At 38.7% G+C, this 115,343-nt stretch carries 99 protein-coding genes, 1 tRNA gene and 1 pseudogene (2 of these 101 cut by a window edge); 32 read left to right on the forward strand and 69 right to left on the reverse strand.

Going from position 1 to position 115,343, the window contains the following annotated elements; all coding sequences use genetic code 11:
• Window positions 1-262, forward strand: partial view of a DUF2987 domain-containing protein gene (locus ED622_RS13300; RefSeq protein WP_122034773.1) — the 3' portion only. Its footprint begins 386 nt before the window's first position; 262 of the gene's 648 nt are visible here — the last part of the coding sequence; its start codon lies beyond the left edge, outside the window; it ends in the stop codon at window positions 260-262.
• Window positions 263-355: 93 nt separating this feature from the next.
• Here the strand turns inward: ED622_RS13300 and ttcA are convergent, their stop codons facing one another.
• The 11 genes from ttcA to ccoN form a co-directional block, all read right to left on the reverse strand.
• Window positions 356-1,279 (reverse strand): tRNA 2-thiocytidine(32) synthetase TtcA, encoded by a 924-nt coding sequence (gene ttcA / locus ED622_RS13305; protein WP_122034775.1) that lies wholly within the window; start codon window positions 1,277-1,279, stop codon window positions 356-358.
• Between the two features lie 129 nt (window positions 1,280-1,408).
• Complete coding sequence (gene uspE, locus ED622_RS13310) at window positions 1,409-2,356, reverse strand: universal stress protein UspE (protein ID WP_122034777.1); 948 nt, start codon at window positions 2,354-2,356, stop codon at window positions 1,409-1,411.
• 149 nt (window positions 2,357-2,505) lie between these two features.
• Window positions 2,506-3,258: an FNR family transcription factor gene (locus ED622_RS13315; protein ID WP_060990993.1), complete on the reverse strand. Its 753-nt coding sequence runs from the start codon at window positions 3,256-3,258 to the stop codon at window positions 2,506-2,508.
• 95 nt (window positions 3,259-3,353) lie between these two features.
• Window positions 3,354-4,028 (reverse strand): sulfite exporter TauE/SafE family protein, encoded by a 675-nt coding sequence (locus ED622_RS13320; RefSeq protein ID WP_122034779.1) that lies wholly within the window; start codon window positions 4,026-4,028, stop codon window positions 3,354-3,356.
• Window positions 4,018-4,188 (reverse strand): cbb3-type cytochrome oxidase assembly protein CcoS, encoded by a 171-nt coding sequence (gene ccoS / locus ED622_RS13325; protein WP_045102074.1) that lies wholly within the window; start codon window positions 4,186-4,188, stop codon window positions 4,018-4,020. The genes ED622_RS13320 and ccoS overlap by 11 nt, the downstream gene beginning before the upstream one ends.
• Window positions 4,181-6,559 carry a heavy metal translocating P-type ATPase metal-binding domain-containing protein gene (locus ED622_RS13330; protein ID WP_122034781.1) on the reverse strand — a complete coding sequence of 793 codons (2,379 nt, stop codon included), beginning with the start codon at window positions 6,557-6,559 and terminating at the stop codon, window positions 4,181-4,183. The genes ccoS and ED622_RS13330 overlap by 8 nt, the downstream gene beginning before the upstream one ends.
• Before the next feature lie 18 nt (window positions 6,560-6,577).
• Window positions 6,578-7,057: a FixH family protein gene (locus tag ED622_RS13335; RefSeq protein WP_122034783.1), complete on the reverse strand. Its 480-nt coding sequence runs from the start codon at window positions 7,055-7,057 to the stop codon at window positions 6,578-6,580.
• 101 nt (window positions 7,058-7,158) lie between these two features.
• A complete protein-coding gene (gene ccoP, locus ED622_RS13340; RefSeq protein ID WP_122034785.1) occupies window positions 7,159-8,130 on the reverse strand; it encodes a cytochrome-c oxidase, cbb3-type subunit III in 972 nt (323 codons plus the stop codon).
• On the reverse strand, window positions 8,127-8,309 hold the full coding sequence (locus tag ED622_RS13345) for a CcoQ/FixQ family Cbb3-type cytochrome c oxidase assembly chaperone (RefSeq protein ID WP_122034787.1): 183 nt from the start codon (window positions 8,307-8,309) through the stop codon (window positions 8,127-8,129). The genes ccoP and ED622_RS13345 overlap by 4 nt, the downstream gene beginning before the upstream one ends.
• Window positions 8,310-8,319: 10 nt before the next feature.
• Entirely contained in the window at window positions 8,320-8,931 is a 612-nt protein-coding gene (ccoO, locus tag ED622_RS13350; protein WP_122034790.1) for a cytochrome-c oxidase, cbb3-type subunit II, read from the reverse strand.
• A 12-nt stretch (window positions 8,932-8,943) separates the two neighbouring features.
• Complete coding sequence (gene ccoN / locus ED622_RS13355) at window positions 8,944-10,374, reverse strand: cytochrome-c oxidase, cbb3-type subunit I (RefSeq protein ID WP_045102080.1); 1,431 nt, start codon at window positions 10,372-10,374, stop codon at window positions 8,944-8,946.
• 268 nt (window positions 10,375-10,642) lie between these two features.
• On the opposite strand from ccoN, the gene ED622_RS13360 reads away from it, so the two are divergent.
• Window positions 10,643-11,098, forward strand: coding sequence for a hypothetical protein (locus ED622_RS13360; protein ID WP_122034793.1), 456 nt, complete (start codon window positions 10,643-10,645; stop codon window positions 11,096-11,098).
• 680 nt (window positions 11,099-11,778) lie between these two features.
• On the forward strand, window positions 11,779-12,333 hold the full coding sequence (locus ED622_RS13365) for a DUF1439 domain-containing protein (protein ID WP_122034795.1): 555 nt from the start codon (window positions 11,779-11,781) through the stop codon (window positions 12,331-12,333).
• A 69-nt stretch (window positions 12,334-12,402) separates the two neighbouring features.
• Here ED622_RS13365 and matP read toward each other — a convergent pair whose 3' ends face one another.
• Window positions 12,403-12,849 carry a macrodomain Ter protein MatP gene (matP, locus tag ED622_RS13370; protein WP_122034797.1) on the reverse strand — a complete coding sequence of 149 codons (447 nt, stop codon included), beginning with the start codon at window positions 12,847-12,849 and terminating at the stop codon, window positions 12,403-12,405.
• Between the two features lie 180 nt (window positions 12,850-13,029).
• Between matP and ED622_RS13375 the strand changes: the two genes are divergently transcribed.
• Together ED622_RS13375 and fabA are read left to right on the forward strand one after the other, a co-directional pair.
• Complete coding sequence (locus ED622_RS13375; protein ID WP_122034800.1) at window positions 13,030-14,697, forward strand: AAA family ATPase; 1,668 nt, start codon at window positions 13,030-13,032, stop codon at window positions 14,695-14,697.
• A 65-nt stretch (window positions 14,698-14,762) separates the two neighbouring features.
• Window positions 14,763-15,281 carry a bifunctional 3-hydroxydecanoyl-ACP dehydratase/trans-2-decenoyl-ACP isomerase gene (gene fabA / locus ED622_RS13380; protein WP_122034802.1) on the forward strand — a complete coding sequence of 173 codons (519 nt, stop codon included), beginning with the start codon at window positions 14,763-14,765 and terminating at the stop codon, window positions 15,279-15,281.
• Between the two features lie 186 nt (window positions 15,282-15,467).
• Here fabA and rmf read toward each other — a convergent pair whose 3' ends face one another.
• From rmf to ED622_RS13450, 14 genes are all read right to left on the reverse strand, one after another.
• A complete protein-coding gene (rmf, locus tag ED622_RS13385) occupies window positions 15,468-15,641 on the reverse strand; it encodes a ribosome modulation factor (RefSeq protein ID WP_045102089.1) in 174 nt (57 codons plus the stop codon).
• Window positions 15,642-15,842: 201 nt separating this feature from the next.
• Entirely contained in the window at window positions 15,843-17,507 is a 1,665-nt protein-coding gene (locus tag ED622_RS13390) for a DUF3466 family protein (protein ID WP_122034804.1), read from the reverse strand.
• Between the two features lie 8 nt (window positions 17,508-17,515).
• Window positions 17,516-19,429, reverse strand: coding sequence for an ABC transporter ATP-binding protein (locus ED622_RS13395; protein ID WP_122034807.1), 1,914 nt, complete (start codon window positions 19,427-19,429; stop codon window positions 17,516-17,518).
• Window positions 19,410-19,652 (reverse strand): glutaredoxin family protein, encoded by a 243-nt coding sequence (locus tag ED622_RS13400; RefSeq protein WP_065591114.1) that lies wholly within the window; start codon window positions 19,650-19,652, stop codon window positions 19,410-19,412. Before ED622_RS13400 ends, ED622_RS13395 begins: the two co-directional genes overlap by 20 nt.
• A 6-nt stretch (window positions 19,653-19,658) precedes the next feature.
• On the reverse strand, window positions 19,659-21,776 hold the full coding sequence (rlmKL, locus tag ED622_RS13405; protein WP_122034809.1) for a bifunctional 23S rRNA (guanine(2069)-N(7))-methyltransferase RlmK/23S rRNA (guanine(2445)-N(2))-methyltransferase RlmL: 2,118 nt from the start codon (window positions 21,774-21,776) through the stop codon (window positions 19,659-19,661).
• A 497-nt stretch (window positions 21,777-22,273) separates the two neighbouring features.
• The gene (locus ED622_RS13410) at window positions 22,274-22,813 is read right to left on the reverse strand and encodes a cell division protein ZapC (RefSeq protein WP_122034812.1); all 540 of its coding nucleotides are present in this window, start codon (window positions 22,811-22,813) and stop codon (window positions 22,274-22,276) included.
• A gap of 217 nt (window positions 22,814-23,030) precedes the next feature.
• Window positions 23,031-24,041, reverse strand: a complete 1,011-nt coding sequence (gene pyrD, locus ED622_RS13415; RefSeq protein ID WP_122034814.1) for a quinone-dependent dihydroorotate dehydrogenase — start codon at window positions 24,039-24,041, stop codon at window positions 23,031-23,033.
• A gap of 272 nt (window positions 24,042-24,313) precedes the next feature.
• Window positions 24,314-29,146, reverse strand: coding sequence for an NAD-glutamate dehydrogenase (locus ED622_RS13420; protein WP_122034816.1), 4,833 nt, complete (start codon window positions 29,144-29,146; stop codon window positions 24,314-24,316).
• Between the two features lie 157 nt (window positions 29,147-29,303).
• The gene (locus tag ED622_RS13425; protein WP_122034818.1) at window positions 29,304-29,528 is read right to left on the reverse strand and encodes a DUF2835 domain-containing protein; all 225 of its coding nucleotides are present in this window, start codon (window positions 29,526-29,528) and stop codon (window positions 29,304-29,306) included.
• Window positions 29,529-29,635: 107 nt separating this feature from the next.
• The gene (gene pepN, locus ED622_RS13430; RefSeq protein ID WP_122034820.1) at window positions 29,636-32,239 is read right to left on the reverse strand and encodes an aminopeptidase N; all 2,604 of its coding nucleotides are present in this window, start codon (window positions 32,237-32,239) and stop codon (window positions 29,636-29,638) included.
• Window positions 32,240-32,396: 157 nt separating this feature from the next.
• A complete protein-coding gene (locus ED622_RS13435) occupies window positions 32,397-33,068 on the reverse strand; it encodes a hypothetical protein (protein ID WP_122034822.1) in 672 nt (223 codons plus the stop codon).
• 155 nt (window positions 33,069-33,223) lie between these two features.
• Window positions 33,224-35,245: a carboxy terminal-processing peptidase gene (prc, locus tag ED622_RS13440; protein WP_122034824.1), complete on the reverse strand. Its 2,022-nt coding sequence runs from the start codon at window positions 35,243-35,245 to the stop codon at window positions 33,224-33,226.
• A gap of 17 nt (window positions 35,246-35,262) precedes the next feature.
• Window positions 35,263-35,889 (reverse strand): RNA chaperone ProQ, encoded by a 627-nt coding sequence (gene proQ / locus ED622_RS13445; RefSeq protein ID WP_122034826.1) that lies wholly within the window; start codon window positions 35,887-35,889, stop codon window positions 35,263-35,265.
• Window positions 35,890-35,994: 105 nt separating this feature from the next.
• The gene (locus ED622_RS13450) at window positions 35,995-36,447 is read right to left on the reverse strand and encodes a GAF domain-containing protein (protein ID WP_122034829.1); all 453 of its coding nucleotides are present in this window, start codon (window positions 36,445-36,447) and stop codon (window positions 35,995-35,997) included.
• Between the two features lie 96 nt (window positions 36,448-36,543).
• On the opposite strand from ED622_RS13450, the gene ED622_RS13455 reads away from it, so the two are divergent.
• The 5 genes from ED622_RS13455 (at window position 36,544) to ED622_RS13475 (ending at window position 45,026) form a co-directional block, all read left to right on the forward strand.
• Window positions 36,544-38,337 carry an ABC transporter ATP-binding protein gene (locus tag ED622_RS13455; protein ID WP_122034831.1) on the forward strand — a complete coding sequence of 598 codons (1,794 nt, stop codon included), beginning with the start codon at window positions 36,544-36,546 and terminating at the stop codon, window positions 38,335-38,337.
• A 17-nt stretch (window positions 38,338-38,354) separates the two neighbouring features.
• A complete protein-coding gene (locus ED622_RS13460; protein ID WP_122034833.1) occupies window positions 38,355-39,581 on the forward strand; it encodes a paraquat-inducible protein A in 1,227 nt (408 codons plus the stop codon).
• Window positions 39,559-42,195 (forward strand): MlaD family protein, encoded by a 2,637-nt coding sequence (locus tag ED622_RS13465; protein WP_122034835.1) that lies wholly within the window; start codon window positions 39,559-39,561, stop codon window positions 42,193-42,195. Before ED622_RS13460 ends, ED622_RS13465 begins: the two co-directional genes overlap by 23 nt.
• A 144-nt stretch (window positions 42,196-42,339) precedes the next feature.
• Window positions 42,340-43,761, forward strand: a complete 1,422-nt coding sequence (rsmF, locus tag ED622_RS13470) for a 16S rRNA (cytosine(1407)-C(5))-methyltransferase RsmF (protein ID WP_122034837.1) — start codon at window positions 42,340-42,342, stop codon at window positions 43,759-43,761.
• Between the two features lie 86 nt (window positions 43,762-43,847).
• On the forward strand, window positions 43,848-45,026 hold the full coding sequence (locus tag ED622_RS13475) for a threonine/serine exporter family protein (RefSeq protein ID WP_122034839.1): 1,179 nt from the start codon (window positions 43,848-43,850) through the stop codon (window positions 45,024-45,026).
• A gap of 192 nt (window positions 45,027-45,218) precedes the next feature.
• Here ED622_RS13475 and yeiP read toward each other — a convergent pair whose 3' ends face one another.
• Together yeiP and ED622_RS13485 are read right to left on the reverse strand one after the other, a co-directional pair.
• Entirely contained in the window at window positions 45,219-45,785 is a 567-nt protein-coding gene (gene yeiP, locus ED622_RS13480) for an elongation factor P-like protein YeiP (protein WP_122034841.1), read from the reverse strand.
• A gap of 85 nt (window positions 45,786-45,870) precedes the next feature.
• Complete coding sequence (locus tag ED622_RS13485; protein ID WP_122034843.1) at window positions 45,871-46,752, reverse strand: sulfite exporter TauE/SafE family protein; 882 nt, start codon at window positions 46,750-46,752, stop codon at window positions 45,871-45,873.
• 492 nt (window positions 46,753-47,244) lie between these two features.
• Here ED622_RS13485 and ED622_RS13490 point away from each other — a divergent pair, with 492 nt between their 5' ends.
• Window positions 47,245-48,588 carry an MATE family efflux transporter gene (locus ED622_RS13490; protein ID WP_122034845.1) on the forward strand — a complete coding sequence of 448 codons (1,344 nt, stop codon included), beginning with the start codon at window positions 47,245-47,247 and terminating at the stop codon, window positions 48,586-48,588.
• A 52-nt stretch (window positions 48,589-48,640) separates the two neighbouring features.
• Here the strand turns inward: ED622_RS13490 and ED622_RS13495 are convergent, their stop codons facing one another.
• The 5 genes from ED622_RS13495 to ED622_RS13515 all read right to left on the reverse strand — a co-directional run bounded on the left by ED622_RS13495 (window position 48,641) and on the right by ED622_RS13515 (window position 52,639).
• The gene (locus tag ED622_RS13495; protein WP_122034848.1) at window positions 48,641-50,077 is read right to left on the reverse strand and encodes an amidohydrolase; all 1,437 of its coding nucleotides are present in this window, start codon (window positions 50,075-50,077) and stop codon (window positions 48,641-48,643) included.
• 150 nt (window positions 50,078-50,227) lie between these two features.
• Entirely contained in the window at window positions 50,228-50,914 is a 687-nt protein-coding gene (locus tag ED622_RS13500; RefSeq protein ID WP_122034850.1) for a TVP38/TMEM64 family protein, read from the reverse strand.
• Window positions 50,915-50,916: 2 nt separating this feature from the next.
• The gene (locus ED622_RS13505; RefSeq protein ID WP_122034852.1) at window positions 50,917-51,492 is read right to left on the reverse strand and encodes a glutaredoxin domain-containing protein; all 576 of its coding nucleotides are present in this window, start codon (window positions 51,490-51,492) and stop codon (window positions 50,917-50,919) included.
• Window positions 51,493-51,664: 172 nt separating this feature from the next.
• Window positions 51,665-52,045 (reverse strand): VOC family protein, encoded by a 381-nt coding sequence (locus ED622_RS13510; protein ID WP_122034854.1) that lies wholly within the window; start codon window positions 52,043-52,045, stop codon window positions 51,665-51,667.
• 33 nt (window positions 52,046-52,078) lie between these two features.
• On the reverse strand, window positions 52,079-52,639 hold the full coding sequence (locus tag ED622_RS13515; protein WP_122034856.1) for a TetR family transcriptional regulator: 561 nt from the start codon (window positions 52,637-52,639) through the stop codon (window positions 52,079-52,081).
• Window positions 52,640-52,764: 125 nt separating this feature from the next.
• Between ED622_RS13515 and ED622_RS13520 the strand changes: the two genes are divergently transcribed.
• Window positions 52,765-53,217 (forward strand): DUF417 family protein, encoded by a 453-nt coding sequence (locus ED622_RS13520; protein ID WP_122034858.1) that lies wholly within the window; start codon window positions 52,765-52,767, stop codon window positions 53,215-53,217.
• Window positions 53,218-53,332: 115 nt separating this feature from the next.
• Here the strand turns inward: ED622_RS13520 and yciA are convergent, their stop codons facing one another.
• Window positions 53,333-53,743 (reverse strand): acyl-CoA thioester hydrolase YciA, encoded by a 411-nt coding sequence (yciA, locus tag ED622_RS13525; protein WP_122034861.1) that lies wholly within the window; start codon window positions 53,741-53,743, stop codon window positions 53,333-53,335.
• Window positions 53,744-53,960: 217 nt separating this feature from the next.
• On the opposite strand from yciA, the gene ED622_RS13530 reads away from it, so the two are divergent.
• The 3 genes from ED622_RS13530 to ED622_RS13540 all read left to right on the forward strand — a co-directional run bounded on the left by ED622_RS13530 (window position 53,961) and on the right by ED622_RS13540 (window position 57,757).
• Complete coding sequence (locus ED622_RS13530; RefSeq protein ID WP_122034863.1) at window positions 53,961-54,983, forward strand: LacI family DNA-binding transcriptional regulator; 1,023 nt, start codon at window positions 53,961-53,963, stop codon at window positions 54,981-54,983.
• Window positions 54,984-55,120: 137 nt separating this feature from the next.
• Complete coding sequence (gene nhaC, locus ED622_RS13535; RefSeq protein ID WP_122034866.1) at window positions 55,121-56,575, forward strand: Na+/H+ antiporter NhaC; 1,455 nt, start codon at window positions 55,121-55,123, stop codon at window positions 56,573-56,575.
• A 9-nt stretch (window positions 56,576-56,584) separates the two neighbouring features.
• Window positions 56,585-57,757, forward strand: a complete 1,173-nt coding sequence (locus ED622_RS13540; RefSeq protein ID WP_162922521.1) for a MalY/PatB family protein — start codon at window positions 56,585-56,587, stop codon at window positions 57,755-57,757.
• Window positions 57,758-57,846: 89 nt separating this feature from the next.
• On the opposite strand, the gene ED622_RS13545 is transcribed toward ED622_RS13540, so the two are convergent.
• The 7 genes from ED622_RS13545 to ED622_RS13575 form a co-directional block, all read right to left on the reverse strand.
• The gene (locus ED622_RS13545) at window positions 57,847-58,719 is read right to left on the reverse strand and encodes a DMT family transporter (protein ID WP_122034868.1); all 873 of its coding nucleotides are present in this window, start codon (window positions 58,717-58,719) and stop codon (window positions 57,847-57,849) included.
• A gap of 182 nt (window positions 58,720-58,901) precedes the next feature.
• Window positions 58,902-60,155 (reverse strand): peptidase T, encoded by a 1,254-nt coding sequence (pepT, locus tag ED622_RS13550; protein ID WP_122034870.1) that lies wholly within the window; start codon window positions 60,153-60,155, stop codon window positions 58,902-58,904.
• A gap of 63 nt (window positions 60,156-60,218) precedes the next feature.
• Window positions 60,219-61,580 (reverse strand): C4-dicarboxylate transporter DcuC, encoded by a 1,362-nt coding sequence (gene dcuC / locus ED622_RS13555; RefSeq protein ID WP_122034872.1) that lies wholly within the window; start codon window positions 61,578-61,580, stop codon window positions 60,219-60,221.
• Between the two features lie 129 nt (window positions 61,581-61,709).
• Entirely contained in the window at window positions 61,710-62,561 is an 852-nt protein-coding gene (locus ED622_RS13560; RefSeq protein ID WP_122034874.1) for a MurR/RpiR family transcriptional regulator, read from the reverse strand.
• Between the two features lie 270 nt (window positions 62,562-62,831).
• Window positions 62,832-63,572, reverse strand: a complete 741-nt coding sequence (locus ED622_RS13565) for a hypothetical protein (protein ID WP_122034876.1) — start codon at window positions 63,570-63,572, stop codon at window positions 62,832-62,834.
• Between the two features lie 4 nt (window positions 63,573-63,576).
• Entirely contained in the window at window positions 63,577-63,795 is a 219-nt protein-coding gene (locus tag ED622_RS13570; protein WP_122034878.1) for a YgjV family protein, read from the reverse strand.
• A 201-nt stretch (window positions 63,796-63,996) separates the two neighbouring features.
• Window positions 63,997-64,428 (reverse strand): LysM domain-containing protein, encoded by a 432-nt coding sequence (locus tag ED622_RS13575; RefSeq protein WP_122034880.1) that lies wholly within the window; start codon window positions 64,426-64,428, stop codon window positions 63,997-63,999.
• 296 nt (window positions 64,429-64,724) lie between these two features.
• Between ED622_RS13575 and ED622_RS13580 the strand changes: the two genes are divergently transcribed.
• On the forward strand, window positions 64,725-65,468 hold the full coding sequence (locus tag ED622_RS13580) for an HAD-IIB family hydrolase (RefSeq protein ID WP_122034882.1): 744 nt from the start codon (window positions 64,725-64,727) through the stop codon (window positions 65,466-65,468).
• A gap of 73 nt (window positions 65,469-65,541) precedes the next feature.
• Here the strand turns inward: ED622_RS13580 and ED622_RS13585 are convergent, their stop codons facing one another.
• From ED622_RS13585 to ED622_RS13605, 5 genes and pseudogenes are all read right to left on the reverse strand, one after another.
• Window positions 65,542-66,861: an McrC family protein gene (locus ED622_RS13585; protein WP_122034884.1), complete on the reverse strand. Its 1,320-nt coding sequence runs from the start codon at window positions 66,859-66,861 to the stop codon at window positions 65,542-65,544.
• Window positions 66,858-68,864, reverse strand: coding sequence for an McrB family protein (locus ED622_RS13590; RefSeq protein ID WP_254052634.1), 2,007 nt, complete (start codon window positions 68,862-68,864; stop codon window positions 66,858-66,860). Before ED622_RS13590 ends, ED622_RS13585 begins: the two co-directional genes overlap by 4 nt.
• An 8-nt stretch (window positions 68,865-68,872) precedes the next feature.
• Window positions 68,873-69,007 (reverse strand): annotated as a pseudogene (locus ED622_RS20000) (type I restriction enzyme endonuclease domain-containing protein); the annotation flags it as partial.
• A gap of 530 nt (window positions 69,008-69,537) precedes the next feature.
• A complete protein-coding gene (locus ED622_RS13600) occupies window positions 69,538-70,146 on the reverse strand; it encodes a bifunctional 4-hydroxy-2-oxoglutarate aldolase/2-dehydro-3-deoxy-phosphogluconate aldolase (RefSeq protein ID WP_122034886.1) in 609 nt (202 codons plus the stop codon).
• A 9-nt stretch (window positions 70,147-70,155) separates the two neighbouring features.
• Complete coding sequence (locus tag ED622_RS13605) at window positions 70,156-71,532, reverse strand: GntP family permease (RefSeq protein ID WP_122034888.1); 1,377 nt, start codon at window positions 71,530-71,532, stop codon at window positions 70,156-70,158.
• Window positions 71,533-71,692: 160 nt separating this feature from the next.
• On the opposite strand from ED622_RS13605, the gene ED622_RS13610 reads away from it, so the two are divergent.
• Together ED622_RS13610 and edd are read left to right on the forward strand one after the other, a co-directional pair.
• Window positions 71,693-72,229, forward strand: coding sequence for a gluconokinase (locus tag ED622_RS13610; protein WP_122034890.1), 537 nt, complete (start codon window positions 71,693-71,695; stop codon window positions 72,227-72,229).
• Window positions 72,226-74,025 carry a phosphogluconate dehydratase gene (gene edd, locus ED622_RS13615; protein ID WP_122034892.1) on the forward strand — a complete coding sequence of 600 codons (1,800 nt, stop codon included), beginning with the start codon at window positions 72,226-72,228 and terminating at the stop codon, window positions 74,023-74,025. The genes ED622_RS13610 and edd overlap by 4 nt, the downstream gene beginning before the upstream one ends.
• A 75-nt stretch (window positions 74,026-74,100) precedes the next feature.
• Here the strand turns inward: edd and ED622_RS13620 are convergent, their stop codons facing one another.
• Together ED622_RS13620 and ED622_RS13625 are read right to left on the reverse strand one after the other, a co-directional pair.
• Window positions 74,101-75,114: a LacI family DNA-binding transcriptional regulator gene (locus tag ED622_RS13620; protein ID WP_122034895.1), complete on the reverse strand. Its 1,014-nt coding sequence runs from the start codon at window positions 75,112-75,114 to the stop codon at window positions 74,101-74,103.
• 262 nt (window positions 75,115-75,376) lie between these two features.
• Window positions 75,377-75,453, reverse strand: a tRNA-Val gene (locus tag ED622_RS13625).
• A 197-nt stretch (window positions 75,454-75,650) separates the two neighbouring features.
• On the opposite strand from ED622_RS13625, the gene ED622_RS13630 reads away from it, so the two are divergent.
• Window positions 75,651-77,204: a diguanylate cyclase gene (locus ED622_RS13630; RefSeq protein WP_122034897.1), complete on the forward strand. Its 1,554-nt coding sequence runs from the start codon at window positions 75,651-75,653 to the stop codon at window positions 77,202-77,204.
• Between the two features lie 163 nt (window positions 77,205-77,367).
• Here ED622_RS13630 and ED622_RS13635 read toward each other — a convergent pair whose 3' ends face one another.
• Window positions 77,368-78,216, reverse strand: a complete 849-nt coding sequence (locus ED622_RS13635; RefSeq protein WP_162922522.1) for a S1 RNA-binding domain-containing protein — start codon at window positions 78,214-78,216, stop codon at window positions 77,368-77,370.
• 89 nt (window positions 78,217-78,305) lie between these two features.
• On the opposite strand from ED622_RS13635, the gene ED622_RS13640 reads away from it, so the two are divergent.
• A complete protein-coding gene (locus ED622_RS13640; protein WP_122034902.1) occupies window positions 78,306-79,658 on the forward strand; it encodes a hypothetical protein in 1,353 nt (450 codons plus the stop codon).
• 79 nt (window positions 79,659-79,737) lie between these two features.
• Here the strand turns inward: ED622_RS13640 and ED622_RS13645 are convergent, their stop codons facing one another.
• Window positions 79,738-80,622, reverse strand: a complete 885-nt coding sequence (locus ED622_RS13645) for a putative PEP-binding protein (protein WP_122034904.1) — start codon at window positions 80,620-80,622, stop codon at window positions 79,738-79,740.
• 209 nt (window positions 80,623-80,831) lie between these two features.
• Between ED622_RS13645 and ED622_RS13650 the strand changes: the two genes are divergently transcribed.
• Together ED622_RS13650 and ED622_RS13655 are read left to right on the forward strand one after the other, a co-directional pair.
• A complete protein-coding gene (locus ED622_RS13650) occupies window positions 80,832-81,884 on the forward strand; it encodes a 3-deoxy-7-phosphoheptulonate synthase (protein ID WP_122034906.1) in 1,053 nt (350 codons plus the stop codon).
• Between the two features lie 16 nt (window positions 81,885-81,900).
• Window positions 81,901-82,383, forward strand: coding sequence for a YajQ family cyclic di-GMP-binding protein (locus ED622_RS13655; RefSeq protein WP_045102132.1), 483 nt, complete (start codon window positions 81,901-81,903; stop codon window positions 82,381-82,383).
• Window positions 82,384-82,515: 132 nt separating this feature from the next.
• Here the strand turns inward: ED622_RS13655 and ED622_RS13660 are convergent, their stop codons facing one another.
• The 5 genes from ED622_RS13660 to pheS form a co-directional block, all read right to left on the reverse strand.
• The gene (locus tag ED622_RS13660; RefSeq protein ID WP_122034908.1) at window positions 82,516-84,297 is read right to left on the reverse strand and encodes a M3 family oligoendopeptidase; all 1,782 of its coding nucleotides are present in this window, start codon (window positions 84,295-84,297) and stop codon (window positions 82,516-82,518) included.
• A gap of 86 nt (window positions 84,298-84,383) precedes the next feature.
• Window positions 84,384-85,397 (reverse strand): succinylglutamate desuccinylase, encoded by a 1,014-nt coding sequence (locus ED622_RS13665; protein ID WP_122034910.1) that lies wholly within the window; start codon window positions 85,395-85,397, stop codon window positions 84,384-84,386.
• 195 nt (window positions 85,398-85,592) lie between these two features.
• Window positions 85,593-85,889 carry an integration host factor subunit alpha gene (locus tag ED622_RS13670; RefSeq protein ID WP_060990903.1) on the reverse strand — a complete coding sequence of 99 codons (297 nt, stop codon included), beginning with the start codon at window positions 85,887-85,889 and terminating at the stop codon, window positions 85,593-85,595.
• A gap of 523 nt (window positions 85,890-86,412) precedes the next feature.
• Window positions 86,413-88,800, reverse strand: coding sequence for a phenylalanine--tRNA ligase subunit beta (pheT, locus tag ED622_RS13675; protein ID WP_122034913.1), 2,388 nt, complete (start codon window positions 88,798-88,800; stop codon window positions 86,413-86,415).
• A gap of 17 nt (window positions 88,801-88,817) precedes the next feature.
• Window positions 88,818-89,801 (reverse strand): phenylalanine--tRNA ligase subunit alpha, encoded by a 984-nt coding sequence (gene pheS, locus ED622_RS13680; protein WP_122034917.1) that lies wholly within the window; start codon window positions 89,799-89,801, stop codon window positions 88,818-88,820.
• 318 nt (window positions 89,802-90,119) lie between these two features.
• Here pheS and ED622_RS13685 point away from each other — a divergent pair, with 318 nt between their 5' ends.
• Window positions 90,120-92,273 carry a TonB-dependent hemoglobin/transferrin/lactoferrin family receptor gene (locus ED622_RS13685; RefSeq protein WP_122034919.1) on the forward strand — a complete coding sequence of 718 codons (2,154 nt, stop codon included), beginning with the start codon at window positions 90,120-90,122 and terminating at the stop codon, window positions 92,271-92,273.
• A gap of 181 nt (window positions 92,274-92,454) precedes the next feature.
• On the opposite strand, the gene hutZ is transcribed toward ED622_RS13685, so the two are convergent.
• Genes hutZ through hutW form a run of 3 tightly spaced genes read right to left on the reverse strand, consistent with a single transcriptional unit; the run spans window position 92,455 to window position 94,895 of the window.
• Complete coding sequence (hutZ, locus tag ED622_RS13690; protein ID WP_122034921.1) at window positions 92,455-92,982, reverse strand: heme utilization protein HutZ; 528 nt, start codon at window positions 92,980-92,982, stop codon at window positions 92,455-92,457.
• A 28-nt stretch (window positions 92,983-93,010) separates the two neighbouring features.
• Window positions 93,011-93,502, reverse strand: a complete 492-nt coding sequence (gene hutX, locus ED622_RS13695) for a heme utilization cystosolic carrier protein HutX (RefSeq protein WP_162922523.1) — start codon at window positions 93,500-93,502, stop codon at window positions 93,011-93,013.
• 34 nt (window positions 93,503-93,536) lie between these two features.
• The gene (gene hutW / locus ED622_RS13700) at window positions 93,537-94,895 is read right to left on the reverse strand and encodes a heme anaerobic degradation radical SAM methyltransferase ChuW/HutW (protein WP_122034926.1); all 1,359 of its coding nucleotides are present in this window, start codon (window positions 94,893-94,895) and stop codon (window positions 93,537-93,539) included.
• A 156-nt stretch (window positions 94,896-95,051) separates the two neighbouring features.
• On the opposite strand from hutW, the gene ED622_RS13705 reads away from it, so the two are divergent.
• From ED622_RS13705 to ED622_RS13730, 6 genes are read left to right on the forward strand one after another with little or no spacing between them, the layout of a single operon-like run.
• Window positions 95,052-95,807: an energy transducer TonB gene (locus ED622_RS13705; RefSeq protein WP_162922524.1), complete on the forward strand. Its 756-nt coding sequence runs from the start codon at window positions 95,052-95,054 to the stop codon at window positions 95,805-95,807.
• A gap of 21 nt (window positions 95,808-95,828) precedes the next feature.
• Window positions 95,829-96,512 carry a MotA/TolQ/ExbB proton channel family protein gene (locus tag ED622_RS13710; RefSeq protein ID WP_122034930.1) on the forward strand — a complete coding sequence of 228 codons (684 nt, stop codon included), beginning with the start codon at window positions 95,829-95,831 and terminating at the stop codon, window positions 96,510-96,512.
• Complete coding sequence (locus ED622_RS13715) at window positions 96,509-96,928, forward strand: biopolymer transporter ExbD (RefSeq protein WP_122034932.1); 420 nt, start codon at window positions 96,509-96,511, stop codon at window positions 96,926-96,928. Before ED622_RS13710 ends, ED622_RS13715 begins: the two co-directional genes overlap by 4 nt.
• Window positions 96,925-97,773 (forward strand): hemin ABC transporter substrate-binding protein, encoded by an 849-nt coding sequence (locus ED622_RS13720; RefSeq protein ID WP_122034934.1) that lies wholly within the window; start codon window positions 96,925-96,927, stop codon window positions 97,771-97,773. The genes ED622_RS13715 and ED622_RS13720 overlap by 4 nt, the downstream gene beginning before the upstream one ends.
• 12 nt (window positions 97,774-97,785) lie before the next feature.
• Window positions 97,786-98,823, forward strand: a complete 1,038-nt coding sequence (locus ED622_RS13725) for an iron ABC transporter permease (protein WP_122034936.1) — start codon at window positions 97,786-97,788, stop codon at window positions 98,821-98,823.
• Complete coding sequence (locus ED622_RS13730) at window positions 98,823-99,602, forward strand: heme ABC transporter ATP-binding protein (protein ID WP_122034938.1); 780 nt, start codon at window positions 98,823-98,825, stop codon at window positions 99,600-99,602. Before ED622_RS13725 ends, ED622_RS13730 begins: the two co-directional genes overlap by 1 nt.
• Window positions 99,603-99,688: 86 nt before the next feature.
• Here ED622_RS13730 and rplT read toward each other — a convergent pair whose 3' ends face one another.
• The 10 genes from rplT to ED622_RS13780 form a co-directional block, all read right to left on the reverse strand.
• Window positions 99,689-100,042 (reverse strand): 50S ribosomal protein L20, encoded by a 354-nt coding sequence (gene rplT, locus ED622_RS13735; RefSeq protein WP_122034940.1) that lies wholly within the window; start codon window positions 100,040-100,042, stop codon window positions 99,689-99,691.
• A gap of 40 nt (window positions 100,043-100,082) precedes the next feature.
• Window positions 100,083-100,277, reverse strand: a complete 195-nt coding sequence (gene rpmI / locus ED622_RS13740; protein ID WP_005419080.1) for a 50S ribosomal protein L35 — start codon at window positions 100,275-100,277, stop codon at window positions 100,083-100,085.
• A 108-nt stretch (window positions 100,278-100,385) separates the two neighbouring features.
• Complete coding sequence (gene infC, locus ED622_RS13745; RefSeq protein ID WP_122034942.1) at window positions 100,386-100,937, reverse strand: translation initiation factor IF-3; 552 nt, start codon at window positions 100,935-100,937, stop codon at window positions 100,386-100,388.
• A gap of 3 nt (window positions 100,938-100,940) precedes the next feature.
• Window positions 100,941-102,869, reverse strand: coding sequence for a threonine--tRNA ligase (gene thrS / locus ED622_RS13750; RefSeq protein WP_122034944.1), 1,929 nt, complete (start codon window positions 102,867-102,869; stop codon window positions 100,941-100,943).
• Between the two features lie 228 nt (window positions 102,870-103,097).
• A complete protein-coding gene (locus ED622_RS13755) occupies window positions 103,098-103,844 on the reverse strand; it encodes a sporulation protein (RefSeq protein ID WP_122034946.1) in 747 nt (248 codons plus the stop codon).
• Between the two features lie 25 nt (window positions 103,845-103,869).
• Entirely contained in the window at window positions 103,870-104,952 is a 1,083-nt protein-coding gene (locus ED622_RS13760; protein WP_122034948.1) for a site-2 protease family protein, read from the reverse strand.
• Between the two features lie 56 nt (window positions 104,953-105,008).
• On the reverse strand, window positions 105,009-106,193 hold the full coding sequence (locus ED622_RS13765) for a multidrug effflux MFS transporter (protein WP_254052635.1): 1,185 nt from the start codon (window positions 106,191-106,193) through the stop codon (window positions 105,009-105,011).
• A 77-nt stretch (window positions 106,194-106,270) separates the two neighbouring features.
• Window positions 106,271-106,588: a N(4)-acetylcytidine aminohydrolase gene (yqfB, locus tag ED622_RS13770; protein ID WP_122034950.1), complete on the reverse strand. Its 318-nt coding sequence runs from the start codon at window positions 106,586-106,588 to the stop codon at window positions 106,271-106,273.
• A 71-nt stretch (window positions 106,589-106,659) separates the two neighbouring features.
• Complete coding sequence (yegD, locus tag ED622_RS13775) at window positions 106,660-108,012, reverse strand: molecular chaperone (RefSeq protein ID WP_122034952.1); 1,353 nt, start codon at window positions 108,010-108,012, stop codon at window positions 106,660-106,662.
• A gap of 61 nt (window positions 108,013-108,073) precedes the next feature.
• Complete coding sequence (locus ED622_RS13780) at window positions 108,074-108,622, reverse strand: phosphatase PAP2 family protein (protein ID WP_122034954.1); 549 nt, start codon at window positions 108,620-108,622, stop codon at window positions 108,074-108,076.
• Window positions 108,623-108,831: 209 nt separating this feature from the next.
• Here ED622_RS13780 and ED622_RS13785 point away from each other — a divergent pair, with 209 nt between their 5' ends.
• On the forward strand, window positions 108,832-109,539 hold the full coding sequence (locus ED622_RS13785; protein ID WP_122034956.1) for a DUF3581 domain-containing protein: 708 nt from the start codon (window positions 108,832-108,834) through the stop codon (window positions 109,537-109,539).
• 524 nt (window positions 109,540-110,063) lie between these two features.
• On the opposite strand, the gene gyrA is transcribed toward ED622_RS13785, so the two are convergent.
• Entirely contained in the window at window positions 110,064-112,700 is a 2,637-nt protein-coding gene (gyrA, locus tag ED622_RS13795; RefSeq protein WP_122034958.1) for a DNA topoisomerase (ATP-hydrolyzing) subunit A, read from the reverse strand.
• 324 nt (window positions 112,701-113,024) lie between these two features.
• On the opposite strand from gyrA, the gene ubiG reads away from it, so the two are divergent.
• Window positions 113,025-113,729, forward strand: a complete 705-nt coding sequence (gene ubiG / locus ED622_RS13800) for a bifunctional 2-polyprenyl-6-hydroxyphenol methylase/3-demethylubiquinol 3-O-methyltransferase UbiG (RefSeq protein ID WP_122034960.1) — start codon at window positions 113,025-113,027, stop codon at window positions 113,727-113,729.
• Window positions 113,730-114,227: 498 nt separating this feature from the next.
• Window positions 114,228-115,343 carry the 5' portion of a class 1a ribonucleoside-diphosphate reductase subunit alpha gene (gene nrdA, locus ED622_RS13805; RefSeq protein WP_122034962.1) on the forward strand. It continues 1,161 nt past the right edge of the window, so only the first 1,116 of its 2,277 coding nucleotides appear in the window; its start codon is at window positions 114,228-114,230; its stop codon lies beyond the right edge, outside the window.

The raw sequence follows: 115,343 nt of genomic DNA on the forward strand, positions 1-115,343 counted from the left end.
TGAACTGGCTTTATTAACGACTGAAATGGATGCAATGCTTTCTGATATTGGTGGTATGTTCTCTAAATATTTCATGCCAGATGTTGAAGGGGTTCGCTTTGTTTTTAGTGACAATGTAACGTCGTCAATAAAAGTCTCTGATGGTACGGTTATTCCTGTTGAAAATGCAAAAGCGACGATTGATCTTAGAAAGTTTAATGAGAGTGTTTCTTTTGAGTTACCAGCAACAGCATTGAAAGTAACCCCATGGCTTGTGAAATAATACCAAGCTTTTAAGTTCTTAAATGCATAAAAAATGGCGCTACTTATTATTAAGTAGCGCCATTTTTATTGTCTGTAGTTTATATTATCAAGATTACTGAACGTTAACGACATCTAGTTGAAGAGATGGGTCAAACTCGGTAACAGCATCGTCACTATCAATAGTTTGAATTGGCATTTCTTCTTTATCAAAACCGATATCACCACCATTAATGATCCCTGAGTCACGGTTAATGCTCTTGAAATCAAACATGTTAAAATCTGCAAGGTGACTTGGAACTACGTTTTGCATCGCAGTAAACATAGATTCAATACGTCCTGGGAATTGTGTATCCCAAGTATTTAGCATTTGCTTGATATTTTGACGTTGCATATTCGGTTGTGAACCACAAAGGTTACAAGGAATAATAGGGTAGTCAGCCATGTCAGCGTATTTGATAATGTCTTTTTCACGACAGTAAGCAAGCGGACGGATAACAACGTGCTCACCATTATCAGAAACTAACTTTGGTGGCATACCTTTTAGCTTGCCGCCATAGAACATGTTTAAGAACATCGTTTCTAAAATATCATCGCGGTGGTGACCAAGTGCAATTTTAGTTGCGCCTAGCTCTTTCGCTGTACGATATAAAATACCACGACGTAAACGTGAGCATAAAGAACAAGTCGTTTTACCTTCAACCAGTTTATCTTGAACAATCGAGTAGGTATCTTCTTCTACGATCTTGTATTCAACACCTAGTTTTTCTAGGTACTCTGGTAAAATTTCCGAAGGAAAGCCTGGTTGCTTTTGATCAAGGTTCACTGCGATTAGATCAAATGAGATAGGCGCACTTTTCTTTAAGCCCATAAGAATATCAAGCATGGTAAAGCTGTCTTTACCACCAGATAGACAAACCATGATGCGGTCGCCATCTTCAATCATATTGTAATCAGCGATTGCATTACCTGTATTACGACGGATTTTCTTTTGAAGTTTATTGAAATTGAATTGCTGCGCTTTGGTTAATTCGCTCATTTATTTACTCTAACCTAATGATGGAACCGATAAGGCGGGTATTATACCCAATCAAGGTCAATATGCGAGTTTCAACAAAGATTATTTTAAGAAGGAAAGTTGAGGGCTAATAAATAGCCCTCAATTTGATTAGATGTGGTTAGGGTCTAATGGACTTATGTAGCCATCAGGTTTTAGCGCTAAGATATCACTGTTTAATAAATTAAGTGTATTTTCAGCCGTATTGCCAATAAAGATGGCTGATAAACCAGTTCGTCCTGTTGTCCCTAGAATAACAAGTCCCGCGTGCAATTCATCTTCAACTTCGGAAATTACTTCTTCTGTTTGACCTTCATAAACATGAGTTTGCTCTTCTGGTAGACTATGCTTTTGACGAAGAGCTTTCATCTGAGTTAAATGGTGTCCACGTATCGCGTCTTTGTATTGGACAACATCAAACTCAGGAAGCTCTGCATGTATAGAAGGCGGCGTTGATGGATAGGCGTTAACTAAATGTGGTGTTGAATTTAGTACGTCAGCAAAGTAAATCGCTTCTTCAACCATTTTATCATTAAGCTGTAGATGTGCAGGGTTTTCAGAGCCGACATGTACAGAAGCAAGAATGTTTCCATTATCAGGCCAAGATCTTTCTTTTACTAAAAGAACAGGAATAGGGGATTTACGCAATAAATGCCAATCAGTCGGAGTAAAGAAGACTGTTTCTAATTTTGCATGTTCGCGAGTTGATTTAACCAATAGTTGATAACCACCATCGAAAATTTCATTGATGATCGCTTCATATGGTCGATTGTGCCACACCATTTTTACCGTAATAGTGGTGTGCTCAGGAATATCATAGCTTTCAACAATATCGTCAAATAGTTTGGTTTTTTGTGCAACAACACCATTTCTCATTGCCGTTCTTTCATCGGCAGAAAGCATTGATGTCATTTCATAGGAGAAATCATAGGTTGTGCAGAATAGGGTAATCTGAGATGGCTTGGTGCTACGTTTAGCTATCTCTAATGCACGCTCGAGAGCAGGTTGTTCACTTTGTTCAATGATCCCAGCAACGAGTATTTTACGGTAGCGGTTCATACTAACCTCCCTTGGTAAAAACCAAATACATAAAACTGTTCTGATACATTTACTTTAGCAGTTTAGTTGGAGGTTTGTTGGCTTAGAATACAAAAAAGTGAGGTACATCAAGAGATATACCTCACTTTTAATTGTTTAATTAAGATGGCTTATTTGATTTCTTTAGCAGAGCCAGCAAGCTCAGCCAATGCATCATGATCATTGATCGTAATGTATTTGCCTTTAACCGTTAGCATCTCTGTTTTTTGGAAACGACCAAGTAAACGGCTAATAGTTTCAACGGTTAAACCAAGGTAGTTACCAATATCACCACGAGTCATAGTTAAACGAAACTCTCTTGGAGAAAAACCACGTTGATGGAAACGAGTCGATAGGTTGTATAAGAAAGCAGCCAAACGTTCTTCAGCATTTTTCTTAGACAGTAACAAAATCATTTCTTGATCGCCTTTAATTTCATTACTCATTAAACGCATGATTTGTTGACGTAGCTTTGGCATTTTTCCTGATAAATCATCAAGAATTTCGTATGGGATTTCACAAACCATTGAAGTTTCTAGCGCTTGAGCAAAGCTTGGGTGTTCAGCATCAGTAATAGCATCAAACCCAACAAGGTCACCAGCTAAATGGAAAGCAGTAATCTGCTCGTCACCTTGCTCAGTGATAGTATAGCTTTTGATCGTACCTGAACGAATCGCATACAATGAACGTAACTCATCACCGGCTTTAAATAACTCTTGGCCTTTTTGAATTGGCTTCTTACGCTCAATAATTTCGTCAAGTTGATCTAATTCTGATTCATTCAAAGTAAATGGAATACATAATTGACTGATACTGCAATCTTGACAGTGAATAGCACATCCGCCTGATTGGATTCGTTTGTTTGCTGAGTTATCTGACATCATCTGATTCAATGCTCTTATAATTGATATATGTCAATTTTAGCACTAACCAGTACCAAAGTGGTAGCATAAAAACAAAAGTATGCAAAAATTTGTAATTAAATTAATTGTTGTAACGCAATATAAACGGTATGAATGCCATAGATGAGCAATAAAGTAGCACTTATGTTTTTGGTTAGTTTATGATTTATTAGTGTATGAAAGGTGTGTGCACCAATACCCACTAAAAACATGGCTGGTAATGTACCAAGTCCAAACGCTAGCATGACTAAAGAACCGTTGAGAGCGCTACCTGAAACCGCCGCCCAGCTTAAGGTTGAATAAACTAATCCACATGGTAACCATCCCCAGAGAAATCCAAAAGGGATAGCATGAAATGGGGATTTTAAAGGAAGCAACGGCTTAGTAAGAGGTGATATATATTGCCAAAGTTTCTTACCAATCACTTCTATATAAACAAGGCCTTTCCACCAATTAGCAATATAAAGAGCAAGTAGACACATTAGTAAACCGGCAAAGATACGCAAGTAAACTAATGCACTATAACTTTCTGATGTTGAGGCTATAGATACGAACAACCCACCAATGATAAACCCAAAGATAGTATACGATACAATTCTTCCAACATTATATAGAAGAATAAATAGCCAGCGAGGGTAGCCAGTTTTTACTGAATTCATTGAAATTACAGCAGAAATACCACCGCACATTCCAATGCAATGGCCGGCTCCCATTAATCCAACAACAAACGCACCGATAAAATCAATGTTCATCTTTTTTCTTTTTTATTGGTGTTTCTTCATCAAATAAGATTTCTGTTCCTTGACGGTCAAGATCTTCAAATTGGTCACTTTTTACTGCCCAAATGAAAACAGCAACAGCGACACATACCAACATAATAGCGATTGGGATTAATAAATATAAACTAGCCATTTTCTTTTAATAACCTAAGAGAATTAGAAACAACAATAATAGAGCTACCAGACATTCCTACAACTGCAATATAAGGAGCAACTAAGCCCATCACCGCTAACGGTAATATAATGGCATTATAGCCTAAAGCCCACGCTAAGTTTTCACGGATGATTTTTCGTGTTTTCATCGCAAGTTCTCGCGCTTCAATAAGTCGAGAAAGATTATCACCAAGAAGGATCATATCTGCGGAAGCTTTTGCTACATCGGTTCCTGAGCCCATTGCTATTGATAGATGCGCACCAGCGAGGGTCGGGGCATCATTAATGCCATCACCAACCATTAAACTCACTTCTTGTTTTGGTAACGATTTTAAATAATCCAGTTTACCTTGCGGAGTTGCACCGGAAATAACTTCATCGATATCTAAAGCTTTAGCTACTTTTTCCACAGAAGAGCTGCTGTCTCCAGTGAGCATGGTTACTTTAATACCTAAGTGGTGTAATGATTGAATTAAGGCTTGGCTTTCTTGGCGAATAGGATCATCCAATACAAAAGCGGCAACTTCTTGTCCATTTTTAGACAACCATACTTGATAATCTTGATGGTTTTCTAATTCACAATCTTTCGCGGCAAAAGCTTTATGACCAATTTTCCATTCATCATTGCCAATAAACCCTTGTAAACCAGATCCAATGATATTTTCAACGCTATCAAAGTGAGTTTGAGTTGAGTCTCTGTATTGTGAGAAAGCACGAGCAATAGGGTGATTAGCAAAAGATTCCATTTCAGCTGCTATCATTTTTGTTGTGTCTTCTGACATATCAGTAAAGGAATGAACTTGGGTTAATCTAATATTCCCTTCGGTTAACGTGCCTGTTTTATCAATAACTAAACGGTTAACTTTACACAGTGTTTCTAAAACATGGCCACGACGAAGCATTAAACCAAGCTGTGCTAAACGAGAAGTTGAACAAGTAATGGCTGTCGGTGTTGCTAGTGATAACGCACAAGGACAAGTAGCCACAAGAACTGAAAGCATGATCCAAAAAGCATCGTCTGGTTTTGTTTCGTGCCAGTAAAACCAAGTAAATGCAGAGATGATTAGAATACCAGCCACAAAATAACGAGCGACCAGATCTGCAATTTCAGCAACTTTAGGTTTAGACATTTGCGCTTCATCTTGAAGTTTTACAATGTTTGATATCAAAGAATCGGCTTTAGTTTTGGTTACTTTTATTGTTAAGTTACCATCGCCATTGATGGTACCAGCGTAAACTGGATCGGTTTCTTTTTTTGCTACCGGCATTGATTCACCAGTAAACATAGACTCATCAATTGCACTGTACCCTGAAATAACAATACCATCAGCAGGGAGGTGCTCTCCAGGAGGAACAATTACCGTATCATCAACATCAAGTGTTCGAGCAGGAACTTTCTTACCTGATGTTAATGTTGCCATTACTGGAATAAGCTTTAACAGGTTTCCTGTAATTGCAGCTGCTTTTCGACGTGCGCGCATTTCAAGGAATCGACCGAGCAATAAAAAGAAGGTAAACATGGCGACAGATTCAAAGAAAACTTCGCCAGATTCAGTAACGGTTGCTACGACACTTGCGAAATAAGCAAATAACATAGCAATTGATACGGGAACATCCATTCCTAGGGTTCTGGCTTTTAAACTGCGCCATGCATTCATATAAAATGGCAGTGCAGAGTAGAGCATAACCGGCGTTGCAAAAACTAAACTAACATAGCGTAGGTAATTTCTAAACTCGGCATCAAGATCACCAAAGACTTCAAGATATAAAGCAACGGCAAGCATCATGACTTGCATCGTAGCTAAACCTGCAACACCTAAACGATATAAGTATTGCTTCATTGAACGGTGATATTCTTCTTCTTGTTTGTCTGCTTCAAATGGAGCTGCTTTATATCCCAGTTGATGAATAAGAGTAAGAAGGGTACTTAATTTAGTTTCTTCTGGGTTCCAACTCAGCAATGCTCGATGTGTAGAGGTGTTCACTTTTATTTGATGAATACCTTGTGCATTAGCAAGTTGCTTTTCGATTAACCAAGCACATGCAGCACAAGAAACGCCATCGAGTGACAGTGTCACTTCTTTGAAGTTGTTATTCGTACGTATGAACTCTTTTTGAATCTCATTATGATCATAATGAGCTAGGGCTTTTAGTTGTTCTGGGACTAAATCTGCTTTATCGGCAGGGGCCGTACGATATTGATAATAAGAAGATAGGCCATTTTCAACGATAGTTTGCGCTACTGATTCACAGCCTGGGCAACACATATCACGGGTTTCACCTAAAATATCGATTTGAAAACTAGAGCCTGAAGGTACAGGCTCACTGCAGTGATAACAATCCTTCGACATACGGTTTACTTACCTTATCTATTTACCTAAGGGGAAAAAATCTTCAGTTGGAAAGTTTGTGCGGCCTTGAATCATCCATGAACTATCATGAGGTAATAATTCAATAAACCAAGGGCCTGCTAATGGTTCATCTAGGTTAATACGATAAATATTTTTCGCATCTGATGTTAATAATTGCGAGAAATCGTGGTTTGGTAACGTTCTATGGGTGAAAGTAGCGTTAATTGCAGGGTTATGCTCTAACTTGCCTTTATCAATTTCAATTTCAATTGTATTACCTACACTACGAACCTTAGCAAAAATTGAAAGTTCTTGAGCAACTTTGATTTTTGAAAGATCGACATTTATTGCTTTGCCTTTCTTGTAATAGTCTTCTGCGACCAGATCGACATCATGCTCTACAAATAAAATGTAAGTTGATATACATGCAACGACAACGGTACCTGGAAGGATGATGAGAAACCAAGGCCAGAACTGCTTATACCAAGGTTGAGACATAGTAATGATTCCTATTAAAGATCTAGTTATTATGATTTTATATTAGAGATTCAATATAAAAAGGAAAAAAGCCCCTGTACATGCAGGGGCTATTATTTTTATTATTTGTTACTTAAGCTCCAGACATAGGCAGAAAGAAGTTGAATCTTCTCTTCACCTAATATGTCTTTCCAAGCTGGCATTACACCTTGACGGCCATTAGCTACTGTTTCAGTAACATCGGCACGAGAATCGCCAAATAACCAATCATTGTCAGTTAGATCTGGTGCACCCAGAGCAGGGTTACCTTTACCATCTGTACCATGACAGGCAGCACAAACGATAAATCGTTGTTTACCTGCAGCGGCTTCTTTAACGTTTACTTTACGACCAGATAGGCTAAGAGTATAACTTACTACTTCTTTAACACCATCAGCACCTAAAGCATCTCCCCAAGCTGGCATGTTCCCAATACGACCATTCATAATAGTTGTTTTGATTGCTTGAGGCTCACCACCATATAACCATGCATTATCGGTTAGGTTAGGGAAGCCTTTCATGCCTCTTGCATCAGAGCTATGACATTGAGAACAGTTTTGTAGGAATAAACGTTGACCTACTTTTAATGCTTCTTCGTCATTTGCAATATCAGTAATAGCTCGGAACTCAGAGGTTCCTGGCTTATATGCAAGCTTTGAAAAAGTTTCGCCAAAATTCGTATTTGCGTCATCTAATTCACGAGCAAATTGATCAAGTGTTCTCTCTTTATGAGAACGCTCAATCGATGCGCGTGATTCTTCTACAGTACGAACGGTTTGGTCTGAACTTGTCCAACCTAAAACGCCTTTAAAGTTACCTAATCCAGGATAAAGAATTAAGTAAACAACCGCAAAGACGATGGTAGCCCAGAACATGTAAGTCCACCATTTTGGCAGTGGATTATTGAGTTCACGAATACCATCGTATTCATGACCCATATCTTCACCTTCTTCAACTCCTGTCGTATTTTTCAAGCAGAAACGAAGAAGTAGACCACAACCAATTAATGTACCAATACTAATGATACTTATCCAGAGACTCCAAAAAGTACTCATTGTTTATCAACTCCTGTCTTGTTTTGGCTTGAAGTATCTTCTTGTTCATCAGCAAAAACCAAGTTAGCCGCTTCATCGAAACGAGCTGTCTGTTTTTTACTGTAAGCCCAGAAAATAATACCTATCATGCTGCAGAACAGAATGACAGTCCAAATTGCATGAATAGTTCCAGCGTCCATGTGGACCTCCTTACTTCATTGCATGACCAAGAGATTGAAGATAAGCGATAATCGCATCCATCTCAGTCTTGCCTTTAACCGCATCAGCCGCATTTTTTACGTCTTCTTCTGTGTATGGAACACCAAAGTTGTTACGGAAAATAGCAATTTTTTGCGATGTTAATTCACCATCTAACACGTTTTCTTCCAACCAAGGGAAGCCTGGCATGTTGGATTCAGGAACCACATCACGAGGGTTGATTAGGTGAACACGATGCCATTCATCAGAATAACGATCACCAACACGAGCTAGGTCTGGACCTGTACGTTTAGAACCCCACAAGAATGGATGTTCCCAAACGCTTTCACCAGCAACAGAGTAATGACCGTAACGTTCCGTTTCTGCACGGAATGGACGGATCATTTGGCTATGACAAACATTACAACCTTCACGGATGTAAATATCACGACCTTCCATTTCTAGTGGAGTGTAAACTCGTAAGTTTTCTACCGGTTCAGTCGTTTGTTTTTGGAAAATTAGAGGAGTGATCTCAACTAATGCACCAAAACTGATTGCAACGACGATTAAAACGGCAAGAAGACCCACATTTTTTTCTATGATTTCATGACGATTAGAACTCATAACATGGTCTCCTTATAACACTGGCTGTGGAATTGCTTTTAGGCTGTTCTTCGGAGCAGAGATAGTCTTGTATGCATTGTACGCAAGTAAGAACATTCCTGATAAGAAGATTAGACCGCCTAAGAAGCGAACAAAGTAGAATGGGTAAGATGCTTCTAGTGATTCCACAAAGCTGTACGTTAATGTGCCATCTGCATTTACTGCACGCCACATTAGACCTTGCATAACACCTGAAATCCACATTGCTACGATGTAAAGAACTGTACCGATAGTCGCTAACCAGAAATGAACATTGATTAGTGATACAGAGTACATACGCTCTTGACCAAATAGCTTAGGAATTAAGTGGTATAAAGAACCAATTGAAACCATTGCAACCCAGCCTAACGCACCAGAATGCACGTGACCGATAGTCCAGTCAGTGTAGTGAGATAGGGCGTTTACAGATTTAATCGCCATCATCGGACCTTCAAAGGTAGACATACCATAGAAAGACAGAGACACAATTAAGAATCGAAGAATAGGGTCATAACGAAGTTTATGCCAAGCACCAGACAGCGTCATTATACCATTGATCATGCCGCCCCAAGATGGAGCGAATAGAACCAATGACATAACCATACCTAGTGACTGAGTCCAGTCAGGTAAAGCTGTGTAATGTAAGTGGTGAGGACCGGCCCAGATATAAAGTGATACTAATGCCCAGAAGTGAACAATAGATAAACGGTAAGAATATACAGGACGTTCTGCTTGTTTTGGTACAAAGTAATACATCATGCCAAGGAAGCCGGCTGTCAGTAGGAAGCCTACTGCATTATGGCCGTACCACCATTGAACCATCGCATCAACAGCACCAGAATAAATCGAATACGATTTTGTCATCGATACTGGAACAGCAAGGCTATTCACAATATGAAGAACTGCAACGGTTAAAATGAAGGCTCCAAAGAACCAGTTTGCAACGTAGATATGTGATGTCTTACGTTTAAACAAAGTTCCAAAGAAAACGATAGCATACGCAACCCAAACTAAAGTGATTGCGATATCAATCGGCCACTCTAATTCTGCATATTCTTTACCTGATGTCATACCTAGAGGCAACGTAATCGCTGCTGCTAAGATAATTGCTTGCCAACCCCAGAAGGTGAACGCAACTAATGGACCACCGAACAAACGTGTTTGACAAGTGCGCTGAACAACATAATAAGATGTTGCGAACAGGGCACTTGTACCGAATGCGAAAATTACTGCATTTGTATGCAGAGGACGCAGACGGCTATACGTAAGCCACGGTGTGTCGAAATTAAGTTGCGGCCAAACTAATTGAGCGGCAATTAGTACACCCACACCCATGCCAACAATACCCCATAGTATGGTAACTAAAGAGAACTGACGAACAACGGTATAGTTGTAGTTTTGTTCATGCTGCTGTACTTGGCTCATAATTGCATGCTTCCACTTTTATTATAACTACACTTTACTTTCCATAGTGCGAACAAATTGTTCGCAATGCCACCCAAAATTCAACTTCAAATAATTGGATTTGTGACCCTTTTATTTTGAAATATTCCTTTTTAATGCAAAAATGGCATTTTCGGCGTCAATGATACTGCACTTCAAAAATGAATCATAGTTGATGCCCATAGTAATTTTACGGTTAAGCAACATTTTTTCATTTTTTTTGAACTAGATAACACAGGTTTTTTCAACTATGGCTATAGAAAAGTTAACAGGTCCTCGTTTATATCAACTTATTTTCTTATTAATCGTACTGATCAGTGCATTTACTTGGAGAACAATTACCTATGTCGATCCAAATGATACCAAGGTTAAGATTATTAAATCAGAGGCTTGTAACATTACAGAACAAGCCTGTACCTTTAATATAGATAGTAATCAGGTCGTTATTGATGTGAAAGAGCGTCCAATTATGCAGAACACTGAAATGAATCTTTCAATTTCAGGTCTTGATACCGAGTGGTCTTTAGAGGCTGAAGGTATCAACATGAATATGGGAAAACTGAAATTTCTGCATTTAAATGCAGATAACTCTGAAGATAAGTACTCTGTTTTTTTACCAAAATGTAAACACAATGAGATGAAATGGATGATCAATATATCGAATGGAGACGAGACTATAAATGTTAATTTTAACTCAATAAAGTAAATAATTTCATAGCGTTAAAAAGTATATGATTAAAAACTAGGCACTCATAAAGAAAGATAGCATTAGCATATGAAAATGAAGGTTATATAGAGTTTTTCTACACAGTAGCTTTAAACAAATTTAGTTTAGTATCGTAATATTCGCGGACCGACTGGCTGGATTAAAGTTTACTACGTAACAAGGAAAGTAAGTAATTGAACCAACAGTTCTAATTTAAACTTAGAGAGTATTTACTGGTTTATTATATTTAATTCCAACGGTTACAGTGTAACTAGTGTTGTAAAAAGTATTAAGATTAGATACATGCTCTAAGCTAATAATCATTAGATAGATACGAAGTATTATTTAGTGATTATTAGCTATTTTATGGTAAATACGATTATGGTTAAATTAGCTGTTATTGAAAGAATCAATAGTGATGGGGAAGCTGGAATATATGAATATCAAGTACCATTAACCTCATTTAACATAATATACATAATGCGCACTGAGGTGTATTGTTATAATAGAAGGTAATTTACTGATAACCATCAGTTTTAGTCAATTATCTGTTATTTCTTTCTTTTGAATTTGTATCTGCTTAGCTTAGTCAGTTACACTAAACTTAATTATATGATTGTTACCTTGTCACAATCAGCTTCAACTTTGCTTTGTGCTCAAGTGTTTACCTAAGGTTTTAAATGAAAAATAATAAACTGACTCTCCTTGCGTTACTTTCCAGTTTACTGCTTTCTGGCTGTGCTAGTTATTCTATTACAGAAAAAGAAATGACTGACTATCTGTCCGATGAAATTCATGTTGAAAAGTCTGTTGGGATCCCCGGCTTACTCTATGCTCAAGTTAATGTAGAAAACGTTGACGTTCAAATTGGACGTATTGATACTGATAGGATCAGTGTTTTCGCAAACACGACTGCTGATATCCAAATGATGGATGAGTTAAAACAAAACCTATCACTCACTTTGGAATTTAGTGCTATCCCTGAATATGATAAAGAAACTGGAGAGATTTATTTGAAGTCTCTTCGATTAGAGAAATTTGAAGATAAGAATAAACAACTATCGCCAGAACTGACGTCATTATTAAAACCAGCCGTTTCTATCATTGGTTATGCGTTATCTAATGAACCGGCATATAAGTTAAATTCAGATAAACTGAAGGAATCTCTTATAAAGTCAGCTGAACCTAATTTGGTAATAAAAAACAATAAGCTTGTGATTGAGTTATTTGATTAATAATAAGCATTCTAGTTATAGTGCTCTAGGGTGTGCTTAATTAATTTTACACTGCTAATACATGAGTTGTTACTTTAACAGCTCATGTAGATCGGCTTTAAGTGATGACACCGTTTGGCTTGCCTTTTCTGTTCTTGAGGCCTCACTTAATAAATACTCAATCGTATCTGACAGTGTTGAATCTAAGTCTTGTGCTCTAAGAGACAGTTTTTCCCACACACGATAATCTAAGTCGATTGATTTCTTACGCGTATGCTCTTGCTCTGCATTAAAGTGACGCTTTCTTTTTGCTCTGATAGCCTGCTTTAGCTTGTTCTCTAAATCAGGATTCATATGTTTTTGAATCCATTCGAGTGATTTAACCGGCTCATGCTCTAACTTTAAGAACTCATTAACCTGTTGTTGTTGCTCACTAGAATCGATATAACACGTAATTGATTCCCCCATACGATGCTTATTAAATAAATACATCCATTTCCAACCGGCTTCTAGATTTTCAAGTTGTTGGTATTTCATATAAAGCACTCATATTAAAGAGAATAAATTTGGGTGACAGTGTAACTCTAGTTTGCATTATCAGCAACATTCTTCGCGGATAATGAGATTAAGATCTAATTGATAATGTAACTACTGAAAAATCAGACGTGTGTAGTTATGTCATGTATAATCAGTTTTATTTTTTATTAATAAGTAAGCATGCAGTTAGACACGCCATTTCTAATCGAACCTCAGTACGATCATATTCAAGATGCCTTGGATCAATCTCACTCAATCGACGCACAATCACCCTATTCTCTGCAGCCAAGATTGATTCAAGCTTTAGAGGTTTTCTCTCATATAAATGGCATTAATATACTGCAAATCAATGCGTTGGATAATCACGTCTACCGTGAATATATCGCGAACTGGTTATGCTTGAATACATCAAATCGCTTAACTAATGATGAAACAGCTCCTGTTGTTGTCATTGAAAGTGCCACTGAAGCAGAGCTTTTCGGTGTTTATCATAATAAAAGTGACGTTCTTGAACATGGCTTATTACAAAAAACCAATGGTGGATTTCTAATTATTTCACCAAGTCTCCTGCTGGCAAATCCACACTTTTGGCCAAGGCTTAAAAGTTTATTACAAGGTCACCCTGTAACAATTTCAGCAAGTGATTCTAAGTCACCAATGCCGCACACACACAGCTTAATGGTTGATGTTAAATTAGTTATCGTTAGTGATCGTGCTCTACTTGGGGAAATCGAACAATTAGAGCCCGACTTACTTGCTGGCATGTCAATGTTTGCAGAATATGAGTTTGATACCACCCTGGAAAGTGACACGGTAACTGACTATGTAAAACTGATTAGCTCACTCTCTACTAAACATAAACACTTACCACTAGAAAATGGGTCTGCTTTATTACCATTACTCAAAGCTGGTGCCAGAGAATGTGAAGACCAGACTCGACTTAACTTATGCTTGTTATGGTTAAATTCGATTTTGGCACACGCCTCTTTAGCGTCATTATCAAAGCAATACATTACTGCTGTTGATTTTAACCAATCATTTAAAACCAAGTATAATATTGAATCCTATTTACCATCACGAGCTCTCGATGATATTTTAGAACAAAATATTTTCATTGAAACTCAAGGTGAGCAAGTTGGTCAAATCAATGGGTTAACCGTAGTATCTGTACCTGGGCACCCTATTTCTTATGGTGAACCTTCTCGAATTACATGTGTCGTACATGCGGGTGATGGTGAGTTATCAGATGTAGAACGCAAAGTAGAGTTAGGTGGCGATCTTCATGCTAAGGGAATGTTGATAATGCAAGCTTATATACTTAGCCAATTAAAAACTCATGAACCACTGCCTTTTACTGCCTCTATGGTATTTGAGCAATCTTACTGTGAAGTTGATGGTGACAGTGCAAGCTTAGCAGAGCTCTGTGCATTTTTAAGTGCCCTTGCAATAAAGCCAATTAATCAAAGTTTAGCTATTACTGGTTCTGTCGATCAGTTTGGTATGATTCAACCTATTGGCGGTGTAAATGAAAAAATTGAAGCCTTCTTCCAGCTGTGTGAAAAACGCGGGTTAACTGGTGAGCAAGGTGTTATTATCCCAGAAACAAATGGAATTAATCTTGTACTTTCCGATGAGGTAATTCAAGCCGTTAACGAAAAACAGTTTACTATTCATCTTGTTAGTCATGTTGAACAAGCTGTGGAATTATTAACAGGGTTGCCATTACAATCTGAAGAACACGAATCGATTTTCTCTTTAATTGCTCAACATATTGAAGATGTTGAACATAATCCGAATCAGTGTTCCGCTTTATTCTGTCGTATTAAGAACTGGTTTAACCAGCGCTGATCAGACTTGATAAGCGTACAAGTGTTAGCTAGAATCTCAGCAACTTATTTAGGAGTAATACTTTAATGCAAAATAAACCTAGTTCATACAATCGTGAAGATTTACTAGCATCAAGCCGTGGCGAATTATTTGGCGCAAACGGACCACAACTACCTGCACCAAACATGTTAATGATGGATCGCATCCCTCTTATGTCTGAAACAGAAGGTCTATTTGGTAAAGGTAAAGTTATCGCTGAGCTAGATATTACTCCAGACCTTTGGTTCTTCGATTGTCATTTCCCTGGTGACCCAGTAATGCCTGGCTGTCTTGGCCTTGATGCAATGTGGCAACTTGTTGGTTTCTTCCTTGGCTGGATTGGCGGCGAAGGTAAAGGTCGTGCTTTAGGTGTGGGTGAAGTTAAGTTTACAGGTCAAGTTCTACCTACTGCTAAAAAAGTAACGTATGAAATTGATTTTAAACGTGTTATCAACCGTAAATTAGTAATGGGCCTAGCAGATGGTCGCGTTCTAGTTGATGGTAAAGAAATCTACGTTGCTAAAGATCTTAAAGTAGGTCTTTTCCAAGATACATCAAAGTTCTAATTAAAGAATTTATTGATTGATAAAGCTAGCCGTGTGCTGGCTTTATTTTTATATAAACCATATTAGTTATAGTGCGCTAGATGCGTGCTTATATTCAACACTTACCTACTTTGTTTATTCTGTACTTTTTTACCCTAGATAAAATTAAAGCCTCATAAAGAGGCTTTAATTTGGAATTCTATTTAGTTATTTAAACAAACCGGAATGTTTGTCATCTCTTGCGTCCCGCCAGCCCCCTAGCCAACATGAACGAGCATCCATTGCTTGATATGGGCAGTTCTCTGATGAACGGCCATTTAAACCAGCCTTGTAGCCTTGTGATTGTGCTCTCTCTAAACGGTCACGCTTTTGTCTCTTCATAGTTCAGTCCTCATAGATGGAAGGCATAATGCTTCAATAAATATACTACTTTACTACTGATACCCTTTTATTCCGTTAGGGTTCATCACGAACATTTCATGATGACAATATTAAGAATCGGACAATTTGAGCCTTTTTTCAAGTATAAAAAAAGCCCGAAGTCTCAATTTGTGACTTCGGGCTTAGTCTTATTAATTGCTTTTATTTAATTCGCTTTCGCATTAAACCAAATAAACCAAGCAATGTTATAGCGCCAAAGCCAAGTGAACCACCTTGACGTTCGATAGTACTGTTCTCAAATGGACGAGCCTGAATACTACGTTGTGTAGGATCTGAAATTGGAACTAACTTAACTGCAACAATCTTTTCAGCTGTACTTCCGTTACCACAATAAGAATCACTCGCTACAGAATCATAACCGCCGACACATTTAAGTGCCGTAGCAGAGATAACACCGGCATCATTGATGTCAGTTGCATCGTAGATACGAAATTGGTTGTTGTTATCCGTTGTTCCAGAGACTTTACCATCATTGGTTAAGTCATCAATTATCCAAGCTTTGTTGTTAAAGATCTTAGCTCTGTCTACATCTGTTCCATTGCCGTTATATGGGTAAATAAACGCACGTTGACGACGCTGTTTACCATCGTATTCACGGTTATTTTCTATATCGATACGACCAACAATCTCATTAAAATTGTTAATTCCACCCATTTGTCCACCAGCGCCATTAAAGAAGATCCCACCAGAAAAGAAACTAGCACTTGGGGATGCCGCATTAGGAATAACAAATAAACGATTTGCGACAGCACCATTTTCAGGGTAATTGCCCGAACGCTTTGCTTGACCAACCGCAACTAAGTTTTCATTTATATTTGTGACAACAGAGTTAGAGTGAATAAAATCACCACCAATCTCAGCTTGAGCATTTACAACAGTATTGGAATCCCAGTTGTTAGCACTGATACCATTAGCAACTATTTTTTGTTTAAATATAGTTGCTTGCATTAAACGTGAATCGCCATCTGCAGTACTATTATATCCAACGATATACATGCGATCTGAATCATTAGCATCGATAATTAAATCACGAGCACTACCTTGAGCATAAACATCATTTCCACTACCGTTATCTGAGGTGTTTTTCCAATCTAATTCAATTGGAGCATTACTCCCATCCCATATAGCTGCTTTAGAAAAATTATTTAAGTAATTACTACTAGATGAAATGCTGCCTACTGTATATGACTTTTTCTTAGCCCATGCTCTAGATTGTTGGCCAGTTCCATTAGCTAATTCAACGGAATTAAATGCTTGGTTTCGAGTCGTCGATGAATTGTAATTACCTATAGCTTCAGTGTCTGACACTAAACTATTAATAACTACATTTACTTTAGAGCTATTAATAGGTGAGTTTTCAATGAATGCAGAAGAATTGTTTGGAGGTGTAGAGCCTCCATTTAATTCTCTTTTCCAACCATTCCATTGATTCGAAGCCCAAGACTCGCAAGTAGTATAACCTAATTGAAAGAAGCAATAGTCTTCAAAGCCATCATAGCCATCTTCAATATAATCAAAAGAATTATCTATAGCAAAAGCGACTTCTTCGCGATAAGAAACGCCCTCTGCCCAGTTTCGAGTTTCACCAGCTAGTTTATAATCTTCACATGTAGCTGGTGTAGTAGGTAAAGCTCCTGAATCAAAACAGTTCACACCTACAGCTGAAGGCTGAATTGCTGTTCCATAATACTCAGATCCAGTTACACCTGCTGGAGTTACTTCCACCACTTTATAAAGCGCCGCTTGCGCAGGAAGCGCAGCGGACACCAAAACAGCTAATGTGGTTAATTGTAATTTACTACTCATTTAACTTCCTATTGTAGAGCTTCAAGTTCTTCCCAACGCTCGAATGCCACTTCCAACTCTTGCTCAGCTTCTGCTAAACGCCCTAAGACTTCATCCGTCTTTTTAGGGTCTTGTTGGAAGAAAGTCGCGCTGTTCACTTTCTCTTGAAGTTCAGTAATTTCATTTTCTAATTTTTCTAATGTTTCAGGTAACTGTTCAAGCTCACGCTGTAACTTATATGATAATTTCTTTGGCTTAGCTACCTGCTCTACTTTTTGAGTTGTAGCAGCAACTGGTTCCACTTTTACTTTTACTGTTGGAGCCATTGCATCACGAGTCGCCTGTACATTAGCACGTTGACGCTGTGCATCGTGATAGCCACCTACGAATTCTTCGATCTGGCCCTCACCTTCAAAGATCCAACTGGTCATTACTGTGTTATCAACGAACTGACGATCGTGACTTACTAATAATAATGTACCCTGATAGTTGGCAAGTAATTCTTCTAAAAGTTCCAATGTTTCGATATCTAAATCATTGGTTGGTTCATCAAGAATCAATAAATTGTTTGGACGAAGGAACAAACGCGCAAGTAATAGACGGTTTTTCTCACCACCAGACAATGCTTTAACAGGCTGACGAGCACGTTTTGGCGAGAATAAGAAATCTTGTAAATAACTTAATGCATGACGCTCACGGCCACCAACAGTTACTTCCTGTTTACCATCTGCTAGGTTATCAATAACCGTTTTTTCAGGATCTAATGCTTCACGATATTGGTCAAAGTAAGCCACTTCCAATTTCGTACCACAATGCAATTTACCTGAATCCGGCTGCAGTTGGTCAAGCATCAGTTTAAGTAACGTACTCTTACCACAACCATTCGCACCAATTAGTGCAATACGGTCGCCACGCATAACATTGAAGCTGAAGTTCTTAACAATGTTTTTGCCATCAATTGAGTAATGAAGGTTTTCTGCTTCAAATACAATTTTACCTGAACGATTTGACTCATCCACTTGGATATTGGCTTTACCCATTACTTCACGACGTTCTGAACGCTCACGACGTAATTGTTTTAATGCACGAACACGACCTTCATTACGAGTACGACGTGCTTTAATACCTTCACGGATCCACGCTTCTTCTTGAGCAAGAACTTTATCAAACTGTGCGTTTTGATCAGCTTCTACACGTAGTGCTTCTTCTTTTGCTAGTAAGTATTCTTCATAGTTACCAGGGTAAGACGATAAGTTACCACGGTCTAAATCTACAATACGTGTCGCCATTGATTGAATAAACGCACGGTCATGCGAGATAAAGATAATTGAACCTTTAAAATCTTTTAAGAAAGTTTCAAGCCATTCAATCGTCGTTACGTCTAAGTGGTTGGTTGGTTCATCAAGAAGTAATACATCAGGATCAGAAACCAAAGCACGAGCCAATGCAGCTTTACGTTGCCAACCACCAGATAAATCAGTTAGTAGCGTATGACCATCCAGTTTCAATGATTCAAGAACCGATTGAATACGCATATCAAAATGCCATGCATTAAGGTGATCAATTTTTTCTTGAGCACGAGATAGCTTATTAATATTTGATTCACTTGGATCAGTTTCTAGCAAATCAAGAAGACGGTGATACTCTTTTAAGTATTTACCCGCCTCTGCTAAACCTTCTGATACGTAATCAAATACAGTACCGCTCTCATTACGCGGTGGATCTTGTTCTAGACGAGAAACCACCACATCTTGATTAATTTGAAGTTTGCCGTCATCCATAATGATGTCACCAGCAATTACTTTCATTAGCGTTGATTTACCCGCACCGTTACGGCCAACTAAACACACACGCTCATTTTCTTGTAAAGCGAAATCAGATTTGTCTAATAGCGGATGATCACCAAACGCTAATTGACCGTTATTAATTGTAAGTAATGCCATTGTCTTCTAACCAATTCTTTAATTGCGATATATTGAATGGCCAATTCAGCTCAGATAAGCCATTGGCCACCACAGGTATTGTGACACCGTAACGAGAGAAAAGCTCATCGTTGAACGCTATGTCTACCGTGTCTACTTTTTCGATATCTACACCCACCTCCACAAGCAAGTCAAATGCTTGCTCGCAAAGATGGCAGCCTTCCGTGCTATAGAGAGTAATCATTCGTCTCTAGTCTTCCTTGTGAGTAATAATCCAACAGTTATGAATGTGTTTATTACGAGCAAAATCAAGCGGCAATGTTTGCTTAGAAATATTCTTAGCTTTAAGGCCTGCTTTCTGTAGTGCTTCGTCATCCATTTTGAAGTTACGTTTATTGTTTGAGAATACGATCGTTCCGTTCTCACGTAGCATACGTTTTAGGTTCTCAAGTAACATGATGTGATCACGTTGAACATCAAACGTCTGTTCCATACGCTTAGAGTTAGAGAACGTAGGTGGATCGATAAAGATTAAATCAAACTCGCCTTCTGCTTGTTGTAGCCATTGTAGACAGTCTGCTTGTAAGAACTGATGCTGAGTACCCGTTTGATCATTGGTATTCATGTTCTTCTGTGCCCACTCTAGGTAGGTACGAGACATATCAATTGTCATGGTAGATTTTGCACCACCACAAGCCGCATGAACGGTTGCTGAACCGGTGTAAGCAAATAGGTTTAAGAAATCTTTACCTGCTGCCATTTCACCAATCATTTTACGAGTTAACTTATGATCTAAGAATAAGCCTGTATCTAGGTAATCTTGTAGGTTAACGATCAGTTTTACGCCGTACTCATCAACATCAAAAGAGCGAGATTTCTCAGCCAGTTTTTGATATTGATTTTTACCTGATTGCTTTTGACGAACTTTCAAAATCACGTTATTTGTTTCTACGCCAGTAACCAGAACTGTTGCTCGGATCATATCTGTTAAACGACGACGTGTTTTATCTTCAGAAATTGTTTTTGGTGCCGCGTATTCTTGAATGATGATGTAATCTTTATAAACATCAATCGCTGCATTGTAATCTGGTAAATCTGCATCATAAAGACGGTAACAATCTAACTTCTCTTTACGTGCCCATTTACCAATCTTAGACAAATTCTTTTTAAGACGGTTCATAAACTCAGGAGCAACTTCAACGTTAGCGGCTTCTTTACGTTCAGCAGATTCAGTAATTGAGTAGTTTTTCTGAACACACGGTAATGCACCATTGTTCAGTTTAAATTGCTTATCAGCACGCATACGTATACATGCTAATAAATCATCATTACTTGAATAGATTGATGCAGTACAACCACCAAACTGTTCTTTAAGTTGGCGGCCAAACTCACTGTACAACGCAATCAATGCAGGCTCAGTACTTAAACGCTCACCATATGGTGGGTTACAAATCACTACGCCATTTTCAAATGCTTCTGGACGCTCAATCTTAGTTGCATCACCAACATCAAACGTAATTAAATCTTCAACGCCAGCACGACGGGCATTTTCACGAGCGGTTTGAATAACACGGTAATCACGATCAAATCCGTAGAAATGAGTATCTACTTTCTTAACGCCACGACGACTCTTAACACGAGCTTCTGAGCGAATTTCAGTCCATAGCTCTTCATCAAAATCATTCAGTGCTTCAAAACACCATTTCTCACGCTTAACACCAGGTGCCATTTCACAAGCCATTAGTGCCGCTTCAATCAGTAACGTACCTGAACCACACATTGGATCTAATAATGGTTTGCTCTCATCCCAAGTACTACGAAGTACTAAGGCTGCAGCTAATGTTTCACGTAGTGGTGCACGACCTGCTTCAGTACGGTAGCCACGTTGATGTAAACCTGAACCAATTAAGTCAAAGCCAAGAATCCCTTTCTCACCAGACAAACGCATATGTACACGCAAATCAGGCTCAGCTTTATCAATGTTTGGACGCTCTAAGTCAGCTTTTGTAAAACGGTCAACAATCGCATCTTTTACTTTTAATGCGCCGTATTGGCTGTTTCGAATCTCACGGTTAGTACCGTTAAAGTCCACCACCAATGTTTTATCAGCACTGAAATAATTAGGCCAATTGATTGCAGAAGCACCTAGGTATAAATCCATATCATCACGAACATCAAACTCAGACAGAACTTGAATAAAACGTGACGCGATACGACTCCATAAGCAACAACGATAAACAACGTCTGTTGGAGCTTCAAACATTACCCCTGCATAAACCAATTTTGGGTCTGTAACACCAAGTGCAATAAGTTCGTCAGCGAGTAGGTTTTCAAGGCCTTTAGAAGTGATGGCTAAGTATTTTTTCATGAGATTCTTTTGGTTATTAAATTACCTCGCATTATACATGAATCTAGTTGAAAGAGGACAATTAGATTGTAGATAAACACAAAGCTCACCACCCAACTAATATCTTAGAAAACATACAGTTAACAATTAATCATGCTAACCCTTTTTTACTGCGTTTCTAAATGGAAACAAACACAGGCAACAAAAAGACACATAAACTGGACTATACCACTTAGTTTTTACATAGGTTATTTAATTACAAATAGGCGTAAATAAGGAATTTATTTATATTTCAGATGATTTTATCAATGGGATATTAAAAATAAATATGCGGAATATTGGGGCTAGATCTCATTTATAAGAGATAGTAATACGGGAAAATTAACGCTAAATAGGTAAGCTAAAAGCGAGAATTACTTCTTTTGGGAGGTTTGAATAGCACTTTAAAGGTGAGATAAGGCGTTTGCTTGAATGAAGAGTAAAACTAAAGAGAGGCTAAAATAGAAAAGAAAGGCTTACTACCCTACTAATGCATAGTAAGCAGAGTTAACCACTTGCATCTTAGCCATGCGATCGTGCATCACTTTAATAGGTTCACAAAATGCCATGTATTTGGTTGGGTTAAGTGCAAACGAGTCCATATCTACCAACATACACATACTGGCACATTCGTAGTTCTCAACAATAATGAAATGTCCTTCACCTAAATCATTTTTAAGAGAGACCACTTCCCCTTCTTCAGGGCAATATCCCTCACCTTGTGGCTCAAAGAACCAACTTTTAGGTAACATAGGTTTATGAAAGCGCTTTGCTGCAACACAGTTAAGGGCAAGCTCCACTTTGCGAGGTTCCGATAGCGGAAGAAATGAAATGTATTCTACGAACATTTGATAGGCAGAGGCATCATCGACAGAGAATTTGCATTGCTCAAAAGCACCATCGATAAGAACTTTACAAGGTAAGTTCACACGAAAGACCATATCCATACCCAAATCGAGCATTAGAGATTGTGCTTTATTATCGTAATACCAATTCCATGTATCACTGGGTTTAAGCATTATGGTTTCTCTCTTGAAAAATGGGAAGAGTCCCTTCGTAAGCCAATCATCAATTACTGCAAATTATGCTGAAAAAGTGTGTTTATTTTCAGTCAAAAATATACTGATGCAATTAACTTCTAATTTTACAAGAGCTTAGGAATAAAAAAAGGGGAAATTCACATTCCCCCTTCCAATCGAACAGTCTGTAAGCAACTTTCGCTACTTTTTATGCTTCTTAAATATTATTTACGATATCTCTAACTAGACCAGGGCCTTTATAGATGAAGCCAGAATATACTTGAACTAGATCTGCACCAGCAACCATTTTCTCTTTTGCAGCAACATAAGAGTCAACGCCACCTACCCCAATGATTGGTAAGTTATCACCAAGTAGTTCTTTAAGACGACGAACCACTTCAGTACTACGAGTTTGAACAGGACGGCCACTTAAGCCTCCCATTTCTTCTGCGTGCTTCATGCCTTCAACCATAGAACGATCTAATGTTGTATTGGTTGCAATCACACCATCAACCTTAAACTTAATTAATGATGCTGCAATTTGAGATAATTCGTTGTCATCTAAGTCCGGGGCAATCTTTAGCGCAATCGGTACATACTTACCGTATTTCTCTGCTAATTCTTTTTGCTTCTCTTTTAATTGAGAAAGAAGATCATCTAATGCTTCGCCATATTGAAGCGTACGAAGTCCTGGAGTGTTTGGTGATGAGATATTAATCGCAATGTAACCAGCGTATTGATATACCTTCTCCATACAAATTAGGTAATCTTCCGTACCCTTTTCAATTGGCGTATCTTTGTTTTTGCCAATGTTAATACCAATAACACCATCAAACTTTGCTTTCTTTACGTTCTCAACAAGATTATCAACACCAAGGTTATTGAAACCCATACGGTTGATAATGCCTTCCGCTTCAATAAGACGGAATAGACGAGGTTTATCATTACCTGCTTGAGGACGAGGAGTTACAGTTCCCACTTCAATAAAACCAAAACCCATTGCGCCAAATGCTTCAATACATTCGCCGTTTTTATCAAGACCAGCCGCAAGGCCAAGTGGATTTTTAAAGGTAATGCCCATAACTTCTACAGGTTTAGAAGCCAATTTTTGACGATAGAAGAGATCGAGAGGAGTGCCGGTAAAGCGTTTGAAATTTTGAATTGCTAGGTCATGTGCTTTTTCAGCATCAAGTTTGAAAATGCCAGCTCTGGCGATGCGATATAACATTGTAACTCCAAAATAAGTCCCGTATAAACGGGGAGTCATTATTCACTGATTTTATTCACAATTCAAACTTAATCGTACTTTATTCATTAATATTTATGGCTTATTTTTCGCCCTTAAATGACATAAAGAATAATAAATCACAAAAAACGCTTATTAATATAGATAAATTAGAAAATTATCGGGGAAATAAAAAGGGAAAGTGAATATAAACTCACTTTCCCCTTCATTAAGCAAACGTTTATCTGATTATAATAATCAGCTTAATTGTTGCTTTACTGTTTTGACGTACAGCTTAAGTTTAATAACGTAAGTTCTCTTAATGCTACCGAGAATTTAGCGAATTCATGGACTGAACCGACCTTAAACTCATTCAAGATATTATCCCAACGTCCTACAGAGGCCGCGTTCTTTTCACACCACTCTTCAATGGCCTTTTCAACTGACTCGGTATCTTTGTACTCAGCAAGTACTAATTGAGTCAATTGACGTTGCTGCCAATCTAGGTCTTCACGGAAAGAAGCACGAGCAAGCGCTTGCCAATGGTTATCAACACCTTGGTTATTAATCTGTTTTAAGAACCAATGCAGAGATAACTTATCACCCAGAACATAGTATAAACGCGCTGTCGTTGAAACCGGTTGCTTCATATCTACCGCAACAGCTGAAATGTCCATCGCAGAGTACAGGCTACTTAAGCGAGCAAGAACATTACCTAGCTCACAAGGTACACCCATTTCTAGATAGTGGTTTGCTTGTTCAATGTGCTCAACCACTTCATCGTTAACTAAGTAACTATCAAGGTTATCTTTAATCTCATTAACTGCAGGCTTATATTTTTCGATAAGCTGCTGAATTGACATATTTTGTGAGCCATTACGTAATAACCAACGAGTCACTCGACGAATGGTTCTGCGCATGGCAAATAACGCTTCGTACTGAGCTTCTGTCGTTGAGATATTATCGAGATTACGGATCTCTTTAAATAAATCACCAAAATCAAAGATAGCTCGAGTTGCTGAATACGCATTCGCAATATCAGTGACGGTGTAACCTGTCTCTTCTTGTAAACGAGTGATGAAGTTACAGCCCATCTCATTCACCATCTGATTTGCTAAACAAGTCGCGATGATTTCTGAACGAAGCGGATGATTATCCATTTCTGCTTTATAGTTACGTTGTAACTCAGTTGGGAAGTAAGTCGTTAGTAAATCAGCATGGTATGGATTATTTGCAATCTCATCACAGGCTAACTCATCTTTTAGAACCATTTTTCCATAAGCAACAAGAACTGAAAGCTCTGGACGAGTTAGACCCTGCCCCATTTTTTCACGTTCAATCAGAGTTTCATCATCAGGAATAAACTCTAATCCGCGATCCAATTGACCCTTCTTCTCTAGGTTATGAATAAAACGAATTTGTTCTTTAACTAACGATGTACCTTGTTGCTCAGCAACTGAAATTGATTCTGCCTGACAATATGCATCATCAAGAACAATCTCACCTACTTCATCTTCCATTTTCTGAAGCAGAACATTACGTTGCTTATAGGTTAGATCACCATTAGCCACTAAACCATTCAGTAAGATCTTAATGTTTACTTCATTATCAGAACAGTCAACACCGCCTACGTTATCAACAAAATCGGTATTAACACGTCCACCTTTCAGGCCATATTCAATACGACCCAATTGAGTCATGCCTAAGTTACCGCCCTCACCAACAACCTTCGCATTTAACTCTGAACCATTGATTCGTAAAGAATCATTAGCACGGTCACCAACATCAGCACTGGTCTCTTTTTCTGATTTAACGTATGTTCCGATCCCGCCATTCCATAATAGATCCACATTCATTTTTAAGATCATCTGGATTAAATCGTTTGGAGCTAATGACTGTTTACGGGTACCTAACATCTTCTGAATTTCAGGAGAAAGATCTATCGACTTAGCACGACGAGAGAAAATGCCACCACCTTGAGAGATCAGATCTTTATTGTAATCTTCCCAGCTTGAACGAGGTAATTCGAATAAACGAGCACGCTCTGGCCAAGTCAGTTCTGAATTTGGATTCGGGTCAATGAAGATATGCATATGGTTAAATGCCGCTTGAAGGCGAATATGTTTTGATAGCAACATACCATTACCAAACACATCTCCCGCCATATCACCAACACCAGCAACGGTGAAGTCTGTTGTTTGACAATCAATATCCATTTCACGGAAGTGACGTTTAACTGATTCCCACGCCCCTTTTGCTGTAATACCCATCGCTTTATGGTCGTAGCCATTAGAGCCACCAGAAGCAAACGCATCACCTAGCCAGAAGTTGTACTCTTCTGATACTGAGTTCGCTAAATCAGAGAACGTTGCTGTACCTTTATCTGCGGCAACAACCAAATACGGATCATCATCATCATGACGAACCACATTCTTTGGAGGTACGACTTCACCTTCAATGATGTTGTCTGATACATCTAATAGCGCACAAATAAACTGCTTATAACAGCGTTGGCCTTCGGCAAAAATATCATCACGAGTTGTGAAATTATGCTGTTTCTTACAAACAAAACCACCTTTTGCACCCACAGGAACAATTACGGTGTTCTTAACTTGTTGAGCTTTAACCAGACCAAGAACTTCGGTACGGAAATCCTCTTGACGATCTGACCAACGTAAACCACCACGTGCTACTTTACCACCACGTAAATGCACACCTTCAATATCAGGCGCATAAACGAAGATCTCAAACGCCGGCACTGGTGCAGGGATTTCTGGGATAATTGATGGCTGAAGCTTTAGAGATAGCCATGGTTTTGGTAGACCATTCTCCGCTTGTTGATAATAGTTAGTACGTAACGTAGCTAAGATCATCTCAACATAACGACGGATAATACGGTCATCATCCAAGCTTTCTACTTTATCTAGGCTTGAGTAAATCGCATCAAGTTGCTTTTGTTGTTTCTTCTCTGACCATGCAACACTTGGATCAAAACGGAACTCAAACAAATTAACCACAGCAACCGCAAGTTTGGTATGCGTTGACAGTGTATCTTCAATGTATTGCTGACTAAATGGGAAGCCAACTTGACGCATATAACGAGCATAAGAACGTAGAATCGTCACTTCACGGCCAGACAGACCCGCACCAAGAACCAAACGGTTAAAGCCATCACTCTCTAATTGACCATTCCAGATCTGAGCAAACGCTTCTTGGAAACGATCACGAGCTTGACGAAGATCGACTTCTTCAGAACCATTATGAATCATAGAGAAATCTAAGATCCAATCAACCGAACCATCACTCTTCTTAACGGCATATGGTGATTCACCAATAACACGCAAACCTAAGTTTTCAAGCATAGGCATAACATCTGATAAATGAATCGGCTCATCACGGTGGAACAGTTTTAATTTAACGTTCGCAGAGCCTTTCTTCTCTTCTTGCGGACGATAAAACAACATACCGAGTTTGTTGTCATCACTTAACAATTCAAGACGTTCAATATCAGCAACAGCAGAGCCAGGAAGTGTTGCTTCTTTGTATGAACGAGGGAATGCACGTTGGTATTTCTTCGCAATTGCGGTACCTGTACTCTCACCTAAGTTAGCAACAATCACATCACAAAGACGATCATCCCAAGTAGATGCTGCTTCCATTAAATTATTTTCAATATCTTTCACATTAATGTCGCCGTTATTATTGTCTACACGAATAATGTAATGCGTTCTCGCTAATGCACTCTCAGAGAAGAACGTCGTAAACTCTACTTCTTGATTAGAACCAAAGTAGTTTTTAAGAATTCGTTGAGTTTGACGACGAAGCTCTGTGTTGTAACGCTCTTTTGTTACGTACACCATGCATGAGAAGAAACGACCAAATGGATCACGACGAACAAATAAACGTAATAAATCACGATCTTGCATCTTAACAACGCCCGTACCCACTTCTAACATCTCTTCTTCTGTTGCTTGGAAGAGTTCATCACGAGGGTAAGTTTCAAGGATGTTGCTTAATGCTTTATAAGAATGCGAGCCTTTAATGTACTGGCTTGTCTCTAAAATACGTTCGACTTTATTACTAAGTAGTGGAATATTAGACACACTTTGGTTATAAGCCGTTGAGGTATAAAGCCCAGTGAAGCGATGCTCACCAATAACTTTACCTTCTTTATTTAAACGCTTAATACCAATGTAATCTGTATAGGCTGGACGATGAATACGAGACTTCGTATTTGATTTTGTTAGGATTAATAGATCTGATTTCTTCGCTGCAGCACGAGCCGACGATGGCATCTCAGAAAGCTTCGTCATATGAATACGTGAAGCTAAAGAGAATAAACCTAAACCAGCGTCTGCTGTAGGTGTTAATTCATGATCACCCTCTACCGCTGTTAAATCAAAATTCTTATACCCCATGAGAGTAAAGTTATGATTTTGAAGCCAGGTTAAAAACTCAATCGCTTCATTTACCGCATCTTTAGCAATTGGAGAGTCATTATCTTTAAGCTCTTGAATAACTTCTGTCAGTTTATCTGACATTGGTTGCCATTCATTCACCACACGGCGAATATCTTCAAGAACCAATAATAGTTCGGCTTGAAGCGCGTCCATTTCAGCAGGATCATTCATATGATCGACTTCAAAATGGAACAACGTCTGCTGCATTTTACCATCGCTGCTGCATATCGAAATAATCTCACCGCTCTCATCACGAGTAAAGCAGTGTGGACCATGCAACATAAAGTGGCTTGTCATATCAAGACGGGTAAGCGCCATCTTAACGGAATCGACTAAAAATGGGCCATCAGGAACAACAATCTCTACCACTGTGTGGGTTGACTGCCAACCATCTTGGCTTAACTTTGGATTGAAAACACGAACCGAAATATCAGACAAGTTTACATCAGATAAATGGTTCCAAAGACTGAGGGTTGCCCCATACATATCTGATTCATTACGTTGCTGTAAATCATCATCATCAATGTTGGCAAATAAACGCTGAGCAAGTTGCGTTACTAGGGATTGTTGAGGCATTTCAAGCTTTTCAGCAATTAGAGCGTACACTTTCTCAAGTAGTACAGGAACGATAGGATCACGCGTCGTCATAAAGCGAATGCTCCGTTTCTTAATTAGAATTATTAATTATAGTGTAGCAGTTGATACTGCTTGTGCGCCTCATATTGTAGGGAGAATATGACTAAAACGTTATGACTTTTTTGCGTTAAAGAGGCTTTATAGTTAGAAGTGTGATTAAGGTAGCGATTTATCCTACTTGTTCTAAGTTTAGAAAACGATTGTTTTGGTCAGTAGTTAAACGAAAGCGCCCTTTCACGCCTAATTGGGTTAAAAAAGAGCGAAAACGAGAAGCGGGTAATTGCAGTTTAAGTCCCTGCTCTGTCATTACCATTACCGTACTTGCAGACCCTGAATAATGGCTTAAAAAGGCCTGATAGCTTACATTTACTCTAAAGTAGTAGAATTTGTTCATTCATTTAAATCTCTAATAATTAGAATGCTATTGTGGCGTTGAAATAAAAAAATGGCCAGTAAAAAAACTGACCATTTCGATTTTAGAATAACAATAAGCTCAGCATATTATGCTAGTGCTTTGGTTACTTTTTCAAACAGATCTTTTGCTAGGTTATCAAGATCAGCCAAACGCTGAAGCTGAGCCTTCATAAGATCTTGGCGATCACTATCATACTTCTTAAACTTCAATAATGGATCTATTAAACGTGAAGCGACTTGCGGGTTACTTACATTAAGATCAAGTAAGATATCACCTAAGAATGCATAACCTTCGCCTGATTTACTATGGAAATTTACCGCATTATTTGCAGCAAAAGAACCAATCAAACTGCGGGTGCGGTTTGGATTTTTCAGGCTGAATGCTTTATGATCCATCGTCGCTTTAATGGTAGTTAGTGCATCACTATTTGGGTTAGAACCCTGTAAAATGAACCACTTATCCATAACTAGACCATCATGTGACCATTTATCACTAAAGTCATCCATTAACGTTTGACGGATAGAAAGTTCAGCTGAATTAGCAGAAACCATCGCAGCCATTGTATCTGTCATGTTATCTGCAGTTTGGTATTGTGCTTCAACTAACGCTTCACCAATATCTGTTTTCGCTAAATAACTTAACGCACAATTACGTAATGCACGTTTACCAATCGCATCATGATCAACAGAGTAATCACCCTGCTTTAGACTGTGATAGATTGCAGAAAACTCATCTTTAAGCTCTGTTGCTAATGTCTGTTTAATAAAACCAAGTGCCTTATCAATAGCATCAACATCCACCGTATCAAACCAACCTGTGATCTCATTATGATTTGGTAGTACAAACATTTCAGCAATAAATGCCTGCTCTAGATCCGTATTTAATAGCACACCACGGAACGCATCAACTAGCGCTTCAGATAATTCAAGCGGTTGATTTTTATGTACATTGATAATGTTTGAACGAATGTAATTAGCCAAAAGCATTTGGCCTGCATCCCAACGAGCAAAATCATTTTGCGCGTGAACCATTAAGAAAATCAGCTCTTCATCTGTGTAAGCGTAATTTAATTTAACTGGTGCAGAGAATTCACGAAGTAAAGAGACCACTGGTTTTTCTGCAACTTGTTGAAATACAAAAGTCTGCTCTTCTTGAGTAACATTAAGAACATTACCAATAGTTTCATTGTTACAACGTAACTCAATAACACTGCCATCTTGCGCGTAAAGCTCAATATCAAGTGGGATGTGTAATGGAAGTTTTTCAGGCTGCTCTTCTGTTGCTGGTGTATCTTGTTTCACCGTCAATGTGTATTCTTGCGTTACTTCATTATAGTTAGAAGCTACCGACAAGATTGGCGTACCTGATTGGCTATACCAACGGCGGAATTGAGTAAGATCAACACCCGACGCATTTTCCATCGCTAGTACAAAATCTTCACATGTTGCCGCAGTACCATCATGACGTTCAAAGTACAGCTTCATTCCTTTTTGGAAATTCACTTCGCCTAATAGAGTATGCATCATGCGAATAACTTCACTGCCCTTTTCATACACAGTCAGCGTATAGAAGTTATTCATTTCTATTACTTTTTCTGGACGAATTGGGTGTGCCATCGGACTTGCGTCTTCAGCAAACTGTGGACCACGAACAATGCGAACATTATTAATTCGGTTAACTGAACGAGAACCAAGATCAGAAGAGAACTCTTGATCACGGAAAACCGTTAAGCCTTCTTTTAAACTTAATTGGAACCAATCACGACAAGTAACACGATTTCCTGTCCAGTTATGGAAGTATTCGTGACCAATTACCGCTTCAATACCTAGATAATCAGTATCGGTTGCTGTCTCTTGTTTTGCTAACACAAACTTAGAGTTAAAGACATTTAAGCCTTTGTTTTCCATTGCACCCATGTTGAAAAAATCAACCGCAACGATCATGTAGATATCAAGATCATACTCAAGATCAAAACGATCTTCATCCCACTTCATGGAGTTAATCAATGATGTCATTGCATGAGGAGTACGATCTAAATTGCCTTGGTCAACATAGATTTCAAGTGCAACATCACGACCTGATTTAGTTTTATACGTATCAGTGAGTACGTCAAAATTACCAGCAACTAAGGCAAAAAGATAAGCCGGTTTTGGGAATGGGTCTTGCCAATGAACAAAGTGTTTTCCACCTTCAAGATCACCATGACTAATACGGTTACCATTACTTAATAAATGAGGATATGACTCTTTATCTGCAATTACTTTTGTGGTGAAACGCGCCAATACATCAGGGCGATCCATATAATAAGTAATACGACGGAAACCTTCTGCTTCACATTGAGTACAGAAACCATCACCTGATTTGTATAAACCTTCAAGTGCCGTGTTCTCTTGTGGATTTACTTCGGTAACTATTGTAAGTGTAAAATCACCACTTACATTATGAATGATTAACTGCGTATCAGATAACGTATAATCTTTATGGTCTACATTATTTATTTTCAACGATACCAATGTCATCCCTTCCCCTTCAAGAAGAAGATCAGTTGATTGTTTTAGTTGTTGTACTTTTGAAGTCGCTGAAATAAATGTTTTTGTATCATCAAGATCAAAAACTAAATCGATGTCTGAAATGGTGAATTCTGGAGATTGATAATCACTGCGAAACTTAGCCTGAGGTTGTTGGCTCATAATATATCCTTATGATGTCTATCACTAAAAAACAAAATGAGTGATAGTTACTATTTAACCTTCCTATTCTCGCATAAGATCCAGTTAATTTGCTAATTAAAAGGTTTTAAGGCTCATAATTCTATCCTTAAAGTCACATTATTCTATTCCTTGCTGGTCATTCTCTTATCAGTAAGGCATACATCCCAAATTGTTCATTTTTTAATTCGAGTTGGTTCTCTGTGATCTGAAATGTCGACTCTTGCTCTCCCTCTTCATAAAGTAAAACTAAATCGCTATTTTCAAAATAATAATAGCCTATCTGCTGGTTTCTTTTTCCCGAGTGAGAGACGACCTCCAGTAAAAATATAAAATCAGAACGCAACTTCAAATTTAATGATTGAACATTACTCACCATTATATCTTCACCAGAAACAAGTTTAGAATTCCATGAACCAATAATCGATTCAGGAACAACCTTAAAAAATTCTACACCATTGAGATAAAGTCGATTATGGCTCACTTCATATTGATAAACTTGTGACTCCTCGCCCTCTTTTCCAAAACGAATACTCTCTTGTGATAATTCAAAAGTACCACTCCACTCTTCGGCCGTGTTGGTCGACATTTCAATCATCTCAATAACAAACTGATGAGTAGAACTTAATGAAATATGAAGTACATCGTAGTCATTCTCGATATGAGCCGGTTTGAAAAAATACCAATCACCAATAAGAAACGGATTTTCAAAATACGTTAGTGAGTTTGCTTCAAGATCTAACGCCACTTCATCAGCATAAGAAAATGGGCTCAGTAAAATTAACCAAAAAGACAAAAGGACTGATTTCATAATTAAAGCTCCACATTCAATAAAAAAGAATGATCAACGACCATGGTTGACTGCCATAATATAAGCCTAGATTAGATTTGATTAATTCGCTGTTTTTTAGGCATAAAAAAACAGAAGCCAAATGACTTCTGTTTTTATAGGAGCTGTAAACACTATTAACTTTTTTGATTCATCAATGCTAAATCAATCGTAATTGAAACCGCTTCATTAAGATATGCATCAGGAACTTCGTAATCTTTTGGAATGTCATCAATAGTCTTAAACTCTTCTTTTTCAAGATGTTTTTGTCTTTGATTAACACGCTCTAAACGACGAACGTCTGCATCATCACTTTCTTTTTCACGAACCGCTTTATTCAGTGAAATCGTTGTGATGTCTTTATCCGCTTTATAGCGAGCAATGTCTTCCTGAATAAAACCAAACTCTTCGTCAGTTTTAATTCGTTCAACATGTTTTTTCGCTAGTGGCTCAATCGTATTTACGATCTGATTCGTTTGCGCATAGCTTGCCGCTTTAATGCTATCCCAAGGAAGCGCATTATCTTCAACACTTTCACCAGTTTCTTTCGGATCAATCGCTGTTGGGAACGCAATATCAGGAACAACACCTAAGTTTTGCGTACTACCACCATTGATTCGATAGAACTTTTGAATCGTATATTGAACATGGCCAAGTGGTTTATCAAATAGATCATAAATATGATTTAATGATCTATGTTGTTGAACCGTTCCTTTACCGAATGAGTTTTCACCTAAGATAACGGCACGGCCATAATCTTGCATTGCTGCAGCAAAAATCTCAGACGCAGATGCACTGTAGCGATTCACTAATACCGTCATTGGACCGGTATATGAAATTTCACCGTCAGTATCCGCATTAACATTAACGCGTCCGTAGCTATCACGAACTTGAACAACTGGACCAGAAGTAATAAATAATCCTGATAACGCGGTTGCTTCAGTTAATGCACCACCGCCATTATTGCGTAAATCAACAATGATACCGGTAATATCTTGCTTTTTGAGTTCATCAATCTGTTTTTTAGTGTCTTCAGCTAGACCAACATAGAAACTAGGTACTTCTAATACACCAATTTTCTTGCCATCTTGTTCAATCACTTCAGATTTAACGGCTCTATCTTCTAAACGGATCTTATCTCGAACAATTGTGACAGTGTGACTTTTTGAATCTTTACCTTCTGGCAAGATATCTAGGTGCACTTTTGTCCCTTTCGCTCCTTTGATAAGTTGAACGACGTCGTCTAAACGCCAGCCAATAATATCAACAGATTTTTCACCATCTTGAGCAACACCGATAATACGATCACCTTCAGACAGTTGCTTACTGTTTTGAGCTGGACCGCCCGCAACTAAAGAACGAATGACAGTGTAATCATCAGTAGCCTGTAATACTGCCCCAATTCCTTCTAATGAAAGATTCATTTCTGATTGGAATTGCTCTGCATTACGAGGAGATAAATAACTCGTGTGAGGATCAACTTCACGTGCAAACGCATTAATATAAAGTTGGAACGCATCTTCATTGTGACTTTGAGTCAAACGCTTTAACGCATTATTATAACGCTTACCTAACATCTCTTGGATCTCAGGCCAATCTTTACCTGTCATAGACAAGTTCAGAGCATCATATTTAACACGTTTACGCCATAGCTCATTTAACTCAGCTTCATCTTTTGGCCAAGCCGCTTCAGAGCGATCCAATTCAAGAGATTCATCAACCGTATAATCGAATTCTTTATCTAAAAGAGAAAGTGCGTAAACATAACGCTCAAAACGACGCTTCAATGACAAGTTATAGATATCAAAAGCGGCTTGGGAGTCCCCAATCTTTAATTGATCATCTAACTTAGTTGATAACGGGGCGAATGAAGTAAGATCGGCTTGAATGAAAATATTTCTATTATAATCAAGCATGTCTAAATATCGCTCATAAATGGCAACTGAAAAGTCATCATCTAATGAGAAATGCTTATAATGAGAACGAGTAAAACGAGAAGTAACACGCTTACTAGCAGTGGCATGCTGCGTTTCTGCGGTTAATACTGGTAAGTCAGTCTCGGAATACTTGGCGTCTAATACCTTAGCTTCAAGTGCGTGCGCAGAAGCTGCTAGCATAACGCCAGCAGCAATCAGCGAGACTCTTAATCGACAATTCATGCGTCGGGAGTGCTCCTTTATGAACGAAGATTCTCCGCTTTAACAACCATTTGTAGGCCATTTGATAAGCGAATTCGTACATCATCCTTGTTAATTTCAACGATTGTCGCAGGCATATTACCTTTACCCATGTTCACGCTTACGTTGTTACCAACAGTAATTTCATCAGCGTTTAGAGCACGAGTTTCAACTGGCTGTTCAACTTTCTTAGCAGCAGGTTGAGGACGACGCTTAGGTGGAGTAGCAGCACGAGCTGTTTTCTTAGCTTTTGCTTCTTCTCTTACTTTTTTCGCTTGCTCTTTACGACGAGCAGCTACTTTAGCTTTGCTTTCATCTAAAGTTGTTTTAGCGTGTTCAATGTGCTCTTCTTCTAGTTCACCACAAGGGTTACCATCTAAATCAACACGAGATGCGCCCGGCTTAACACCGTGTAGGTAACGCCAAGAAGAGGTGTATTGACGTAAACCAGCACGTAGCTGAGTTTTACTTACTTTAGGATCATCGCTTAAACGCTCAGATAAGTCTTGGAAGATACCAATTTTAAGAGGTTTAGCTTCGCCTTCTAAGATAAAGCATTTCGGGAAGCGTTCAGCAATGTATGCAATTACTTCTTTGCTGTTCGCTAATTTTTCAGAGTTTTCCATGTAGTTTCCTGATAGTACGGTTTAGCCCGTATTTAGGTGTATTTCTAGTAAAGATATTCCGCTATTATAGATACTTAAGCGTGAAAAACCACTACTGAAAGAAAATTAAAGTCTCTTTTCTGCTTCTTTCATGAAATCAACCAGTCCTTTTTCATCAATTTCGCTAAATCGTGCAATATTTGGGCTATCAATATCCAGCACTCCAAATAATTCTCCATTTTTATAAAATGGAATAACAATTTCAGAGTTACTTTCCGCATCACACGCGATATGACCAGCAAATTGATGAACATCATCGACACGTTGAACCGTTTTAGTAGAAAAAGCAGTGCCACACACCCCTTTTCCAACGGTAATTCGAATACAAGCAGGTTTGCCTTGGAATGGACCTAATACTAATTCATTATCTTTAAATAGGTAAAAACCCACCCAGTTAATGTCGTCCAGTTCCATATTTAATAGCGCACTTATATTTGCCAAATTAGCGATTAGATCCGTTTCACCATCAATAAGACAAAGTGCTTGTTGCGTTAATCGCTCGTAATGCTTTAATTCCATTTTTATATTTTCCTGTATTTGTACCAATCACTTGCGACTCTATTTATACTGAGTACAATGCCAATGGAAAAGATAATAATAGGAATCATTCTCACAATGAGCAATACTACGTCTTCTACAATTAACTGGAATTGGCTATTTAGGCAAGCAAAAACCTATAAAAGTCGTTTAATTGTTGCAAATATCATCGCTATTGTAGCCACACTTATCAGTGTCCCTATCCCACTACTGATGCCATTAATGGTGGACGAGGTTTTATTGCATAAACCGTCAACCGGCGTTGAACTATTAAACTCAATGCTGCCTAGTGCTTGGCAAGGCCCTATCGGTTATATCCTATTGGTTCTCGTTATGGTCATTGTGATGCGTATCGTGAGCCAGATGCTGAATATCTATCAAGGAAGACAATTTAGCTTAGTCTCAAAAACCATTACTTATCAAATTCGTCTGCAATTACTCGATAAACTCAGCCTTATTAGCATGAAAGAGTATGAGTCGCGTGGCAGTGGCGGTATTAACTCTCATATCATTACAGACATTGATACTATCGATAAGTTCCTCGGTCCTACATTAAGCCGTTTTATTGTCTCTTTCTTAACGGTAATAGGAACCGCTGGCGTACTTCTTTGGATAAATTGGCAACTCGGATTATTTATTCTTCTGGTAAATCCCATTGTTATCTATTTTTCACGCAAGCTAGGTAATCGTGTAAAAGATTTAAAACGCAAAGAAAATCAATCTTATGAGCGTTTTCAAACCCGATTAATTGAAACACTTGATGGCATTTATCAATTACGAGCATCAAACCGTGAACGTGCATTCTTAAACCAACTTAAAAGCCAAGCCGATGAGATAAGACACAGTGCCGATCAATTCTCATGGCAATCAGAAGCCGCTGGACGCCTCTCTTTCCTTTTATTCTTACTAGGTTTTGAGTTATTTCGTGCTGCCGCAATGATTATGGTACTGCTGAGTGATCTAAGTATCGGCCAAATGTTTGCCATTTTCAGCTACCTTTGGGTAATGCTTTCTCCAATCCAAGAATTGTTGAGCATTCAATTTTCTTGGTATGGCGCTTCTGCTGCATTAAAACGAGTAAACGCTCTATTGCACATAGGTGAAGAGCCAAAGATCCAATCAGATATTGACCCGTTCAATGTAAACACTGCTACTGAAATAACCATTAACAATTTAAATTTTAGCTATAACGACGAAGTTCAGGTATTAAATGACCTATCACTTACTATTAGACCTGGTGAAAAAGTCGCCCTGGTTGGTGCTAGTGGAGGCGGTAAATCAACCCTTATTCAACTATTATTAGGGCTTTATCAGCCAACTAACGGGGAGATCCTCTTTAATGGGCATAGTACAAAAGAGGTTGGTTTTGAAAACATCCGCAATCAAATCTCAGTTGTATTACAACAACCTATACTATTTAATGACACATTGAGGCATAATCTGACATTAGGCGAAGATTACTCTGATGACTTACTGTGGAATGCACTCGATGTTGCCCAACTGCAAGATGTCGTGATTCAGTTAACCGATGGGCTTGATACCCAAATTGGTCGTCAGGGCGTTAAACTTTCTGGTGGACAACGTCAGCGATTAGCAATTGCAAGAATGGTGTTAACGAATCCAAAATTTGTTATTTTAGATGAAGCTACCTCTGCACTCGATACCGCAACAGAAGCAGAGCTCCATAAAGCCTTAAGTGATTTCTTAGTTGGCCGTACCACATTAATTGTGGCACACCGTTTAAGTGCGGTAAAACAAGCCGATACCATTTACGTTTTAGATGATGGTAAAGTGTCTCAATCAGGCACACACCATGAACTGGTTACACAGCAAGGACTGTATCAAACACTGTATGGATCAATTCAAAGTTAATCAATTGGACAACAACCGTGGAAGACGCTAAATTTCGTCGCTGCCACGGCTGTGATCTCGTTGTTAAAGTAGCGAAGGTAGATAAAAAGCAAAACGCGCACTGCCCTCGCTGCAATACACAACTGTACCGTGGTAATCGAATCTCATTAAATAGCGATTTAGCCATCGCTATTGCTGCTTTGTTACTTTTTATCCCGTCACATTTTTTTCCTTTAGTTACCATTCAATTGTTTGGTGTGATGATCCCTGCAACTCTCCCTTCAGGTACAATTACCTTAATGGGTGAAGGGTTCCCTATGCTTGGGTTACTTATCTTATTTTGCAGCTCAATCGTTCCTTTTCTTGTTTGTGGATCTGTTGTCACCGCACACATCGCATTACGATTAAAACTGTTTAAGTTATTTAGAAGTAGCATTTCGACTGTTCAGCACTTAAAAGATTGGATGATGCTAGATGTATTCTTAGTAAGCTTGGCTATTGCCTGCTTTAAAATTCAAGATCATGCCGATATCTTTGTCGGTTCAGGACTCTATGGATTACTCTTACTTCAATTCGTTAGCTCTTTACTGCTTACACACGTAAGTGCAAGACGTTATTGGCGCGCTTGGCAACGAAAACATCAAAAAGAAATCGAAGCTCCGATTATTGAACCTGAGCATTCTGTTCATTGTGGGCATTGTCACTTTACTCAACAAAAAGGCAGCCATTGTATTCGCTGCTCTCGCCCTATTCACGCGCGAAAACCAAACTCTATCCAAAAAACATGGACTTACCTGATCACGGCAGCCATTTTTATTATTCCAGCCAACATTCTTTCCATTTCTATTTTATTAACTAATGGAAAGAGATTAGAAGACACGATTTTCTCTGGGGTTGCCGGATTAATTAGAACCGATATGTACGGTATTGCCATTATTATATTTGTTGCCAGTATTGTGGTTCCTGTTGCTAAGATCTTAGGTCTTGGCTACCTACTATTATGTGTTCAATTCAAACGCAGCATATTTCACCGCCAACGAATGTCTATTTATGTGGCAGTAAAATGGATTGGTAAATGGTCAGTCATGGATTTATTCGTAATTTCTATTATGATGACATTGATTGATCGCGGACAAATTTTAGATTTTACCCCAGGCCTTGGTGCCGTTGCCTTCGGACTAGTTGTGGTATTCACCATGCTGGCCGCTGAAAGTTTTGATTCTCGTCTGATTTGGGATAATTATGAACGAACCGAAAAATCTTGATTCTACTGTTGAACAAGTAAACATCAAAAATGAACGCGGTATCTCACCATTGTGGATACTGCCTCTACTTGCTCTCTGTCTTGGTGGATGGCTAGTCTACTCTGCCATTATTGAAGCGGGTCAACGTGTTCAAATCTATTTTGATGACGCGCAAGGACTAATAGCAGGCCGAACAACTATTCGTTATCAGGGTCTTGAAGTGGGTATGGTTAAAAACATCACCTTATCTAAAGATCTCTCTAATATTTACGTTGATGCTGATATTTATCCCGAAGCTGCCGATCTTTTAAAAGATAACACTCAATTTTGGTTGGTTAAACCGCAAGCATCATTAACAGGTATCTCAGGATTAGATGCTTTAGTTTCTGGTAACTATATTGCAATTTTACCGGGAACTGGTGAAGCAAAAACTAAATTCACCGCATTGGCAAACTCACCTGCAATTCAACCTGATTCCACTGGTTTAAGCGTAACTCTTCGCTCTAAGGATTTAGGTTCAATTTCTGTTGGTTCAAAAATCTATTATAAAAAAATCCCTATTGGGGAAGTCTATAACTTTAAACTCGATCATAAAAGCGATAACGTTAGAATTAAAGTGCTTATCCAAGAAGAATATTCGCATTTAATTACATCAAAAAGTCGTTTCTGGAATGCCAGTGGCATTGGCGCAAGCGTTGGCTTTAATGGCGTAGATGTTCAACTTGAAAGTTTGTCAGCATTAATTGGTGGTGCTATTGCGGTGGACTCACCCGATGATGGTGCCGAGATAGAAAACGGCAAAGAGTTCCGTCTATACAGTAATATCAAAACGGCTGGTCGCGGTATTTCAATCAAGATCACTCTGCCTGACAATAATCAAATCAGCCCTAATGGATCAGCCATTATGTATCGTGGCCTTGAAATAGGCCAAATAAACAGTTTAAAGCTGTCTGATGATAAAAAAGACATCATTGCTTCTGCAACGGTTGAGCCTGCATTCACAGATTACTTAAATGATGGATCTCGCTTTGTATTAGAAGAAGCAAAGCTGGGCTTATCCGGCGTTGAAAACATTGGTAATCTCGTTCGTGGCAATTTCCTTACCTTAATCCCAGGTAGCGGTGATAAATCACGTGCATTTACAGCCATTCGAAAACAAGAACTGATTAAACAAGATGCAAAAGCACTCACCTTTTCATTATACGCAGACCGCTCTTTTGGGTTAACACCAGATACTGCAATCTCATATAAAGGAATAAAAGTAGGTTCAGTGACTCATGTGGCATTGGTTAATGACAGAGTAAAATTTGATGTCATGATCCTTGAAAAATATAAGCATCTAATCAAATCAAACAATAAATTCTTTGTCTCTGGCAGTGTATCTGCTGAGCTAACTGATTCCGGTGTAAATATTGATATTCCACCAACTCAGGCACTGATCTCTGGCTCTATAAGCTTTACTAGTGAAGGCAAAGGCTACAAACAAAAAAGCTACACTTTATTTAAAAACAATTCATTAGCTGAATTAGCGCAATTCAAAACAGAAAAAAGTACTGAACTGACTCTGTTTAGCTCTGAATTACCGCCTATTACTAAAAACAGTCCTATCCTTTATCGTAACCTCGTCGTGGGTAAAGTAACCGATTTTGATTTGGGTAATGATGGCGTAAATATTAAAATCAATATTGAAAAGCAATACGCTCATCTAATTAAAGATAATACGGTCTTTTGGAATTACTCTGGTGTAAATGTAGAAGCAAGTTTGAGTGGCGTGAACATTCAAGCAGCTCCACTGATGTCGATGATCCGTGGTGGTATTGGCTTTGATAATATGCAAGGCGTAGAAAACAAATTAGGTAAAAAGTGGAAGCTCTACTCAAACCTATCAGAAGCTCAAGAGTTTGGCCGAATCATTGCCTTTACTGCGAAAGACAGTAATTCAATATCTAAAGGAACACTGATTAAATATAAAGGCGTCTCTGTCGGTGAAGTCAGTAAAGTATCACCAAACTTTAAGCAGAGTAATGTTTATATACAGGCTCGTATTTACCCTGAATATGTAAACCAAATTGCTATTTCAGGCAGTCACTTCTGGGTCGTAAAACCAAGTATTAGCCTATCTGGTGCTGAAAATCTTGATACCTTATTAGGTAGCTACATTCAAGTAACTCCAGGAAAGGGAAAAACAAAAACTCAATTTTTACTCACTGACCAATCTCAAGGTGACACATTAGCGACTTATACTCTTGAGTCCATCACTCGAGGTTCAGTCAAAGTCGGAACCCCTATCCTATTTAGAGAAATGGAAGTTGGCGAAGTAACCGATGTTCGATTAGGCGATTTATCTGACCGTGTTATTTTCACTATCGGTGTCAATCCAGATTTCAGTTATCTTGTGCGCCAAAATACAGTGTTTTGGAATGTATCAGGGGTGAATATGTCTATTGGATTAAGTGGAGCAAAAGTTCAAGCGGGTACTGTAGATAGTATCTTACGTGGCGGCATTGCCTTCTCCACTCCTGATGATGAAGAGTTGCAACCACAAGCAAAAGAAAATAAATCGTATCTACTGTATAAAACAGCAGAAGAAGATTGGCCATTGTGGAATGCAGCCATTCCTAATCCAAACAAATAATCAAATTCAGGCAGCCAATCTTCACATTGGCTGCCTTTTTTAATTTAAGTCCTTAATTTTCCCTATAACTACAGATTCCATTTAGACAACAGCACTAATTGCGTTTACACTCCCTGCCATAACATCATCCTATGAGATTCATCCGTGCACGATAATATTTTTCTACCTGAAGCCTTCCTAACACAAGTGCAAGAAACCATGCCTTCCCACCTTTCAATGGAAGACTTTGTTGCCGCTTGTAAGCGCCCTTTACGCCGTAGCATTCGCGTTAATACATTAAAAAACAGCGTAGAAGAATTCAAACAACGTGCCGATGAAAAGCAATGGCTACTAGAGCCTGTGCCTTGGTGTGATACTGGATTTTGGATCACAAGGCCAGAAACAGACACAGTAAAATTAGGCAGCACTGCCGAACACATGTCTGGATTATTCTATATCCAAGAAGCCAGTTCTATGATGCCAGTAACAGCATTATTAAAAGACAATGATAGTATTGAGATGGCTTTAGATATGGCCTCTGCGCCTGGATCTAAAACCACACAACTTGCTGCTGGCATGAAAAATCAAGGAGCATTAGTTGCCAATGAGTTTTCATCAAGCCGTGTAAAAGTATTGTGCTCTAACGTACAACGTTGTGGTGTAAGTAACGTTGCTCTGACTCATTTTGATGGTCGCGTTTTCGGCGGTTGGTTACCAGAAACCTTTGATTCTATTTTATTAGATGCGCCTTGTTCTGGTGAAGGAACAATTCGTAAAGACCCAGATGCAATGCACAACTGGAGCCCTGAATCAGTTATCGAAATTGGTGATACTCAACGCGACCTAATTGAGAGTGCCTTTCACGCCCTTAAACCTGGCGGCGTAATGGTCTACTCAACTTGTACATTGAATCATCAAGAAAACCAGAATATTTGCCATCACTTAGTCGAACAGTTTGGTGACGCGGTCACGTTTGAACCATTAGGTGATCTTTTTGAGAATGCAGAAAAAGCATTAACACAAGAAGGCTTCTTACACATTTACCCACAGATCTTTGATAGCGAAGGATTCTTCGTCGCAAAGATTCGTAAAAATTCAGCAACGACACCTCCTGAAGTGAAAAAACGCTTAGGTAAATTCCCATTTGTGGCGGCATCAAGTAAAGAAGCCAAAGATATTGAAGCAGAATTACAATCAACCCTAGCGCTGACTATTCCAGAAGCAAATGAGCTATGGATCCGAGACAAAGAGGTATGGGCTTTTCCAAAACGAATGAAACCATTAATTGGTGAAATGCGTTACCACCGCATTGGTTTTAAACTGGCAGAAACTCATAAGAAAGGCTATCGCTGGCAACATGAAGCTATCATGGCATTAGTGACAGCAAGTAATCCTACTGCTACGGAATTAACAATAGAAGAAGCTCGTGAATGGTATATGGGCCGTGACGTTCGCCCTGAATCAGTAGGTAAAGGGGAAACGATCGTAACTTACTCTGGCGCCGTCATTGGATTAGGCAAATGGGTAGGAAACCGAATTAAAAATGGACTTCCTAGAGAATTAGTTAGAGATGGTAATTTATTCTAGTTAACCAACTTATGCCCATCGTACTGTTTAAGGAATTAAGATAAACTGTACGGTGGGTTATATACAACTGAATTGGGAACATGGACATGCCTTCACAGTATAGAATAAATAGAATTGTTGATATCGGGGATACTCTACATCGTTGTGGCTGTGCTCCCTATAAAGTAGAACGTTACACTACCTTTTACGCCAATAAATATGGCGTTAATTGTATGATCCAAGCAACACCAACTTCAATTAACTATCAATTTCCTGATGACAATAACGCCGTCATCATGAAACGTCATAAACCCGCAAGTATTGATTTGGGTTTACTCGCAAATACCATCATTCAATTACAGCAACCATTAACCCCTATCCCACTAGCTCCAGCCGAAGGGATCTCTTACCCTTCATGGGCAATTGCTTTAGCTAATACTTGTATTCCCCCTGCCTTTCTTATGTTGGTTGGATCAACATACGAAGCTTTATGTGTCAGCTTTTTACTTGGTTTTTTAGTCTGGTTGTCTCAAGTTTTTTGTAGTAAACGTCGTAGTATTGCTGTTGAGTTTTTTGGCGCCTTAATTGTTGCCTTTACTGTTGCGTTTATTGCTAGCCTTGGTGTCCCAATTCCCATTCTTGGGCTTTGTATCGCCGCCGTGGTTCTTTTTGTTCCCGGACTCTCCATCTCAAATGCTCTAGAGTGTTTAGCTTTTAATGATCTCGTCTCTGGTACTAGCTTACTTGGCCAGTGCTTTCTCACTTTAATAAAACTTCTTATTGGGATCATTATTGGTTTACACATTGGCGAAGCTATTTTTGGCACAGCCGAATCTATTGATTATCAAAACGAATTCCCAATATGGCTACAAATACTAGGTTTACCGATTATTTCATTCTCATTAGGCGTAATGTTTAAAGCCCGCCCTATTGATACAGTTTATAGTTTACCTGTAGCGGTATTAGGCATGTGGGGACCATTTTATCTTGGCTTTGATGGTGGCTGGGTTGTCGGTACATGGGTTACAACCGTATTAATCACACTTTATGGTACTTGGATTGCTAGGCGGTTAAACCTAACTGGGATCATATTCATCGTACAAGGGATCATTATTCTTGTTCCGGGAAGTCGTGTCTTAGTGAGTGCAAGCCAAAGTGTGTTTGAGCAATCCATACTTCCTATTCCTAGTATTGGATTATCCGCTCTGTTTATGTTCTCTGCTATTGTTGCAGGGCAAATTACCGCTTATTCAATTTACTCACCCAAAATCGAGCGAGATTTATAATTTAAGCTCTTGTAATACCGACCACAATAAGTAACCCAAAATAGCGAAGAAAAAAGGCTTGAGAACAAGGTAACTTTTTCGAGAAATTTTTATTCTACAAGAAAAAATTAACGATAATAAAAAGGCCAGATATTAAATAATAACTGGCCTTTTCTTTAATTTTAGCAGTGTAAAACATGCTGTTTAAAGCGATTAAGCACGGCTCATGAACTTGTGTTCAGTCGTGTTGATTTTCACTTTCTCGCCATTAGCAATGTACTCTGGAACCTGTACAGTTAAACCAGTTGTCATTGTCGCTGGTTTAGTACGAGCACTTGCAGAAGCGCCTTTAATTGAAGGCGCTGTATCAACAATAACTAAATCAACAGCTGAAGGTAATTCAATCGCAACTGGCGCACCATCAACGATTAAAATTTGTAGACCTTGAGTTTCTTCAGAGATGAAAAGTAACTCTTCTTCGATAGCTTCTTTGTTAAAGTTGTATGGCGTGTAATCTTCTGCATCCATGAATACATACTCATTACCATCAACATAAGAGAAAGTTGCACTACGACGGCTAAAATCAGCTAAAGTGATAATATCATCTGCTTTAAAGCTCTCATCTGCTTTTGAACCAGTTGCAACATCATACATACGCATGCGGAATAACGTTGCGCCAGCACGACCACTTGGTGTTAGCTTACTGATTTCTTTAACGAAAAATACTTTACCGTTGTGTTCAATTGCTGAACCTTTTTTAATGTCACTTGCCTTTGGCATGATAAAAAATCCATAAATAATTGGTGAGTGAAAAATACCATGAACTTTTTATATCTCCAATAATTATGTGATAGAAACTCGCATTTTATAGCGCTTTATTTATCACTCGGCCTTGCTGCCATGAACGCAACATCATAATTGACGTATAAAGAACCACAAAGGCAACTAACCAAGCAAGCATATCCACATCAAGCGATTTCACAATAAATGCCGCAATTAACACGCCAATAGGACCGGTAATCGCCACCACTAAAGAGGCTCTTGAATTTACGGCTTTCTGCTTAATAAAACCACCGGCAGAGAAGAAACATAAAAAAGCACATGAGCACATCATAATGGGAAATGCTGCTAATGGATTCATTCCTAATAAGTAAATCATCGTCATACACGGTGCGTATAAGCCAATCCCTACTGTCATTAATGCGCCAAAAATAAAGTTCCCAACGATACCGATAACCAATTTCTCACCACTTAATCCCAACGCTTCACCACCTAATGGAAATAAATCTAAACGACCAGCAAACATAAGAAACGCAACAATCAACAAGGCACCAGCCATGATCAAACGGATCAACTGACGGTCAAAATTTGATACTAACCGCGCTCCAACTGTCGCACCAGCACACGCCGCAATAATTAAACTAAGCAGTGTCGTTAAGTCCACATTAACCGCAGTAAGGAAAATTAAGGCTTGAAACACAGTCGCCATGGTTGCTTGAGCGTTCAAGGTTCCCGGTAAAACTTTGTCATCTATTAAATTAAACTGCTTATATCCAGCGGTTTTAATAGCAAAACTTCCCACGCCAAGAGTGTCACAAAAATTTGCAAACCCACCAATAAGGCCAATCGCCCATATATTAGTGTCTTTTTCTGAGGCCTTCTTCTTTAACCATAATGAGACAAGCATAAAAAGAAATGTTAGGCCTCCAATAACAAGACCTATTTGTAAAAGTAATAAAACAGTCATTAATACATCACATCGCTGAAATAATGCCGAGAATAGTAATTCAGATTAATGATAAAAACCAGAGCATCCCTTATGCACTAAAGGGTTAGCCTATTTAATAGATAACAATAATTTCATCTCTTTTACATTTAATTACGGTGAAATTGATTGATTTAAGCTATTAAATAAATATCAACTTTACACATTTCATACTTATGTTTTTTTACCGTTACTTTTAAAGTAATTTAATCAATTTCTTTGCAAAATAATGATGTTTTTGTTGGTTAATTTAATAAATAAAAATCGGTAATGCTAAAAAACAAATATTTCTATAATTTGATGCTAACTCTATTCACTATTTTTATCGATAGTTACTTAAATTAGTATACTATCCAAAAACGAGTTCTAGCTCCCAGATTGTGAGAGTGAACTTCTTCAAAGTAGGCACCTTTAAACCTCCTTCCTAGCTGTATGGTGAAGAGCATCCACTCTTCCCTTTTTTAAGGACAAACTATGCTTGATAAAAGCAACCCTATTGAACGCCGAATGCAGATCACGACATTAGCGTGGCCGATCCTAGTGGAAATTTTACTGCGTACTGCTATTAGTACCAGTGATGTATTCATGTTGAGTGGCTATTCTGATTTGGCAGTATCGGCTATTGGAGTTATCTCTCAGATCATTTTCTTTTTAATGATCATTTCGATGATGGTAAGTACAGGTACTGGCATTCTTATTGGTCAATATAATGGCTCCGGACGACCACTGCAATCAACCGATGTGGCGGTAGCCAGCGTTGTACTTGGTGGGATATTAGGACTTTGCCTCAGTTTGTTCGCCTTTTTTTCCGCGAATCCTATTGTCATCATGTATGGACTAGAAAGTGACGTTGCAACTTTTGCCTACGATTATTTGATCATTACTGGCTCTTTCACTTTAGCGGTAACCCTTGGTATTGTCTTCTCTACCATATTACGCAGTAATGGATATTCTCGAACACCAATGTTAGTAAACCTTCTCACTGGTGGGCTTAATATTATTGGTAATTACTGCGCCTTATACCAACCTTTTGGGTTACCCGTTTATGGTGTGCAAGGAGTGGCCATTGCTACTGCAGTTAGCCAAGTGATTAATACAATTATTTTATGGATAATGATCCATAGAAAACACATTGCACTGCCAATGATGAACTTTAAGAAAATACCGAAAGCAACCTATCAAAAGATCATGCAAATTGGAGTGATGAATGCAGGTGAAATGCTTTCTTATAACTTGTCACAGATGGTCATTGTTTATCTAGTGGTTAAAATGGGCACCGCTTCACTAACCGCTTTTACCTACGCTCAAAATATTGCTCGAGTCTCTTTTGCTTTCGCATTAGCGGTTGGGCAAGCAAGCCAAATACAAACCAGCTATTACGTTGGAAAAAAATGGATTGAGCAAATCCTGACACGAGTTCAACTCTACTTTTTAGTCTCTTTTGCCGTGTCTGTTGCCCTTACTTGTATTGTCTTTTTCTTTCGCTATGAATTGCTCGACCTATTCACGCAAGATCCAGAAGTCATAGCCTTAACCGCTGGTTTAATTGCAGGTTCTATCTTGGTGGAAGCAGGCCGGGTCTTTAATCTTGTCTTCATATCCGCACTAAAAGGCGCAGGAGATATTAAGTTTCCAGTTCAATTAGGGATACTGAGCATGTGGGGAGTGGCAGTTAGCCTAACCTACCTACTTGGCGTTCATTTTGGGTTTGGCGTACTAGGCGCATGGCTTGCATTAGCTGCAGATGAATGGGTTCGAGGAATAATTATGGTTCGCCGTTGGCGATCGAAAGTATGGACTAAATTTAATCTTATCTAAATAAAAATGGGCAAAGATGAATATCTTTGCCCATGTTATTAATATCGTAAAACTAATCCATTAAACTTTTTGATTTTATCGCTTTTTTAGACAATTCTTTGGCAAAATCAGCGATATCTGATTCAAACGCTTCAACACTTTGTCGAATTTCATCCAATTGAACAGTCTGCATCTGACGCTGTTCCATGACCACTTTGCCATTTACAATCGTTGTATCTACATTACTTGGATTGGCTTGATAAACCAATGTCGCGTATGGATCATAACTTGGCATCATATTCGCTGATTGAGTCTCAATAATAATGATGTCTGCTTTCTTTCCAGCTTCTAAAGAACCAATTTCATCTTCCATGTGCAATGCTTTTGCACCACCAATGGTAGCCATCTCAATCACTTGCTCTGGGATCATAATGGTTCTATCTGAGTGCTTTAAACGCTGCATATTTGCGGCATAACTTAAGGTTCGCCATAAATCCACTTGGTTTGAACTCATCGGCCCATCAGTGCCTAAACCAATTCGCATATCGGCACGAAACATATCCCAAGCAGGAGCAATACCTGTTGCACCTTTCGCATTCGCCATTGGGTTGTAAACCACACCGGCACCTGCTTGTTTTAATAGCTCTTGATCATGTTGAGATAAATGAATGCCATGAGCAATCACCATACGCTTGTCGAGTACACCAATCTCATCTAGATATTCAACTGGAGAGGTAGCTTTGGTTGGATCTTTAATTCTTGTCTCTTCATTTGGAAATTCAGCCACATGGATTAAAACCGGCACATCATACTCTTCTGAAAGCTGATTAATCTCTTGAAGCTTTTCTTTACTTACCGTGTACACAGCATGAGGCGCATAAGCTGGCGTGATTAATGGATCATTTTGATATTCTTCAATAAATGACTTGGCATATTGAATACCACCGTACGGTTGTTTTGCATCCACCACTGGGAATTTAATAACGGTTTCACCAAGTACGGCTCTTAATCCAACTTCTTTGGTTGCTTTAGCCATTTCATCCATGTGGTAATACATATCGGCATAAGTGGTAACACCGCTTTGCGCTAAATCGATAGCACCGAGCTTAGTGGCATTATAAATTAGTTCACGACTTAACTTTTGCGCTTCTAATGGAAAGAAATAGGCAAATAATCGATTAGAAATGCCTTCTTCGCCTAAACCACGAAATGCAATCATAGGAAGGTGGTTGTGAGCGTTAATCATTCCCGGCATTACAATACCGTCATTCGCATCAATATTTTTTGGCGCATAATATTGTTCCAGTAATGTCGCATCACCTACTGCAATAATTTTATCGTTTTTAACCACCACGACACCATCATCAATCACTTGCATATCGGCGTTTACGGTTAACACTTGTCCGTTATTAATGATCAAATCTGCATTATATTCTTGCTGCTTCATCATCGTTCCACAGCCAGATAACAATACGGCGCTAACACTCAATACCAAGCTTTTAAGCTTCATTCCTAAACCTTAATCATGCCCCCATAGATAAAAAAAAGAAGCATTGGGGAAAATGCTTCTTTCTTTGGTTAATTTAATTGATAAATATAATGATTACGAGACGATTCTTCCTATCAAACAATAATATTGTGGGATAGGTCTCTCTATTTACTACTCTTTTACTTGAGAACGGCGCTTTTGAATTTGAGCCATCACAAATTTAATCATTATTGGGAATAAGCCAAGTAAGGCTAGAGAACCTAAAATTTGTGGTGAAATTAATCCTGACAGCGAGGTTATTTCTGACAATTGCGTACCTGCGTTTAGATAGACCATCGTCCCGGGAAGCATACCTAGCTGACTAAATAAATAAAAACGACCTACCGATATTTTGGTTAATCCCATTAATAGATTAATTAAGAAGAATGGAAATACAGGGATCAATCGTAATGTCAGCAGATAAAACGCGCCATCCTTTTCTACACCTTGATTAATAGGAACCAGCTTATCTTTAAACTTACTGTCTACCCACTCTCTTAATAGGTAGCGGCTACTTAGAAATGCAATCGTTGCCCCAATACTACTCGCGAAAGAAACGAGTAAGAGGCTCCACCAAAAACCAAACAACGCAGCACCTAGTAAGGTGACTACCGCAGCACCTGGAATAGATAAGGCAGTAACCACCACATAAGCAGCAAAATAAGCCCCACTATAAAAGAACAGGTTTTCTTGAATGTCGCTTTGGAGTGACTGATGAAAGCCTTTAATTTGTTCAAGCGTCAGAAGGTGCCCAAAATTAAAATACACGACAGAAAATGAAACCAGTAAAACCGCTAATAAGATCAGTTTTTTATTCATAATTAACTCCCTGCTTTCACGTCAGTATTCATTGTTTTAGTTAAATTATCAAAACCACCAACATACTTACCATCTATCCAGATCTGAGGTACAGTTACTGGCGTTTTCTCACCAATAATTGCTTTTACTTCTGGGATCATTCTATATAGTGCAGCACTGTCTTTGACCACATCATGATAAGTATACTCAACGCCAGCGGCATCAAGTGCGGCTTTAGCTTTTATACAAAATGGGCACGTTGCTTTACCAAATACAACATTTCCTTTTATATCATCACGCTTGGCCACTTGAGCAATAACAGCCTGAACAAGAACCCCACGATTTAAGGCTTCCCCTTCACTGATCACTTTATCTTCAACAATAATAATTGGCGCGTGCCATGCTTTGAGCTTTAAAGGCTCCCACCAGTGGGATAACCAATCTTTAACCTCAAGCTCAATAGGAATGCCAGCAAGCTCTGTCTCAAAAGTATCTTGAAGAATGTCTTTAGTTAAAGTGCATTCCCCACAAGGGATGTTTACTTTGAATGGGCCCCAACTGCCTGCCCAGCGATATAATGTGATTTTTATTGGTTTCATTGTGACTTCCCCTATCAGCAAACTGACTTATTAAAATTAAACTGAACCGTTTAGTTTAATTTAGTTGAATTTCAATTTAAGTCAACCTTTATGATTTATTTATGTTGCAATATATAAGTATATGCTAAGAAAAATATTGCGCTGTAAGGAACGCTTCTTATTTTAATAAGAGTTACAAATAATTAGAGAGTTCAATTAAATTACCGTCAGGATCTCGTAAATAGACTGAGATTATCTTGCCTAGCGCTCCTGTTCGTTGAATTGGACCATCAATGATAGCCACGCCTTGTGACTCAATATGGCTTTGAACTTCATTAATGGGCGTATGAGTGATAAAGCAGAGATCAGCACTGCCGCTTTGAACCTGTGCCGCCTTGGGTTCAAACTCATTTCCTAATTGATGAAGGTTTATCTTTTGCTCACCAAAAGTAAGGGCGACCCTACCCTCACCAAAGGTGACAATATCCATTCCGAGCACCTTTGAATAAAATTGGCTCGTTACTTCAATATTTTTAACGGTTAATACAAGGTGATCTACACGCATAACTCTCATGATTCATTCCCTATGAAACAAAAGCGTAAAACATTATTCAGATTTAGAGATAATACCTAAAAACATTTGGTGAGCTAATTCGATAAGCTCTGCATCTTTTGTTAGCTGTAACGATGCCAATAACCCGTTATAAACTAGCCCTGCTTTTTTGGCTTTTAGCTCTGCATCTTCAATATCGTGCCTTTTAAACAGCTCAATCAATAGCTCTTGAGTCCGTTGTTTATACTGCGCGCTTACCTCAGTAATGCCTTGGTCTTCACTGCTGTATTCACTGTACGCCAGTTGAAAATAACAGCCATTAAATGATTCGATATCAATACACCCTGCAAGGCCTTCAAAGCGGAGCGCTATTTTTTCTTCTAATGTTAGATCTGTATTTTCAAACAAAGCTTGAACGTGAGAAAGAGACTGTTGACTAAACAACTCTAATGCGTTGGCAATTAAATTCTCTTTAGACTGAAAATACTTATAAATGGTCGCTTTAGATAACCCTGTCGCAGCGGTGATTTTATCCATGCTCGTACCATGAAAACCATGTATTGCGCACAGTTCTACTGTCTTTTTAAGTGCGTTTACTCTTTTTTCTTCTTTCATACATCACTCTCCATTAATGCTGTAATTTTAGCAAAATAAACCGTTTAGTTCAAAAACTGATTGACAGTATCAAAATAAACGCTAAATTAAACTAAACAGTTTAGTTTAATTATTAGGAGATAAAAATGAATACTCAAACTTGTAAAGCCATCTCAGCAGAAACATCATTAGGTTATAAAATTGGTGTCTTTGGTGTCGTACTTACCCTACTTTGGATAGGTATTTTTAAATTTACCCCAACAGAAGCAACAGCTATCGAGCCATTAGTTGCAAACCACCCTTTAATGGGCTGGATATACGGATTTATGTCAGTACAAATGGTATCGAATATCATTGGATTGACTGAAATTGCGATTGCAATAGGACTTATCGCAGGATTTTTTAACCCTAAAATTGGTTATTATTCAGGGATCCTTGCCTTACTCACATTTATTGCGACACTTAGCTTTTTAACAACAACACCGAATACATGGAAAGTCGTTGATGGTGTATTAACAACCAACTTCTTTTTACTTAAAGACATTGTGTTTATCTCTGTATCACTACTGGTGATTGAACATAATAAAAAACACGCATAATAAATAAAAACAGCCTGCTCAATTCTCATTAAGCAGGCTATTATTTTTTGATGTTAAACAGAGATCACAATAAAACTGAGTAAGCTCTACTTAATACCAATCCAATCATATATATTTATGAATGCTTAGGAATTGCTCTTGGTTTACCGCTTGAATCAATTGCTACATAGTTAAATGTTGCTTCACAGACTTGAAAACGATGACTAACTTCGTCTTCTTTAATTGGTTTAACCCACACCTCTAAATCAATCGACATAGACGTTCGTCCAATTTTGGTACATTCACCATAGCAACAAACCACATCACCAACACTTACTGGCTTTTTAAATGTAATGCTAGACACTGACACTGTCACAATACGCCCACCTGATATTTCTTGTGCTAAAATTGCACCCGCTAAATCAAGCTGAGACATAATCCAGCCACCAAAAATATCACCATTAGCATTAGTATCTGCTGGCATAGAAAGAGTTCGAAGAAGAAGCTGTCCTTTAGGTGCTTGACCAGTATTTAATTCAGTGCTCAAAATGATTCCCCATATAAAATAATTCTGTGAACCATATCACACATAGAGCTTATCGTCAGGGCTATTGGCTTCAATCTCACGCCTTTTTATAAAACAAACAATACGATGCTCATTCAATAGCGCTTAGCAAAGACGTCATAATTTGATGATCCTAACATCTTTACCGAAAAACCCGCGCTACACTCCTGTTCCATTTTAATCACCTTGAGTTGCAATCATGGCGACAATCAGTGACGTAGCAAAGTTAGCTGGCGTATCGACCGCTACTGTATCTCGTGTTATCAATAACTCGGCTTATGTTGAGCCTGTGACTCTTGAGCGAGTACAAAGCGCCATTCGAGAACTTAATTACCAACGAGATGCGAGAGCCAGCGCCTTAGCTAAAAAGACAAATAACACCCTTGGTCTACTCACCGGCAACCTAGCAGATCCTTTCTTTGCCCTAATAGCCAAACACGTAGAAGAAGTGGCACGTAAGCATAAATGCCAATTAGTCGTGGTAAGCGGAGGCCATGATGCGCAGCGAGAAAAAGAAGGGTTGGATTTTTTGATCAGCCAAGGATGCGAAGCCATGGTGGTTCACGCAAAAATGCTAGACGATACCACCCTACTTAGATACAGCGCCCAACTTCCTTCGATGGTATTGCTCAACCGTACCATTCCACAAATATCCAACCGCTCTGTCTATATCGATAATAGAGCAGGAGCAAAAGAATCGGTGGTTCACTTAATTGAGCAAGGTCATCGCAAGATCGCCTGTGTCACCAGTGATCTTCCTATTGAAGACAGAACAGAGCGACTTAACGGTTACCGCGATGCCATGGCAGAAGCCAATATCACCATTGAGCCTAACTGGATAATAAATCAGAACTTTAGCGAACAAGGTGGAGAACTGGCTGGTAAACAATTATTGACTCAATGCCCTGAAATCACAGCGGTAGTTACCTTTAACGATGTAATGGCCGCCGGTTTAATGGCAAGCTTGCATGAAAATAATATCCGTGTTCCAGACGATATTTCTATTATTGGGTTTGACGATGTTTTATTGGCTCGATATCTCTATCCACGCTTAACCACCATGCACAATCCGATTGATGAAATGTCTAGCTATGCTGCTGATTTAGCATTAAAAATAAAAAATACAGGTTATATTCCACCACAAAAACATTGCTTTAATGCCACCTTAGTTCAGCGCCAGACTGTTGCACCTTATTCAACAAAGCAAGCCCTAAAAGTGTGATGAACATCTTAGGTAACAACCCCATGTAAGCGCTTACATGAGTGCGTTACCTATCTCTCATATTCTAATTAATAGAACTCTTATTATGACCTCATAAAAACAAAACAACTCTACATCTGTTTACGAGGAATACAACAATGACACAATCAAAGCCTCTACCATCATTTGCACTCGCAATAGCACCTATTGCAGTCATGTTTGGTCTACTTGCAATTGGATACGGCCTCTTTGGTCTACAAATTGAAGCGCTGCTACTTACTTCAGCCACCTTTACCGGTTTTATCGCTTATAAAATGGGATACAACTGGGATGAAATAATGAAGGCCATTGTTGAGAAACTGGCGAAAGCAATGCCTGTTATCTTAATTTTAGTGTCGGTTGGTGGCCTAATCGCAAGTTGGATGGTCAGTGGTACCATTCCTTACATGGTGTACTGGGGATTAAAAGTTATTAGTCCTCAATATATTTTAATTGCCGCTTTCTTTGTTACCAGCGTAGTTTCTGTATGTACAGGCACATCATGGGGCTCAGCAGGTACGGTCGGTGTTGCTCTAATGGGTGTTGCCGCAGGTCTTGATGTATCAATGGCAGCCGCAGCTGGTGCTGTGGTTTCTGGTGCTTACTTTGGTGATAAAATCTCCCCTCTTTCTGATTCAACAAACTTTGCACCTATCGTTTCTGGCACCACATTGTATGAACACATCCAACACATGCTTTATACAACACTACCGGGGTTTGTTATTGCTTCTGTTGTCTTCTTCTTTGCTGGCCAATACGGCGATGTTGCAAATGTAAGCGAACCTCAAAAAGTACTCGACATACTTGCTGGATTAGAAAGCCTATATAACCTTAATATTCTATTAATTGTGCCACCAATGATGATCTTATGGGGTGCATTTACTAAGAAACCAGTACTACCATTAATGCTTGCGGCTTCTGCTCTTGCCCTACTTATCGGTGTATTTTTACAAGGCTTCAGCCTACAACAAGCACTGCAAGCGTTTGTTAATGGCTTTAATATCGATATGCTAAATGCAAATGGCCACACTACTGACGGCTTAGTTCCTGACATTGCAAAACTGCTTAACCGTGGTGGCCTATTCTCTATGATGAGCACCATTCTTCTTGTATTTTGTGCCTTCGCTTTTGCGGGTATTTTAAGTTTAACAGGTGCTCTAAATGTAGTATTAAGTCGCTTTTTACATCTAATCCACAGCACTGGTCAGTTAATTCTATCAACCGTGATTGCTACAATTACAGTGGTATTCACAACCTCTGATGGCAAACTTGCACTATTAATCCCAGGTGAATTGTTCCAAAACGCTTATCGCAAAATGGGATTAGATACAAAAAATCTATCTCGAACGATTGAAGATGCTGGCACCATTATCGAACCATTAGTTCCTTGGACTGCAGCAGGTATTTACATGGCAAGCACACTAGGCGTAGCAACGCTTGATTATCTACCATGGGCGATTCAGTGCTACACCGGCATTATCTTCGCCATCATTTATGGTTTCACTGGCTTTGGTATTGCAAAAGCGCCAGTAACTCAAAACAACGACTCATTATCTCCTGTTGAAGTAAAATAAGGCTATCTCATGACAACTTCTTTTGACTGCATTCACAACCGTTGCAACACCGGCTCATTAAAATGGGATTTCATGAAAGAAAAACTCGGATTAGATGGTACAGACCGACTACCTATGTGGGTGTCTGATTATGACTTTCAAGCGCCACCACACGTATTAGAAGCGCTTCATAATCGCATTGACCATGGCATTTTTGGTTATGCAGAACGTAATGATGACTATTACCAAGCGATCATCACTTGGTATCAAGAGCAACATCACATTCAAATTGAAAAAGAGTGGATAACGACAGTACACGGCGTATTACCAGGGCTTTCAATGGCAATCCAATTGCTGACTGAAACCAATGATAAAGTGGTAATGCAAACACCGGGGTATGGCTCGTTTCGTAAAATCGTTGAATTTAATGACCGAGTATTAGTTGAAAACCCATTACTTGAACAGCAAGGAACTTACTCACTCGATCTTGTTCACTTAGAATCTTGTTTTCAGCAAGGCGCTAAAGTGATGATCTTCTGTAACCCTCACAACCCTGTTGGTAAAGCATGGTCAAAAGAAGAGATAACCGCTGTAGCAGAGCTATGTCATCAATACGATGCATGGCTACTAAGTGATGAGATCTGGGGCGATTTAGCAATGGGAGATAACACTTACCATTCAGCCTTATCACTACCAGATGCACTGCAACAAAAACTGATTGTAGCTACCGCGGCAAGCAAAACATTTGGTTTGTCTTCTGTGCGTATTTCTAATTTCATGATCCCAAATCAAGAATTAAAAACACGTTTAGTTCTCCGTTTAGATGCTCATGGCATGGATGTTTATAATAGCTTAGCAATGTGTGCAGCAACCGCCGCTTATCAAACTTCAGCACCTTGGTTAAATGAACTGAAAACATACTTACAAGAGAATATAAGCACCCTATCACGCTTTATTCAAACCGAGCTGCCAGAGCTGAACTTTACACCCCCAGAAGCGGGCTATTTAGCATGGGTAGATTGTCGTGGTCTTGGGTTAACAGACAAAGAACTAGAGAGTAAATTAGTAGAAGCAGGTATAGTTCCAAGCATGGGGATTGCATTTGGCAATGAAGGATCTGGCTTTATTCGTTTAAACCTAGGTTGCCCTCGTGAAGTGTTAGTTCAAGCCATGCAGAGAATTAAAGTCGCGCTAAGTAACTAATCGGCTTTAGATAACTTACAAGTTAGTTTAAACAAAATACCCGGTGAACTTCATCGGGTATATTTTTAGCTATTAATTACAAATAAAAACTATCCACGCAGATTATGCCTCACTTGGCTAAAGCGATAGAAAACCAAAGACAGAAGCAATAAACCACAGCCAACCAGTTTATTTAACGGCATTGATTCATCATATATCCAAACACTAAGTAGCATTGTCCAGATAGGCTCAAGTAGCATTAGGATGGCTGCATTAGTCGGTGTTACCCATTTCTGCCCTACCGTTTGCAATAAATAGCGCAGACTCGTTGCAAGCACCACACTTAATACGACCCACTTCCACGTAATTAGGCTCACCTCTTGTGGCCATGTTTCTAATAAAAGTGATAACACGACACCCAAGCAACCAACCGTAAATAGTTGTAATGTCGTTAATAAAATCGTCGGTAAACTGGCCGAATACTTACTGTTAAAATTAAAATGTGTCGCAAGACCTATTGCTGCACAGATAAACCATATTTGACTTGCCGATACATTCCACCCGTCATTCCATGCTAATAAGAACAGGCCAGAAATAGCAATTGGCAACGCAAACCAAAATGCTCTTGGAGGCCTATTACCAAACAGTGGCCAAGCAAGTAAAGGAACAAATAGCATAGAGAGGCTCATAATAAATGCCCCTTCACCTAAAGTGTCGCTGATTGATATTGCATGTATCCAACAAAATAAGGCTGAAGAAAGTAATACGCCAACCCCCATAGAACGAAGACAATCTTGCCATAATGCTTTTTTCAAGGCACTAAAACAAAATGGCAATAAACACAGTGAGGCCATAACAAAACGAATGCCAATAAAAGCAAACGGAGGTAGCTCTTGGATTGCCTCTTTTGAGAAAACCCATCCAGCCCCAGCCAAAAGAGTGGTGATAATTAAAACAGGCTCAGCACGAAGTTTAGTTAGCATAAAGACACTTAATAGTGATGAAGACAGAAAATGGTGGGTATTTTAATACGCATCAAGCGAGACATACAGATTTATAAACTAATTTATCATTTAGTCGTAATAAAAAAAGAGCATATTGAAATTATCAACGTGCTCTTTAATATATTATTAGCTCACAAGCGTTACGCTGTCACTAAACCTTATTACTTATGCCCTTCTGCCGTGATCTTTATAACCTCTACCACCACATTACTTGCTGCTTTTAATGAGTTCACTGGCAAATATTCATAAATAGAATGGAAATTATGCGCCCCAGTAAATATGTTCGGACATGGCAATCCTTTCTGTGACAATACTGCTCCATCATAGCCACCACGCATAGGCACCGCCTTCATCGTAATGCCATTTCTCTCATACGCTTCTTTAGCGATAGTAATAGGAAAGCTTGCATCCCCTTCCAAACTGTTTGCTACATTCTCATAGCGATCACTTAAGTTGATAGAGATACTTGAATCCCCCCATAACTTCGCAAAGCTGTCTGACAGATTTTGTAAAAATGTCATGCGATCGCGATAACCATCTTTATAGAAATCGCGCACATCCATTTTTAGTACCGTTTTAGCACTGTTGCCAGATAACTCTTTCACCCAATAATAGCCTTCACGACCTTCAGTATATTGAGGCGCTTCACCACCAGGAACCATACTAATGAATTGATGAGCCATTAATAACGAGTTCTTTAGCTTCCCTTTTGCAGACATTGGGTGTGCAGATTGCCCAGTAAACGTAATGATTGCATCACCGGCATTCCAATTTTCATGAACAAACTCACCAATGCCACAACAATCAAGCGTGTAACCAAAATCAGCACCGAAGCTTTCTACATCAAACGCTTTAGCCCCTCGTAAGCCTTGCTCTTCATCAGGAACAAAAGCGACTTTGACAGTTCCATGAGGAATATCAGGATTCGCCTTTAACACTTGCAGTGCATTCATGATTGCAGCAATCGCGGCTTTATCATCAGCACCTAATAAACTTGTTCCATCCGTTACAATAATATCATCGCCAATGTAATCCACTAATTCAGGAAACTCAGCCTCTTTTAAGAAGATATTTGATCCTGCATTTAGGCAAATATCACCGCCTTGATAATTCACAATATGTGCTTTTGTATCATTGCTTTGCTCTGCACTCGTATCTAAATGCGCAAAGAAAGAAACCGTAGGAATAGGCTTTGAATCTTCGCTTGTATCTATATTCGCAGGCAATGTTGCCGTCAATATTGCAGTATCACGTAGAACGACCTCTTCCATTCCTAAAGCCGTCAGTTCTTTTGCTAATAATTGAGCAAGAACCATTTGACCATCAGAAGAAGGCATAATGCCCGCCGCGCCTTTCTCTCTGCTCGTTGTTGTATTAATGCGTGTGTAACTTAAAAAACGTTCAATAATATCCATGGGTAACTCCAATGCTTTATTCATTCTCAATAAATATTCGATAACATACGATCTATTCAACTATCACACTAAAATCTGTGAACAAATTAGTACGGTAATCAAACCACCCGTCATAGGAATAATGGTTCGTTTTGCTAGCTCAATTGGTGATACGTTTGCCACACCCGCACACGCAATAACCACACCCGCAACAGGAGAAGCTGAACGCATTAAGCCTGCTGCTAGTTGCATAGGAAGCGCAACATGAGCTGCCGCCGTACCAACTTGAGCAGCCACATCTGGTGCTAAGTTTGAGAAGCTGAAGAATGAGGCATTACCAGAACCAGACAACATGGTGACAAGAACAATGATAACCACAAGAACAAGAACCATGGCTAAATACCCTAATCCCATATTAGAAGCAGAGTCGAGTAATAAAGCAATAAAACCAATCGTTGTTAAACCGGTAACGAATACTTGTGCCGAGATAATTAAACTTACCACGCCAGTAAATACGTTACCCATGCCTTCTAAATACACCTTTAAAGAAGCCGCGACTTCCTTGCCATCACGGGTATAAAGATAATCACACACCATTGCGATAAACAGAGAGATAAACATCGCTGTCACTACATCCATACGAACCGATGTCACCGCAAATTTACTGAAGGTTAATAGAAGCAATAATGGCAATACAGGTAAGATTGCAAACCATTTCGGCGCTTTGCGTTGCTCTTTTGCATCAAGATTGAACTCATGAGTCACACCTTTCTCTTCGTCTTTTTTATCAAAGTAACGCTGACACACATAATGCAGAGCAGCAATCACCGCCATTGCTGCCATCGCAACTGGAAGTTGGTAACTTGCAAAATACGTCGCTACATCAATACCAGACACTTCAGCCGCTTTGTTTGCTGCAGAAGACGCAGGACCTAAATCTAAACAACCAGTCGTAGCGACCACCGCAGCCGCTGCTGCAGGGTTACAACCAACACCAACAAGCACTGGATACATAGCGATAAGTAATAACAACGCTAGCCCTGTAGCACTTGGAATAAAGATATTGATCAACTGACCAATAATGTAGGCGAATGCCAACACTAAATATGGGTTTTTAATATAAGAAAGCGGTTTAGTCGCAATTTGCACCATCGCATTTGCCGCACCAATGTGACCCATGTATTTAGAGAAACCACCAACCGCCATGATGATGAGACCTAGCTTCGCAAGGGTGGATGATGAAATAACTTTTATGACTTCAAAAAAATCAACAATGATCGACCCTGTTGGTGTGCCACCTTTAGGTAAAAAATCGGTCGTTCCATTAAGAACACCCAAACCTATCATTAATAAACCAGACAGAAATAATACTGCCTGAGTATTGTATTTTTTTATAATAAAATACCCGACACCACATATTATTGGTAACGCTAGAAAAGTAATCATAACAAACCTCATTATATTATAAATATAGAATAGAGATGCTCATTAAATAAATAAGCATAAATTAAAAGTGCAACAATTCCCTGCCAATAAATAACAGCAGTTATATTTTTATTTCATTACATTGAATCTTTATTTAGTAAAAATACTAAACTCGTCAAATAACCCTTCGATACGCTGAAATCGATCGTTTTTTTCTTTTTGTTTCGATAAGCCTTTAATAAAAGCCTCAATTAATGCAAACCCTGAGGCTCTATTATTAAAGAAACCATCACTTGCACTCTCGACAGCAAACTGGATATCACAATAAGCCACAAAAGGGTTCACTGGCTGATCAGTCACTAAAATAATTCGTCCACCAAATTGATGGAACCATTTAACTAAACGTATCGTTATGGTTGAAAATCGATGATAAGAAATAGCAAATAAAATATCGTCTTTACTCACATCTACCAGTTGATGCGGTAATGTTGAAATATCGGCTTTTAGCCACACCACATCTTTACGTAAGTACCTTGCTAGTAAGTAAAAATAATTTGCTAATGCCTCTGATGACGCACTACCAATAACGTATAACTTCCCTTTCGGATCTTGCATATATTCAATAGCACGATCAAAGTCAGGCTCAGAGATCATCTCGAAGGTTCTCGTCATATTAGACATGACTTCATCATAATGATTTTTTAGTACATTATTTTTATTATCAGTAGGTTGAAGCGTTTCATAGCGCTCTACTGGTGTCGTCAGTGTTAATGCTAAATCATCAGCAACGTGCTTTTTAAACTCTAAAAAACCGCTAAAACCTAAATGCTGTAGAAAACGTCCTAATGTCGCCTTCCCTACGCCTATTTGCTTGCATAGCTCATCAATTTTAGCAAATGGCAACATGGTGTAATGCTTCATAAAATACTGAGTAATACGCTTTTCTGCCTCGGTTAGCGCCCCCAATCCATTTACTGCATTAATGAAGTCTTTTTTATCCATGGGGATTATTTCCCAAATATGTAATCTATGGGACATATTTCCACCAATGGCATGATACTTTCAAGGGAATTAAATTTTCCCATACTTAAATTGTGACAAACACACACAAAAAGTAAGGAATTAACATCTTATTAAAATAAGCGCTATAAATAACAACAATTAGATATGCTGAATTTTATCCAAAAAAAAGACCACTAGATTTAGTGATCTTTTTACCATACTTATAATTGCTATCTAAAATAGATAAATATTAGTCTATTTTACGGGGAATTATTTATCTACAAAGCTATTCCCAAATAAATTAAGGTCGTTAATATAACTCACCATTCTTGACCAATCTTGTCTCACACGATCAACTCCACCTCGATTTCTAGATGCTGTCCCTAGCCCCCCAGAATGAGATTGAGCAAAAAACCATACATTATATTCAGCATTGAAAACGATATTTATCGGTTGGTTAATCGCATCATTCAGATTCTTTACCGATTTAATATCATTATCTTTGATATATCCTTCATCAATACTTGCAGCTAACAATGCATTGTAAGTAGATAGACCAAAAGCAATAACACACTTTGGTTGAATAATATAAATTTCAGGCAGCGTATATGTTTTTGCTGTTTTTTTAAGCTCTATGATTGGCAATCGACTCGTCATCTTACCTTGCTTCACAAAAGGAAACAGATTGGTTCCATACGTCTCATCTAAGGATATAGAAAAGTACTTATTGAGCCGTTTCTCTAAATTTCGACTTGTCGGTAAGCTTGGCTCTAATCCGTGTTTTTCTAAGTTATGGTTAAAAGGTTGAGACAGATAATCATCAGAACACCAATCTTGCAATACAACCATAACCTTAGCATCCAAGTTGCCCGCTGATTTACTATAAGGTGACACAAAATCACAATCGTATGCTCCGTTATAGTAATCAGAAATACTTTTAAACCCTTTAGGTGTGTTCTCCCTTCTTCTCTTTGCTAGCTCTGACAATTGCTGCATTTTAACCATGTGCATTAGGTTAATTTTTCTCTTTAGCTAAAGAGTTAATTCTGTATAAATTAATGCCTACACAAATTAAATTCATAAAAAATATTGGCCATGCTTGAATCACAACCCCATAGGATACGTAAATACTGCACCCTACTAAATTCACATAGCGTAATTTTTTAATATCTTTCATTAGTAGAGAACCAATGATTAGAACTGATGCTAAGTAACCTAAAATTGTCATTGTCATGCTGTTTACCCTTCACTAAATAACCGAGAAAAAAGAGTATCTCTTGAGGCTATTCATAACAATATCAATGAAAGGCAAAGCTGTTTTGCAAAAAATGCAACGGCCGATTTATAGTTATCCAACTTAGATTGCACATAAAAAAAGACCACTACATTAAATATAGTGGTCTTTATAATCATTCACTCTTAATGACGAATGTAATTACTTAATATTAAGCACATCGCCGATAAGCAAACGTTTAGGGTTCTCGATTTGAGGATTTAATTGAAGTAAATCATCTAATGCGATCCCATGCTCTTTTGCGATGCTGTATAACGTATCATCTTGTTTGATTGTGTAATACATAACCGCTTCATCAGCTTCTTGCTGTGCTTGAGCTTTTAATTCACCCTGCGCCGCATCTAGCTTACGAACCGTTTGGTAAAGTTCACTGTCTGTATCTTTCTGCTTTTGAAGCTCAGATTCTAATGTACCGACTTGTGTTTCTAACGTGCTAACTTTTGACTCTAATGCACTCATTTGTTCTGTCTGATTCTTTTGCTGGGCAATAAGCTCATCATTTGAAGCACAACCAGTAAGAACTAATGAAGACATTAGTGACGCTAGCAGAATTATATTTTTTTTCTGTTTCATACTTTTCTCTCTACTTCATCTACTTGCCAAATAACTTCGACTATTGTCATAAAAATAAGATGTATGCACAAGTAATAATTGGCTTTATTAGTGGATTTTGCTTTTTTGGTGACAGTTTAAGCGCCGCTTTTTATTTATATCATTTACCTGTGATCTCATCGTATTTTTTAAGGCAATTAAGTATACATTTGGATAATTTCAGACAACACTAAACACGGCTATTGACCAATAAAAAAGGCTTAGAATACATTCATCTACTGACGCAAATATTCGACACCAACAAATAGGTAATCACCATGATAAAAATGCTAGTTTGCGACTTCGATGGTACGATTAATGGCGGCTCATCACTGGGTGTAGACCAATTTTCAGCGTACCTAGATACACAACCAGAACTGCACTTTATTATTGCTACGGGTAGAACGTTGCCCTCTATTAAAGAAGGATTAACTACGCATAACTACCCAAAACCACGGTGTATTATTAGTGATATTGGCACACGTATTAATTATGACTATGATTTAATTGCAGATGAACGCTGGCAACACCAATTGCAAACAAGATGGAATAAATCGGCAATACAAACCGCTTTGCAAGACATCACGTTTTTAGGAGAGTGTAACCCATCGCATCAAGGCGATTATAAGATCACTTTTGAGGGACAACTTAATCACAAGCAATATTCAACAATTGCAACAGCACTTACACAACACTCAATTGATGTCGATATCACCTATTCTCATGACTGGTTTCTTGATATCACGCCAAAAGGGATAAACAAAGCCAGTGCCATTCACTACATCATGCAAAAATACAATCTAACTGCTGAAGAAATTTGTGTCGCCGGAGATTCAGCCAATGATACTAGCATGCTAACCATGCCAGGTATTAACGCCATTTTAGTCGCAAACCATTATACCGAAGTTGCTCATTTGTCTGCGCTAGAGCACGTATATACAAGCAATGCCTCCCATGCAGAAGGCGTATTAGAAGGGTTAATATACTGGCAAAATAATGCGGTCGAAGAAATGGCGAAATAGCATTCATCAATATCAATGTTAACGTAGGGAAATTTTTACCTAAAGAAGGTGCCACTTGATAGCTGCTCTATCATTAATTTCTACGTTCGTTAAATAAAGAATTATTACACTTATCAGAATCTAAATCATACGCTACTGCCTTAACCATTAATGATTCATTAAACTTAAATGGTTCTAATGAATTATTAAACTGAGAATGCTTCGGATAAATTAAATACAGCACTCCCTCGCCTTCTAAGTATCTATGACCATAAGCAAACATTTGATACATATCGGCTTGGCTTATTCCGTATTTATCTTTAGCAGTTCCTTGACTCTCGTATATCCGCTTCCATTTAGTATCAGCGACACAAACCACTTTATTGGTTTTCTTTTCACTAATGACAAGGTCTGGTTTTAGTTTAAACCAACCCTGCTCTTTCTCTGCATTAGCTGGAGTATGAGAAACTAAAGATTGACTGCTTGCTTGTGTTTTTAACTTCAAATGTAACGGCAGAGCTTTTTGTAGTTTTATCGCCACATATCGCTCAAACAGAGTTTCCATTGGAAATAAAAACGAAATACCTTTATGCGAACCAGACAAAGCAATTGGAGATTGATAACTCAAAATTAACTCACACCATGGTTTCACACTACGATAGTGAACTAACGAGCGATCAACAGACCACTTTCTGAAATCTAAAGAATAATTCGATGATAATGGGATCTCATCAAAAACAAATAGCAACTCTTTACCTAAACGATGATTCTCATTGCTCTTCGTCCATTTAAGCACTTGCTTCAATGCTGAATATATTAATCTATTTTCTGATCGGTCAGAGGAAAATTGGTCATAAGATACGTTAAACCGATTTTGGCACCCCGGACGCTCACGAAGCTGCTTTGATGTTTGAAGTTGCCCTTTCAAATACGGTGTTTTTGCTTCTACACGTTTATATTCACTACGAATACCGCGTTTAACAACATCAGCGACCTCTTTTAAAAAATACCCTATCAGAACCTCAAACAATGGCTGCTTTACTGTTTTTAAAGAAGATTCCTCAAATTGCTGCATAGACAGTTTGTTTACCGTTGAAAGCATTTTTAATAATATTTTCTTCGCAACCTCTGAATCATGTTGTTCTGATATCTTAGGTAGAATCTCAATACGAGTGCCACATGGCGTTTCTATCACTCCAACATAGTTAACCACTTGAAGCGCTATCTCTTTACCGTATTTTTTGACTCTAACCAATTCAACAGATTTTTCATTAGCACTTTGTCCGTTCATTAATAACCATTCAAATGCTTTTTTCTTGATTGAATGGCAATCAATGTCAGATTTTTCGCCCCCATTGAGCAACAAACCAAACTCACGCACCTTAACAATAGGATTGCTCTTTGTGCTTATCATCGAGTATAAACACCGATATACGCTTGAGGGTTTTTAAATGCTTCCTGATTACGGCAATAAGGCTGTATTCCTTGCACTTCCCAATCATCACCCATTAACTCAGCAATCTCACTATTACCAAATTGTTCAACAATAAAACGTAGATCATGATTATCTTTTAAATGATCACCAAGTACTTGCCCTACACGTTCCCAATCTTCAAAGAAGTACTCTTCTAATAACGGTAAGATCTGTAACTCAAAGATCTCTGCTAATAATTGTAGACTTGGATTACCAAGTAACGGTAAAAAGAAACTATGACCAATCGTATGCTCTCGGTCATACAATAATTCAATACGTTGATTCATGGTTTTAACAAGCTTAGCAACGTTAATACCTTCGATATCTGAAATTCCTTTAAGTAACTCGTAATTTGTCATCATTTCAACAAATTCAAAGCGACGACGAAGTGCGATATCAAGCTGCGCCAGTGATTTATCTGCGGTATTCATCGTACCTATGATGTGCAAGTTTGATGGTACAGAAAACGTTTCTTTTGAATACGGTAATTTCACAGACAAAGATTCCGAGCCACCACTACGCTTACTTGGTTCAATCAATGTAATTAACTCACCAAAGATATTAGAGATATTACCTCGGTTTATTTCATCGATAATGAGAACTCGCTTTTCATTGATATTAGTTAATAGTTTTTCACTTACTGAATTACACATACTTTTAAAGATACCATCTTCAACATCATAGCTAATCTGCTTATCTTCTGTCGTTGATGCTTTAAGGCCTTCAACAAAATCTTCATAGCTGAAGCTTTGGTGGAAAGTCACAAATCCAATTCGATTATTATTCAAGAGTTCGTCAAAGCGAGCTTTTAGTTTTTCACGGTTATCTTTATTCTCAAGATAAAAATCAGGAGCTACAATCTGCAAGGCTTTATTGATTGTCGTGTATGTTTTACCTGTTCCCGGAGGACCGTAAAGGATTTGATTGAGAGGTGAGCATTTAATATTTTCTCTAACTTTAAATATTGGCTTAGTTTCATTTAGCGTTGATTTTTGATTGTTAGTATTTTCTATCTGAACTTCAGTACGCCCTCCATTTTCCAAGTAATCAGCTAACTCCCAAAGTAATGTATTAAGCTCAACATCATCAATATTGAATAAAGAATTAAGAGCTTCTTTAAGTGCTATATTACTTTCTACCCAATTGTCATATTTCATTGTTATATCAAGATATGGTATTAATTCTTGGTATAGCTTCTTGAAATATTTACCTTCACTAACAATTGAAGTAAATCTATGTGAGTCATTCATTGCAAAGATACGATTTATTGCTACATGTAACACTAAATTAAAGGTCGTATCATTTCTCCATAAATCTTTAATTTCTTTATGGGTAGTAGGCGTTGGGGACTCTATTATTTTCTCAACTATTTTACGTAACACTGATATATTTTCAATACACTGTTCTGGCTTAATTCTTTGAGGCGCTATACTCGATATAGCATCTGCGTCAGACCATATTTTTATTACATTTTCGTCAGTAAGATTTACACGAGCTTCTTTAAACCATGCTACAAAATCCACATACTTCTTATACCAGCTATTAGGATCCTTATTAACTTTAAATTGGTTAAGCATTTGAACTACAGGATGTTTATTTCTAGACTCATCCCAGAGTTGATTAAGATCTGCATATGAAACAATCGCATCATGCGGTATATAAGATTTTCTTTTAGGCCATACATAACGAGGATACTGATGCTGAAGTAACAGCTCAGATACAAAACTATCTTTATTGCGGCTTTCATTTATTTTAAATTGAATACTTCCATCATCATAAAGATTTATAACTTCCGCTTTAGCGACTATGCCTCGAGGCTTAATTACTTTAAAAAGAAAAAAGAGATCTCCAACTTTGGGAGAGCCTTCGACTATCTCATTATAAATAACATCCATTGAGTATTCTTCATTACCAATGCCATATACATAAACTTTATCTATCATCCCTGTAATCACCTATTCTTCTTAAAATTCTCTGCCTGCTCTAACACGCCCATATTCACATCATCAAAGCTGACTGGCGGATAATCAAACTCATGCAGCAATATGGTTAGCTCTACTTTTAGCGAAGCTTTAATATCGTCTTGTTGATAGAAGGCTTCCATTTCAACAAAGGCATCTTGTCCGTTATCAATAAATTGTTGACGACGTTTTTTAAATGTACCACTGACGAATATTAAGAAACAAAACTCAATACCACATGTTTGTATTCTGATGATTCAACGCTGCCACGCAGTTATCTCACAGAGTTTCTTAAAGCCTTTACTTAGTTTAGCTTTAGGCGCTTTTTTTTTTGCTGGAGCCTTAGCCATAACGTTTACTTCTCATTTTGTTGTTTCTACCTTCAAAGTATACAAAACTTCATGCGGTTCATTGTACATTAAGTTAGGGAGAAATTATTGATATAGTGAGTTTTTTTGAAGGGTTAATTGTAAAAGTTGAGATGAAGACCATGCTAGAAGTAGCTTGGCTATGAGTTCTATTTAGCTTATTTCAATATGTGTCTTCCTTCTGCACATATTGTGCTACGTATATGTTGCCGCTATCTAGTAATCCTTATAAAAACAAAAAAACTCACGATAGAGGCTATCGTGAGTTTTATCTAACATTATTTTATTTACAGTGCTTTAATCAATTCAGCAATACTATCCCAATCGCCCTTATCCATTAAATCTGTCGGAACCATCCAAGTACCACCACAAGCAACAACCGATTTAATCGCTAAGTAATCATTTACGTTACTTGGACTTACACCACCAGTTGGCATAAAGCTGACAGGATAAACCGCCGTCAATGCTTTTAACATTGAGATACCGCCAGATGGCTCAGCTGGGAAAAACTTGAGTGTTTTTAATCCCATTTCCATTGCTTGCTCTACTAAGCTTGGGTTATTCACTCCAGGAATAATTGGCATGTTACGTTGTTGACAGTATTTCACTGTGGTTGGGTTAAACCCTGGGCTTACAACAAAATCTACACCAGCATCAATAGCTTGATCAACTTGTGCTGCTGTTAATACCGTACCTGCACCAATCAGCATATCTGGGTAAGCTTCACGCATTAAACGAATTGATTCAACAGCCGCTTCCGTTCTGAATGTTACCTCTGCGCAAGGAAGGCCATTTTCCATTAATACTTTTGCTAATGGTAACGCCTGATCTGCACTGTTAATTGCAATTACAGGGACAATTTTTATTTCTTTTAATCGTTGTTCAATAGTTTTCATTTTTTAACCTTATAAAATAACGCTTAGCGCAGCTACAATCACAAATGCGATTGTTCCTAATAATGTTTCCATTACTGTCCATGTTTTAAGTGTTGTTTTCTCATCCATATCAAGTAAACGAGAAACCAACCAGAAGCCTGAATCGTTGAAGTGAGACAATACCGTTGCACCACCAGCAATTGCGATAACAATGAAGCATAAATCAAATTGACTTAATCCCACTGTTTGAGCAACGATTGGGGCAATAAGTGCCGCCGTTGTAGTAAGTGCAACCGTTGCTGAACCTTGTGCAACACGTAGACAGGTAGATATTAAAAACGCAGCAACAATGATTGGCATTCCTGTGTCAGATAAAACACCTGCAAGCGCCTCACCAATACCACTTGCACGTAGGACCCCACCAAACATACCACCAGCGCCCGTTACTAAGATAACAGCACAGATTGGAGCGAGAGAGTCACCACATAATTTTTCTAATTGCTTCATTCCGTAATCTTTAGCAAATACTGCTAAACAGGTAAGTAGAGTAATCAGAAGTGCTACTGGTGTCTTACCTAGCATACGTAAAAATTCAACAAGCGGAGTTTTGCCCTCAATAACACCTGCAACCGTTAATGTGTTTAACCCTGTATCCATAAAGATAAGAAAAACTGGCATTACAAGGATCGCAAGCACCGTACCGAACTTAGGTAATTTATCTTCATCGATAATAGCATCAGTTCCAAATATCCCTTTTGACATTGGGATGTTGAATTTTTTACCTGCATACAAGCCAAATAAATACGCACCAAAGTACCATGTTGGAATAGCAACAAGAATACCTATCATCAGTAGTAAACCCAGATCAGCACCTAGTAACTCAGAGGCAGCAACAGGTCCTGGATGAGGAGGAACAAAGGCATGCATTACCGCAAATGCACCAGCAGAAGGTAAAGCATATTTTATTGGAGAATCATCAAAACGTTTTGCTACACTAAAAATGATTGGCATCATTACAATCAGGCCAGCATCAAAGAATATTGGAAAGCCAAACAATAAAGAAGCAACACCTAATGCTAATGGGGCTTTATCTTCCCCAAAGCGATTGATTAATGTATCGGCGAGTACTTTTGCCCCACCCGTCACTTCTAATATCTTACCTATCATTGCCCCTAGACCAACAAGTAGAGCAACTGATGCAAGCGTTCCGCCAAAACCAGACATCATTGTAGGTACTACATTATCGACTGAAACACCTGCAGCTAAAGCCGTACCTAAACTCACTAATGTTAGTGCTGCAAAAGCGTGGATTCTTAACTTCATTATTAATACTAACAAAGCAACAATTGAACATACCGCTATTGTTAATAAGTAAACCGGATCATTACTTTGACTAATTAATTCCATTTTATTCACCTAAATATTGTCTATTTTATTGGTTGTTTTTAGTTTACAGCCCCAAAGGTTACGGGTAACATGTTACCCGTAACTTAAATAAGTTAAAGTCAAATTTGTCAGTATCTATCAAAAATGAGAGCTCGCTCAAATTACTAAACAGGAGTCAGGTATGAGTAGTAATAGCATTATCGTTATGGGTGTATGTGCTAGTGGTAAAACCACTATTGGCGAAAAGATAGCACAACGCCTTGGTGCAAAATTTATTGATGGGGATGATCTCCATCCTAAAGCCAACATTCTAAAAATGTCACGTGGTGAGCCACTTAATGACGATGATCGTAAGCCTTGGCTAGAACGTATTCGCGATGCAGCATTCAGCTTAGAAAGTAAGAATGAGCAAGGTATTATTGTGTGCTCTGCATTAAAGAAAAGCTACCGCGATCAGATCCGTGATGGTAATAAAAATGTGACCTTTCTTTTTCTTGATGGCAGTTTTGATCTAATTATGAGTCGTATGGCTGCACGCAAAGGCCACTTTATGAAATCAAACATGGTTGAGAGCCAATTCAATACATTAGAGCGCCCTGATAATGAAGACCAAGTCGCTGTTGTTGATATTGATACTGACATTGATGACGTAGTTAGCAACTCTATCACTGCATTACATGCGCTAACGACACGCAACAACATAAAGGTAACCGTATGATTAATAATACAATCCTATCCGTAACTCAACGAATTATAGAGCGAAGCAAGCCTCTTCGTTCTGCTTTTATGGCAAAGATAGAAGCACAAAAACTTAGTGGAAAAGGAAAAGCGTCACTTTCTTGCGGTAATTTGGCACACGCGGTAGCGGCTTCTTGCTCTACTGAAAAAGAAAATATTTTAAACTTAACTCGTGTAAATTTGGCTGTTATTACAGCTTACAATGACATGTTGAGTGCTCATCAGGTTTACAAGAACTACCCAGATAAAATTAAACAAGCTCTAGCAAATTACGGACATACTGCACAAATTGCAGGTGGTGTGCCCGCTATGTGTGATGGTGTCACACAAGGACAAGCAGGCATGGATATGTCTCTTTTCTCACGAGATTTAATTGCTCAAGCAACCGCCTTCTCACTTAGTCATAATATGTTCGATGGTACTTTATTACTAGGTATCTGCGATAAAATTGCACCTGGACAACTTATGGGCGCCCTAACTTACGCACATCTACCTACCGCTTTCATTCCTGCAGGACCGATGTCTACGGGCGTGACTAACGATGAAAAAGTCGATATTCGTCAAAAGTACGCAGCAGGGAAAGTTGATCGCAATGCATTATTAGACATGGAATGTGGCTCTTATCATTCTTCTGGAACTTGTACCTTTTATGGCACTGCCAATACGAACCAATTAGTATTTGAAGCAATGGGTTTAATGTTACCTGGCTCTGCTTTTGTTCCCCCTCATACCGAACTTCGTGATGCATTAACTGAGCATGCGACTATTCGAATCGCTTCTATGACGGCAGATTCATCAAATTACCGCCCTCTTTGTGACGTCGTAACCGAAAAAAGTGTCGTAAATGGCGTAGTGGCGTTACTTGCCTCTGGCGGTAGTACTAATCATACCCTTCACCTTGTCGCTATGGCGCGAGCGGCTGGAATTCACCTTACATGGGAAGACTTCAGTGATTTATCTGATGTGGTTCCATTATTAGTCAATGTTTATCCTAACGGATCAGCTGATATCAATGAATTTGAGCAAGCTGGTGGCGTTCCAATGCTAATGAAGCGCTTGAATGAACTTGGATTATTAAACACTGATGCCTTACCTGCTTTCGGGGATTTTACTGATTGCATGAAACGCCCAATATTAGTAGATGACATACTTGAATGGCACGACTGTGGTGAAACTACCGACCCTGAAGTAATCGCCCCATCAGGCCATATTTTTCAATCTTCTGGCGGCATTAAAGTATTATCAGGCAATCTTGGACAAGCGGTAATTAAAGTCTCAGCGGTTTCTGAGCTGCATAGAATTATCGAAGCTCCTGCTAAAATATTCCATTGCCAACATGACGTAGAAGCTGCCTATAAACGTGGTGAGTTAAATAAAGATTGCGTTGTTGTTGTTCGCTTCAATGGTCCTGCGGCTAACGGAATGCCAGAGCTTCATAAACTGATGCCTATTCTAGGAAACATCCAAAAATCAGGATACCAAGTTGCATTAGTTACTGATGGTCGTTTATCAGGTGCATCTGGTAAAATTCCAGCCGCAATCCATGTTTCACCTGAGGCTTTACGTGGTGGCGCTATTGGGTTAATTAAAGATGGTGACATTATTCGACTAGATGCGACAACAGGTACAGTCGAGAACCTTTCAGATACAACACAAAGAAGTGCAGCAACACTAGATACTGAAAAGAGCCAACAAACATGGGGACGTGATATTTTTAAAGTATTTAGAGATAACGTCTCAAGTGCAGATCAAGGCGCATCATTCTTATATAATTGACTCTAAGTTAGAGCAATAACCTAAACTATGTAATAAGGGAAGTTATTTAATAATAACTCCCCTTTTGTTCTTTTATTACAGACTCTCACCAAGTGTTAATGAGAACCCCATATCTACAAGACTATTTTTCTGCCTCTTTCCTGCTAATGCATCTAATAGTAATTCTGCACTTTTCTTTCCAATCTCAAAGCGTGGTGTATCAACACTGACCAACTTTGGTGAGATAGCTTGGCCTATATCTAAGGCGTTATAACCTACAATACTAATCTGATCAGGCACTGATATTCCTTTATTAGCGCACTCCATCATCGCTCCAATCGCAATATCATCATTAGTACAGAAAATACCATCAAGCTCAGGATTTTGTTTAAGGCCATCCAGGAGTAACTCACCACCTAAGGTAAAACTTGAATGTTCGTCCGTCAAAACATGCTGAGGGGTTAATCCTGCTTCTAGCATTGCTTTATCATACCCTTCCATTCGTAACTTAGTTCGAGTATCCAGTCGAGCGCCGAAATACATAATATGACGCTTTCCATTCGCTATCATTTTATTAATCACATGATAAGCGGCTTCCATATGATTTAGCCCTACAGCCATATCAATCGGTTGCTCTGGCAGCTCCATAGTTTCGACAACAGGTACCCCCGCAGATCTCAACATTTGGCGTGTTTTTTCAGTGTGCTTTGTTTCGGTAAGAATTAAGCCATCTACCTGATAAGAAAGTAAAAAAGCGATTTGCTCTTCTTCCTCTAATTCACTGTAATTACAATGTGCAATAAGTGTGTGGTAGCCACGCTGTTTTGTTACTTGTTCAATACCTTGAACTAAATTGGCAAAAACTTGATTAGATAAAGATGGGAGAAGGATGCCAATTGCTTTACTGGAAGATTTAGATAACATTGCTGGCGCTCGATTTTGAATATAACCAAGCTCATTAATTATTTCGGATATTTTTTCACGAGTCTTTTCTGCAACCGAATTAGGATCACGGATAAATCTAGACACTGTCATTTTTGTTACACCAACGCGATCAGCAATATCTTGCAATGTCGGTCGTGTTTTTCGTTGTGTATGTAAACTGCTCATAAAAATCTCAATCAATGTTACTTGTAACAAGTAAAGCAGTTGTATCTCTTGATTTCAATAAGTTACTTATTATTTAGATACTCTGTCTACAAATTAACATATAAATCCTAATACATAACCATACTCGTTTAATCTTTCAATCAAACTAACAATATATGAGTCCCTCAATTCATCGTCATTAATTATTGATAAAACAAGGAATTACAGGCACAAAAAAGCCCACACTAGGTGGGCTTTTTTGCTTGTTCATAAAGAACGAATATGGTGCCCGCTACTGGACTCGAACCAGTGACACCTTGCATGTCATGCAAGTACTCTAACCAACTGAGCTAAGCGGGCAAATCGTTAACCAGGAAGTAATTGACTTCTCCTTGAGAACGAGATGGATAATATCGAGTTCTTTTTATCTCTGCAAGCCTTTTTTTATTATTATCAATCGTTTGACTATTTATTATTCAAACTGTTCAAAAACAGCTCAGCTTGCTAGTTGTCTCCTTTTAAAATAGAATCACCATACCGTTAAAAGGATTTATCTCATGCCTCAATCTCGTTTTCATCACCTAAAATTCTTACAGCCTATTCTAGTTCTATTACTTGTTGGCATTGCGATTATCTCGCTAACTTTTAGCATTCAAAGTTTTCAATCTGTCGAGAAAACGATCCGAACCTCTTCATTTAAAGCGTTCAACAACTCTATTGAAGCCAGCTACGATATTGTGGATACTGCCCTCAATGAATCAATAAAGCGCTATTTGCGAGGGATTGTACTCACTTCTGCTAAGTTTATTACTCAAATTCAAAAATCCCCCTCGCTGACACAAGAGCAGAAGACAGCGCTAATTCAAAAGTACATTAACTCCAATAAAATTGGGGATACTGGCTACCCTTATGTATTAAATTCTAAGGGACAATTAGTGTTCCACCCTATTTTTCAGGGCCGTAATGTCAGTGAGTATCGTCATATTCAAGAGCAAATCGATAATGATGATCACTTTGTTGAGTATTTATGGACTAACCCAGGAGAAGAGAAGCCACGCAGAAAACTGGCCTATTCTATTTATGTAGAAGAGCTTGATTATGTTATCTCGGCAAGTGCTTATAAAGATGAGTTTCTACACTTTATAGATAAAACCATCTTAAAAGATAAGTTAAGTAAATATCAGTATGGTAAAACAGGCTATGTTTACGTAATTAACTTAACTGGTGAGCTTATCCTTCACCCTAGCTATGAAGGTGAGAACATACGCAGCTTGATTGGTGAAAACGCGGATGGTTTACTTAAAAAAATCCGACAATCTGCTAATCGTCATAGCTTACAAATGAATTTAATTAACGGCTCATCAGAAGCGACGTTTCATGCGGCTACTGTTGAAGATTACACTTATACAATAACAATGGATAACAACACCTATCAAAAAGATGTTCTATATATCTATTATCCATATCTAGATTGGGCAATTGTCTCGGGGATCTCTCGTGATGAGCTTAACCGCCCAACAAATACGTTGTTATATAGTTCACTAGCACTGATTTTAAGCTTAACTACGATCATCATCGTTCTATTGCTTCTGCTTAATCATCGTCATAATAAACTAGTTAACGTCCTTAATTGTGACTATTTAACTGGGTTGCTAAATCGCAGGGCATTTCATGATATGGCATCAAAGCTGATCAGTGATAAGCATCACCCTACAACGTTTACTCCCTACTCTATTATCTTATTAGACATTGATTTCTTTAAACGCATTAATGACACTTATGGTCATATTGTTGGTGATAAAATTATTGCGATTGTAGGTAAAGCTATTTCACAATACCCACATATTTTAGCGGCACGCTATGGTGGTGAAGAATTTGTATTATTTACAACCATTAGTGATCCAAAACACGCGATTCGCTTTACTGAGCAAGTACGTCAAAAGATCGATCAATACAATACGTTACATGAGAAGATCACATTAAGTGCTGGCATAACAACGATAAATAAGCCAAACGTGTTGTTAGATGATGTGATTGATCAAGCAGATAAAGCGCTATACCACGCAAAAAATACGGGCCGTAATAAGGTTGTTCATTACCAAGAGTTATAAATAAGATATGAAAGATAGAGGGGAAAACTGGACAAGTATTGATGCTGTACTACGCTAAATAAAGTATGTTCTCCATTTAAATTAGCGCAAGGCTCATCGAGCCGTTTCCCTAAGCCCGTAACCAGGAATCGTTACGGGCTATTTTTTAGGGCAATTATCTGTTTTATTCAGATTTAGCGGCTACTAGGTAGATACCATCTTTTTCAATAGTAATTTTACCCGCTTTATATAAACCACCAATTGTCTTTTTAAACGTACCTTTACTTGTTCTAAATTCAGTAAAGATCGCATCTGGAGATGATTTATCTGTTAGAGGTAAGAAGCCTTCTTTTTTCTCTAACGTTGCGATAACTTTTTCACTTAAATCATCCATACGTGCTACGCCTGGACGTTGTAGAGAAAGTGAAATCTTACCGTCTTCACGCATTTCTGCGATGAACGCTTTAAGTTGCTTACCAATGAAAAGCTTACCAAATACATCTGAATGGAAGATTAAACCCCAATGCTCGCCATTGATAACTGCTTTGTAGCCAAGATCAGTACGTTCTGCAATTAAGATATCTACTTGCTGACCTTTCTCATAATTCGCAGGTGTATTATCCAACCACTTGTTAAAACGAGTTGTACCAACAATACGACTAGATGCTTTATCAATGTATACATATACAAGGATATTTTGACCTTCGTTTAAGCGGCCACGTTGCTCACTAAATGGAACTAATAAGTCTTTTTTAGCAATACCCCAATCAACGAAAGCACCAATGCTGTTTGTGCCAATTACGTTCATTAAACCGAACTGACCTACTTGTGCTTTTGGTGTTTCTGTTGAAGCAACCACTTCATTTTCTGAATCAAGATAAATAAACACATCAAGCGCTTCGCCTACTTCTGTGCCTTCTGGAACAAAACGACTTGGAAGAAGAATAGAACCATAATCATCGCCATCTAAAAAGACACCAAAATCTACAGCTTTTGTTACTTCTAATTTGTTGATTTGACCAATTTTAATCATTACTTCAATTCCTAAATAAAATACTCGGCGATTATACCTGAACTCTGATATGCTTGCTGTATGAATTACCATTTTTATAGGAATTTCCTGTGATTACAGTTGGTAAGAAAGATGGCTTATCACTAAAAATCTCACATATCGTTGAAGAATCTAAGCAACATGAACTGGAAATGTATCTTTTCATTCCCGGCGAGCTTGGTTTAAACAAAGACATGGTTTCTGAATCAGAGTTTTACTACAACTCAATTCAGAGCCAGCGTACGTATTTCAGTGATAAAAATCACCTCCCCCTTGTGCACTCTCGTCTCGCGCAACGTGGCCGTCTGTCTACTGAACAATATCGTTTAAGTTTGAGTTTATACGCTTATCAATACGCTCTCGCTTTAGAGAAAGCCGTACAGCAGCTTAATGATACTTCTCGGGACGATATCACTCATCAAGAAGTTGATGATGCAATCGTTCTGGCAATTGATATCCTCAGAAAGTTACGACGTAACGTACCTTATGACGACACGTTAAAGCGCTACTACGCCAATATCGATAACTATTTATCTTGGTACACTGAACAGCGTTTTCTTTCTTTACTTGCTCATATGCCAAGAAATGAAGATTATAAGCTGGTTAAAGAGCGCCTTGTTGATATCTGTGAGCAAGAAGCACTGCACCGTTTAGATAAGAGTTATAACTCAAGTAAAGCTCGAGAAGACATGACGCGTATGTCAAATAAGATGCGTCTGTTACGTCGTTTAATCGAGTTCCCTATCGTACTTAAAGAAAAGAACTTAGCCCTTGGTAAACATATCAAGCGAATGGTTAAAGGCGGAGCAACAGCAGTTGTGATGATCTTTGTATCATTAATGGTGATCCAAGCGCGTGGGTTTCTGGGTGAAATCACCGCCTCTTTCATCTTTGCGATTTCATTTATCTATGCCATGCGTGAGGTCTTTAAAGATGACTTGCGTGATGTAATGTGGCGCTGGATCCGTAAAGGGCAACCTAAATGGCGTAAACGCTATCTTGATCCTACCACCAATACTTATGTGGGAAGAAAGCTAGAGTGGCTTGATTACATGACGTTCTCAGAGCTAGACAGTGACATTCAGAAATTGCGTAAAAACCGTGTGGTTCAACGTGAAGAAGTCGTTCTCTCTTATAAAAGCCAAACTAAAATGGCAATTACTAAGTTTATGAGTGGGTATGAACAAACCCGCGAAACGATGCTGATCGATCTACGCCCTATCGCACGTTTAATGGAAAAAGGCTCTCAAAAGATCTACCACTTAAACGAGGGGCAAGTCACGAAAGAGTCGGTTGAGAAGCGTCACTTAATTAATTTAATTGTGCGTGAAACCATGGATGATTACAGTACCCAGCTACACCGTTGGAAAATTGTGGTTAACCGCTCTAAAATTATTGATATTGAAAAGATTAAAATAGACTAATAATTTATATCAACTCAATAAAAACGCCTTTAGCTTTACACTAAAGGCGTTTTTTTATGTTCTAAATTGATACGTTAAATTATGCAGTGACAACAACGTCTGTTGCATTTAACTGATCAAGTAAGTCTTGAACTCTTGGGTTTTGAGCAAGCTCATCAATCGTAGTAACCACTGGTTTATTTGCTTTGTTAGCTGCTTGAATCGCATGCCCAACAAGATGAAGTACAGCATCGTTTTGTGGATCAAAGTGATGCTCTAACGCTTCATTTTGCTTATCTACACCGAGAGTGAATTGAGTTAGTGTATCTACGTTTACAACCAATCCATCAAAGTATTGCAATAATTTATCTGCCATTAATGCTGCGGCTGGTACATCACAAACGAAATGCACTTTAAGGCCATTTAAGCCTCGTGGTAAGCCATAAATAGCTAAGCGGTCAATAATGGTTGCTGCATCACTTAAGTTACGTACGAATGGAACGACAATTTGTACACTTGCTGTGGTTGCTGCCATGACTTTCTTAATCACTGCACACTCTAAAGCAAATTGCTCAGAACTTGCCTCAGAGGCAAAACGAGTTACACCACGAACGCCCATGATAGGATTTGCTTCTGTTGCTTCAAGTTGACCTGCAAGTAAGCCTGCAAATGCCGCGCTGTCAGCGTCAGAGAACAAGATTTTGATCTCTTTGGTTGATTCATTGGTAGCCGCTAAAATCACATCTGCTAACGTATCAACAAAGTGTGCTTTACCATCTGTTGCGCCTTCAATAATAGCAGCTAGACTCTGTGCATCAATATCACTCATCGCTAGTGCTTTAATCACAGCTTTTGGGTGATAAAATAAATGTTCTTGAATTAATCCAGCAATTGAAACATACAGTGATGCTTCTGAATCGTTTTGTGATTGATAAGAAGGCAAACTCGCCATGCGTGTTAGCGTTGGTAAAATAGTATCCGTCATGCTTGCTCCAATAAACTCAGTAATTCGTTTTCATTATTTAATGTTATTTATGTTGAACATACCGATACATGAGCAACAACTCAAGTCTAAAAGATACAATACGTTAACTTTTCTTTACTGTTCTGCCTTTCTATAAAAATTTTGGGTTTCATCCATTTTAATTTTCCGTTATCTTACTCAGGTGTATTAAAGAATTAACAGGCGACACTATGCCATTTCAAACAGATGAACTTCGTACTCAGCCTTTAGGGCCAATGCCAACACCCGCTGAGCTAACGACTGCTCACCCTATTACCGACGATGTTGCTGAACATATTGAGCAATCTCGCGCACAGGTTGAAGCAATTTTAACTGGCAAAGATAAACGTCTTTTAGTTATTGTGGGTCCATGCTCTGTTCATGATACAGAAGCAGCACTGGATTACGCACAGCGCTTAGCCAATATTCAAGATCAGTATAAAGATGAGCTATTCATCGTTATGCGTACTTACTTTGAAAAACCACGCACGATTGTGGGTTGGAAAGGCTTAATTACTGATCCTAATCTTGATGGCAGTTATGCACTTGAAGCGGGTTTACATAAAGCTCGTAAACTGTTACTTGATATTAATAAACTGGGTTTAGCTACGGCTACTGAGTTTTTAGATATGATCACGGGTCAATATATTTCAGATCTTATTACGTGGGGTGCTATTGGCGCACGTACGACTGAATCTCAAATTCACCGTGAAATGGCATCTGCCCTATCTTGTCCGGTTGGTTTTAAGAATGGTACTAATGGCAACACGCAAATTGCGATGGATGCTATTCGTGCTGCTAAGGCTTCGCATTTCTTCTACTCTCCTGATAAACAAGGTCGTATGACGGTATACCGCACTGCGGGTAACCCATTTGGCCATGTGATTTTACGTGGTGGTAGCGACAAGCCAAACTTTGATATTGATTCAGTTACCGATGCTTGCCAACGTTTAGAAGGGGTTGATTTGCCGCCTCATCTTATTGTTGATTTTAGCCACGCAAACTGTGAGAAACAACATCGTCGTCAGCTTGATGTAGCCAAAGATATTTGTGCTCAAATCGAGTCTGGCAGCAATAAAGTTGTTGGTATTATGGCTGAAAGCTTCATTATTGAAGGCAACCAACCAATGACTGATTTGAATAACCTAACTTATGGCCAGTCTATTACTGATCCATGCCTAAGCTGGGAAGATACCGTGACTATGTTAGACATGTTATCAAATACTATTAAAACATCTCGTTAATTTAAGGATTTAAACTATGCCTGCTTTTGATATCGTTTCTGAAGTTGATAATGTTGAACTAAAAAATGCGGTAGATAATGCTACTCGTGAATTAGCTACTCGTTTCGATTTTCGTGGCGTTGACGCAAGCTTTGAACTTAAAGGCGAAAACATCAAGATTAAAGCCGAAGATGATTTCCAACTGTCTCAGTTAGTAGATATCCTACGTGGTAACCTTGCTAAACGTGGCGTTGATGCTCGTTCTATGGACATTAAAGACGCCGTTCACTCTGGTAAGAACTTTTACCAAGACATCGACTTTAAACAAGGTGTTGATACCCTTATCGCTAAGAAATTAGTAAAAGAGATCAAAGCATCAAAAATTAAAGTGCAAGCGGCAATCCAAGGCGAACAACTTCGCATTACTGGTAAGAACCGTGATGATCTTCAAGCGGCGATGGCACTTGTTCGTGAAGGTGACTTTGGTCAGCCTTTCCAGTTCACGAACTTCCGTGACTAATCAAGTTTCATAGAGTAATTATCTAAAAAACATTGCTGTTTGATAGATATAAAAAAAGCGCTTCTACTGTTTATCAGTGAGGCGCTTTTTTATTATTTTCGATTATAGTGTTCATTGGGCTCTAGTTTAAAATTAGCTGACTAATCGTTCAAACTCATCAATTTGTTGGCTTACTCTATCTAAGCTCTGCTGCCAAAACGTTTCTTGGGTTAAATCCATCTGCAAATGCTTTTGAACCACCTCTTCAGCTCTCATAGAGCCAGTCTCACGCAGTAAACTCACGTAATCAGTGTAGAAGTGCTCACCTTTTGCTTCTCGTTGTGCGTACACGCCAATACTGAATAAGTAACCGAACAAGTATGGGTAGTTATAGAAACTTACTTCTGGAATACTAAAATGCAGTTTACTTGCCCAAAATAGAGGATCAGGCTCAGACATCGAGTCTCCATACCATTCCGTCCAGGTGTCTCCCATCAAACGAGATAATTGTTCTGGTCCTAGTTCTTTATTTGATCGCTGCTCATAAAACGCTTTTTCAAACTCATAGCGAACAGGAATATTAATCGTAAGTGCTAGCGCAGAAGATAACTCTTCCCATAGCATTTCAATTTTGTCTTCTTTGGTTTTTGCTTTAGCCAGTAATGCATCACGAACAACGTTTTCAGCAAAGATCGATGCGGTTTCTGCCAACGTCATTGGGTATTTAGTTTTACACAACGGCATGTCTCGCATCACCCAATTATGGAAGGCGTGGCCTAGCTCATGCGCGAGCGTTAATACATCTGACATGCTATTGCCCCATGTCATAAAGACCAATGGCGTTCTAGAGTCAGCAAATTTAGTACAGTAAGCACCAAGACGTTTTGTTTCTTGTGGCGCGGCATCTATCCAACCATTTTTTACCATCAAATCAACAAAATCGGTCATCTCTTGCGAAACGCCTGCAAATGCATCCTTAATGATATCAATCGCTTCATCAAAGCTGTACTGAGAGGCTTCTCCAATAAGCGGGGGCATAGAGGCAAGTTGGTCCCAAGGGGTTAACTGCTCAGTCCCAAACATCTTCGCCATTAAGCGCCCTGCTTTTTGGCCAACTTCACGATTCTTTTTCGCTACCGACATCATGCTATCAAGTGTGGCTTGCTCAATACGGCTGCCATGTAAGCTCGGCTCAAGAAAATGCACGCTATTTATGGCGCTACGTTTTTTATATTCCGTTAATCTCCAGCCCGCTAGCGCATTTAAGATAGCCGAAAAACTTTCTTTTTTCTGTGCCATTGCTAGTTGTATTGCACGCCAGGCAGGCTCTCTACGAAGCGTATCACTGCCATATAAAATACTAGCAGCTTGTGATAAGCCCATCGTTTCATCAGTGCCATTAGAAAGTTGCAGGGTCACTTTCATGGAGCCTGTAATATTGTCGTATAAACGGCCCCAGGCATTTTTACCATCCACACTCATGGCTGACAGTAATTGCTCTTCTTTCACGCTTAATCGTGTTGCGACTAGTTTTCTCTCTTCTTCTAATAAGAAGCGTTGTGCTTCTAGATCTTCACTCAACGATAATACTGATTCAAACAACTCCGTTGGTGCATTCACAATCGCATCTAAATACGGGCTGAAGGCTTGTGAAAGATCAGAAGATAACTTAGTCATTTGGTTCACTAACGCTTTGGCTTGTGCGTTTGAAGCATCGACAGAAGCAATGCAATTCCCATAACTCGCTACGGTTGCCAATTGCACTGAAATCGACTCTTTTTCAATAATCGCTTGCTGTAAATCGTTAACGTCTAAAGTAATGTCACTACCAGAAAAATCTGTAATGCACTGTTCAATAGACGCTATCGTGTCTATTAACTTTGGATCATTAAGGGATTGGAAGGCAATAGAGAGATCCCAACTTGGTGCAGTCATGATTGTGTCCTTTTATTTTGTTTTCATCATCATAGCAATTGATTTAGACTGATAACAGCGCCTCTGAATTGATCTCATCTTTTGAGTTAATTCGTCTTACTTTTCTCAATTTTTTGAACCAATAAGCACGCTCGATGCCCGTTTTCTACATTGGCATTAGGAAAGACCACGCTTTCTCCTCCGGCTTGAGCGGTATATTTCACATCGCCATCGGTAGCAAGTAAGTCATTTTCAGTAAATGACGTGAAATTAGCGAGATCACTAGGGAAATGAAACGTAAATTGATCGCTTTGTTTCATAATGCTTCGAGTGACTTGGTATTCTATCAATGTCGAATCAGATGACGCCTGCTCAAAATAATCAGCGTGACTGATCAAATCTCTTAATGCTTCGTTAAACTCAGAAAGTAAGGTTAAGTCGTTCTCCCCCATTTTTGATACTTTACCAAGCTCAACGGTTGCGGCATGAGCGCCATGATGCTCTGCACTGTACCAACTAAACGTGGACGCTGACGCTTCTGCGTATAAACAGGCTTCTATTTTACTGCGTGATAGAAAATCTAATAATGGCTCTGAGCGCTTATAATGTTGATTGTATGGGTGTATCGCAAAGGTATAGTGCTGAGATGAACGAATAGCGCAGTGTAAATCTAAATGCCATTTTTCTTTTGCATTATGTTTGGTAAAAAAGCTATCCACGCTTCTCATTAAACGATTGGCTAAGTCGATTTCAACAATATCTTTATTTTCATCTTGATGGTGGCTAAAAAGTCGATTTAGGTTGGTATCAATAAAACGAGTGTGTTGGTGAGTTGCCGCGGGATGACCATAGATGAATAAACAAGGCTGAGAAAGTGATACCCTCCCACTTTGTATATCTGCAATGATCTGATCAAGCAGCTCTATTGGTGAGGTTTCGTTACCATGAATACCTGATGAAAGCACGATGGCTCGATGAGGTTCAAAATCCAATTCAGGAACAAACTCCACCACGCCACGACTGTGTAAAATGACATGAGTCCCGTTAGCAAGTTGCCAAGCCTCTTCTTTTACTGGGATAGATAAATCTAATGTATTTTGAATAAATGAAATATGATCCATTGGTACTTCTCTTCCTTGGTAATATATTCAACCAAAAAACTGTACCACTAGTAACACAATAAAATAACAAGATAACAACATTTGTGTGAGTTCAAACATCGCTTATATCGGATTTAGGATATATAGATAATAAAAAAGCTGCACAACAGATTAATGTTATACAGCTTTCATTTTTCTTAGCTCAAGATGGCAAGATTATTTTTCTACCGGTAGACTCTCAACACGAGCTTTCAGTTTCTGACCCGGTTTAAATGTAACAACTCGGCGTGCAGAAATTGGAATATCTTCCCCAGTTTTTGGGTTACGTCCAGGTCGCTCACTCTTTTCGCGTAAGTCAAAATTACCAAAACCAGATAATTTCACTTGCTCACCACTCTCTAGAGCTTGCTTAATCTCTTCGAAAAATACTTCTACCGTTTCCTTGGCGTCGCGTTTACTTAATCCAACTTTTTCAAATAAGGTCTCAGCCAAATCAGCTTTAGTGAGTGCCATAAAAACTACCCTCAGGTTACGTTAGAGATAGTTACAGTATTTACTGCAACCGGAAACTGAATTGTTAGAACAACGACTTAACATTGCATCAACTAAGGACAGTGTATGCCAACCATCTGATTTTCGCCAACTTTTTTCTTAAAAATCATGCACTATTTATGAGATAGCGATCAAATTTATAAGCTATTTACATTAAGATATCTTACATCCACCTAAGCTAAGTTGTTGATTTGGTATTTAACACTAGTTACTTCGCCTTTTTTAGTTCATTTGTCTGTATGTAAATTTGTGATACCACGCAGATATTTATTAATAGAATTGAAAATAAGGCATCTATTTGATTGTGAACAAGTTAGTTTTAGGCAAATTTTAGAGCGACAATAACTAAACACAAAAATTGTCTTTTGTTTCAGAATTATATACTGAGCTTGAATTATGAACTTTAGTTTTGACTAATAATAAAAAACCCAGCATTGATCGCTCAATGCTGGGTTTACTTTATTTATTCAGTGTTCGCTGCTAATTAGTCACGCAATGTTGCTGAGAACTTCTCACCAATTGCTGCAACGATAGCGTCAACAGCTGAAGTGATATCAGCCTCTTCTAGCGTACGTTCAACTGATTGAAGTGTCAGTGCGATTGCAAGACTCTTCTTACCGTCTTCAACGCCTTGACCACGGTACACATCGAACAGTTTAGCGCTAGTTAATAGCTCGCCACCTGATGCTAAACATTCAGCAACGATGTCACCAGAAGCAATTGCTTCGTCTGCAACGATTGCGATATCACGACGGTTTGCAGGGAACTTAGATACTGCTGCCGCTTCAGGGATAACGCGAGTATTGATTGCATCCCACTCGATTTCAAACATGATTGTACGACCGTTCAAGCCAAACTTACGCTCTAGCTCTGGGTGTACTGTACCGATGAAACCAACTTCTTTTCCGCCAACAACGATAGCTGCTGTTTGGCCTGGATGAAGTGCTGGGTGTTTAGCCGCTTTAAACTCGTACGCTAATTCGTTAGCAGTTAATTCAAGAACCGCTTCTAAATCGCCTTTAAGGTCGAAGAAATCAACCGTGTTAGTTGCGATATCCCAGTGTTCTTCACCACGAGTACCAGCGATGATACCAGCAAGCATCATTTCTTGACGCATGCCGTTTTCTGCTGATTCTTCAGGAATAAAACGCAGACCAGATTCGAATAAACGAACACGTGGTTGCTGACGTTTTTGGTTATGAACAACGGTGTTGATCAAACCAGTCCATAGGCTTAGACGCATTGCTGACATATCTGCTGAAATTGGGAATGGCAGAATTAACGGCTCAATTTCAGGCACGATCAGTTTTTGTTGCTCAGGCTCTACGAAGCTGTAAGTAATTGCTTCGTGGTAACCACGGTCAACAAGAAGATCACGAACACGCTTAAGCGGTTGGTTTGCTTCTTTGTGATCGTTCATGTTTAGTGCAGCAACAGGTGCTTGATTTGGAATGTTATTGTAACCGTAGATACGACCTACTTCTTCAATTAGGTCTTGCTCGATTGCAATATCAAAACGCCATGATGGAGATGTTGCTCTCCAACCTGTGTCAGTGCTTTCAACAGAACAACCTAGACGAGTAAGGATCTCAACCACATCTGTTGATGGGATGTGATGACCTAATAGGCCATCTAACTTGCTGCGACGTAATTCAACTGTGTTTGCTGTTGGAAGATCGGCATCAGATTCTGCAGCAGAGATAGGAGCTACTTCGCCACCACAAAGTTCAACAAGAAGCTGTGTTGCACGCTCCATCGCTGTTGCTTGTAATGTAGAGTCAACGCCACGCTCAAAACGTAGAGAAGAATCAGTGTGTAGACCGTATGCACGAGCACGACCACGGATGTGATCAGGTGCGAAGAATGCACACTCAAGCATGATGTCAGTTGTTTCAGTCGTTACACCAGACTCTTTACCACCAAAGATACCAGCGATTGCTAGTGCTTTGTTTTGGTCTGCAATAACTAATGTATTGTTGTTTAGCTTCGCTTCGTTGCCATCAAGAAGAGTTAGTTTCTCATCTTGTTCAGCCATACGAACCACAATGCCGCCATCGATCTTAGACAGATCAAACGCGTGCATTGGTTGGCCTTGCTCAAGCATTACGTAGTTTGTAATATCAACAATCGCATCGATTGAACGGATACCACAACGACGCAGTTTCTCTTGCATCCAGATTGGTGTTTCAGCTTTTGCATTTACGTTCTTGATTACACGACCAAGGTAACGTGGACACGCTTCAGTTGCTTTAACTTCAATAGAAACCGTATCTTCAATACTTGTTGCTACTGCTTCAATCGTTGGTTCAACTACGTCTGCGCGGTTAAGTACACCCACTTCACGAGCTAAACCACGAATGCTGAAACAGTCAGCACGGTTTGCTGTTAAGTCAACATCGATAGCAACGTCATTAAGCTCAAGTAGCTCACGAACGTCCATACCTAATGTAGAGCCTTCAGGTAATTCTAAAATACCGTCAGATTCAACATCAATACCTAGCTCAGAGAAAGAACAAAGCATACCGTGTGATGGAACACCACGTAGTTTTGCTTTCTTAATTTTGAAGTCACCAGGAAGTACAGCACCAACCGTCGCAACAGCAACCGTTAGGCCAAGACGACAGTTAGATGCACCACAAACGATGTCTAAAAGCTCTTCTTCGCCGATATCAATTTTAGTTACACGAAGTTTGTCTGCGTCTGGGTGTTGACCACACTCAACCACTTTACCTACTTTAACACCGGTGAACTCACCAGCAACAGGTGCAACTTCATCAACTTCCAAACCAGCCATTGTGATTTGGTGAGCTAGCTCTTCGCTGTTAATAGCAGGTTTAACCCACTCGCGTAGCCAAGATTCACTGAATTTCATAAATTTCTAGCCCCGAATTACTTGAATTGTTTAAGGAAACGAAGGTCGTTCTCGAAGAACGCACGAAGGTCATTTACGCCGTAACGAAGCATAGTTAGACGCTCAACACCCATACCAAACGCAAAGCCTGAGTATTTTTCAGGGTCGATGCCAACAGAGCGAAGTACGTTAGGGTGAACCATGCCACAACCTAATACTTCTAACCATTTGCCATCTTTACGCTTCACATCAACTTCAGCAGAAGGTTCTGTGAATGGGAAGAATGAAGGACGGAAACGCACTTCAACTTCTTCTTCAAAGAAATTACAAAGGAAATCGTGAAGAATACCTTTAAGTTGTGCAAAGTTAACGTTCTCATCAACTAACATACCTTCCACTTGGTGGAACATTGGTGTGTGAGTTTGATCGTAATCGTTACGGTAAACACGGCCCGGAGCGATGAAACGGAATGGTGGTTTGCCATTTTCCATTGTACGGATCTGAACACCTGATGTATGCGTACGTAGCATTAGATCAGGGTTAAAGAAGAACGTATCGTGGTCAGTACGTGCTGGGTGATCGTCTGCAATATTTAGTGCATCGAAGTTATGGAATGCATCTTCAATTTCAGGGCCAGATTCAGTGCTGAAACCTAATTCACCAAAGAATTGCTCAATACGCTCAACGGTACGAGTAACTGGGTGTAAACCACCGTTCTCGATACGACGGCCTGGAAGGCTTACATCGATAGTTTCAGCAGCAAGTTTCGCTTCAAGCTCTGCAGTTTGAAGAGAGTCTTTACGTTCAACTAATAACGCTTGAACCGCTTGCTTTGCTTTATTGATCAATTGACCTGCTTCACGACGCTCTGAAGGGTCTAGTTTACCTAGTCCTTGAAGCTGAAGTGTCAAATGCCCTTTTTTACCTAAGTATTGAACACGGACTTCGTCCAGAGCGACTAAAGAGCCTGCTTGTTCAATTTCTGCCGTTGCATTGGCAATGATCTCGTCTAGATGTTGCATCGTTTCCTCATCCACTTATAGGTGGTATCCGTTGCGAGTAAAATACATATCAGCACATAGTAATAAATCACAGCGCTAAATCCAAACTGAATTGGATAAAATAGCTGATCTAATAGAAAAAAGTACTTTTCTTAGCCAAATGGCCATAGAACGCCTATCAATTCCCTTCTTTTTATATGGCTATCGTTTTTATTTTATTCAATTTTTCACGTCATAGAACAAAAAACCAAAAGATTAAATAAAAATGATAGTAATTATCATTCGCAGTATGTATTATCTTTTCCGAATTATGAGACTAGACACTTTCAAGGAATTAACATGTCTAATAAAAAAACATTTTTAGCTGCGTCTATTTTAGTTGCTATCTCCCCTATCCTTCATGCAGAAACCTCTTCTAATGGGAATGCAACAATGTTTGATGAGGTTGTTGTTTCTGCAACCCGAACTGAGCAAACATTAGAAAAAACAGCTTCATCTGTCACTGTAATATCTGATAAACAAATTGAAAAAAACATGGCAAAAGATGTTAAAGATATATTCAATTACACACCTGGAGTAACAATGAATTCGAGTGCCCGACAAGGAGCACAAACCATAAACATTCGGGGTATGGAAGGTAAGAGAGTAAAGATTTTAGTTGATGGTTCATCTCAGCCTGGTTCATTTGATGGCGGACCATACAGTTTCATTAATTCAAGTGGTATTTCGATCGATCCAGATATGATTAAAAGCGTTGAAATTATAAAAGGCGCGGCATCAAGTTTACATGGAAGCGATGCTATCGGTGGCGTTGTTGCCTTCGAAACAAAAGACCCTAAAGATTTCTTAAAAAATGGGGCTGATATTGGCGGACAAGTAAAATTAACCTACTCTTCTGAGGATAACTCATTTAGTGAAAATGTAGCTTTAGCTAATCGTTTTGGTAATTTAGAAACATTGGTAGCTTATACTCGCCGTGATGGTGAAGAGTTACAAAACTTTTCAGACATTAATAACCTTCAAAATTATGGTATTGAAAGCCAAGATACAGCTGCCGATAATTTATTAGTAAAACTACAATATCAAATTAATGACGACCATCGTATCGAGTTTTTAGCAGAGTTAATCCAAGATACTACAGATTCAAACATACACCACTCTTCATATCCTACTTTCACAGGTGAAGATAAAACAGAACAGAATCGATTTGCAATTAAACATATTTGGTTTGCCGAATCAGCGATTGCAGATTCAATAACTAGCAAGATCTCATACATTAAAAAAGATGAAAATGGAGTGACTAAACGATTTATCCCAGCAGGTTCAGGTTGGCCCCCTTCTAGTGCCAATAACAGCCAGAAAAAAGATTATGTATACACTGAAGATAAAGTTGAATTTGAAACACAATTAGATAAAGAGCTTGATAACCATTATTTAGTCTACGGATTAACCTACACTACTAGTGATATCAGTAATACAAATATGGAATCAAACTCAGATTCATCAACACCCGATAAAATATATGTTTATACGCCAGATGCTAAAGAGCAAAAATTTGGAATATTCCTGCAAGATGAGATTTCACTCGCTAATGATAGACTACTCCTTACACCCGGCATTCGTTTTGATCACTTTTCAACAGATCCTGGCGATAATACCGGAGAAGATTTAGAGAAATTCTCTGATGCAGCAGTCACTGGTCGCCTAGGTACTACATATTCACTTACAGATTCCAATACGATCTTTGGACAAATCAGCCAAGGCTTTAGAGCTCCTTCTTTCGATGAACTTTATTATACTTATGATAATCCTGGTCATGGTTATGTAAACGATCCAAATCCCGACTTAAAATCAGAAACTAGCATTTCATATGAAATCGGTTATAGACACAATACCGCTTCAAGCTCTTCTGAAATCGCTCTATATTACAGCGATTATGATAACTTTATTGAACAGGTCGTAACTAAAAAAGTAGGACGTACAACCCATTATTCATATATAAATAAAAGTTCTGCCACAATAAAAGGTGTCGAATTATCGAATAGACTTTTATGGAATGAATTAGTTAATGCCCCGGATGGTTTATCGACTCAAGCAGTGGCTTCTTACACAGAAGGTGAAGATAGTAACGGCTATGCACTAAACAGTATTAATCCGTGGAATGCAGTACTGTCATTAAACTTCGATGATCCAAATGACGTTTGGGGAACTAGCTTAAAAGTCAATTACACTGCCGATAAAACTTACAGTGATATCAATACAGATAGCTCAAATGGTGGTGATGCTTCACAAGTAGAGTTGCCTAGTGCAACTATTATAGATTTAACTGCTTATTATAAACCGATTAAAGCATTAACTCTTCGCGCTGGTATTTTTAATGTTACAAATAAAGAATATTACCGTTGGAATGACGTTCGTGGAGAAAAAGATCTTTATAAGGATAATTCCCAGGCAGAAAGAAACTATTCAATATCAGCTAAATATGAATTTTAATTAAATTAAAAAAGCGGCTTTATCGCCGCTTTTTTTATTGCTGAACATTATGTTTACACTCATTAAAGTAATAAGTATCTTATGCTAGACGGTTAGATACCTTGTTCTATCCCGCAACAGATAGACATAAAAAAAGCCCAAGTGCTTGAGCTTTAAATCGATTAATTATGTGAGAGTTAAATTACGCTGTTCTCTTCTTATGCCCTTGTTCTAAATGAACAAAATCAACAAGATCATCACCACTTACTTGAAATGCTTGACCAAATCCTTTTACAAATAAACCTTGAATTGGTTTTAATCGAAACATTTTAAAATCTTCTAATGAACTCAAGCCATCGATAATATCGCCAAAGCGTTGCTTCATTTCATCAACGGCTAACTGCCAATTTTCTTCTTCTCTATCAATTAGAATAGCGGTTGCATCGAACGTCAGTCTTTTACGCGCAAATAGTTGCTTTGATGAATCTTCATCTTCTACGAGCATTAGTGATGCATCAGGGTTTTGCAGAAGATTCCTTGCGTGACGTGCAATTTCTGAAATCAATATATAGTAACCATCGTCTAATAAAACAAAGGGCGCATAGCTTACGTTTGGCTTCCCCTCACAATCCACAGTTGCTAATTGAAGGGTTTTACGTGAATCACGAAACTCTTGAATTTCTGGACCAAGACGATTTTGTAATCTTTCTTGCTTAACGTTTGAGTTCATTTCTATTTCCTTTTGAATTTGGTATTTACTATTTATATTCTTGTTTTAATGCATTGAAAGCACTGACTTGTTCTGGAATTAATTGACGTTTTTTATCTCGCCCTAAGTAAACCTTAAATACAGAGTGTCCATCTTGATCAAAAAAACCAAAATAATGACTTTCAGATCCTCTAAATGGTTTGCTTACCAAAGCGATATCTGTAATTAGATCTAATTTTAAGTGACCGTGTAACTCACCATTTCGCCCCATTAAATTATAGTAGCCATGAGCAAGCTTACCTTTTGGGAATGGTGCTTTTACTTCAAAGATAGATCCAAAAGAATGCACTATCGTTGTTACATCACCAAAACCAACCAGTCCCTCTAGAATATCCTGTGCTTTATTTCCAGCAACTAAAGTTACCATGTCTCTTGGTAATGATTTCACGACCTCTGCTTCTGATAGATTCAATTCTTTTGCGATGTCTTTTGGTAATAACCCTGGGTCATTTTCTAGTAACTTAATAACGTCTTTATTCACGATTAACTCTCTATTTTGATGATGATTTTTATGATTATGCTGCTTTTTCATTTACTTGAGATAACGCAGAAATTACCCCCTGAGCTAATGTTACTACCCAAAACTCCCCAGCTAATGTCAAACTTAAATAATGATCATCTACTGTTACTAATCCATTCTTTTGCCAATGTTTAAATAGCGGCATAAGGTAATGAAATATATCGTGAGAGGTGTGTTGTAATAATTGACGACGAGATAATACACCACGATCAAAGCCTGCTTTTATCATAGAAAATAAGCCTGCAGAGTCTGTCGATTGCGTCATCATTGCTATTGGCATTTGATTAGCTTTAATCGATTCTATATATGACGTTAATGTTCGATGTTGCATAATGCCTACTCCACCAAGGTTACCGCCAGCACCACAACCCACAGGCAATACCTCTGCTGTGGTTTTAGCCAAACTGTTGTAGATACTTCTTTCACGATTACTTCGAGCCCAGTGGTTAACGCTTAAACGATTAAGATGATGTTTATTCATGAATTCCACACCATATTTATACATATACGCTTTTTCTTCGGTTGAAGCAGGTTGAGGTAACTTGCCTTTATCAATCATGCCTTTCATGGGTGTTCCTCCCATTTCAATCAGCTGATAAAGATCTACACCATGTGCATTTGTCTCTAAAAAATCGTTAAGATCTTGCTGCCAAATCTCTGATGTTTGATAAGGAAGACCATAAAGTAAATCAACCACAATTGGTGCTTGCTCTGAGTCACTCAACTCTTGTATACGGCGTAATACATACTCTTTATCATCCAGCCTTTTGGCTGAACGTCTTACTTTTGTATTAAAGCTTTGTACACCAAATGAAAAACGATTAAAGCCACCTTCTAACGACTTATCAAACATCTCTTCATCGAAACGGTTAATTCGCCCTTCTAAGGTAATTTCACAATCTGGTGTTAAGGGAAACTGAGAACGAATGGCTTTGCCTAGCTGTTCAATTTGATCAGCAGTAAGATCTGTTGGCGTTCCACCACCAATGTATACCGCGTGAAATGGAGCAGCCTGTGTCCAAGGCAATTGCGCTTTCCATTTCAGCTCAACTAATAAAGCATCAAAATAATCTTGAACTAGCTGTTTGCTTGAAGCGTGCTGAAAGAAATTGCAATAAGTACATCGCACACGACAAAAAGGAATATGGACATATAAACAACGATGTTTATTGATGTCTGTTGTTTCAGTAGATACGGAAATAAAGCGCTCATTAAATACATCCGACGAGATAGGCATTGCGCCTCCCCCTGCATGAGCAGACGCTTTTCTTTGAAAAGCATAAAGCAATGGTTCTGGTGTGCTTTCACCAACAAGTGAAATAGGCAGCTGATTTAAGTCAATTTCTGTTTTCATGATTTCAATTCTTTTTAACTCGTTACTTCAAAGAGTTTTGCTTCTTTTTATATCATAAAGTATTTTCAAATGAGAATACAATTGATAATTGATCTCATTCTTGTTTTGTTTATAATGTTGTCATCTTAAAAAGTACTGAATTACATGGAGACATTCGTGCTGAACTTTCGTTACCTCGCGGCAGCTGGTATTTCATTAGCTATTCATACCGCTCTTATCTGGTCTGTTCCTGAAAAAAAAGCCTTTGCTATGCCAACAGGTAGTATTTCATCACAAGTAAACATTCAGTTTGTCGCACCAAGTGTTCCTACGCCTCAATCAATACAAACGGAAAAAAATGAGGTAACAAAACCTAAAGAACAACCAAAGCAACAAGCCACAGTTGAAAAGAAAGTTCAAAAACAAGTGGTAAAAAAGAAAGCTGTAAAATCTAAGCAAAAGCCTAAACCAAAAAATAAAATGGTAAAAAAACCAACCGTTTCAGAACCAGTTGAACCCAAAAAAAAGATTCTTAAAGAAAAAGTAGAAACCAAACCGACAACGAATACGGTTAAGAAAAAAGACAAGCCTGTAGAAAAAAAGTCAACAGCAAAACCCGTCGCTTCTAAATCAGGAGCAACAGAAAAACCACAATTAGTAGTCCAAAAACCGAGTTTCTTAAAACGTCCTAATGCACCACGTTACCCTCGCATAGCACAGCGTAAAGGCATTGAGGGTACTGCGTTATATGAGATCTGGTTAAATAAAAATGGCAAACAAATCAAACAAGAGTTAATCACCTCATCAGGTGCACAAGTCCTTGATGAAGCAGCCCTTAGTGCAATTCGTGATTGGCAATTTTCACCTCAACTTATCGATGGAAAAGCGATTGCACACCGTGTGCAGATCCCTGTTCGATTTTCACTTAATTAATCAGTTATACCGGATTTAACTATGCTTAACTTTTCACACTTATATTCACAACTTGGCATTATGGCTTTCCCTCTAATAGCTTGTTCATTGCTCACTCTCGCCTTATTGCTAGAGCGAACCATTCAACTTTTACTTTTTTCTGGCTGCTCTCATAAAAAAATACAGTCAACATTAAGTGAATTAGAAAAAGACGATGCACAAGGAATTCAATCATTTATTAAAGAGTTAAAAAAACGTCGTGCCCTTTCAGCAAAAGGCAATGCCATGCTACTTGCTCATCGTGATTTTGAAAAAGGGTTACGAGAGGATGTGGCAGGATTATGGCTTCAAGAAAAGCGCCATCAATTACGCTCTGGACTCCGCCTTTTAGCACTTATTGGCATGATAAGCCCATTATTAGGGTTACTAGGTACCGTTCTTGGTCTGATTGATATGTTTAAAGATGTCGCAGCAACAACAGGCTCTATTACACCGAATATTCTGGCTGATGGGCTAGGACTTGCGATGCGAACGACTGCAATTGGTTTGATCATAGCTTTACCTGCGATCGCAAGCTCACAACTTCTGGGACTATGGGCTGATCGTATATTGTCACGTTTAGAGCATTCATTAAATTACACAAATTTATGGATTGAAGGTGTGTTCACATCAAATAATTCAGTAAGTGAAAACATCCAACATAAAATCATCAAGGTAAATGCATGATTAAGTCTCCTTCACCCCATACTGAAGAATCCATTCAGCCTGACCTCACGCCTTTGCTCGACATTATTTTTATCGTAATGGTCTTTTTATTACTAACCGCAACGGTGAAACTTCAATCTTTAGAAGTGAGTTTACCAACGGCAGACACAGAATCTGTAAGCGACATCGATAATAAGTCTTTTACTATCAATATATTAGAGCAGCCACCTTATTGGGGATTAGATGGCCATTCTTATTCAACTTGGCACTCTTTTACTCGCGTATTACTACAAAAAGTAAAAAACAACCCAGAGTTTCAAGTGGTCATCGCCTCTGATAAAACGGCTGAAATTCAACACATGGTTAAGTTATTAGCCTTTTTACAAGACAACAATATTAAAGCGACTCAAATTTTAATGGATGAAAATAAATCATGATTAACTCAAAATTCACCTCAGCCCTACTTGCTTTTACGCTTATCTCTAGCTCTTCTATTGCTCTGGCTCAAGAGCGAATCATTAGTGCTGGTAGTGCTGTAACTGAATTAATTTACGCGTTAAATGCTCAAGATTCTCTCATAGCTGTAGATGTCACCAGTAAAATGCCACAAACAGAGCCGTTACCAAAAATTGGTTATCATCGCCAACTCTCTACTGAGGGTTTATTAGCTTTACAACCAACTCAAATTATTGGCTCTGATGAGATGGGACCACAAACGACATTAGATTTACTGGCTCAATCCGATATAAAAGTAAATGTGGTAAACACAAAGCCTACGATTACTGGTCTACTAGAGCGTATTGATGAAATAGCGTTACTCACCCATCATCAAGAAAATTCACAACAAATTAAAGATAAAGTAAATAAAAAAGTCGCTCAATTGAAAAGTAATATTCCAGTTAAAACTAAGCAGAAAAAAGTACTTTATTTATTGTTACATGAAGGACGAGCGCCTTACGTAGCAGGAAGTGATACCACAATGGATGAAATGATCCGCCTTGCTGGTGCAATTAATCCTGCTCAACCGTTAATTTCATCTTTTAAGCCCCTCTCTATAGAAGCAATGATCTCAATGCAGCCTGATGTGATTTTGGTTAGCAATCGCAGTTTAGTTAAGTTAGAGGGTATTGATAACATCATTAAATCCATTCCTACCTTGGCATCAACTCCTGCTGGTATCAACAAACAAATCATCGGAGTTAGTGGTTCCGCACTCGTTGGTGGGCTTGGTTTAGCTACGCTTGATGAAGCCGCTCGTCTTAATACTCTGCTTTACCCATAGGATGAATGCATTATGTTGTTGAAATACATTCCTTATTCAAGGTTATTAAGCCTTAGTGCTTTTTTTCTTGTCTTTATTGCTCTTAGCTCTATTGCGACAGGGCCAATGAATATTAGCTTAAGTGACAGCTTTAACAGCTTGGTGCCTTGGTCTAGTATTGAGACGCCTGCTCATATTGATTTAATCATTCATCAAGTTAGATTGCCTAGAACCCTATTATGTATGCTTGTTGGGGCTATTTTAGCGATTTCAGGGGTGGTGATGCAGGGGTTATTTCGTAATCCATTAGCCGAGCCTGGTATTATAGGCGTGTCTGCTGGTGCTGCGCTTGGTGCTGCAATGGCTATTGTTCTTTTTTCTTCTTTGGCTGAACAATACCCTGTCTTTATGAATTTTGCAGCCGTACCCATCTTTGCCTTTCTTGGTGGTGCGATTACAACTTTGATTGTCTATCGGTTAGGAACCAGTAAGTTCGGTACCTCTATTACGGTTATGCTGTTAGCAGGTGTTGCCATTAGTGCCTTATCTGGAGCTGGGATTGGCTATTTAAATTTCATCGCTGATGATCAAATGTTGCGTGACCTTTCTTTGTGGTCAATGGGTTCCCTAGCAGGAGCAAAATGGCCTGATTTATTTTTGGCTGCCGCTGGCCTTATCATTCTGCTCTCTCTCTTTATGCGAAACGCATCGGGGTTAAATGCATTATTACTTGGTGAAGCAGAAGCTAAACACTTAGGGATAAATGTTCAATCATTGAAAAAACGTATGATCATTTTAAGTGCGGTTGGCGTGGGAATAACTGTCAGCTTATCTGGCATGATTGGCTTTATTGGTCTGATTATCCCTCACCTTGGACGCATGATCGCAGGTCCTAACCATAAAACATTACTGCCTCTCTCAGCGCTTCTAGGTGGTCTATTACTGACTTGTGCAGACATGTTTGCCCGCGTTGCAGTTAGTCCTGCCGAACTTCCTGTTGGTATTGTGACTGCAATTATTGGTGCACCTTTCTTTTTATATCTACTTTTTACTCAAAGAGGAAAGATCTAATGCACGATCACTCTGTCGCTATTTCAGCAAAAAACATCTCTTATCAATTAAATAATAAAATCATTTTAGATGATATCAATTTAGATCTTCATTGTGGGGAGGTTACAACACTACTTGGCCCTAATGGAGCCGGAAAGAGTACTCTACTTAAGATATTGTGTGATGAAATTGAATCTAACAATGAGATCCGTTATTTCAATAAGAAAAAAGAAAGGTGGAATAAATCATTATTAGCACAACAATTAGGTATTCTCCCTCAACAAAGTAGCCTCTCTTTTGCATTTAGTGTGAGTGAAGTGGTAGAGCTTGGCGGTTTACCTTTGGATCTTCCCAATAAAACATTAGCACCGCTTACACGATCAATGATGAAAAAAACAGGGATCGAGCATTTAGCGGAAAGACTCTACCCTTCTCTCTCTGGTGGTGAAAAGCAGCGTGTACATTTAGCTCGCGTGCTAACGCAAGTAAGCCAGTACCAACAAAAAATAGTCATGCTCGATGAGCCAACTTCGGCATTGGATCTTTCTCATCAACATAATACATTACGTTTGGCTCGAGAATTAGCTGCGGAAGGAGCTGCCGTTGTAGTGGTATTACATGATTTAAATTTAGCGGCTCAATATTCAGACAGAGTGATCGTATTGAAAGATGGAAAACTACAAGCGGATGGGAGGCCTTGGGAGGCGATAACTACAGAAATGATTGAAGATGTTTACGGACATAAAACGTTAATACAAGCACACCCAATGTATGATTTTCCTGTGGTGTATGCGGCTTAGATTATCTATTCTTCAAATTACAGGTATAAAAAAAGGAGAGCTAGTGCTCTCCTTATTTAGTCTTAAAGCCTTTGAAACTGTTCTAATTAAAGAGCAGCTTTCGCCTTAGCAACAAGAGCAGCGAATGCCGCTTTGTCGAATACAGCGATGTCAGCTAGGATCTTACGATCGATTTCAATAGATGCTTTCTTAAGACCGTTAATGAAACGGCTGTAAGACATCTCGTTTTGACGAGCTGCAGCATTGATACGAGCGATCCAAAGTTGACGGAAAACACGCTTTTTGTTGCGACGGTCACGGTAAGCATATTGACCTGCTTTAGTAACTGCCTGGAAAGCTACACGGTAAACACGTGAACGTGCTCCGTAGTAACCTTTAGCTTGTTTTAGAACTTTCTTATGACGTGCACGAGCTTGTACACCACGTTTTACGCGAGGCATTGTGTCTCTCCTAAACTAAAATTAAAATAAATACTAAAAATTATGCGTATGGAAGCATACGTGCAACTGCTGCTACTTCACATTTTGGAAGTAGAGAGTTTGGACGAAGCTGACGCTTGTTTTTAGTAGTACGTTTAGTCAGGATGTGACGTTTCGTAGCGTGCTTAAATTTGATACCGCCAGCAGTTTTCTTAAAACGCTTAGAAGCACCTTTGTTCGATTTCATCTTAGGCATGATGAATATAACTCCGCATTGTTGCGTGATTAAACATAATAGTAATTAGGCGAATAAAACAGGATAACTGCGAGCAGCTACCCTACTTTACTACTTGAATGCACTAAATTACTTCTTCTTAGGGGCCAACACCATAATCATCTGGCGACCTTCAATTCTCGTTGGGAAAGATTCAACTAGAGCAAACTCTTCAGTATCCGCTTTCAAACGATTAAGAACGTCAACACCGATGTTTTGGTGAGCCATTTCGCGGCCACGGAAGCGAATTGTTACCTTCACTTTGTTGCCGTCTTCAAGGAAACCAGTCAGGTTGCGTAGTTTTACCTGATAGTCTCCAATATCAGTTCCAGGTCTAAATTTAATTTCTTTAGTCTGAACCTGTTTTTGCTTCTTCTTCTGTTCTTTAGCAGCCTTGGCCTTTTCGAAGAGGAATTTGCCATAGTCCATCACACGACAAACTGGTGGCTCGGCATTCGGGCTGATTTCAACTAGATCGACACCTGCTGCAAGTGCAACGTCTAACGCTTCATTTAGTGAAACGACACCAACTGACTCGCCATCTAGACCTGTAAGGCGCACTTCTTTAACGCCATTAATCTCACCGTTTAGACGATGAGCATTTTGTTTTGCCGGTTGCTGGCCTCTTTTTCCGCCTTTAATACCTTATTCCTCCACAGTATTGAGCGTTCGGGTACTAACTTCTTGCTGCAGGAATGCAACAAAATCATCAATTTTAAATTTACCCAAATCTTTACCTTTGCGAGTACGTACTGCTATTTCTCCGGCTTCCATTTCTTGGTCACCACAAACAAGCATATACGGAACGCGCTTCAAAGTATGTTCCCTGATTTTAAAGCCAATCTTCTCATTTCTCAAGTCCGCTTTGACTCTAAATCCATTTTTTTGCAGTTTTTTTGCAATTTCTTGTACATAATCAGCTTGTTTGTCTGTAATGCCCATTACAATTGCTTGTTCTGGCGCCAACCATGTTGGGAAAAAGCCTGCGTAGTCTTCAATTAAGATACCGATGAAACGCTCAAGAGAACCTAAAATCGCGCGGTGAATCATCACTGGTGTGTGACGTTCGTTATCTTCACCTACGTAAGTTGCCCCTAAACGCTCTGGTAATGCAAAATCGAGCTGTACTGTACCACATTGCCACGCACGGTCCAGACAATCATGCAAAGTAAATTCAATTTTCGGTCCGTAGAATGCACCTTCACCCTCTTGAAGCTCATAAGCGATATTCATCGACTCTAGAGCAAGGATTAAATCTGCTTCTGCTTTGTCCCACATTTCGTCAGAACCCACACGTTGTTCAGGACGTGTAGATAACTTAACTACGATGTTTTCAAAACCAAATGTAGTATATGTATCATAAACCATTTCGATACAAGACTTCACTTCAGCTTGTACTTGAGCTTCTGTACAGAATACGTGTGCATCATCCTGAGTAAAGCCACGAACACGCATGATGCCGTGTAGAGCGCCTGATGGCTCATTACGGTGACATGAACCGAACTCAGCCATACGTAATGGCAGATCACGGTATGATTTCAGACCTTGGTTAAAGATTTGAACATGACCTGGGCAGTTCATTGGCTTAATTGCGTATTCACGGTTCTCAGAACTTGTTGTGAACATCGCTTCTGCGTATTTGTCCCAGTGACCAGAACGCTCCCAAAGTACACGGTCCATCATTAATGGGCCTTTTACTTCTTGGTAATCGTATTCTGTTAGTTTTTCACGGATAAATACTTCTAACTCACGGAAGATAGTCCAACCGTTGTGGTGCCAGAAAACCATACCCGGAGCTTCTTGCTGCATATGGAACAGATCAAGGTGCTTACCAATTTTACGGTGATCACGCTTTGCTGCTTCTTCTAGGCGGATAAGGTGTGCTTTAAGCAGTTTCTTATCTTGGAATGCTGTGCCGTAGATACGTTGAAGCATTTTGTTGTCGCTATTACCACGCCAGTATGCACCAGCTACACTCAGGATCTTAAAGTTCTGGCAGAAGCTCATGTTTGGAACGTGAGGACCACGACACATGTCGATGTATTCTTCATGGTGGTATAACCCTGGACGATCGTCTTTAGATACGTTTTCGTCAAGGATTTCAATTTTGTAAGTTTCGCCACGAGCATCGAATGCATCGCGAGCTTCTTGCCAGCTTACGTTCTTCTTGATTACTTGATACTTGGTTTTAGCAAGGTCTTTCATACGCTTTTCAATCTTATCAAGATCTTCTTGCGTTAAAGAATGCTCCATATCGATATCGTAGTAGAAACCGTTATCGATAGTAGGACCAATCGCCATTTTAGCTTCTGGGAAAAGCTGCTTAACTGCGTGACCTAAAAGGTGCGCACAAGAGTGGCGAATGATTTCTAAACCATCTTCATCTTTTGCTGTGATGATTTCAAGTTGTGCGTCATTTTCAATTAAATCACACGCATCAACACGAACACCGTCAACACGACCAGCGATACAAGCTTTCGCAAGACCTGGGCCGATGTCAGCAGCAACATCCATAGTAGAAACAGCATTATCGAATTGACGTTGAGAACCGTCTGGAAGAGTAATTACAGGCATGTTTTATCCTTTACAGTGGTGTCGCACACGAAGCGACACATGCTAAAAATTAATAAGTCTAAATAATAGATTGTCTATATATGATGTAAGGATCAATCAACCACACAAAGGTCGGGAACACTTACAAGTCGGACATTGTACGACTCTTAATCAGCTAATGCAAAAAAGAATCGAGATCACAAAAATGATATCGATTCTTTTATTATATTTGAAAATAGAAAGTACTAACTACACACGCAATATTTTTTGCACCGCATTATGAATTTCTGTACTTGAAGCATTTGTATTTAGTGAAAACGACACATATTGATCACCTCTGTTAAACCCCATCGAACGATCGACTTCCGCTAAACAATGAAGAACTTGCCCATCGAGAATAAATGACAACTCAATCTCTTTTTTATTGATGAATCCGCTACTTCTAAATTCAATCTCTTGGTAACCACCCGAATGAGATTTAAAGTGACCACCATTAAGGTAACCCTGCTCGACATCTGCTTTCACCATACTAAAGCCTGCTTGCTCTATTTGATGAATGATCGTCGCAGCAACGGTCATTGGTTTAACAATTAGTAAATCACGATCGGTTGGATCAATTGCAAAATCAATATCTAATACGGTCTCAACCCAAACATCACAATGATTATTACGAACATTCAATGCTGTGATCGGCGTTTCATCTGGCAGTTTAATCGTGAATCTCATCTCCTGCTTCTCCCCTGCTTGGATCACAAAAGGATTCACTGCTTGAGTATGAAACAAGGTCAATGTTTGATAACTAGTACCGTTATCGTTTTCTACTTTAACTTCTGTATTGAGCTTTAGGTGAATCGCATCAATCTGCTGTTCAACATCACCACCTTGGATATGAACAGTCCCTATTAGTGTGTCACCTTGAAATAACTCTGGATTTTCTAAAATGGTATCTACCTTTGCGGCACCTATACCTAATGAGGCTTTTAATTTTTTAAACATACCTGTGTCCTTTTAAATGTTTAGATTACGTTCCTAAAATCTGCATTGGTAATTGTAACAATGCATCACCGCTACTAGCGAAATACCAAATAATCGCGATAAGTGAACTTACTAATCCTACGTACCATGCTGTTGATACAATCTGTCCATACTTATCTAATGGTAATAAATGGCTATGATGACGAGCACGCCACTCAAATACTATTTCAAGACTTCCCATAATAAGTAAGAAACCAAAAAGTGCGAGTCCTAATTGGTAACTCAATATGACCCCACTAATTGCAGCCAACGCACACAAGGTTATACCTAGCTTACTGTTCATTGAAAAGCTAATACTCTTAAGAACATGGCCTCCATCTAAAGGAAGTATTGGCAGCAAATTAAATAGATTTAAGAAAGCATTAAATACAGCAAGACCCGCAAAGAACATCTCACCGGTAATCCAATAAACAACCATTAATATTAATGAGAGGATCAAGCCAAAAAATGGACCCATGATGGAGATAACCACATCCTGCCAACGCGTGTTTATTTTCTCATCGCTAAGGGCTAATCCCCCTAAAAATGGAATTAAATAAATACCTTTCGTTTTCATTCCAAAGTATTTCATTGCTCGAATATGACCATACTCATGAAACACAAGACAGGCAATTAGTGATAATGCAAATTCAATAGAGAATAACCAGGAATAGGCGGCAATACTGGCAGAGGCCAATACTACTTTGATCAGCTTTACGCTTTTTAATGCTTTCATTCCTAATGAGACAAGACCAATTAGGCTGAATTTTCGTTCTGCTTTAATTGGTGTATGTGGCACTTGTTGTTCTATATCTTTAGTATTACGTGAGCCTTCAGCTATTAGTTCATCATCAACCATTGCTCGATATTCAATTAAAAACGGCTGCCATGTCACTTTCGCCTCTAGACGACAAGTGATCACCACCTCTCCATTATTCAACTGAAACTCATGTACATAATGATCTTGATGATCAGCAGAAGCCGCTTGTTGAGCGACTAGAGTGTTATTCCAAAAGACTTGTTGCCATCCAGCCATTGAACCTTCTAAGCGTAATGGTTGCCCTAGAAAGTTAATTGATAATAATTCCATTATTTACCTTAAAATATAGATGATTATATTGTTTTTTTTAAAGGAAGCGTCAATCGCTATTGTTCTTCCAATATAGAGAAACCACGATAAATATTACACACAGTGATGACACCAAATACAACAATAACGATTGAAAGGTGCCATACCGCATTCAAGCCAATTTTTACTAGTAACATACTGACTAAGGCCGAAACTATCATTTGCCCTCCACCAGACATAGCTGCCGCAGCCCCTGCTTGTTTCTTATAAGGCTGCATTACCATCGCTTGAGCACACGGTAAAGCAATACCATTCCCCAAGATCATTAAACCTTGCCCAAGCATTAAATACATCGGTTCTAATGGCACTAAAAATAGCCATATAGCCGCAACAAAATGCAAGACAGGAGTACATAGCAACATATTCTTTGTGCCAATTTTAGGCCGGACGTGATTACAAATACTTGTTCCTAATAGCATTCCAATCGCTGGAATTAACGCCCATACCGCATATTTAGCAGAACTCATACCAATTTGATTTTGCATAATAAAAGGCATGACAGATACCGTGGTGATCATTAACGTAAAATTAAGCCAACCAATACTCGCAAAGCTTATAAAGTAGCGAGACGTCAATAGGATCCAGTATTGATTTATTATTTTTACAGGAGACGGTATCGAAGATATCTGAGTTAACGTTTCTTTGAATTGAACTAGAATCACGACTAATGCGATAACTACATAGCCAAATAATGAAACAAAAATAATACTCCATCCAAAATGATAATTAATAAACCCGCCGATAACGGGCGCTATCATTGGCGTTATCGATGCAGCCATAGCTATATACGACATTGCTACAGGTAACTCGGCCCCATTAAATCGATCTCGCGTAGAGGCTCTTGCTAAAACCGCACAGCACCCAGTCCCAAGCCCTTGTAGAAAACGGCCAAAAATAATTCCTTGGAAGCTATGCTGAAATATAAGAATAAAAATAATGCCAAGTAAAGCAATAGACAAACCAAAGATTAATACTTTTTTGCGCCCTAAAGCATCAGACACTGGCCCATAAATAAATTGAGACGGTCCAAAACCCAATAAATACACACTAACCAACAGCTGTGTTTCATTAAGACTAATATTAAAATCTTTTGCTATCCAAGGTAATGATGGGAAAACCAATCCCATACTTAACTGGCCAATACTAATAATTAAGCATGCAAGTAAAATGCTTTTCATATGAGTGTTAAGAATACTACTCATTATTATACGACTGCCATTCCATGTTAATACCTACTCCCTCATGGCATTAATATCTTCATATTATCTTATTGAGCTGTTTATACTAAATGATAAGAAACAACGTAAAGCTGACCTTTATTAGGATAGATCTCTTCAATGATGTTTTTAAGCTCTTCTAATGTCATGTTTTCTTGTTCAGCATGATACTGATCCAAATCATCAAAGTTAATTGGATCAACAGCATCAATTGCTAATCGACAAAAGCGACGGTTATCTTCATAAGTACTGACTTCAACTTCAGTTCCTACCACGTAATCTTTTTCTGATTCGTCACGAATGGTAATAACTTTTTTCCCCGATAAAATATCAGATTCAAAACGTTCAAAAAAGGTCATGCTTGTTGGTGCTGATTTCATTGTCTTTTCCTAATGCAATTCGAGCTGCGACAATGCAGCTCGAAGAGAAATATTGATAAAAATACGTAACGTTAAGCGAAGCAGTAATTTGCCCAATGAGCCAAACCGGCAGTTACTGAGCCAAAGTAATTACCACCCACAATTTCAATGTTTGGTAGTTGTTGTTTCAATGCCGCTTGTAAAATTGGTGAACGAGCAGAACCACCAGTAACATAAATAATATCTGGTGTTTTACCTGCTTGCTGAATCGCTTCTTTTACTAGTTTGTTAATGTTTTCTTGTGGTTTAGCTATCGCTTCTATTAAATCTGACTGACTGATTGATAACGATAAACCTTCGTCTAAATAGCTTAAATCAACTGCATGCTCTAAATGCTCTGACAATGCAATTTTTGTTTGTTCAGCATCACGCAGTAATTTATAACTTAGTTTCTCATCGTACAATTTAATTAAACGAGCTAGTTTCTCTGGCTCTTTAGTGTCGTTCATCATTTGTAAAAGATGCTTACGGTTACCAAAACCAAAGAACTCCAACTGAGCTACAATATTATTAACTGCTATTGGGTTCCAGAACTGTGTCATTGGTAACTCAAGTCCTTTGTGCGTACGACTTTGAGATCCTAATAATGGCATTAATTGACGATGGGCTAAATGAATATCTAAATCATTACCACCAATTCGTGAACCACTGTGAGATAAGATCCCTTTGGTACGGTCATGATAATCACGCCATGATGGTCCCATTTGGATCATTGAACAGTCTGTTGTACCACCGCCAATATCAACAATAAGAACCGTTTTATCTTCATTAAGCGTTTGTTCGTAATCTAAACCTGCAGCAACAGGTTCAAATTGAAATTCAATATTCTTAAATCCTACACGTATAGCAGCACGTGATAAAATTGAAATCGCTTGACTGTTTGCCTCGTCACTTGCAGCACCTTGGAAGTTTACAGGACGCCCAATAACGGTTGATGTAATCTCTTGTTGAAGCTCTTGCTCTGCTTTATTTTTGATGTTCTTCATCATTGCAGTCACAAGATCTTCAAACAAACTCACCTGAACATCACGTAGACCTGAAACCCCTAAGAAAGACTTTGGTGATTTTACATAGTAAACATCTTCAGGATCTTCAATATAGGTATTTAATGCTGCTTGACCAAATGTCATTGATTCAGCATCAACGTCAATATCTTCTTCACGGTTAAAAGAGATTGCAGTATGAAGTAAACGCTCATTGATATCTGTACTTGGTTGAACACCCCAAATGCGGTAAAGATATTCAGAAACGGCTTCTCTTGTAGGCGCACATAATGCAGAAGGAATAAAAGTACTATCTCCTTCTAGCTTTAATAGCTTCGCTTGATTATCCAGAATAGTCGCCACTGAGCAGTTAGCGGTTCCGTAGTCAAATCCAATAAACATGTTGTACACCTAGCTTCGATAAAAGGGAGCTGATTTTACTCGCTTGTTACGCCTTTGCCAATCAAAATGAGAAAGATGCTGCAATTCCCACTTGATCTTGATTAATTATGGGCACAATCATCACTTGGTTAGTATCGATGTACTTATCTGTCACTAAATATTGGATGCTTGTTGCCAATACTGCACCAGCAATCACATCGCGCCAATAGTGATGTTCATTCTCTACTCTTGAATATCCAACTAAACCAGCCCCTATATAAGCAGGAAGACCATATTCCCAACCGTAGCGAAATTGCAAATAAGAGGCCCCTTGAAACGCAGCAGACGAATGCCCTGAGGGGAAGCTTAAATCATCCTCACCATTCGGTCGCTCTTCTCTTACTGTATACTTTAATGCTTGTGTTGCAGCTAATGTATAAGTTGCTCCTTTAGCAAACATCCAAAAGCCATCATAGTCTTCTTTATATAATGCAATGGAACCAGCAATGGCGGGAATTCCTACCGCTCCAATATTAGCTGCCATATCACCAGGCTGATTATCTTCTGCATACACAAAAGAACTCATTATGATCAATGAACTTGTTATTGCTATTTTTACTAACGGTTTCATTTTTAGCCTATATTTAATCAATCACAGTATTTAGGTGTTATTTTCGGATTATAACGAGTTGAACGTGAAGTAATTGTCAATTTATCTACAATTTGAAACGTTTAAATGACTGTTTTTACTTTTATTATGACTGGATAGACCATTTCATGATGATAGATTGGTTATACTAATGGTGTTATTTCATTATCTAGGTTTTTACCAAATATATTATGCAGTTAAATCAATATTTTTCACAAACAGATAATTCATTTGAATTTACCCGTCAACAAGCAAGTGACTTTGCGAAAAAAGTAGCTGGTGATTTCAATCCAATACACGACGTAGACTCTAAACGTTTTTGTGTTCCTGGCGATTTACTGTTTGCTGTTTTACTTTCTAAAACAGGCATTAGTAACAAAATGCATTTTGATTTTGCTGGTATGGTTGCTGGCGATACTGCTTTGCATATAAACCATACAGCCGAAGGTGAGTATTCTTTATCTGACGACAATGATAAACAGTACCTTCATGTTGAGCGTAGCGGTGAAAAGAATTTAGAACCTGAATTTATTGAACACGTAGTAAAACAGTATGTTCAATTTTCTGGAATGAACTTCCCTCACATTATGGTTCCACTAATGGAAGAGAAACAGTTAATGATTAACTGCCAACGTCCTTTAGTAATTTATCAAAGCATGGATTTAGAATTCACTCGCTTAGATATTACGGCGCCAAAAGTTGAATTTACTGGCGCAACGATGGACATCGAAGGAAAGCGTGGTCTTGTTAAATTAAACTTTAAATTTACTGAAAATGGTGAAGAAGTAGGTCATGGTACTAAACGTATGATCGCAACAGGTCTAAAGGCTTATGATCAAGTCGCGATTAATGATCTTGTAAATCGTTTCACCGCTTTGAAAGTGGCTTATAACAACTAGATTTATAACCCAATAAGTCATTTATAAAAAGGAGCATTTTTACTCCTTTTTTTTGCAAATAAAGCAAGATAAATCACGTTCTGCACTATTGTTTTACGATACATATCATAGGATACTTAGCTTAGACTTATAACGATTATGAATGCTACGAGCTTCATAACATTACGAAAGCTGGCTAGAATGAAATCAATAATTAATACAAAAGAGCAGAGCCAATTCAGGCGTTCTTCTTTATACGCTTCCCTTTTTGAACAAACAACACCTTCGTTGATGAATAATCATTATACATGCTGTGAGTGTTATGCTGCTTGGTACGGCAAACCTACCTGTATTGCATGTGGAAAAGATAAATTTGTAATTATTACAAGTTTATATTCTGAACGAGGAAAGTATGATGTTTTTTAATACCAACTGAATAAAGTCAAATTCTTTTCCATAAGCCTCATATCATACTTTAATTTAATACCAGACATAAAAAAGCCCGCTTATTTCTAAGCGGGCTTTTCGTACATTACAGTAAGATATTACTCTTCTGTTGTATCTTCATCAGATTCAGCTTGAGGCATCTCCGAAACTTCAGTATCTACTGTCGCTTCAGTTATCTCACCCTCTTCACCTTCAATGATTTCAAGCTCTTCTGGTTCATCAATGCGTTGTAGACCAACTACATTTTCATCTTCAGCAGTACGGATCAGAGTAACACCCTGGGTATTACGACCCACTTGGCTAACTTCTGATACGCGAGTACGAACTAGCGTACCTGCATCCGTGATCATCATGAACTCATCACCATCTTCAGTTTGAACCGCACCGACAACACTGCCGTTACGATCAGAAACCTTGATAGATACAACACCTTGTGTTGCACGACTCTTCGTTGGGTATTCAGAAAGTTTAGTACGTTTACCGTAACCATTTTCTGTAACTGTTAAAATGTCACCTTCATTTGAAGGAACAATTAACGAAACAACCTGATCTTCACCAGTCAGTTTCATACCACGAACACCCGAAGCAGTACGGCCCATTCCACGAACATGTTCTTCGTTGAAACGAACGACTTTACCTGCTTTAGAGAACAACATGATTTCATTTGAACCATCAGTGATATCAACACCGATTAATGAATCATCTTCACGTAGATTAACCGCAATCAAGCCATTCGCACGAACTTTAGCAAATTGATCCAGTGATGTTTTCTTAACCGTACCATCACCTGTTGCCATAAAGATAAATTTATCTTCAGAGTATTCAGATACTGGTAGAATCGCTGTAATACGCTCACCTTCTTCTAAAGGAAGAATGTTAACGATAGGCTTACCACGAGCAGTTCGGCTAGCTTGAGGAAGTTGGAATACTTTCAAGCTGTATGCTTTACCACGCGTAGAGAAGCAAAGGATATTATCATGAGTATTAGCAACAAGTAGACGCTCGATATAATCGGTGTCCTTCATCTTAGTTGCACTCTTACCTTTACCACCACGACGTTGAGCTTCGTAGTCACCTAAAATTTGGTACTTAACATAACCTTCACGAGAAAGCGTTACTACTACGTCTTCTTGTGTGATTAAGTCTTCCATGTCGATATCGTGAATTGCAGCACCAATTTCAGTGCGACGCTCATCACCATAAGTATCACGAACGGCTACTAATTCGTCACGGATAACTTCCATTAGACGTTCAGTGCTTGCAAGGATATGCATTAGCTCTGCGATTTCGTCCAATAAAGCTTTGTATTCGTCTAGAATCTTTTCATGCTCTAAACCAGTTAAACGGTGTAGGCGAAGTTCTAGAATTGCTTGAGCTTGTTGTTCCGTTAAGAAGTATTTGCCTTCACGAATACCAAACTCTGGCTCTAACCAATCAGGGCGAGCTGCATCTGTACCTGCACGCTCTAGCATGTCAGCTACATTACCAAGATCCCAACCGCGAGCGACTAGGCCTAGTTTTGCTTCTGCTGGCGTTGGCGCATTTTTGATAAGGTCAATGATCTCATCAATGTTTGCTAATGCCAGCGCTAAACCTTCAAGGATATGAGCACGATCACGCGCTTTGCGTAATTCAAAAATAGTACGGCGAGTTACCACTTCACGACGGTGATCAACAAAACACTTCAACATTTCTTTTAAGTTGAACAGTTTTGGTTGGCCGTTGTCTAGTGCAACCATGTTTACGCCGAATGTAGTTTGAAGCTGAGTTAATGAGTAAAGGTTATTAAGAACCACCTCACCTACTGCATCACGCTTACATTCGATAACAATACGCATACCATCTTTATCAGATTCGTCACGTAGTGCTGAAATGCCTTCTACTTTCTTATCTTTAACAAGTTCAGCAATTTTTTCAATTACACGAGCTTTGTTTACTTGATAAGGGATCTCAGTAACAACAATAGTTTCTTTACCATTCTTGTCAGCTTCGATATTTGCTTTAGAACGCATGTAAACTTTACCACGGCCTGTTTTATATGCATCAACGATGCCTTTACGACCACTGATTAATGCAGCTGTCGGAAAGTCAGGACCTGGAATGTAGTTTATTAGCTCATCGATGGTGATATCTTCATTCTCGATGAATGCTAAACAACCATTAACCACTTCAGTTAAGTTGTGAGGTGGAATGTTTGTTGCCATACCAACGGCGATACCTGATGCACCATTAACTAATAAGTTAGGAACACGAGTTGGTAATACCGCAGGGATTTGTTCTGTACCATCATAGTTCGGAACATAATCAACAGTTTCTTTGTCTAAATCAGCCAACAGTTCGTGAGCGATTTTTGACATACGAACTTCGGTATAACGCATCGCCGCCGCTGAATCCCCATCGATAGAACCAAAGTTACCTTGGCCATCAACAAGCATATAGCGTAGTGAGAACGGCTGCGCCATACGTACTATCGTGTCGTATACAGCACTATCACCATGTGGGTGATACTTACCGATTACGTCGCCGACTACACGGGCAGATTTTTTATATGGTTTATTCCAATCATTACCTAGTACATCCATCGCGAATAAAACACGGCGGTGTACAGGTTTTAGACCATCACGCACATCTGGAAGAGCACGACCAACGATTACTGACATCGCATAGTCTAGGTATGAACCTCGAAGCTCATCTTCAATATTTACGGGCGTGATCCCTTTAGCAAGATCGCTCATAGAGCCAATATCCCTCAAATTAGTTCTGTCGTACCAATATCAATTACTTTATCAATCATACTATCTATAAAGATAAAGTAATTGATACTGATAAACGTGCAAGATTACAAAATATAGCACATAACACTTCTATTTCGCATCGTTTTAATTCGTAAAATAGCTCTTAAGCTTAAGAATCCCGCGAAATCAGGAGCAAGTCACATCGTTAAGCGTCATATTCTTGAAAAACCTCAAAAATAGTGGTGAAAAAAACATCATTTTAAAGACTCTCTTTCTGTTTTTTTTCTGTATATAATAGAGGGAGTTAAAAAAGGAATATGAAGTATGACTCAGCAGTTAAATGTCGACCCGGCAGAAATAAAAAAATTCGAAGATATGGCGTCTCGTTGGTGGGATCTTGAAGGTGAGTTTAAACCACTACATCAAATCAACCCATTGCGTCTGAACTATGTATTAGACAATGCCAATGGCTTATTTGGTAAAAAGGTATTAGATGTAGGCTGTGGCGGCGGCATTCTAGCTGAGAGCATGGCAAATCAAGGCGCTGATGTTATCGGGTTAGATATGGGTAAAGAGCCTCTAACCGTTGCTCGTTTACACGCTTTAGAAACAGGTACTACATTAGAATATATTCAGTCAACAGCCGAACAGCACGCTGAAGAGAACCCTGAGACGTATGACGTTATTACTTGCATGGAGATGCTTGAACACGTTCCCGACCCTCTTTCAGTTATTCGCTCATGTGCAAAAATGGTTAAACCTGGTGGCCACGTATTTTTCTCAACATTAAATCGTAATATTAAATCCTACTTATTTGCCATTGTTGGTGCAGAACAACTACTTAAATTGGTTCCTAAAGGTACGCATGATCACGATAAATTCATTCGTCCTTCTGAGCTATTAAAAATGTTAGATCAAACCGCTCTACAAGAAAAAGGTATCACAGGTTTACATTACAACCCATTAACAGATGTCTATTCATTAGGCAAAAATGTGGATGTAAATTACATCGTCCATACTACTTTATAAGCCCCACTCAGCCACTTATCATATTTATCCCTCTTTATCTGTGTTCTTAATACAAATAAAGAGGGATTTTTTTGCTAAATCTCCTAATTCTTATCTTGTTTACTAAAGCTGCATTAATGCCAAATTTAGAACAACAAATCAGCAATTTTTTTTGATTCTTAGAGATCCACCGAAACCACAAAAATCAAGAAAAATATTTTTTTTACTGCCTACTTATCCACCATTCTGAAATACGTTATTTCCGATGTCTTGATATAGCTAATCTCACTCGGTTAGTGCCTACTTACTGTTTTTTTTAATTCATAGGTTATCCACAGGCCTCCCTCAATTTCAGACTTGATCACTGCTCATTTTATCATTATCTTGTAGTCAATTATTTATTAAGCCCTATATGTAGTGTTTAGTTGCAAATTCAACACTATGAGCTTGATCACAAATTAATAACGAAAATTACAAATATTACATCTTTCGTTCCTCATCCTAAGGAAAAGTAGACAAATGACTCATCAGCTTACCGTTACGAAGCGAAATGGCACCACAGAAAAGATCAATTTAGACAAGATCCATAAAGTGATCACCTGGGCTGCAGAAGGTCTAGATAACGTTTCAGTATCACAAGTTGAAATGAAGTCTCATATCCAATTCTATGAGGGTATGAAGACCTCAGATATTCATGAGACTATCATCAAAGCAGCTGCCGATCTTATCTCAGAAGAAACGCCAGATTACCAATATCTTGCAGCTCGTTTGTCTGTTTTTCACCTTCGTAAAAAAGCGTATGGCCAATTTGAACCGCCAACACTGTTTACGCACGTTAATAACCTAATCGAACTAGGTAAATACGATAAGCATATAGTAGAAGACTACACCGAAGCAGAATTCAACTTGATGGATCAAATGATCGATCATAATCGTGATATGGATTTCTCTTACGCTGCAGTGAAACAACTTGAAGGTAAATACTTCGTTCAGAACCGTGTAACGGGCGCGATCTACGAAAGTGCACAATTCCTTTATATTTTAGTGGCTGCTTGCTTATTTGCTAAGTACCCGAAAGATACGCGTCTTGATTACATTCAACGTTTTTATGATGCGACTTCTAAATTTAAGATTTCATTACCTACACCAATTATGTCTGGTGTACGTACTCCTACTCGTCAATTTAGCTCATGTGTACTTATTGAATGTGACGATAGCCTAGATTCAATTAACGCGACGGCAGGCTCTATCGTTCGTTACGTATCTCAACGTGCTGGTATTGGTATCAATGCTGGTCGTATTCGTGCTCTTGGCTCTGAGATCCGTGATGGTGAAGCTTTCCATACAGGGTGTATCCCATTCTACAAATACTTCCAAACAGCAGTAAAATGTTGTTCTCAAGGTGGTGTTCGTGGCGGCGCAGCAACATTGTTCTACCCTATCTGGCACCGTGAAGTAGAATCGCTATTGGTTCTTAAAAATAACCGTGGTGTAGAAGAAAACCGTGTTCGTCATATGGACTACGGCGTACAAATTAATAAACTAATGTACACTCGCCTTATTAAAGGTGGTCACATTAGCTTATTCTCACCATCAGATGTACCTGGTTTATATGATGCATTCTTTGCTGACCAA

Source organism: Aliivibrio sp. EL58 (assembly GCF_900312675.1).
Lineage (GTDB): Bacteria > Pseudomonadota > Gammaproteobacteria > Enterobacterales > Vibrionaceae > Aliivibrio.

Coding starts and splice junctions, on each gene's coding strand:
- ED622_RS13655 (WP_045102132.1), top strand. CDS start 81,901: ATGCCTGCTTTTGATATCGTTTCTGAAGTTGATAATGTTGAACTAAAA.
- ccoN (WP_045102080.1), bottom strand. CDS start 10,374: ATGAGCCAAGTACAGCAGCATGAACAAAACTACAACTATACCGTTGTT.
- ED622_RS13500 (WP_122034850.1), bottom strand. CDS start 50,914: ATGAATAAAAAACTGATCTTATTAGCGGTTTTACTGGTTTCATTTTCT.
- ED622_RS13560 (WP_122034874.1), bottom strand. CDS start 62,561: ATGGATAAAAAAGACTTCATTAATGCAGTAAATGGATTGGGGGCGCTA.
- dcuC (WP_122034872.1), bottom strand. CDS start 61,580: ATGATTACTTTTCTAGCGTTACCAATAATATGTGGTGTCGGGTATTTT.
- ED622_RS13780 (WP_122034954.1), bottom strand. CDS start 108,622: ATGAAACCGTTAGTAAAAATAGCAATAACAAGTTCATTGATCATAATG.
- ED622_RS13670 (WP_060990903.1), bottom strand. CDS start 85,889: ATGGCACTCACTAAAGCTGATTTGGCTGAGACCTTATTTGAAAAAGTT.
- ED622_RS13610 (WP_122034890.1), top strand. CDS start 71,693: ATGAGTAGTAATAGCATTATCGTTATGGGTGTATGTGCTAGTGGTAAA.
- ED622_RS13410 (WP_122034812.1), bottom strand. CDS start 22,813: ATGCTTAAACCCAGTGATACATGGAATTGGTATTACGATAATAAAGCA.
- prc (WP_122034824.1), bottom strand. CDS start 35,245: ATGAATTGTCGATTAAGAGTCTCGCTGATTGCTGCTGGCGTTATGCTA.
- ED622_RS13545 (WP_122034868.1), bottom strand. CDS start 58,719: ATGCTAACTAAACTTCGTGCTGAGCCTGTTTTAATTATCACCACTCTT.
- ED622_RS13345 (WP_122034787.1), bottom strand. CDS start 8,309: ATGGACGCTGGAACTATTCATGCAATTTGGACTGTCATTCTGTTCTGC.
- ED622_RS13760 (WP_122034948.1), bottom strand. CDS start 104,952: ATGGAATTATTATCAATTAACTTTCTAGGGCAACCATTACGCTTAGAA.
- ED622_RS13685 (WP_122034919.1), top strand. CDS start 90,120: ATGTCTAATAAAAAAACATTTTTAGCTGCGTCTATTTTAGTTGCTATC.
- ED622_RS13635 (WP_162922522.1), bottom strand. CDS start 78,216: ATGATTAAAATTGGTCAAATCAACAAATTAGAAGTAACAAAAGCTGTA.
- ED622_RS13755 (WP_122034946.1), bottom strand. CDS start 103,844: ATGTTTAAAAAATTAAAAGCCTCATTAGGTATAGGTGCCGCAAAGGTA.
- ccoP (WP_122034785.1), bottom strand. CDS start 8,130: ATGAGTACTTTTTGGAGTCTCTGGATAAGTATCATTAGTATTGGTACA.
- ED622_RS13565 (WP_122034876.1), bottom strand. CDS start 63,572: ATGCACATGGTTAAAATGCAGCAATTGTCAGAGCTAGCAAAGAGAAGA.
- ED622_RS13420 (WP_122034816.1), bottom strand. CDS start 29,146: ATGACGACGCGTGATCCTATCGTTCCTGTACTACTTGAGAAAGTGTAC.
- ttcA (WP_122034775.1), bottom strand. CDS start 1,279: ATGAGCGAATTAACCAAAGCGCAGCAATTCAATTTCAATAAACTTCAA.
- pyrD (WP_122034814.1), bottom strand. CDS start 24,041: ATGTTATATCGCATCGCCAGAGCTGGCATTTTCAAACTTGATGCTGAA.
- yeiP (WP_122034841.1), bottom strand. CDS start 45,785: ATGCCAAAGGCAAGTGACATTAAAAAAGGTTCAGCAATTGAACACAAC.
- pepN (WP_122034820.1), bottom strand. CDS start 32,239: ATGAGCCAACAACCTCAGGCTAAGTTTCGCAGTGATTATCAATCTCCA.
- ED622_RS13365 (WP_122034795.1), top strand. CDS start 11,779: ATGAAAAATAATAAACTGACTCTCCTTGCGTTACTTTCCAGTTTACTG.
- ED622_RS13630 (WP_122034897.1), top strand. CDS start 75,651: ATGCCTCAATCTCGTTTTCATCACCTAAAATTCTTACAGCCTATTCTA.
- rpmI (WP_005419080.1), bottom strand. CDS start 100,277: ATGCCTAAGATGAAATCGAACAAAGGTGCTTCTAAGCGTTTTAAGAAA.
- ED622_RS13605 (WP_122034888.1), bottom strand. CDS start 71,532: ATGGAATTAATTAGTCAAAGTAATGATCCGGTTTACTTATTAACAATA.
- pheT (WP_122034913.1), bottom strand. CDS start 88,800: ATGAAATTCAGTGAATCTTGGCTACGCGAGTGGGTTAAACCTGCTATT.
- ED622_RS13490 (WP_122034845.1), top strand. CDS start 47,245: ATGCTTGATAAAAGCAACCCTATTGAACGCCGAATGCAGATCACGACA.
- ED622_RS13585 (WP_122034884.1), bottom strand. CDS start 66,861: ATGATAAGCACAAAGAGCAATCCTATTGTTAAGGTGCGTGAGTTTGGT.
- ED622_RS13505 (WP_122034852.1), bottom strand. CDS start 51,492: ATGAAACCAATAAAAATCACATTATATCGCTGGGCAGGCAGTTGGGGC.
- yegD (WP_122034952.1), bottom strand. CDS start 108,012: ATGTTTATTGGATTTGACTACGGAACCGCTAACTGCTCAGTGGCGACT.
- thrS (WP_122034944.1), bottom strand. CDS start 102,869: ATGCCTGTAATTACTCTTCCAGACGGTTCTCAACGTCAATTCGATAAT.
- ED622_RS13520 (WP_122034858.1), top strand. CDS start 52,765: ATGAATACTCAAACTTGTAAAGCCATCTCAGCAGAAACATCATTAGGT.
- ED622_RS13715 (WP_122034932.1), top strand. CDS start 96,509: ATGATTAAGTCTCCTTCACCCCATACTGAAGAATCCATTCAGCCTGAC.
- ED622_RS13315 (WP_060990993.1), bottom strand. CDS start 3,258: ATGATGTCAGATAACTCAGCAAACAAACGAATCCAATCAGGCGGATGT.
- ED622_RS13580 (WP_122034882.1), top strand. CDS start 64,725: ATGATAAAAATGCTAGTTTGCGACTTCGATGGTACGATTAATGGCGGC.
- ED622_RS13320 (WP_122034779.1), bottom strand. CDS start 4,028: ATGAACATTGATTTTATCGGTGCGTTTGTTGTTGGATTAATGGGAGCC.
- nhaC (WP_122034866.1), top strand. CDS start 55,121: ATGACACAATCAAAGCCTCTACCATCATTTGCACTCGCAATAGCACCT.
- ED622_RS13510 (WP_122034854.1), bottom strand. CDS start 52,045: ATGAGAGTTATGCGTGTAGATCACCTTGTATTAACCGTTAAAAATATT.
- ED622_RS13710 (WP_122034930.1), top strand. CDS start 95,829: ATGCTTAACTTTTCACACTTATATTCACAACTTGGCATTATGGCTTTC.
- ED622_RS13485 (WP_122034843.1), bottom strand. CDS start 46,752: ATGACTGTTTTATTACTTTTACAAATAGGTCTTGTTATTGGAGGCCTA.
- ED622_RS13435 (WP_122034822.1), bottom strand. CDS start 33,068: ATGAAATCAGTCCTTTTGTCTTTTTGGTTAATTTTACTGAGCCCATTT.
- ED622_RS13530 (WP_122034863.1), top strand. CDS start 53,961: ATGGCGACAATCAGTGACGTAGCAAAGTTAGCTGGCGTATCGACCGCT.
- ED622_RS13450 (WP_122034829.1), bottom strand. CDS start 36,447: ATGGAATTAAAGCATTACGAGCGATTAACGCAACAAGCACTTTGTCTT.
- ED622_RS13590 (WP_254052634.1), bottom strand. CDS start 68,864: ATGATAGATAAAGTTTATGTATATGGCATTGGTAATGAAGAATACTCA.
- ED622_RS13720 (WP_122034934.1), top strand. CDS start 96,925: ATGATTAACTCAAAATTCACCTCAGCCCTACTTGCTTTTACGCTTATC.
- fabA (WP_122034802.1), top strand. CDS start 14,763: ATGCAAAATAAACCTAGTTCATACAATCGTGAAGATTTACTAGCATCA.
- ED622_RS13495 (WP_122034848.1), bottom strand. CDS start 50,077: ATGAAGCTTAAAAGCTTGGTATTGAGTGTTAGCGCCGTATTGTTATCT.
- ED622_RS13600 (WP_122034886.1), bottom strand. CDS start 70,146: ATGAAAACTATTGAACAACGATTAAAAGAAATAAAAATTGTCCCTGTA.
- ED622_RS13660 (WP_122034908.1), bottom strand. CDS start 84,297: ATGACTGCACCAAGTTGGGATCTCTCTATTGCCTTCCAATCCCTTAAT.
- ED622_RS13395 (WP_122034807.1), bottom strand. CDS start 19,429: ATGGCATTACTTACAATTAATAACGGTCAATTAGCGTTTGGTGATCAT.
- ED622_RS13425 (WP_122034818.1), bottom strand. CDS start 29,528: ATGAACAAATTCTACTACTTTAGAGTAAATGTAAGCTATCAGGCCTTT.
- hutW (WP_122034926.1), bottom strand. CDS start 94,895: ATGAAAACAGAAATTGACTTAAATCAGCTGCCTATTTCACTTGTTGGT.
- ED622_RS13375 (WP_122034800.1), top strand. CDS start 13,030: ATGCAGTTAGACACGCCATTTCTAATCGAACCTCAGTACGATCATATT.
- ED622_RS13645 (WP_122034904.1), bottom strand. CDS start 80,622: ATGACGGATACTATTTTACCAACGCTAACACGCATGGCGAGTTTGCCT.
- ED622_RS13725 (WP_122034936.1), top strand. CDS start 97,786: ATGTTGTTGAAATACATTCCTTATTCAAGGTTATTAAGCCTTAGTGCT.
- ED622_RS13730 (WP_122034938.1), top strand. CDS start 98,823: ATGCACGATCACTCTGTCGCTATTTCAGCAAAAAACATCTCTTATCAA.
- ED622_RS13515 (WP_122034856.1), bottom strand. CDS start 52,639: ATGAAAGAAGAAAAAAGAGTAAACGCACTTAAAAAGACAGTAGAACTG.
- ED622_RS13665 (WP_122034910.1), bottom strand. CDS start 85,397: ATGGATCATATTTCATTTATTCAAAATACATTAGATTTATCTATCCCA.
- ED622_RS13650 (WP_122034906.1), top strand. CDS start 80,832: ATGCCATTTCAAACAGATGAACTTCGTACTCAGCCTTTAGGGCCAATG.
- ED622_RS13455 (WP_122034831.1), top strand. CDS start 36,544: ATGAGCAATACTACGTCTTCTACAATTAACTGGAATTGGCTATTTAGG.
- uspE (WP_122034777.1), bottom strand. CDS start 2,356: ATGAACCGCTACCGTAAAATACTCGTTGCTGGGATCATTGAACAAAGT.
- ED622_RS13765 (WP_254052635.1), bottom strand. CDS start 106,193: ATGAGTAGTATTCTTAACACTCATATGAAAAGCATTTTACTTGCATGC.
- ED622_RS13575 (WP_122034880.1), bottom strand. CDS start 64,428: ATGAAACAGAAAAAAAATATAATTCTGCTAGCGTCACTAATGTCTTCA.
- pepT (WP_122034870.1), bottom strand. CDS start 60,155: ATGGATATTATTGAACGTTTTTTAAGTTACACACGCATTAATACAACA.
- hutZ (WP_122034921.1), bottom strand. CDS start 92,982: ATGAACTCAAACGTTAAGCAAGAAAGATTACAAAATCGTCTTGGTCCA.
- ED622_RS13785 (WP_122034956.1), top strand. CDS start 108,832: ATGCAGTTAAATCAATATTTTTCACAAACAGATAATTCATTTGAATTT.
- ED622_RS13465 (WP_122034835.1), top strand. CDS start 39,559: ATGAACGAACCGAAAAATCTTGATTCTACTGTTGAACAAGTAAACATC.
- ED622_RS13570 (WP_122034878.1), bottom strand. CDS start 63,795: ATGACAATGACAATTTTAGGTTACTTAGCATCAGTTCTAATCATTGGT.
- ED622_RS13330 (WP_122034781.1), bottom strand. CDS start 6,559: ATGTCGAAGGATTGTTATCACTGCAGTGAGCCTGTACCTTCAGGCTCT.
- ccoO (WP_122034790.1), bottom strand. CDS start 8,931: ATGAGTTCTAATCGTCATGAAATCATAGAAAAAAATGTGGGTCTTCTT.
- ED622_RS13400 (WP_065591114.1), bottom strand. CDS start 19,652: ATGATTACTCTCTATAGCACGGAAGGCTGCCATCTTTGCGAGCAAGCA.
- rmf (WP_045102089.1), bottom strand. CDS start 15,641: ATGAAGAGACAAAAGCGTGACCGTTTAGAGAGAGCACAATCACAAGGC.
- ED622_RS13475 (WP_122034839.1), top strand. CDS start 43,848: ATGCCTTCACAGTATAGAATAAATAGAATTGTTGATATCGGGGATACT.
- edd (WP_122034892.1), top strand. CDS start 72,226: ATGATTAATAATACAATCCTATCCGTAACTCAACGAATTATAGAGCGA.
- yqfB (WP_122034950.1), bottom strand. CDS start 106,588: ATGAAATCAGCACCAACAAGCATGACCTTTTTTGAACGTTTTGAATCT.
- proQ (WP_122034826.1), bottom strand. CDS start 35,889: ATGGAAAACTCTGAAAAATTAGCGAACAGCAAAGAAGTAATTGCATAC.
- ccoS (WP_045102074.1), bottom strand. CDS start 4,188: ATGGCTAGTTTATATTTATTAATCCCAATCGCTATTATGTTGGTATGT.
- rplT (WP_122034940.1), bottom strand. CDS start 100,042: ATGCCTCGCGTAAAACGTGGTGTACAAGCTCGTGCACGTCATAAGAAA.
- ED622_RS13335 (WP_122034783.1), bottom strand. CDS start 7,057: ATGTCTCAACCTTGGTATAAGCAGTTCTGGCCTTGGTTTCTCATCATC.
- ubiG (WP_122034960.1), top strand. CDS start 113,025: ATGACTCAGCAGTTAAATGTCGACCCGGCAGAAATAAAAAAATTCGAA.
- gyrA (WP_122034958.1), bottom strand. CDS start 112,700: ATGAGCGATCTTGCTAAAGGGATCACGCCCGTAAATATTGAAGATGAG.
- ED622_RS13390 (WP_122034804.1), bottom strand. CDS start 17,507: ATGAGTAGTAAATTACAATTAACCACATTAGCTGTTTTGGTGTCCGCT.
- ED622_RS13540 (WP_162922521.1), top strand. CDS start 56,585: ATGACAACTTCTTTTGACTGCATTCACAACCGTTGCAACACCGGCTCA.
- ED622_RS13620 (WP_122034895.1), bottom strand. CDS start 75,114: ATGAGCAGTTTACATACACAACGAAAAACACGACCGACATTGCAAGAT.
- matP (WP_122034797.1), bottom strand. CDS start 12,849: ATGAAATACCAACAACTTGAAAATCTAGAAGCCGGTTGGAAATGGATG.
- pheS (WP_122034917.1), bottom strand. CDS start 89,801: ATGCAACATCTAGACGAGATCATTGCCAATGCAACGGCAGAAATTGAA.
- rlmKL (WP_122034809.1), bottom strand. CDS start 21,776: ATGAAAAAATACTTAGCCATCACTTCTAAAGGCCTTGAAAACCTACTC.
- ED622_RS13360 (WP_122034793.1), top strand. CDS start 10,643: ATGGCTATAGAAAAGTTAACAGGTCCTCGTTTATATCAACTTATTTTC.